Below are 115,343 nucleotides of genomic sequence, written 5' to 3'. Positions count from 1 at the left end.
AATAATTATAATTTTCTAAAAATAAACATCAGTTTATTACATTTACATCCATTAATATTTTATGATTATAACAACAGGATGAAACCTAACTGTCAAACAGAAAGGAGAACATTTTTCGAGAGGGGTGGTTTGGTTATAAAATGTATTCAACTTTTCAGAAAAATATTGACAATTATTCCTTTTATTTTTATACTACATATAACCTAATGGTTATATGATGAGGGTGAGGGTATGATAGGTGCCAGATATTTATCGAGCTTTAGGTGATTCAACACGAAGGCGTATATTAAGTATGCTAAAACAAGGAAATAAAACTCAAAAGGAGATAGTCGAAGCATTTGATATCTCTCAGCCTGCGATTAAGAAGCATTTGACTATTTTATTGGAGGAAAGAATGATCTCAGAAAGGTTGAATGGGAAATATCGTATCTATTCATTAAATCTCAGCATACTCCAAACGGCTTACCAAGAAATGCTTCATTACATTGGGGAACTACTTGATGAACAGCTCATAAGTTTAAAAAATTATGTGGAAAAAGGAGAGTTTCGAGATAAAGATGACTGAGGAATCCGTAGTGAGAGAAATTGTCGTTTATGCCCCTTTAGAGCAAGTTTGGGATGCGTTGACAAAGTCTGAGCATTTAAACCGTTGGTATACCAAAAATGCTGAGATTGAATTTCGAATAGGTGGAAGAGGCTATATGGAACATGGCTGGGGGGCAACATCTGAAGGGGTATTTACAGAAATAGATCCAATGAAACGCTTTGTACTTCAGAGCCTTGATGGGGATTTTACGACCATTACTTCTTTAAAAGAAGTTGAAAATGGGATTCAGGTAAGTATTGAATATCAGGCTTCTTTTATTAGTCATATGAACCCAGCTACAAAGGAAAATATGTTGTTTGGAACAGCTCAATTTTTAGAAAATCTAAAGAGCGTCTATGAAACTGGAATTGATAATCGCTCAAAATATTGGAAAACATGGATTGGTATTGCACATACAACCAACGAGAAAAATAAAGGTACAAAGGTTTTACAGGTGAAGGAAGGTTCGGTAGCAGAGGCTGCTGGAATTAAGCCTGATGATATTATTATAGAAATGGATGGAAATGAAATTGAAGGATATGAATCATTTGAACGAACATTAAATCAAAGCACTGTCGATTGCGTAGTTGCTTTGACCATTTTAAGACAAAGTGAAAAGCTTCAGATAAACTGTCTTGTAGATAGATATCCAGTGCCTTATTAAAAATCAATGAAGGTTTATGAAAATAAAGGAGAGGTATGCAAAAGCCTTTTGAAATAGAGGTGGATGTTATGAAGAAAGGAAACCAACCAGTTGTTATTGCTATTTCGGGAGTTTCTGGTGGAGGGAAAACAACTATAGCCAAACATTTAAATGATAGATTATCTAGTTCTGAATTACTATTTTTTGATGACTATGATTTTGATGGTCCCAATGACATTATTCATTGGGTTGATAATGGGGCTAATTATGATGAGTGGAATTTAGATCCATTCATTAAAGATATAAAGAGATTACTCTCTGAGCCTTTAGATTTCATTGTACTTGATTATCCATTTGCCTATAAGCACTCTAAAACTAGTCAATTGATTGATTTAGCTGTGTATATTGATACTCCATTGGATATAGCAATGGCACGTAGATTAATAAGAGATTTTAAAAATAGCTCCCATGAAAGAATCTTGATTGAAATGGAAAATTATATTTCACAAGGAAGACGGGGCTATCTTGAAATGCTAAAGACAATTAAGCCTAATTCAGACATCATTGTAGATGGAACATTTTCGATATCCAGAATTGTAAATGAAATATATGATGTAATCATAAAGAGATAAAATTTATATGGAAACAAAGTTATAGTACGAATGGGGGCTTAATTCAAATGGATTTTGCTCTTTTTTTTATAGTGAAATTGGAAAATTAAATATGATCGAATGGATTAATGATTTGCTGATAATTAAAAATTAATCTGTGAGGAAAACTAAAAAAAATTCTGTGATATGGAGGGGTAAATATGAATAAATACATCATTCCTTTACTTATCGCACTTTCATTTGTTTTTCCATGGGATGATTCTTGTTATGCACAAATAAATCATTCATACCCATCCGAAGACTCCAAAGAGTTAATGATTAAAGATATTCTAATGCTTTTGTTAGGTAAAGAAATAGAAAAAGTGGTTAGCGATTACTACTCTGATTATTTAACTGAATCACCAATGGTCTATCCATACCAAGTTGATATTGTGAACGTTGAAAGAGTTGATGGATTTCGATCCTTTCATTTTCTAATTACATTAGAAACTACACCAGTCGTTGGACCGCATATATCAGTTGGAAAGGACAGGATAACATTTGAAATAGCTCCAACAATTCCTGGCGACGTTAAATTAAATAAATTCGAACATCTTGAAACACATGATCTTCCTCCACATTGGCAACACATAATAAAACAGAAATAAATATTTATGGAAAGCTGTTTTCCTATAGTTTGTTGCTTTTGTCAAAGCCCAACTGCATGTTTTACAACCAATAAAGGATTCAAAGCGATTTTATAGAGTTTTCAGCTCTGTTTTTTTTTTGAAATGAAAGGGACTAGCTGAATGAATCGGTATTTTCTTCCTTCTCGGTATTCAAACACTCCATTTGGTTACAATATAGACGCAATAACCTCCTTCAGGGTAATCAATCGCTCAGTATGGTTACCGTGTACACTCGTTTTTCTTGATCAGGGTAATCAATCGCTCAGTATGGTTACCGTGTACACTCGTTTTTCTTGATCAGGGTAATCAATCGCTCAGTATGGTTACCGTGTACACTCGTTTTTCTTGATCAGGGTAATCAATCACTCAGTATGGTTACCGTGTACACTCGTTTTTCTTGATCAGGGTAATCAATCGCTCAGTATGTTACCGTGTACACTCGTTTTTCTTGATCAGGGTAATCAATCACTCAGTATGGTTACCGTGTACACTCGTTTTTCTTGATCAGGGTAATCAATCGCTCAGTATGGTTACCGTGTACACTCGTTTTTCTTCTTCAGGGTAATCAATCGCTCTGTAAGGTTACCGCATATTGATTCAAACTTTACTTCTTAATGATTGTCGACTCTATATAACTGTTTTGATTCCGTCGATATCTGGTTAATGAAAATATTAAAAGAATTTTCCTGCTTTTCAGCTTTGAAATATGTTACAATGTAAATAATTAAATACAACGTACTTGGAGGAGCCTGTCACTAAGGGACTATTATGTCTTTTAGTAACAGGCTCTTTTTGTATTTTTGGTTAGATTTTAACCAATCTTATAAAAAGAAAGGTGGTCAAAAGGGTGGTAATATTACAATTAGCCATTATTTTAATTGCATCAAAAATAGCTGGAAGTTTGAGTGTAAGATTAGGGCAGCCATCTGTTCTTGGAAAACTTTTAATTGGTATTGTTCTGGGTCCATCGGTATTAGGATTAGTAAATGAGACAGAAACATTAGCTGAATTTAGTCAAATAGGTGTTATCTTATTAATGTTTATTGCTGGATTAGAGACCGATTTAGAAGAATTCAAACGAACAGGAAAGGCATCAACATTTGTAGGTTTTGGAGGGATAATTGTTCCACTTGTTTTAGGTTATTTTGGGGGAATCATTTTAAGTCTAACTACGATGGAATCATGGTTTTTAGGTTTATTGCTTTCGGCGACAAGTGTGAGTATATCCGTTCAAGCACTTAAAGAAATGAACAAATTAAAAACACCTGAAGGAACGACGATATTAGGAGCTGCCGTCATTGATGATGTTGTAGTCATCATTGCATTGGCCTTCTTAATGAGTTTTGCTGGGGGAGATGTTCATTTAACGACTGTTATTTTAAAGAAAGTTGTATTCTTTGCAGCAGCTATTCTTATTGGTTGGAAGGTAGTTCCTTGGTTTTTGAAGAGGTTCTCATCATTAAAAGTAACAGAAACGGTCATTTCGTCTGCATTAATTATCTGTTTTATTTATGCCTATTTTGCGGAATATACAGGTGTTGCAGCAATCATTGGAGCTTATATTGCTGGTGTAGCCATAAGTGTAACTAACTTCAAACACGAGGTTTTTGAGAAGGTTGAAACGATTAGTTATTCCATTTTCGTTCCGGTGTTTTTTACCTCTATTGGTGTTACAGCACAATTTACGGGTATTACGAAAAACCTAGGTATTATAATCATTCTGAGTATATTAGCAATTTTAACGAAGTTAATTGGCGCTTCTATTGGTGCTAAACTAGCTGGTTTTGGGTGGAATAGCTCATTGGGGATAGGTTCAGCAATGGTTTCTCGTGGGGAAGTGGCATTAATAATTGCATCTATTGGTTTAGAATCAAAGTTATTAAGTCAAGACATGTTTGCTGTCATTGTTGTGGTTGTACTTGTGACCACCATTGTTACCCCTCCAATGATGAAAATGTTTTTTAAATCACATCCTAAAAAAGAATCGAATATCGCTTAACAAATGATCACATCATTCGTTTCTAACTAAGTGAAGGTCCTATACACAGAAACTGAGTTAACGATCGAAGCGTTTATCCAAGAAGGATAAACGCTTTTTTTGTTGAAGTTACTAAATGAATAAATCAGGATAATAGGAGAAGATGAGGGAGAAAAATGTGGAAGCAAGATTTTATTGAAACAAATAGAGGGAAATTTGAAGTGTTCGTTTCAGGTAGTGGCAATCCTTTGTGCGTCACCCATCTATATTGTTCATATGATGAGCGTGGAAATACTTTTGCCAATCCATTTACATCTGATTATAAAGTATTCTTAATTAATCTTCGTGGCTGTGGTAATTCTGTCAAAGCCGATAGTGAAAATCAATATAGTATGGATGAATCCGTGAAAGATTTAGAAGCTATCCGAATTGCTTTAGGATATGATAAATGGGGATTTGCTGGGCATTCCACAGGAGGGATGCTCGCACTTAAATATGCCATACTTGTACCATCATCATTAACAAAGATAATTGCCGGAGGAACTTCCGCTAGTAAAGAATATAGTTCAGATCCGAAGTGTATTTATTCCAGAAGGAATCCTAACTTTACTCGCATAATGGAGATAATGAGCCAACTGAATGATCCGCGTACCCCCACAGAAACTCGGAAACAATTAGGATATGAATGGGATTTAATGTCCTTTTATTCAGAGGAAACACTTAAAGAGGCGTTAAAAATCCCTAACAGTGGTAAGACTGTGGGCGTTCGTCTAAACCATTTTATTGCGAAAGAAATTCCTACATATGACTTAAGAGAAGATCTAGTAAACATAACAACACCAAGTTATATTTATGCTAGTGAGCATGATGTAGAATGTCCTTATAAATATGGGGTAGAGATTGCAAATTTAATTCCCAATGCCAAACTAACAACATTTCAGCATAGTAATCATCATCCTTTTGTAGAAGAAGCTGATAAATTTAAGAAGTTCGTTAAGTCTACTTGCGTTCAGTAGACTGAAATGAAATAGACAGTGGATAAGGGGGAAAAAAGCCACTTGAAGTGGCTTTTAATCGCGCATTGCTCCTGCTTCTCGGGATGTCATTGCACCTTGTCCTTGGCTTACATCTTTTTGAATTTCTTGTTTTACCTTTTGTGTATCAGTACCTGCAAATTCTGGTTTCATAATAGAACCCATATTTTGTTTACCTTGTTGATTCTGTTGCATACTGAGATCACCTCGGATTATTATTTAACTTTAGTATTTACAAAGAAATTGGTTCTATGAGATGTTATTTAAAGTAAAGTGGCATACGAATCATTCTTTGGGTAATCTCTCCTTTATTAGATTGGTAAATCATTTCAAGTCTTTGATGTGGATTCCATTGCTTTTTATAAAAAAGGAGGACTGTAAAAATCAATACAAATGTTTAGGGGGCTCCATTTTATAGGAAACGATCAGAAGGAAAAATAGCTTATCCTTCTATTAAATGTCGTAGTTATTTACCAACATTTTTAGGCATGAAATGTCGGGTAGTATGATTATTCATGTTTTACAGTATAGTTGAAAGGGAGTATGGCTATGGATTGGCTACATAGAATGAATCATGCATTGGATTATATTGAAAGTAATTTGGATGAAGAGATTGATTATAAAAAGATTGCAAAGGCAGCTAATTGCTCTGAATTTCATTTTTCAAGAATGTTTTCTTCCATCTCAGGGATATCGCTTTCTGAATATATTAGAAGAAGGCGATTAACACTCGCTGCATTTGAAATTCAAACAAGTGATATTCGGATCATCGATGTGGCAATAAAATATGGTTATGTTTCTTCTGATACTTTCTCACGTGCTTTTCAAAAAATGCATGGAGTAACCCCATCTAATGCGCGTAATAAAGGTGTCCAGTTGAAAGCCTTTCCGAAAATTTCCTTTCAAATTTCTATTAAAGGAGATACCGAGATGGATTACAGAATTGAAAAGCTAGATTTCGAATTAAGAATTGTAGGAAAAGGTAAACCAGTAAAGACTAGCAGAGCATTTAATACAATTCCTACGCTTTGGAACACTGCAAAAAAAGATGGATTCATGCAGGAATTAAAAGATATGTCATGGGAAAATCCAAAATGCACGCTTGAAAGCCTTTTGGGGGTTTGTGGAAAAGAGGCAGCCATAACAGATGAAGAGTTTACTTACTTTATGGGTGTGAGATACGATGGGGAACCCCCAGCCGAAATGGAAACACTCATTATTCCAGCAAGTACATGGGCTGTTTTTCCGAACATAGTGGATGCATGGAAACGTTTATATTCTGAATGGGTTCCAACTTCTGAGTACGAACTTGCAAATTTACCGTGTATAGAATGTTATTACGGTCCAAAGCATAAACCACGACATGAACTTTGGGTCCCTGTTTTACCAAAGTAAAATATATACATTTGTAAGATACCGTTTATTTGAAACGGAAAAAGCCCAATTCTCAAATTTAGCTTCTGAGGAAATTGAGGCTTTTTATATTTGGATGTTGTTAAGGATGTAAATCCGCATTTTCCAGAAGGTTCATCTATTTTACTAACGAAGCACTTTTTTATAAGGATGCGTACAGATTTTATAATCAGAAAGTTGTTAAAAGTTCAATTTAATATTGTTATTAAAAAACTTATATGGTATATTGTCACCAAAACTTATTAAAGTTCTTTAATAAGTATTTAGTTAGGTGGTGAAATTAGTGAGTGACCTTTTTGCAACACCAAAATCGATGAAGAAGCTTATCCTTCGTGGTATTCGTTCGACTCTTTTAGACCTTGGAAGTGCGACTAAACTTGAGCTAAGCCACGCTTTAGATATTAGTTTTCCAACGATAAGCAAGTTTTTAACGCAAATGGAGAAGGATGGGGAAATTATTTCAGTGGGTTTTGATGCATCTAGTGGTGGGAGAAAGGCGAAAAGATATAGATACAATCCGGAGCATATGCTAGGTCTTGCCATTTTCTTAGAGAAGACAGAGACGAATTATGCAATTTTCAATTGTGTCGGTGAAATAAAGAAACTTGGAAAAGCTCCAAGTGTATTAGTTGATGATGGTTTGAATTTATTAACTAAGTGTATTGAAAATATAATGACTACCTATTCCAAAATCAGTTCGGTTGCAATTGGAGTTCCAGGTTCAGTTGATAGTGGTCGGGTTTTTCATATACCTGGTTACATGCAATTTCAAAATTTTGACTTGAAAGGATACTATGAGGATTATTTTTCTTTACCTGTTGTAGTAGAGAATGATATGAATGCCGCTGTTCTCGGATTTCACCATCATAAGGGGATCAAAGAAAATCAATCACTAGTATATTTGTATTCTGGTCAAAATGGTCCGGGAGCGGGAATTATGATTAATGGGGATGTAGTAAGAGGAAGCACTTTTTTCTCTGGAGAGGTTTCATACATCCCACAGTATAATGATCGAAATTTTGGTCAGGTGTTAGAAAAGAAAAGTGGATCAAGAATGATTGCCGAGGATGATGAAATAGATGCAATCAGTAGATTAATAGCCTCATTTGTAGCGATTATAAACCCTCATACGATCATCTTTTGTAATGATGAAGTTGAAAAGAAAGTATTGGAAAAAATCACGAAAGTCAGTTCGCAATATATTCCACCAGAACATCTACCAGAGTTAACAGTGAGTGAGTGGAAGCAGGACTATTTATTTGGATTACAAAGCCTTGGAATTGATCTTATGATGAACAGAAGCAAATAAACAAAGTGAAACGCAAAAATATGTAATGGTGAGGTGTAGGATGGCAACATTCCTTTTGGTCATTATTTATTTGGCATTTATCAGCTTAGGTTTACCAGATTCATTGCTGGGGGTAGCGTGGCCCGTGATGCAATCGGATTTGGATGCGCCACTTGATACAGCGGGATTCCTTTTTATGACAATTGCTGGAGGGACGATTATTTCCAGTTTAGTGAGTGGAAAGATCCTTAAACGGTTTGGAACAGGAAAAGTTACCTTAATCAGTTGCTTGTTGACTGCTTGTGCTTTGCTAGGATTTTATTTTTCCCCATCAATTATTTGGTTATTTATATGTGCCGTCCCTCTTGGATTAGGTGCTGGAGCGGTTGATTCAGGGTTAAACAATTTTGTTGCTATACATTATAAAGCACACCATATGAGCTGGTTACATTGTTTTTGGGGAGTCGGAGCGACAGTGGGGCCACTTATTATCGCTCAATTTATTTCCGGACAAAATTCATGGAGAAATGGATATTTTGCCATTTCCGGCATTCAGTTTACGTTAGTTGTCATCCTGTTCCTTTCTTTGCCCTTATGGAACAGAGTGATCAAAAATAGGAATATCACTCTAAATAAGGATTCAGATGGAGATAAAAATCTTGAGGATGATACAAAAAATCTCAAACCTTTACAAATCAAAGGAGTTAAACTGGCACTGATCTCTTTCTTATTTTATTGTGCGGTTGAATCAACAGTTGGTCTTTGGGGGAGTAGTTTTCTAGTAAATGTAAAACACTTACCTGCAGCGGTTGCTGCCCAATGGGTTTCTCTATATTATGGAGGAATTACTGTTGGTCGATTTATTACAGGATTTATTACCTTTAAAATGAATAATGCGACTCTCATTCGATTAGGGCAAATCATTGCTTTAATTGGTGCCATACTTTTATCCCTGCCCCTTCCATCTATTTTCGCACTGATAGGTATGATATTGGTCGGCTTAGGTTTAGCTCCGATCTTTCCATGTATGTTGCATGAAACACCCACTCGATTTGGGAAAAAGCAATCCCAGATAATTATGGGCTATCAAATGGCAGTTGCTTATACTGGTAGTACTTTTATGCCGCCGCTTCTTGGTTTCCTTGCATCTCATTCAACAATCGGGATCTTCCCGTTTTGTATTTTGTTTTTTGTTATAGCCATGCTTTTAAGCTCAGAAAAATTAAATATCGATTTGAAAAAGAAAGGCACTTTTCTCAAACATGATGCTAGTCAGGTAAAGCTATAACTAATCATTGTAGTTGAAGTTGTTATCCACTTCCATTTCACTGAGAAAATAGTATGTAAATGATCTAGGAGAAATGAGCATCTACAATATAAAGGGGGGAGCTTTAAATGATTAAATTAGTGTTATCTGACATGGACGGGACATTCCTTAATAATGATGGCGACTTTAACCGGGAGCTGTATAAAGATGTAAAAAAGATAATGAATGAAAAGGGAGTTGTTTTTGCCCCTGTTACTGGGAAGCAATGCGAGCGCATAGAAGAATTATTTGGTGAAGATGCAGACGATTTATGGATTTTAGGTGATAGTGCAACACGAATCAAACATAATAAAAAATTTGTTTATGAATCTCTTATTAATAACACATTAGGATTGGAAATAATAAGTTGTCTTGAAAAAATAAGTCTGTACCATACAATCATTGCTTGCACTAGAAGTGGTGCAATGATTAAAAATAACATCCCTCCAACAGAAGCAGCCATTGTTAGAAAATCCTATGCCCAAGTAAAACAGGTATCAGAATTTAATGAGATAACAGAGGATTTTGTTAAGATTACCATTCATGATCCTGCTCTTGGTTGTTTTGAAACGAGGGAAAAATTATCTCAGTTTTTTGACCGAGCATATATGGTCGCTTCGGAGCCTGCATGGATTGATATAGCTAATGTCAATGTTCATAAGGGTACTACAGTGGCACATTTACAACGCTTATTAAATGTTACTTTTGAAGAAACAATGGTATTCGGAGATGGTCATAATGATATTGAGCTTATGGCATGTGGCTTGTATAGCTTTGCAGTTCGAAATGCAGTTCAAGAAGTAAAGGAAGTAGCAAATTTTATTACTCGATCGAATGAAGAGGATGCGGTAATGCAAACTATCATTCAAATTTTGGCTTTACAAGGAAATTAACGAGTTACGAAACTACTTTCGCATAAAAATTAACTAGGGAAGAGGATACCTATGAAAACAGAGAAAGAAAAAATGCTAGCTGGGGAAATGTACAATCCCGCTGACCCAGTTTTATTACAGGAACGTGATGAAGCAAGACGAAAGGTTAGAATATATAATCAAACCCTTGAAACAGAAGGAGAAAAACGAACGCAATTACTAAAGGAATTACTCGGTTCAACTGGTGAAAATATATATATGGAGCCAAATATAAGATTTGATTATGGCTATAATACGCATGTTGGAGAAAACTTTTTTGCAAACTTTGACTGTACCATCCTAGATGTTTGTAAAGTACAGATTGGGGATAATTGTATGTTTGGACCTGGGGTGCACATTTATACGGCCACACATCCACTGAATCCAATTGAACGAAATTCGGGTAAAGAGTACGCAAAACCTATTACGATTGGTAATAATGTATGGATTGGTGGCAGTGCCGTAATAATTCCAGGAGTGACGATAGGTGATAATGTTGTCATTGCATCAGGTGCAGTAGTTACTAAAGATGTACCAGATAATGTAGTAGTCGGTGGTAATCCAGCAAAAGTAATTAAGCAGATTTAACGGGAGCGTTTGTGCATATGAAAATTTCTTTAATTGTCGCAATGGATAAAAATAGAGTCATTGGTTATAAGAATGATATTCCATGGAGAATACCTCGGGATTGGGAATATGTTAAAAATACTACAAAAGGACATCCAATCATATTAGGTCGGAAAAATTTCGAATCGATTGGCAGGGCTTTACCGCATAGAAGAAATATTATTTTGACCAGGGATAAAAATGTCATATTTGCTAATTGTGAGATGGCTTATTCAATGAATGAGGTTTTTGAGATGTGTAAAAACGAAGAAGAGATTTTTATCTTCGGGGGAGAACAGATCTATAAATTATTCTTACCTTATGTTAGGAAAATGTACATAACAAAAATTGATCATGAATTTGAAGGAGATACCTTTTTTCCAGAAGTTAATTATGATGAATGGAAAGAAGTATCTGTTGAAAAAGGCGTAAAGGATGATAAAAATCCATATCATTATTTTTTTCATATTTATGAACGAAATATCGCTACTGAGAGCTAAAATTTTTAGGGGATTTGATTTTACTTTGTGAATAAGGATAGGATGTAGGAGGTTTGAACAAATAAACATTCTACCTGTGCCTCAAAAAAGTCTTAACTAATTTAAAGAAAACAGCTTTTCCCCATCTATTATTTTCCACTTTATGTTCTACAAGGATGAAATTTTAATGGCTACGGGGGGCACTTATATATGAATTTACTTTGGAAGGGTTTATTATTTGGTATAGCAATATTTATTTTCTTTGTGATATGGGATTATATAAAAAAAAGTGCAATTGATTGGTCTGATATCATTATTAGGTCTATTATTTATGCGGTAGTTTACATCCTCATTACAGCTTTAATGGATAAAAATGAGAAAGCAAACTAAGAAGCCCTCGAAACAATTAATAAACTTCACTATTAAGATCATAAGATTAGTAGAAGGAAAGAAACCCACTGCTTGTATCAGAGCCTGCTTGATATGAAGTAGTGGGAAATGGAAGAAGCTAGAAAATTTGCAATAGAGATAGCTTTATTTTGTTATATGAATTATATTATTAGAAATCTTTACGTTTAAACTGAACGCATCTGCCATGTAGCGGACTGGTACATAAAGTGTATTATTTTTTACAAATGGGCCATCATAGATATCCTTAATCAGTTCACAAAGATCTGTTTCACTAACGCATTTGATTTTTGCATCATATATTTGAATATCGTCAGGACTATATGCTTTTCCAATTCTTTTTATAATCGAATAGCCTCTATTTTTATTTCCCCAAATAGTGACTCGTTTGCTTGCTCCATCAATTTCATAATATTGATAAAGGTCTAATTCATCTACTAGGGAGTATGAGATTGTGTATCCCAATTTGTTCGTCATTGCTCTTAGTGGGACGTAGCTCCTTCCTTTGATGACTTGAACATTAGCATTAACTTTTTTCCCATCTATAGATAATGTATATTTTGATGCAGGTGTTAGTGTCGACGCCTTCGCGATTTGTTTCTCTACACCCCCAAACATTAATGAAATGGCCATTAACATGGTCATAATGACAAAAGATAACTTTCTACTAATCATTTTCTATCCCCCTTTTTGCGAAAAATAACTCCCATATTTTAATTCATTCATCCAATTGCTGTTTATAATATTCTAATAATTCTGTGATATATAATCAACTTCATATTCTAAATCAGTCATAAATCCTCATTTTTACCTAATAGCTTATTTAAAAAGAGATGTGTATAACAACCTTCATCAAAAGTTGACTATACTACTATCGTTTAATTTAGCAGAATGTTGTTGAAAATAATCATGGAGTATAGTATATTATTGGAAATTAGAGGTGGGTATCATGCGTTCATTTCAGTTAATTAAGCTGTTCTCACAATTACATCATCATATCAAGTAGCCTTGCTAGCCGATTTAAAAAATCGTAAATAGGAAGGCTATTTATCATTCAACCGTATTTGATTAAGTTAAACACTTAAATCAGGTGCGGTTTTTTCGTTTTTTTTAAGGAATGTTGCTATGTAGATAAGTTTTAACTTATCTTCTTCATTCCATGGAGGAAAGAGCTATACACTTATTAAAATTTGGAGGTTAAGACGATGAAGAAAATGGATTATCAAAATGTAAAAGGAACTCAAGATTATTTACCTAATGCTGAAGTGGTGCGAAGAAATATTCGACAAATTTTAGAAGAGGTATTTATACAATATGGATGTCAACCACTAGAAACACCAATATTAAATTATACTGAATTGCTTGCTTCGAAATATGGCGGTGGTGCTGAAATATTAGAGGAAATGTACACGTTAACTGATCGAGGAGAAAGAGAGTTAGCATTGAGATACGATCTAACTATTCCGTTTGCAAAAGTTGTTGCTATGAACCCATCATTAAAGATGCCTTTTAAAAGATATGAAATTGGTAAAGTGTTTAGAGATGGACCTATAAAAACAGGGAGGTTTCGAGAATTTACACAATGTGATGTTGATATTGTAGGAGTAGATTCGCAAGTAGCAGAAGCTGAATTAATGATGATGGCCTTGGATGTATTCAATAAACTCGAATTAAAGGTAACCATTCAGTATAATAATCGAAAATTGCTAACTGGAATGCTTGAAGTATTTGGTATAGAGGTTGAAAAAATGAACAAGGTTGTGTTAATTCTAGATAAGCTCGAAAAAGTAGGCTTAGCTGCTGTTATTTCTGAACTTAGTGAACAGGGATTATCAAGTTCAACGATTCATTTAATAAATCAATTTTTAACTGATGAAAATAATACAAGTTTTAGCTATTTTGAATCCTATTCGAATCAAAATGAAAAAGTAAGGCAAGGCTTAGATGAATTAAAAGAGCTCGAATCCTATCTAGAATTTCTTAAAGTAGAGAAATTATGTGTATTTAATCCTTTTTTAGCAAGGGGATTAGAGATTTACACTAGTACTATTTATGAAATATTCTTAACGGACCAGTCGATTAAATCCAGTATTGGAAGTGGTGGCAGATATGATAATGCAATTGGTGGGTTGATAGGAACAAATGAGAGCTTTTCAACGGTGGGAATCTCATTCGGCCTTGATGTTATTTATACGGCTATACGTACATCTACGGAAGAAATGAAGGAAAATCCATATGTGGATTATTATATTATTCCATTAGGAACTCAAAAAGAATCCTTATTAGTAGCCAATTATTTAAGAAAACAAGGCTATAAAGTCGAATATGAGATGAGTAACAAAAAACTAGGTAAAGCCCTTGAAAAAGCAAATAAAGAGAAGATTCGCTATGTGATCATTATTGGAGAGAATGAAGTGGAAAATAATCAATTTAAAATCAAGGATATGTTTACAGGTGATGAAAAAATAGTATCTTATCAGTATAGGGATTGAAAAAGTGTTTCCGTAGCTATGATGACTGAATAAGGCTCTTTTCTAAGAGAATTGAAGGTTTTCAATTTAGAAAAGAGCTAAATCAAGATAACGAACTGTAATGTAAGGAGTGTGTATAAATGGCACGTGTTTTATTTATTAATGGTGGATCAGAAGGACATGTGAATCCAACGATTGGAGTTGTGCAAGAACTTATTTCACGTGGGGAAGATGTCGTGTATTTTACAATAGAAGCTTATCGGGAGCGCATTGAGAAGACAGGAGCTACTGTAAGAACATTTGACGGTGACAAGTTTATTAAAGCCTTTATTTCGGGTGGACGAAGGTTTTTACTCGAAAGAATCAATGGTCTATTGCGTACAGCGGACATCATTATACCTAGTGTGCTTGAGCAAATAGAAGGTGAGCAGTTTGATTATATGATCCACGATTCGATGTTTGGGTGTGGACGTTTGCTCGCACAAATCCTTAAACTCCCTGCCATTAATTCCTGTACTTCTTTTGCCGAAACAAAAGCAGGATTCGATCAAATGCTGGAGCAACTTTCAGAAAATATCCCTACAGATATACTTAAAACGCTAAATGATGAATTTCAACATCTTACCACTAATATTAAAGACAAATATAATGTTCAAATCCATTCGCCCTATGAAGTATTTTGTAATCCTGCACCACTTACAATGGTTTATACAACGAGGGAGTTCCAACCTCTTGCAGAAACATTTGACGAAACTTATCAATTTGTTGGCCCATCCATCTCTATCCGACCAACGAAAGAAAGCTTCGACATGAGGGCTATAAAGGGAAAAAGCCTCATTTACATTTCACTTGGTACGATCATGAATCATGCAATTGACTTTTATAAGCTTTGTATCCAAGCATTGGGGAACACGGATCATCATGTTGTCATGTCAATTGGCGAGAAAACTCAAATAGCTGAGTTAGGCGAGATTCCTAAAAACTTCATCGTCAAACAATATGTTCCGCAAACTGAGGTGCTAAAAAACACTAAATTATTTATCACCCATGGTGGAATGAATAGTGCACATGAAGGTCTCTATTATGGGGTACCGCTCATTGTCATCCCACAAAGTGCGGATCAACCGATCATTGCCGAGCAAGTTGTCAAAATCGGAGCAGGAATTAAATTAAATATGCAAAGCTTGACCGAAGATCAACTACGTGATGCTGTAGATCAAGTATTAAATAATCCTTCCTTCCAAAGCATGGCTGCAAATACTAGTGAATCCTTTCAAGCATCGGGTGGATATCGCCAAGCTGTTGAAGAGATTTTCAAATTTAAAAGTAAATATGGGATTTAAAAAAGTTATTGAGCGGGAGAGTAAATAAACGCGTAATAAAGGAAATTCTTGCTTCCATATAGAAAGAGTAACAAACACGTTGTGAAGGGATGAAAAAATATGGAGGCAAGTAACCAAATCATTCAGATTAAGCCTTGGGCAGAAGAAGATCTTACTTTACTATTTCAAATTAATTCTCCAGAAATGATGCAGCACCTCGGAGGTCCAGAGAGTGAAGAGCAGATTTTGAAACGTCATAACCGATATTTAGAATTAGGTGATAGGGGGCGTATGTTTTCCGTTATTGTATTGCCAGAGTACGAACATGTTGGTTCTGTAGGTTATTGGGAAACTACTTGGAACGGAGAAAGTATCTATGAAACTGGATGGAGCATCCTACCAGCCTATCAAGGAAAAGGAATTGCTACAAATGCAGTGAAATTAGCCATTGATGAGGCAGCTTCTATGAACAAGCATAAATACATACATGCTTTCCCTTCCATTGATAATCCTGCATCAAATGCAATTTGTCGGAAGCTTCATTTTCAATTACTATCTGAATGTGAATTCGAATACCCTCCAGGAAATTTTATGAGCTGCAATAATTGGCGTTTGAGTCTATGATCGTTAAGATAAAAATGAGGCCCTTTAATAGATTAACTATAAAGGGTCTCCTTCTTTTTTGAGATTGCCTTTTTGGCGAAGAAGCCTTTTTATTTAAAGCCAATAATAGGATCATACCTATGATACAAGCTGTACCTACCCATTGGAAAACTCCAAAAGGCTCTTTTAACCAAAAGACAGTCGTTAGTACAGCAGCTAAAGGCTCGATGCTGCCTAAAAGACTAGACTCTTTAGGTGATAGACTTTGTAAGCTTTTTATATAAAACCAAAATGCGATCATTGTACCGAATATGATGACAAAAACTAAGTATGAATATGCTTCAAGGGTTAAATGAGAAAAGTCCATTTGCCAAGGTGGGTGAATAAAGCTTAATGCAAAGCCTCCGATAATCATCGCCCAGCCAACAATGACAAGGGAATCATACTTTTTCAGTAAAGGAATAGCGAATAAAGTGTAAAATGCCAACGCTAGTCCTGATAAAATCCCCCAAATGATTGCAGGTGTCGGAACGGATAATTGTGATAGTGAAGCGTTTGTTAATAAGAAAAAGCAACCAATTAATGCGAGCGACACGGTATATAAATCTTGCCGTGTTAGGGTAGCCTGTTTGCGTATAATTAAGTAAATGATAATGAAGACAGGCGCTAAATATTGCAATAGCGTAGCCACCGCAGCATTCCCATGTTTAATGGAGGCCATATAGGTGTATTGAACCGCAAGCATACCAATTAAACCGAAAATGATTAGCTGAATAGCTGTCCTTTTATTTTTCCAAACCGTTAGTACTTGAGAACGGTCCTTCCCAATTAATTGAATCACTAATAGTAATCCACCAGCTATCAGTAGTCGTGTTGAAACAAGCCAGTTCACATCAATCCCATATTGTTGAAACAGCTTTTTTGCTACCGTACCACCAATTCCCCAAAATATGGCTCCTGTTATAACAAGAAATAAGCCTTTACCTCTGTTCATAGTCATGTTCCACCTTTAAATATAAAAATCGTGTTGTACTATTGTAATAATTAGTGGTATTTTCCTGAAAAAATATCTAAATTGAATATAAAAGTATCAATATATTGAGGTGATTATTTGAAACATTTCACTGTTGATCAAAGTTATAAAGAGTTAACCGAGCATCGTACATTATTGTTACCGGTTGCCTGCTATGAAACGGCAATTAACCAAAATATAAATGGACATATCCCACTCCATTGGCATGATGAAATTCAATTTGTCCTGATCATCAAAGGAGAAGCTGTATTTCAAGTAAATGAAGAAAAAATAATCGTCCAAGAAGGTGAGGGGCTATTTATCAATAGTAGCTGTCTGCACATGGCTGAGGAGATTAATCATTCTGGATGTGTCTATATCTGCTTAAATGTTTCACCTCATTTCGTCTTAGCTCAAGATCTCTATGCAACCTATGTAGCTCCGTATATACAAGCAACAAATTTAACGTATGTACACCTAGACAAAAAGGAAGAATGGGGGAAAAACATTTTAGATGCGATTATAAAGATCAATCATTTGATGCAAGAAAAGTCCCCATATTATGAAATTGACATCACAGTACAATTAACTTTGATGTGGCAAAACTTAATCATAAACGGTTTCCAATTAAAGTACGAACAGTCAGAAATGATAAGGAACAAGCGAATGAAGCAAATGCTAAATTGGATTCATCAACACTACGCAGAGAAAGTAATGCTAAAAGATATAGCACGAGCTGGGCAATTGAGCCGATCTGAATGTTGTCGATATTTTAAGCGGTATTTAAAGAAAACCCCATCAAATTATCTTACGGAATATCGAATTCAGAAGAGTAAAGCTCTATTACAGCAACCAGATTCCAATGTCACAGATGTTGCTTTTCAAGTAGGATTTAACAGCACAAGCTATTTTATCGAGAAATTTAAAAAGTCGATGAAAATGACTCCCCTAACATTTAAAAAAAATAAAAATGACTAATATTTAAGAAACAGTCGTACATAAAAGTGACAGATGACTCAATAGCAGAAGGAAAAAATAAGGTATCCATATAATGAATAATTAAGCACATTATTGGGGTGTTCTTTATGAAATTGGAGGACAAAAGCCAAAAGAAAAAGTATTTATTAATCTATTGAACGCCATTTTTGATTTGTAGGGTAATGTGCTTGAAAGAAATACGAAGGTGGTTTTAGGAGATGACTGATAAAGAAAAAATCTATTATGAACGAGGGACAGAGGAATTAAAAAGGAAGAGTAATCGTGCACATCAACTTGTTCGGAAACTGAATAATATGGACGTTGATGAGGATTTACAGAAGATAGAAATCATAAATGAATTATTCGGTAGTGTTGGTGAAAGCCCTAGTATTGAACATAATTTTCATTGTGACCTAGGTTACAACATTCATGTCGGTCATCAATTTTATGCCGGGTACAACTGTACTATTTTAGATATGGCTGAAGTGAGAATCGGTGATCATTGTATGATAGGACCGAATGTTGGAATATATACGGCGGGTCATTCCGTTGAACCAAAAGATAGAAATAAAAGTGGGTATGCCATACCAATTAGAATCGGAATCGATGTATGGATAGGTGGAAGTTGTGTGATTTTAGCAGGGGTTACCATTGGGGACAATTCCATTGTTGCTGCAGGCTCTGTTGTGACAAAGGATGTTCCAGCTAATACAATAGTTGCTGGTAATCCAGCGAAAATACTAAGAAACATTTAAATGTACGCATCTAATTAATGAAGTGCTTTACTTACGATAGAGTAGAGCATTTTTTATTTTTTAGGCTCTTTTCTCAAACATATTTAAGTAAAGTTATAACGAATCAATATCATCTGAGGATTTACGGAGAGGCTTTTTAAAAGCAACAAACTATATGAAAACAGTATTTTCTAAACAGATGGCGCTTGCCAGAATTGGAGCCATTTTCGGAAGAAAAAATTGTATGGTAAATATTTTTACTATTTTTCCAAATTATGTTGAAAATGAAAATAACTTTGTGTATATTGTATATAATGTATGTATCGATATATATATAATTTATGAAGAGGTTTTGTCATGCAAATCATCATTTCGAATCGTTCAAAGCAACCCATATATGAACAAATTTATACTCAATTTAAAGATCATATTCTTGCGAATAGATTGAAAGCGGGACATCATTTGCCTTCCATGCGCCAATTAGCTAAGGAGTTGAATGTAAGTCTCATTACGACAAAGCGTGCTTATGAAGAATTAGAGAAGAATGGTTTTATTTATTCAGTGGTTGGGAAAGGCTCGTTTGTATCGGATCAGAATAATGAAATGATTAAAGAAGGAAAAATGAAGGCGATTGAAGAGCAATTGGTGACGGCGATAAAAAATAGTAAGGAAATTGGTGTCACGCTAACAGAACTAAAAGAATTGCTTACCATCTTATATAGGGAGGAAGAATGATGGAAAATGTGATTGAAATTAAAAATGTTCATAAATCATTCGAAGGTTTTCAGCTGAAGGATCTAACATTGACCGTAAAAAAAGGATTTGTCACAGGTTTTATCGGAGGAAATGGTGTAGGGAAATCCACAACGATTAAGCTGATCATGAATTTATTGCAGCCTGATAGTGGAACGATTTCTGTATTTGGTTTGAATTATAAGGAGCATGAAAAAGAAATCAAGCAGCGCATTGGTTTTGTATATGACGAAAATGTTTTTTATGATCATTTAACATTGGCTGAAATGAAAGAGATTGTGAAACGCTCCTATGTAAATTGGGATGATCAGCTATTCAATGATTATGTGAAAACATTTAACTTGCCGCTAACTAAAAAAATTAAGTCATTTTCCAAAGGAATGATGATGAAAGCCTCGCTATCTATTGCTTTATCCCATCATGCGGAATTAATTATTATGGATGAACCTACGTCTGGATTAGACCCAATTTTTCGTCGGGAGCTGTTGGATATCCTGCATCAGCTTATGCAAGATGGAAATAAAACAATCTTTTTTTCGACCCATATTACAACGGATTTAGACACAATTGCGGATTATATCACTTTTATTCATCAAGGAGAGCATATTTTTACAAAGGAATTGTATCAAATTGAAGAGGAGTACGCGATTGTTAAAGGAGGACTGGATCTATTAGATCGAGAGACAGAAAAGGAATTTATATCAATCCGAAAATCAAATTATGGGTTTGAGGCATTAACAGCAAATAAAGTAAGGACAGAAGAGGTATTTGGTGAAATGGTGTTAATTGAAAAACCAACTCTTGAAGATATTATGTACTACACAAAGAAAGGGGCTGAACAGTATGTTCAATTTAATACGTAAAGATCTAACCTTACAGAAAAAAACATTAGCGCTGTTATTACTTGGTTTATGTATTTATTTATTTTTAGATGCCTCCCCCCTCTGGGTAGGGATTGTCTTTAGTATTGCTATTTCGATGAATGCCATATCGATGGATGAAAAGTCTTCCATCCATATGCTCATCAATTCTCTACCGTATACGCGGAAAGAAATTGTCAGTTCAAAGTATATTGTTATGGTTCTCTTTACGTTGATGGTAGCTGCAACCATTTTTATAGGAAATTTCATCATTCGTGGTGAACTTTTTGAATGGAAAGACATCCTGCTAATGGTTGGAATTGTGATGGTGGCTATCTCATTAATGTTGCCATTCTGTTATAAGTTCAAAAGTAATTACTTGTTAATCGCTACTATGATAGGATTTGGCGTGTATTTGTTAGTTGTAAATTTTGTCGTTCAAAACTTAAACGATAGAATTAGAGAGTTGGTTCACATGCTACTAAGCTTAGAAAATACTCAGCTTTATTTCTTGATTGGCTTATTGGTTATAACTTTATATATAGGTTCATGGCTACTATCGATTCGTATTTATAGAAATAAAGTATTTTAAAAGGCTTTTTTCTCAAACATTATTGCTATTAACGATCACAGAAAAAGGAGAACCAAACAAAATCGTAGTTGGATGATTTCCATTGGGGCATACGTGGGTTTGCAGATCATTTTCTCATCATTGACAACTCTTCATGGTCATCTGGCTTCAATAAAGGAGCACTTTTTGATAGACTAACAAATTCTAAGGTTTTACGGAATGGTTCACTCCATATGACATCGTCCAATTTAATAGATTTACAGTGGTCTTTTCGATCGCTTTGTTTCCAGCTCATTAATAGGTGCCATGAAATACTTTTCTGTTAGGAAGAAAACAGTCAGTTGATTGAATTAAAACCTATTTCACAAAATGTTCACTTACGAGGCAATTTTTACATCCTTATAATACAAGAGGTATACAAAAGAAGGGATGATGGAATTGCCAACAACAAAGAAAGAAAGCTTACAATTTGGTTTACTCATGTGTTTTGGAATGGTTTTAGTTATGACTATGTATAATTTTTTCCTTAATGGTACCTTTGGTCAAATAACTTTTATTGAAGGAATTTTAGATTTCCTGGTGGGGTTTATTATTGCCTTTATCCTTGACTGGTTTCTCGTTGGACCTCTTGCTAAAAAAATTGCCTTGCAATTAACCGCCAATACAACAAAAAAAATCTATACAGTATTAACAATTTCGATATGTATGGTTATTGGAATGGCGTTTTTTATGTCCATTTACGGAATGATTATGTCTAATTTAAAAAATGGATTTGATTCCAACACAGTAATCACTGATTATTTATCTGTTTATGGTAAAAATATAATCGTTGCCTTGCCGTTACAACTTATTATTATGGGCCCAATCGTGCGTTATATTTTTACGAAGTATATTAAATCTGATAAAAATAAATATGGAAACATACACAGCATTTCATGACTATTTAAGGTTATGATAGCAATAGACTACTGCGTTATCCTAAATGGATAACGCTTTTAATTTACACCTTGGGACAGGTACTACATAATAGTTATATAATTTTTACTTTATTAAAATGAAAATCTCTACTTAAAATAAAAACAGTTGAAAGGATTATCAATGATGGAACAATTTATTTGTAACAGCTGTGGAAAAAAGTATGATATTAAACTGACTTTATGGAAGTGTGAGTGTGGTGGCGTATTTAATATTGTAAAAGAGACACCAAGAATAAATAAATTAGCTTGGAACAACTATCCGAACTCGTTATGGCGGTATGTTGAAACGATGCCATTCGGAAAAGATTCGAATACGTGGAAAGCGATTACAATGGGTGAAGGCCAATCTCCATTGATCGTTTTAGACCCCCTAGAGCCAAATACATATGTAAAAGTCGAATATATGATGCCTACACTATCTTTTAAAGATCGAGGGGCTGCTGTCTTAATGAGTAAGGCGAAGGAGTTAGGGGTTTCAAAAGTGATTGCCGATAGCAGTGGAAATGCTGGGACGGCGATTGCAGCCTATGCAGCCCGTTGTCATATTGCCTGCGATATTTATTTAAGCGATGAAACCTCACCGAAAAAGATTGCGCAAATAAAAGCACATGGAGCAAATATTAAGGCCATTCATGGTACACGAGAGGACGTAGCGGCTGCAGCACAAAAAGCAGTAAATGAAGAAAAGGTTTTTTATGCAAGTCATGTGTATAATCCTTACTTCTATGAAGGAACTAAAACCTATGCCTATGAAATTTATGAGCAATTATCAGGAGCACCTGATTCATTAATCATTCCTGTTGGAAATGGTACTCTTTTACTTGGTGCATTTTATGGTTTTAAAGAGCTATTGGAAAACGGATTGATAGATAAAATGCCGAAAATGATTGCAGTCCAAGCGGCAAACTGTGCACCTCTTGTTCAGGCTTATGAAAATGGGAGGGACGTCGCTGCACCGGTTACGAATCAAGGGACTTTAGCAGAAGGAATTGCGATTGCAGCACCTGCACGTTCAAAACAAATTTTAGAAGCGGTACGTGAAACATGCGGAATATTTATTGATATAGAAGAAGCTGAAATTTTGAATGCACGACAAATGCTTGCTGCCAAAGGCTTTTATGTAGAAGTCACATCAGCAGTAAACTATGCAGCTTACTTAAAATATAAGAAGCAACCAGAAGAAAAAATCGTCATCCCACTTTGTGGTGCGGGAATTAAATCTAATTAAATAGGAAAATGGGAAATTTTTTAGTCCAATGGATGGACAATGATTATTTGCCATTTTTATTTAATGAAGCTGCCTATACAAACGGCAGCTTTGTTCCGCTAACTGGTACCCATCCGAATGAATTGGCGTAATTAGCAAGTGGATTGTCGCTCTATGCTAGTTACAGAGCGATATCGGATTGGTATGATAATCATTGTCCCTTCGGATAAAGACAAGACTTAATGATAAAGTATAAACAAGTGAATCTAGATAGCTAAAGGAGGGCGATATGTATGACTTCACAAACACGCATTAAAATTCCAGCTGGATTTTGGACTGGGTTACGTCAATTAGGGATGAATCCACACGATGTGGTTCGCAAAGCGAGTCTGCCGCTTACGATTATTAATAAACCAGTTGTCTCTACTACTCAATATTTCGCCATCTGGCGGGCATATTCTGACCTTATTGGCGACACTGCCAAAGGAATCATTATGCTTCCAACCGTCTTTGAAACGGCTCAATATCCACCGGCTGTCTTAGCAACTTATCATGCTCGTGACTACCGTGACGCTTTAAACCGAATGGTTCGGTATAAACAAATGTGCCCTCCTGAAAGCTTATGTATGAAAGAGGAAGGTGAGAATTGCACGATCGAACTGAAATGGTTATCTACGGAGGAAGCTGGACCACCAATACTTGTTGGTGTCACGCTAGCATTTCTACTAGAGCTAGGACGCCGGGGTACAGGTCAGCCTATAGTAGCAAAGCATGTTGAATTTTCACACGAAATGGGTAACGTACAAATACTTGAGGAATACTTTGGCTGCCGGATCCGGGTCGGTGCAAATTGTAATCGATTGACGCTGCATCGAAAAGATCTAGATCGCCCCTTTGTCTCGTACAATGCGGAGCTGTTGGAGATTCTGACTCCCGTACTGGATCAATCATTAGATGAGCAGAAAAACAAATACTCAACCGCTGAGAAGGCAAAGTGGATGATTAAACGTAGTTTAACAGGAGGGCACACCGACATTCAGACGATCGCGAGCGAGCTGGGGATGAGCAATCGTACTTTGCAGCGCCGACTTGCTGATGAAGGCACGAACTTTAAGCAATTGTTGACACAAGCTCGACATGAGCTGGCACGGGAGTATTTGGCAGACCCATTGCTTGATATTAAAGAAGTCGCATTCCTGGTTGGATATGAAGACCAAAACTCATTTTACCGTGCCTTCCGCCATTGGGAAGGGGATACCCCTTTACATTGGCGTGCAGAGCACTTAGGGACAAATCGAATAAATTAAACTTTGACAAAATTATCCCCTTTCATAAAAAGGGAAATCTAAATAAGTAAAGTAAAGGAGAATATTATATGGATATGCAGCTAAAAGGTAAAACAGCCTTAGTGACAGGATCAACGAAGGGCATAGGGAAGGCAATTGCCATTGAACTTGCCAAAGAAGGGGTGAATGTACTAATTAATGGACGAAATTTTGATGAGGTAGAACGAACAGTAAATGAGATGAAGGCAGAGTTTCCTGATACTTTTCCTCAAAATGCAGCTGCTGATATCGTTGATAAAAAACAAAGAGAAGCTTTATTTGATAAATATCCGCAAATTGATATTTTAGTGAACAATATGGGGATTTATGAAATCATGCAATATGACGACATAGATGATGAAGTATGGGAAAAGTACTTTCGGACAAATGTACTTGCAGCGAATGGATTATCTAAATTTTATTTACCGAAAATGTTGGAAAATAATGATGGCCGGATTATCTTTATTGCGAGTGAAGAAGCCATTATGCCTTCAGGTCAAATGCCCCAGTATTGTATGACAAAATCAATGCTTTTATCATTATCAAAAAGCTTATCTAAATTAACGGTTGGAACAGAAGTGACAGTTAATACAATCATGCCAGGACCAACCCTCTCGGAAAACGTGCAGCAAATTATTGAGGGAATATACGCTAATGAAGATATGACTTTTTCCGAGAAAGAGAAAGCTTTTATGACAACAAACCTACCTCAATCAGAAATACAGCGATTTATTAGACCCATTGAAATAGGGAGACTAGCTACATTTGTATGTAGTCCTTATGCATCGGCATTTAAAGGTTCCCCAATCCGTATGGATGGTGGTATGGTACCAACTATTTTTTAACATAGCTCGATTTTGAACATTTAATATCCGATTGACGATTGGGTATTAGTAGGATGCAAAAAGAATCGACTATGTCCATTTAGGTTCATCATAATAACAGGCTAATAATAAGGACATTTTATAAAACAAAATACATTGACATATCGAAATATCGCGATATAATGAGTTGTATGGAACCAATTGAAATCTTTAAAGCCTTATCAAATGAATCAAGGTTGCAAATTTTGCAATGGCTAAAGGAGCCTGATCGTCATTTTATACCCCATGAAGGGATTGATATGAACACAATAGGGGTATGTGTTAGCCAAATAACAGATAAATTAAAAATGACGCAATCAACTGCCTCCCAATATCTCTCTATACTTTTAAGAGTTGGTCTGATTAAGGCAGAACGAATAGGCAAGTTTACTTATTACAAAAGAGATGAAGACGCGATTAGCAAAATTGCTGACTTATTAAAAAAGGAAATTTAAAAGTACACGGAATGCTTTAGAAGCAAAAATAAACATCTGAGGATGTTTATTTTTACAGAAAACATATCGATATATCGCGATGTGTATTTTTTTAAAATAACATATCGTTATTTTGCGATATGTTGATATGATAAATGATTAGGGAGTGATAGATGATGTCTAACACGTGGAAAATTTATATTTTAGCCATTATTAGTTTTTTGGTAGGAACGTCAGAGTATATAATTTCCGGGATATTGGATAATATTGCTCATACACTTGGGATCACCTTATCTGCTGCTGGCCAGTTAATTACGATTTTTTCACTTGTTTATGCTATTTTTACACCGATTCTCATGGCATTAACAGCAAGCATAGACAGACGTAAATTAATGATTTATTCTTTAGGTCTATTTGTTTTAGGAAATATTCTTGCTTTTGTCTTGCCTGGATATGGATGGTTTATTGTTGCGAGAATCATTATGGCATTGGGAGCAGGAATGGTTGTTGTAACGGCATTAAATATTGCAGCCAAAATCGCATCAGAAGGGAAGCAAGCGAGTGCAATTGCTACAGTAGTCATGGGATTTACCGCATCACTAATTATTGGTGTTCCGCTAGGAAGAATGACCGCCGAAGCATTTGGTTGGAAATCTGTATTTGGTGGAATCGCTCTTTTGGGGTTAATAGCAATGGTGGTGATGTTCTTTACCCTTCCACATACTGAAGGAGATAAGCCTGTACCTTTAGCTCAACAGCTCTCTTTATTGCGAAAACGAAAAGTTCTGCTTGGATTAGCCATCACGTTCTTCTGGCTCGGGGGATACTCTATTGCGTATACTTATATATCACCCTATCTTCTGACCATTTCGGGGATAAGCGACAAGTTGTTAAGTGGCGTTTTGCTTATATTTGGAATCGCTAGTTTGGTAGGATCAAAGTTCGGAGGCTATAGCACGGATCGATGGGGAGTAGCCTTTACTCTCGTTGGTGGCATGGGATTACATATTATCATGCTACTTCTACTATCAATCGTAACCCACTCTTATGTCGGAGTACTAGTCATTCTAATATTCTGGTCTTTTGCCGCATGGTCTACAGGTCCGACACAACAATATCACTTAGCCACAATCGAACCAGAGTTATCGGGTGTATTGCTTGGTATTAATCAGTCAATGATGCAATTAGCTATGGCTGTAGGTGCAGGAGTAGGTGGAATCTTTGTTGAAAAGGTCTCACTAGCTTCCATAACCTGGATTGGGGCATTAGGTGTTGCGTTCGCGATTATTGTTTCTTTGATAGCTTTCAAATCAAATGCTAAACAGAAAATAGCGAATGTAAAAGCATTGAATGAGTAATGCAATTCTTTAGTCTTTAGCGGAATAGATATACTGTTCATTTTGGGCATAGGATTTCATAAAAAGGGTTCTAAATGGAAAAAAATTAACAGATGAAGAATACAATTTTGAGCAAAAGGGTGCGTTTCTTTAAAGAAATGCACCTTTTTTAAGGAGGAAAAGCGTCATTGATTACCGTATATAATTAATAAACTTTGGTGATAATTTCTTTTTTAGTTAAAGTCCTAAAAATTAGTTTTTAATAGAGGTACATAAACATGGGAGGTTATAAGGATGTTCTCATCTAAAAGAATCAAATTACGGAAAGTGGAAAAAGGGGATATTGAAAAATATCACTCTTGGAGAAATGATACGGATGTCATGTTTTCTACAAACCCTTCATTAGACGTATATTCACTTGATAATACTAGAGAGTTTGTGGAAAATGTTCTTATTCATTCTGTTTCATCGAAAAGCTATATGATTATTGAAAAAGAAAATGAGGTATCCATCGGGATTACATCATTAATAAATATAGATTATAAAAATAGAAATGCTGAATGTATTATTGATATTGGTGAAAAGGAGTACTGGGGGCAAGGATACGGTACGGAGGCATTAAGTATCCTATTAAATTATGCATTCCAGGAACTTAATTTACATCGAGTATCATTAAGAGTTTTTTCCTTTAATGAAAAGGCGATTAAATTATACAAAAACTTAGGATTTAAAGAGGAAGGGAATAGTCGTCAGTCCTTATATAGAAATGGACAATGGCATGATATTTTACATATGGGGATCTTAAAAGAAGAGTTTATCAATTAAATAGGTGTTCACTTTGGAAGACTTTACTTCAATATGGAGTGGAGTCTTTTTTATGGCTCTTTTTTAAAAAGTCTGCTATTTAAGTAGAGTTTTAACAAATAATCTTTCATTTCACTAATACTGTTTATTGTACTTTCCTATTAGTAGGAAAGAAAAATAAATGTAAGGGCTTTAATAAGTTGATAACATTTAAAACAAATAAGAGGAGGGAAACATTATGACAAAAAAAGTTCTTTTAGTATGTGGAGCAGGAGCATCTTCTGGTTTTATGGCGGCAGCTGCTAGAAAGGCTACTAAGAAATTAGGTTTAGATATTGAATTTAAAGCAAAAAGTGAATCTGAAATTGGTGAACATTTAAATGATACCGATTTACTATTAGTTGCACCGCATTTGAAATACATGATTGATGATGTAAAAAGCGCATGTGAAAAAGCAGGTGTTAAATACGGTATTATTCCCCAAAAAGTATATGGATCTTTGGATGGTCAAGGGTTAGTTAAGGTTGCAGAAGAAATTTTACAAGGTGGTAATGAATAATGGAACAACAAGTAAATAAAGAAGAATTAGCATTAATTTCAATGAACGTAATCTTACATGCGGGTAATGCTCGTGATTATGTTTTTCAAGCCGTAGATAAAGCTTCTAATGGAGATTTCAATCAAGCGGATGAACTTATGAAAAAAGCAGATGAGGAGATCGTTATCGCCCATAAAGCTCAAACCAATACTCTGCAAAAAGAAGCAGAAGGTATTGAGATTCCGTTTTCGCCATTATTTGGACATGCTCAAGATACATTAATGACTGTTAAATCAGAAATGAACATCATGAGGGAAATTATAAAGCTTTACAAAAAAATCTAGGGGGTGAGAAAGATGGATAAATTTATGTCCTGGATGACGGATAGTTTTGCTCCGAAGGTTAATAAGATAGCAAAAAACGCTTGGGTTGCATCGATTCAAGACGCTATCTTGACAGCCATGCCAATGATTTTTATCGGTTCATTTGCAACTATTTTGTCAATCGTTAAGGATTTTTGGAAGGGCTTTCCTGACTTTTCGATGATTAGCACTTTTTCATTCGGTTTATTCTCAATATTTTTAGCTTATTTAATACCAGAATCCATAATGAACCATAAAGGCCATAAGGGTGTTTCAAAACAAGCTGGTCTTGCTGGTTTGGCATTTTTCTTAATGTTGGTATATCCCAAAATTACGGCAGACGGTCATATTAAGTTTGATTTAAATACATTTGGTACCGGTGGGATGATTGCTGCTTTAATTGCTGGATTGTTTGTAGGTTTTGTGATGAACCTCTTCTCAAAATGGAAATTTATTGGTGAAGATTCACCGATTCCAGACTTTGTTGCGGTGTGGTTTAACACATTAATTCCAATCATCGTCATTTTATTAATTGGTTGGATTTTTACATTTGAAATGAATATCAACGTATATGATGTCGTAAATTCAATCTTTTCGCCATTAATTCATCTAGGTCAAAGTTTCTGGGGATTTGTATTGATTTTCTTCCTTGGGTTTTCATTCTTATACACGTTTGGAATTTCAAGCTGGGTTTTATATCCAGTTCAAACCGCTATCGCATTACCAGCTATTGCGGAAAACCAAGCAAACTTTGCAGCTGGAAAGGCTGTCACAAATATTTTCACGGTTGAGACAGGTTCCTTATTTCTTATCGGTGGTGGGGGAGCCACATTAGCTCTCTGTATCATGTTAGCATTTATGGCTAAATCGCAACGTTTAAGAATGATAGGAAAAGCATCACTTGTTCCTTCCATTTTCAATATTAATGAGCCAATTGTATTCGGGGCGCCAATCGCCTTCAACCCGATTTTGATGATTCCAATGTGGATTAATGGACTGCTAGGACCGATTCTAACTTGGTTTGTGATGAAAGTTGGTTTAGTACCTATTCCACATGAGCCATTTCAACTTTGGTATTTACCAGGTCCAATTCAAAACTGGATTATTACGGCATCATTCATTGGGCTGATTTACTTTATTGTATTATTTGTCCTTTCATGGATCGTCTATTATCCATTTTTCAAAATTTATGACAAACAAGCGGTTAAGCAAGATGCAGAATTAGCAGAGGAAGGAGAATAATAATTATGAGACAAAATAAATATGCAAGTTTTCCAAAGGACTTCTTATGGGGCGGTGCAATTGCTGCCAGTCAAGCTGATGGTGCATATAACGAAGACGGTAAAAAGCCCAATTCATCAGATGTTCAACCATATCTCAAAGGATTGTCAAATGAAGAAATTCAAGAGCTGGAAAAGCAAGGAATGACATTGGATGAAGTAAAAAAGAATTTGACTGATACAACGCATTACTTTCCTAAACGCCATGGAATTAATTTCTATCATACCTATGAAAATGATTTGGAATTACTAGCAGAGATGGGCTTTAAAACGTTTAGAACGTCGATTGATTGGTCAAGAGTATTCCCTAACGGAGATGAAACCGAACCGAATGAAGCTGCTTTACAGCACTACGGAAAAATGATCGATAAGATGAAGTCTCTTGGAATTGAACCAATCATCACCATGTTACATTATGAAACACCGATTAATATTACTTTACAGTATGGTGGTTGGAAGAACAAAGCAGTCATTGATATGTTTGAACGTTACGGTAAGGTATTATTAGATCGATTTGGCGATAGAGTAAAGTATTGGATTGTTGTGAATCAAATAAACATGATTCAGATTGAACCATTTTTGTCTTTAGGTATATGCAGAGATCAATATGATCATATTGAAGAGGCAGAATATCAGGCTGTTCACAATCAAATGGTAGCTTCAGCTAAAATTCAAAAGTATGCCAAAACATTACATTATGATTTAGAAATCGGGACTATGGTTGCTGATATGACAGTATATCCATATTCATGTAAGCCAGATGACATTGTGTTGGCGATGCAGCATAATCGTATGCAATACTTTTTCACTGATGTACAATTTCGAGGCGAATATCCGAAATATGCCTTAAACTATTTCAATGAAAATAATATTCATCTTGATATTACCGAAGAAGAGACGAAACTGTTAAGGGATCATCCGATGGATTATCTTGCCATTTCTTATTATTTCTCACAAATGGTTGATTCAACAAAGAATGTGAATAAAGCTGATTCAACTTCAGTGAACCCAAATTTAGATGCTAATCCATGGGGATGGAATGTAGATCCACAAGGACTATATAATACACTATCTCAATATTGGGATCGTTATCAAAAACCTATCATTATTGCTGAAAACGGATTTGGTATGTATGATACGGTAGAAGACGGAAAGATTCATGATGATTATCGTATATCCTATTTAAGTGATCATATTGAACAAGTTGGTCGTGCCATTCATGATGGTGCGAATGTCATTGCCTATTGTGCATGGGGTCCAATTGATATAGTGAGTTGTTCTTCACAACAAATGTCAAAGCGTTATGGTTTTATCTATGTTGATCTAGATGATGAAGGTAAAGGATCAGCTAAGAGAATGAAGAAAGATAGTTTTTACTGGTACAAACAAGTGATATCAACGAATGGATCAGAAATTTAATAAGGCTGTTTTCGTATAGTTTGTTGCTTTTGTAAAAGCCCAACTACCGGCTTTTACTACCAGTAAAGGATTCTGGATTGCAGCTCTTTTCTTAGTAAAATGAAACGTGTAGCCATCTTCATTCGATATTTAATAGTTATAGCTTTACTTAAATAGCAACAATGTTTGAGAAAAGAGCTTTTAATAAACATAAAGAGGAAGCGGGAGTTCTTCCTCTTTTTACTATACAAGGAATGATTTGATGAACAAAACTGATATGTTACTCGATTATCTTAAAAGACATTCTGGAAATGAATTTATATCTGCTAAAACATTAGCTGAATCATTAGGGGTAACCGACAGAACCATTCGCCACTATGTTAAGTCGATTAATGAAAAACAGCCTAATCTGATTGAATCAAGCAGAGTCGGATATAGATTAAGTAATATGGCTACTATTCAATATCCAGAGACAAATGATCATATGGACAATCGCCGTTTTTATATTTTAAGACGACTGATTAAGAGTTCTGACCGTGGCTTAGACTTATTTGATTTAGCGGATACTTTGTACGTTTCAGATGCTACCATACGTTCTGATATAATGAATCTCAATCGTTTAGTAACGACACATAATTTACAGATCATCCAACAAAATAATCGTTATGTTCTTACTGGTGAAGAAAAGAGTCGCAGAAAATTGATGATCGATTTAATTGATTTTTCTAAACCAACTAAAACATCAATTGAAGAAGAGGTTCAACGATTCCTTGGACCTATATCACTACAAGAGTTAATGGAGTTAAGTAAGAACAGCTTTGATGAGCATAGTATTCATCCAAACACCTACTTCTTTAAGAATTTCATTATCCATTTAGCCATTGCTATTGAGCGTGCAACGGATAATGAACAATTAGAACAAAGTTCATTTCCCATTCAAAATCGAAATGCAACGAGTTATAAAATCATTAATGAAATTGCAGAAAATCTTAATAAAAAATATGCTATCCAGTTTTCGCAGGCCGATAAGGATGAGTTGGCCATCCTGTTTATTGGTCATATAAAAGATGATGAGCTTTCAATGGATAACTATGCAAGCATGAAAGTGTCGAAAGCATTAAACCATGCTATTCAGGAAATAAGTGAAGTTTATATGCTTGATTTTACTGATAATCATTTTAAAACTCGCTTATTAGTGCATGTGCAAAACTTGTATAATCGTCTAAGTCAAAATAAATACACAAGAAACATGAGTGTATTGAACATTCGGATCAAATATCCAATAATATTTGATATAGCCGTATATCTAGCTTCAGTATTAGCGAATGATTTGAACGTTGAAATTAATGATGATGAAATTGCTTTTATTGCCCTACACATTGGGACCTTCTTAAATAGTCAAAATGATGGAAATAACAAAATCAATACGGTTATTATTACACCAGCCTATCTGGGCCAACAAGCAGAAATTGAAAAGTGTATTGAAAAGCATTTTGAAGATGAATTATTTATTAGTGGGATTTATGAAGATGTTAGTGAGTTGAATTCGCTAATGTCCAATGATTTAGTCATAACCACTCAAAGCACTGAACATATAAGAAATCGAATGGCAATGGTTAACACGGAATTCGTAAATATTCATGAATTTATAACAAAACACGATATTGCCTTGATCAGCCGTGCGATTGAAAAAATTAAACATAATAATTATACGAACTTTCTCAAAGACAAGATTCCCGAATTAATTAGTGAGAAGTTTTTTATTACGATAAGTGATGATTTTTCTAGAGAACAAATCATGGAGACTATTGCAGAGAGCTTTCAAGAGGAAGATTATGTAGGGGCGGATTACTTGAAGAAATTAAATGAGCGGGAAAAAGTTTCTTCTACTGCCTATCCAAGTGGTGTAGCCATTCCTCATACAATGAAGTTTGAAGCAAAAAGGACAGGCTTAATGATATTAAAACCTGTCAATCAAGTAGAGTGGGATCGTATTAAGGTTAAACTAATTATTGGGCTTGCTGTTAACAAGGATGATTCACATATGTTTAATAAAATATTTCCGCGAATCATTGAATTGGCTGCAGAGCCGTATAATATTCAATATCTATCTGGAACAAATACTAGAAATGAATTTATTGATCGTTTAATTGAATTAATGGTGAGAGATAATTATTTTCCAGAATAGATCAAACAGAAATGGTTTCATACTTAGATAGGCGATTCTTCCTATGGAAGAATCGCTTTTTTAGTGTGGCAATAAAGGATCTTTGCTCGCTTGTAAGTATGTCGAATTTATCGTCAAGAATACGGAATTATCAGAAACTATTTTAGGTTATTGTCGTATATATGAATAAGTAAATCTTTTAAGGGGGGATTAAAGTAAAAAGGTTTTTATATAATTTTGTTTGTACCATTGTTGTTGGAATTATTATTTATTCAGGCATGAACTATCAAGCTTATTTAAAGAAAGAGGCAATGGTTACTTTTAATTTAACGCCAGTCATATGGTTTGCAACAATATTTCCAATTATTATTGGTATGTTGTTACGATTACCTAAATTGATTATCCAGATGATAGAAAGAAAGTGTTGGACGTTTGATTGGGTTACAGTTATTTCGATTGGAATACCAGCTCTGTATATAGCATTGTTACAATACTTTCCATATAGCTCTTTAGGAATGTATATACCATTTGCAAGAAATTTTATCATTATCGATAATTATGTATTAACAATGACAGGAGGAATTGTCTTTGGTTATGTTTTATTAGCCAGCATAAAAAAATGATTGTTTTTACAGAATTACTAAAACCGAATTTTGGTAATTCTGTAACTGTTTAAAGAGAGGGATAAAGTTGTGGAAATACATTCTACATAAAGCAGGATTTATCATTCCGGACAGTTTATTGAGCTAGGTTACAGTGAGGATTTTGTAAAAATGAAAACCTCCGCTTATCAAAATGGAGGTTTTTCACGCAAAATTTTATTAAGAATACACAATTTCAAAAAGGTAAGCATCATTAACCTACATCAATTCTATCCTGAACATCCTTAAGAATACTTTCAAGTGATGTGACAATTCCTTTATCATCCTTATACATAATATGCTTTGGTTTAAAATGGACAGGTGAATCTAAACCGGCTGCCGCAGAGATGCGAAATAGCCCTTTTCTTAGTGTGACCAGAAAATTCACGACACGGAATTTCTTTTCATCGATCACAAGTGCTTTTTGTAGGTCAGGATCGGTTGTTGCAACGCCTACCGGGCAGGCATTTGATTGGCATTTCAATGTTTGGATGCATCCAACGGTAATCATAAAGCCACGTGCAATATTAACAAGATCAGCACCCATTGCTAATGCGATGGCAATTCGGTCAGGTGTAAATAATTTTCCTGAGGCGATAATCTTCACACGATCACGTACCCCATATTTTTGCAATGTAGAAACGAGGATGGGCAATGCTGATTTAATCGGCAAACCAACACTATCAATTAGCTCTTGATAGGAAGCCCCAGTCCCACCTTCTCCACCATCGACTGTAATGAAATCAGGACCTTTACCCGTTTCTTTCATATATTTAGCTAATTCCTCGACACTGTCATTTCCACCAATAACAATTTTCATACCGACAGGCATTCCTGTTACCTCGCGAATTTTTTCGATGAACTCACACATAGTTGGTACATCACTAAACTGATGAAAACGATTAGGGCTATCGACAGATTTATAAGGCTCTACCTTTCGAATTTCCGCGATTTCTGGATTCACTTTTTCTGCATCGATATGGCCGCCACGTGTTTTTGCTCCTTGAGCGAGTTTTAGCTCAAATGCTTTAATTTCAGGGATTTCACTTTTGCGTTTTAATTCGTCCCAATCGACTTCCCCATTTTTATCGCGGATCCCGAATAAGCCAGGACCAATCTGCATGATAATATCCACTCCACCTTCAAGATGATAAGGAGATAAGCCGCCTTCACCTGTGTTCATCCACGTCCCTTTTGCTAATCCAAGTCCTTTGGATAATGCAGTGATGGCATGCTTTCCGAGTGCACCATAGCTCATTGCGGACATGCCAATTAGTCCTTTTAATACAAAAGGGTATTTCGTATTTGGTCCAATGACCACCGCATCATCATCATGCAATAAATAAGCAGATGTTTCTTCATCCTCCCATTTTTCCTCCCGTTGTGAAAAAAGGGGGTCCTTCATTAATATGTATCTTTTAGTGAGAACCTTTGTGTTTTCATCCATTTTGATCTCTTCTGTCAATTTAGGAAACATGTCATTTTTTACATAGAAGCCTTCTTCGTCGAAGTCACGCTTTGAACCGAAGCCAACGACATCCCGTTTATATTTTGCGCTTTTTACGATATGTTCATAGTCATCTCTCGAAAATGGTTTTCCTTCAGTATCACTATTGAACCAATACTGACGCATTTCTGGACCAATTTTTTCAAAGAAATAACGAATTCTTCCGAGTGCTGGATAGTTTCTTAAGATGGAATGACTTTTTTGGTTACGGTCAAACAATAAGAGATAGATAAGAAAAATGATTAAACCAATGAGTAGCAATGCAATAACAATAAAACCAATGATGATTAAAATATCTGCAAGTTTCATTACGTCCGCCTCCTCTAACAATATTCATTACACGAAATGAAAAATATATGCATTGGCTGAACGTCACATAAATTTAAATGGGATTGGAAAGCTACTAAAAAACAATCAAGGAGGTACATATTCTTGAAGGCTTCCGATCTATTTGTTCAATGCTTAGAAAATGAGGGAGTGGAATATATTTTTGGAATACCTGGAGAGGAAAATACGGATTTAATTGATTCTCTTATAGGTTCGAATATTGAGTTTATCGTTGTGCATCATGAACAGGCAGCTGCATTTATGGCTGATATATATGGTCGTTTAACAGGAAAAGTGGGCGTTTGTTTAGCAACATTAGGACCTGGTGCGACCAATTTATTAACTGGAATTGGGGATGCTTATCTCGATCACGCTCCAGTTGTGGCAATTACAGGACAGGCTGGTCTTGAGCGTATCCATAAGGAATCACATCAATACGTTGATATTATCGGGGTTTTCAAAGAAGTAACAAAATGGAATCAACAAATAAGAGTACCACATACCATTCCTGAAATTATCCGAAAGGCCTTTAAAACAGCAGTTCTTGAAAAGCCGGGTGCTGTTCATATTGAATTACCTGAGGATATTGCCATGATGGACACGGAAGGTGAGCCATTACCAGTTACACCTCTTCCGATATCTCGACCAGCAGAAAGTGCGATTAAACAGGCCGCAGAAGCAATTAATCGATCAAAACGTCCAATTATTCTAGCTGGAAATGGGGTTATTCGTGATGGTGCAGTAGAGAGCCTTCGCGCATTTGCTGAAGCAAAAAATATTCCTGTAGTGAATACGTTTATGGCTAAGGGGGTCTTGCCATCTGATCACCCGCTTACCTTGTATACAGTTGGAATGCAGGCAAAGGACTATGTTTTATGTGGCTTTGATTTAGCCGATCTGATTATTACGGTTGGCTATGATTTTGTTGAATATTTACCTAAATATTGGAATGATGAAGCAATGAATCCAATCATTCATTTGGATAGTTTACCTGCTGAAGTCGATGCGTTTTATCCAGTACAAGTGGAGCTCGTTGGAAATGTGAAGGAAGGATTAGATGAATTAAGTACTTATGTGGAAAAAAAGGAATTATGGGAAAAGGTAAAACAATTAAAATCTCAATTAGATGTAAAACTGCATGCGAAAGACACGATTTCCGGAAGCCCGGTTAAACCGCAAAGAATACTGGCAGACTTAAAAAAAGCGGAAAAAGGAGAAGCGATCGTAATTTCAGATGTTGGTGCACATAAACTGTGGATTGCTCGAATGTTTCAACCTGAAAAACCAAATCACACAATTATCTCCAATGGTTGGGCGTCTATGGGGATTGCTGTTCCTGGTGCCATTGCAGCAAAACTAGCCAATCCAGACAAGCCTGTAATAGCTGTAACAGGCGATGGAGGGTTTCTTATGAATGGTGTGGAAATAGCAACAGCCAAACGACTTGGTCTTGCCATTGTGATTATTATTTTTCACGATTCAAAATTTGGCTTGATTGAATGGAAGCAACTGAATAAATTTAATCGATCCAATGAGATTGAATTTACTGATCCAGACTTTTTAGAATTCGCAAAGAGCTTTGATGTGCAAGGTATAAAGGTAAAGCATTCTGATGAATTGTTACCTTCTTTAGAAAAAGCGATTGCTAGTGAAGAAATTGTCATCATTGATGTGGATGTGGACTACTCAGAAAATGTGGAGCTATCAAAAACACTTGGAAATTATATTTGTAAATTATAAATTCGTTCATCGTAAATCGAGGAGGTAGAGAATATGAAGAAAAAATGGTCCTTGTGGATAGGTGGTCATTGGAGGGATGCGAAAGCGTATGAACCATTATATAATCCTCATACAGATGAGGAGCTTGCAGAGATTGGGCAGGCTGAACCAGCAGATGCGGTAGAAGCAATTGTAGAGGCACATGCAGCTTTTCAAAAGTTTCGAACAGTCCCGGCACATGCAAGAGCAAAAATTTTATATAAAGCGGCAGAAATAATGGAAGCACGCAGCGCGGAATGTGCGAAAATCATTGCTTTAGAAGCAGCCAAATCAATAAGAAATGCGCGTGAGGAAATGAATCGAACAGTTCAAACCTATCGTTTTGCCGCGGAAGCAGCCAAAAGTAATTATGGAGAGCAAATCCCCATGGATGCTGCTGAGGGTGGGGAAAATCGCTTTGGCTTTACGATTCATACTCCCATGGGTGTAGTAACGGCAATCACTCCATTTAATTTTCCGTTTAATCTTGTTGCCCATAAAGTAGGTCCTGCCATTGCAGCTGGAAATGCGATAGTTCTTAAACCCGCGGAACAAACGCCATTAAGCTCTTTATTACTTGCTGAAATTTTTAAAGAAGCAGGGCTGCCAGATGGCGTATTAAATATTATTCCCGGAAAAGGCGAAGTATTAAGTGAAGCATTGACCACACATCCATATGTTAAAAATGTGACATTCACAGGTAGTGTTGAAGTAGGACATATTATTCACCGACAGGCGGGCTTTAGAAAATTGACATTGGAACTCGGGTCAAATTCTCCTTTTATTATTGATGAAGGGGTAGATATTGATAAAATTATCGATCGCAGTGTGTTGGGTTCATTTTCTTATAATGGTCAAGTTTGCATATCGATACAACGAATCTATGTTCATCGAACATTATATAAGCCTTTCTTGGAGAAATTTATCGCACGGACAAAACAGCTTGTGATTGGATCACCACTCGATGAGAATGTAAATATCACAGCCGTAATCTCTAAGAAATCCTTGAACCGGTTACAAACCTGGATTAATGAAGCTGTGCAGTCTGGCGCAAAGGTAGAATGTGGTGGAACAGTAGAGGGGAATGTACTAACTCCTACCGTTTTAACGAATGTCTCACGTGATTCGAAAGTATTCCGAAATGAAATTTTCGGTCCAGTCGTTTGTATTTTTCCATTTGACACCTTAGAGGAAGCGATTAATGATGCAAATGATTCGATATATGGGCTCAATTCTGGGATTATGACTAATAATATGGAGCATGCTTTTTATGCGGCTGAACATCTTGAAACAGGTGGAGTCATCATCAATGATATTCCTACTTTCCGTATTGATAATATGCCATATGGTGGTTGGAAAGATAGTGGAGTTGGGCGCGAAGGGATAAAGTATGCGATGAAAGAAATGATGGAGGAAAAGTTTATTAGCTTTAAAACGAAGTAGTCTCATGTATAGATAATCTATTTATGGCAAGTATGTAGATGATTCGAAAGGAAAGGAGGGAACTGGCAAGATGGAAGTTGATATGAGTGTAGAAGAAGTATTACGCGAAATTCAGCAATTGCATATGAACGGGAATCCATTAAGTAAGAAAAGTATTAAAAAGTCCCACCCGCAATTAATGCGAAGTGCACTATATTATTTTCCAGATTGGGATAGTGCCATAGATAAATCTATTTCCTAAGAATCACTACATACTTGTAGGTTGTCTTATTCGTGTAATAAGACAACCTTTTTTTGTGCGAATCTAGCATAAGTTCGAGCGAATATTCCGGAATCGTGCGAATCGAGGGGAGAAATTGGGATTCGCGCCAAACAAAGTCCGTTCTGTGCGAATTCGGCATAAGTTCGTGCGAATCATATCGGAATTCGTGCGAATCGAGCAAAGAAAAAAGTGATTCGCGCCAAACGTAGTCCGTTTCGTGCAAATCACCAACATATCGTGCGAATGTCAGCCTAATTGGTGCGAATCACCAAAATGTGTTCCTAACTCCACTTATATTAATTTCCTGTTTCCAGGAAAAGATGGAACCTTAGTTACACCACTGGAGTCTGGCCGTAGTATTTCATATTGATAATCATTAAATGTTTGCGAAATGACCTTTGCAATGGTTTCTCCTTTATTTTTTGGAACGAAGGAGATGATTGTAGGACCTGCTCCACTTAGGATTGTTCCGTAAACTCCGAGTTCATGACCTAATGCAGTAATTTTTGCTAGATCCGGAACGAGTGCGGCCCGGTAAGGTTGATGGAAAATATCTCTTTCCATCATTCGTCCGGCCAATTCCCAGTTGTTTTGAAAAATAGCAGCGATTAGAACATTACTAATGCTACTACCTTCGATTGCTTTGCTGAAGGCAAGAGTTTCAGGGAGAACTGATCTTGCCTCTTTTGTTTTTAATTCAAATGAAGGAATCATTGCGATGATATCTATTTCTGGAGTAGGACCAATGATCGTTTCAGTTGATTCATTCGAGTGAGTCGATACAGTCAATCCACCCCATAAAGAGGCTGTAGCATTATCCGGATGACCTTCGAAACTACTTGCAAAATGACCTTTCTCTGTTCTACTTAATTCAAGCTCAAGAATAATGTCAGCTATTTCTATCCCAGCAACAATTGCAGCTGCGCTGCTTCCAAGTCCTCTTGCAAGTGGGATTTCACTTTGCATAGAGATGGTTAGTGGTGGAAGTTCTTTTTGGTGAAAATCACTGACATATTTCGCTGCATTATAAATAATATTTTCCTCGATGTCTGGTAATGGAACCTCATTATTTATAAAATGGATATCCCATTGGTCGGAAAGTTGGACACTCACATATAAATATCGATTAATCGCTAGCCCGATGGAATCAAAGCCTGGACCCAGATTAGAGGTACTGCCTGGAACTTTTAAATAAAATGGTTCGTTCTTCATCGTGCCACCTGCTTTAGATGGTTAAGTAATTCATCCTTATTTGCTTTGAGTATCTCAGGTTGGATTCTTAACTGGTCCATCGCAGTAGCCGGATCCTTTAGTCCATTTCCTGTTAGGACAGCGACGATTTTACTGCCTTTCTTAATTTCCCCTGATTTGATTTGTTTTTTTATTCCAGCAATTGAGGCACAAGATGCCGGTTCGGCAAAAATCCCTTCTAATCCTGCTAGTTCTCGATAGCTCTCTAGTATTTCTTCATCTGTAACACTATCAATTTTTCCGTTGGATTCATTGGCTGCTTCCACTGCTAGATTCCAGCTTGCCGGATTACCAATTCGAATCGCAGTCGCAATCGTTTCTGGATTTTCGATCACTTTATTTTGTACGATGGCTGCTGAGCCCTCAGCTTCAAATCCGCGCATTTCTGGAAGAGAATACCCCTTCTTTTGATGAAATTCTTTAAAGCCTTTCCAGTAGGCAGAGATGTTTCCGGCATTCCCTACAGGAATGGATAAAATGTCTGGTGCTTCACCTAATTGTTCGCAAATCTCGAATGCTGCTGTCTTTTGACCTTCAAGGCGAAACGGATTGACGGAGTTGACTAATGAATATTCGGATTGCTTGGAAGTATGTATCACCATTTCTAGTGCATGATCAAAATTTCCCTCAATTTCATAAATTTTTGCGCCATACATAATGGATTGCGCTAATTTTCCAAGAGCAATTTTTCCTTTTGGAATAACAATTAAACAATCAAGTCCAGCTCTTGTACTGTATGCAGCAGCCGCAGCAGCCGTATTTCCTGTAGAGGCACAAATGACTCCACGGCTGCCACTTTCCTTTGCTTTTGCAACGGCTACTACCATTCCCCGATCTTTAAAACTGCCTGTAGGATTCGCGCCTTCATACTTTACATAGATTTCTACCTGCCATTTCTCTGATAATACTTTTAATGGAATCAACGGTGTATTCCCTTCCATGAGACTTAGGCTTGGGGTATTTTCAGTGATAGGTAAATAGTCTTTATATTGATTAATGAGCCCTTGCCAATACATTTAATTCATCCCCTCTACACGATAATTGCTCTTCACATCGATGACTACATCTAAATCTGCTAATAGTTGATAGATTTGTTCAAATCGTTGTTGATTGGTTGTGTGTGTGATAATGACGACCTCTGCTAATTTTTTAGATACAATTGGTTCCTGAATAACCTTCTGCAAGCTCATTTCTTGCTCGTTGAATAGACCTGTTATTTTTGACAATGCCCCTGGTTCGTCCTTTACATGAAGACGAAGGAAATATTGACTTTCAATAGAGTCAGCCGGCTTTAATTTCTTTTCATTTTGAGGTAGGAAAATATGCTGACCATTGATTCCGTGTTTCATATTTTTGGCGACAGAGATTAGATCTGAAACAACTGCGATAGCCGTTGGTAGCTCCCCAGCACCGGGACCGTAAAACATGGTTTCTCCTACTGAATGACCATAAACATAGATCGCATTATACTCATTATCTACTGAAGCAAGTGGGTGATTAGTAGGTAATAATGTCGGAGCGACGCGGACATCAATTTCTCCATTGTCTAGCTCTGCAATCCCAACTAATTTAATGGTATATCCCAATTTTTTACTATAAAGAATATCTTCTTCAGCCACATGGGTAATTCCTTCAACGACAACATCATCTAGAGTGATAGGGATTGAGTAGGCTAAATGACTTAAAATGACCATTTTTCTTGCTGCATCCAATCCCTCTACATCTGAGGAAGGATCACTTTCGGCAAAACCAAGTGATTGTGCCTCCTGCAGGACTTCTTCATAGCTTACCGACTGATGACTCATTTTACTTAAAATATAATTAGTTGTTCCATTTACAATCCCGATTAATTTTTTTATTCGATCTGCTGCGAGACCATCTGTTAGCCCTCTTAAGATCGGAATACCACCACCAACACTTGCTTCATAATACAGATCACAGCCCTGATTTGCAGCAGCTTGTAGTAATTCACTACCATGTAGGGCCATTAAGTCCTTATTAGCGGTGATGACATGTTTTTTATTTTTTAAAGCAGTATGGATATGTTTTCTCGATTCTTCAATTCCACCCATGACTTCTATCACTATATCAATCTCAGGATTATCTACTATATCACTCGGTTCAGTTGTTAATAATTGATTATATTGATCTATTTTTCGAATTTTATCTGGATCTTTTACTAGGATTTTATTTATTAGAATTTGTGTGCCTGTTTGCTGCCTAAATTTTTCTTGCTCATTTGTTAGTAGGTGCACGACACCAGTACCGACTGTTCCAAATCCTAATAATCCAACTGATAGTTTATCCAAATCTTCCACTCCATTCTTGTTAGCTTTCTTTTGGAAATTTCAATTAATCCATTTTAGAAAAACATTTGTATTTGTATAACGGACATTATAATCCTTTTTCAGGTCTTTGCTCAAGACTATTTTAAAAATTTATCTATTTTTCTTATAAATATCATTTCGTTTTTTAAACTCTAGAATATTCACAAAAAATTTATAAAAGGAGGAAAGTGATAGTGATAGGTATGTAAGCGTTTACTAATTGACAATTAAATCTAAATAGTCAAAAAACTTTCTGAAAAGGGGTTGACCGGTATATTTTAAAGGCGTATGATTGTCAACAATTAAATCATTTTTCAAAAGATTCATAATTGAAAGGGTTGAGTTGGCTTGGCAGACCAGTGGATTTTTTTAAATGACCGTTTTGTAAAAAAAGAGGAGGCAGTTGTCTCTGTTTATGATCATGGTTTCCTATATGGTGATGGTGTGTTCGAAGGGATTCGAATGTATAGTGGGAATGTTTTTCGCTTAGACGATCATATAAAACGGTTATACGAATCAGCACACTCAATCACTCTAAAAATTCCTTATGATCAGGAAGAATTAAAACAACTGATTATTGAAACATTGCGAAAAAATGAGTTTCAAGATGCTTATATTCGTGTAGTTATTTCAAGGGGTGTTGGTGACCTAGGTTTAAGCCCTTTTACTTGTAAGCATCCAGGAGTCATTATTATAGCGGAACCACTTGCATTATTTCCAAAAGAGTTATATGAAAGTGGCATTGAAGTTGTCTCCGTCGCTAGTCGACGAAACCGTTCAGATGTTTTAGATCCTAAGGTGAAGTCTTTGAATTACTTAAATAATATATTAGTGAAAATTGAGGCTAGCTTAGCGGGTGCAAGTGAAGCATTGATGATGAATGACCAAGGTTATGTTGCCGAGGGCTCAGGCGATAATATCTTCATTGTAAAAGACAATGTCATTAAAACACCGCCAGGATATGTTGGGACTCTCGAAGGGATTACGAGAAACGTCATCATTGAGCTTGCTAAACAACTAGGATTTGAAATTCGTGAGGATGTATTTACAAGGCATGATGTTTATATAGCTGATGAAGTGTTTTTAACGGGAACAGCTGCTGAAGTCATTGCTGTCGTAAAAGTAGATGGCAGAAACATTGCTGACGGCCAGCCTGGTCCGGTAACGAAAAAATTACTTGAGGCTTTTAGAAATGTAGTTACCGTCGATGGAACCAAGGTGTATGAAACGGATCAGATTCAAGTTAGTTAATGGAAAGGGGTTGAGGTGAAGCATCATGCGAAGTGACATGATAAAAAAGGGAATAGATCGTGCTCCCCACCGAAGCTTGCTATATGCAGCTGGGGTAAAAACGAAGGACTTACATAAGCCATTTATCGGTGTGTGTAATTCCTATGTAGATATTATTCCTGGACATAAGCATTTAAATAAGTTTGCAGAGGTTGTAAAGGAAGCGATTTGGGAAGCTGGTGGTGTTCCTTTTGAATTCAATACCATCGGAGTCGATGATGGTATTGCGATGGGACATATCGGAATGAGATATTCACTTCCAAGTCGAGAGCTAATTGCTGATAGTGCAGAAACTGTAATCAATGCCCATTGGTTCGATGGTGTTTTCTACATCCCTAACTGTGACAAAATAACACCAGGAATGTTAATGGCTGCTGCGAGAACGAATATTCCTTCCGTATTTGTATCCGGAGGTCCAATGGAAGCAGGAAGAACAGCTGATGGAAAAAATCTTTCTCTTACTTCTGTTTTTGAAGGGGTAGGAGCATATAAATCAGGAAAAATCGATGAAGAAGAATTACTTGCGCTTGAAACGAGTGCTTGTCCAACTTGTGGTTCATGCTCGGGAATGTTTACAGCAAACTCAATGAACTCACTAATGGAAATTCTGGGGCTAACCCCTCCGGGAAATGCAACCATTGTTGCAACCTCGGATGAGAGACACAGGATCATTCGTGAAGCTGTCGGTCATTTAATGAATTGTATTGAAAAGGATATAAAGCCGCGTGACATTATTACGAAAGAGGCAATTGATGATGCCTTTGCACTAGATATGGCAATGGGAGGATCAACCAATACGGTATTACATACATTGGCGATTGCCCATGAAGCAGGGATTGAATACGATTTAGATCAAATTAATGAGGTAGCGAAACGTGTACCTTATTTGGCAAAAATCAGTCCTGCCTCAGATTACTCGATGCAAGATGTACATCGTGCAGGTGGCATTAGTGCCATTATCAATGAGCTTTGCAAAATCGATGGAGCCATTCATCGCTCAAGAATAACCATTACAGGTAAGAGTACCTACGAAAATGTCAAGGATGCAGTCATACACGATCAAGATGTGATTCGTCCGATTGAAAATGCTTATAGTCCAGTTGGAGGTCTTTCCATTTTAAAAGGAAATCTCGCTCCAGATGGAGGAGTAATCAAGGTAGGTGCCGTCGATCCGTCTATAAAAACATTCCTCGGTGAGGCGATTGTATTCGAATCACAGGAGGAAGCACAGGAAGGAATCGATAATGGATTAGTTCGTGAAGGGCATGTCGTGGTTATTAGATATGAAGGACCAAAGGGTGGTCCAGGGATGCCTGAGATGCTAGCACCAACCTCATCGATAGCTGGAAGAGGATTATCGACCAGTGTGGCATTAATTACAGATGGAAGATTTTCTGGTGCGACACGGGGGATATCAGTCGGCCATATTTCACCAGAGGCGGCTGAAGGTGGTCCGATTGCTTTCATCAAAAATGGGGATCAAATATTAATCGATTTAATCAATCGAAAGATAGAAGTTATGTTATCAGATGCAGAGATTGAACGAAGAAGATTAAATTGGGATCCTCCAGAACCAAAGATTACTACTGGTTATTTAGCAAGATATGCAGCATTAGTAACATCTGCAAACACTGGAGGAGTATTGAAAATAAAATCACCACAAAAAACGTTGACGAGGACAAATGGTTAAGACCAGATACTTACAGAGAGTCGGGATCGCTGAAAACCGATAGTATCCCTTACCATTACTCACCTCTAAGTGCTAATCTGAACGGTTACAAGTAGGAATAGCCGAGTGTTTACTTTAACACTCGTTATCAAAAGCAACGCTAGTAAAGAGGGGAAAAGGATTTTAGTCAAACTACTAACCTTTCACTTTATAAAACTAGTCGCTGTAAAAGGTGTTATTCGTAAGGATAACATAAAGTTGGGTGGTACCATGGAAAGAAGTCTTTTCATCCCTTCATAATTGGTAGATTTTTTGATGCCATATTTTTGAGGATGAATGGGCTTTTTTTGTTAGATTCTTTTCTTGCAAGGTTGCTATTTTGTTAAACAAATGAATGTAAATTAGGAGGGAAAAAGGTGCAGGCTAAAGCGTTTTCGGATGATCAATTGGTGATGGAGGAAATTAACGGAGCAGACTTACTCATTCAATTAATCATCAATGAAGGAGTAGACGTGTTATTTGGTTACCCAGGTGGAGCAGTTCTAACAATCTATGATGCCTTATATGGAAAAAGCATTAAACATATTCTATCGCGACATGAGCAAGGATCGATTCATGCAGCGGAAGGATATGCACGTGTGACAGGAAAACCTGGCGTCGTCATTGCAACTTCAGGACCGGGTGCAACAAATTTAGTGACCGGTATTACTGACGCCATGATGGATTCTTTGCCTCTGGTCATCTTTACAGGACAGGTGGCAAGTACAGTGATTGGTTCTGATGCCTTTCAAGAGGCAGATGTGATCGGAATAACAACACCGATTACAAAACACAACTACCAAGTTCGTGATATAAAGGATCTTCCAAGAATCGTGAAGGAAGCTTTCCATATCGCATCGACAGGGAGGCCTGGACCAGTAGTCATTGATATTCCAAAGGATATTTGTTCACAAAAAATCAAGCTATCAACCGAGGTTGAACTGCAATTACCAGGTTATCAACCGAATTACAGTCCCAACGTCTTACAAATAAAGAAACTAGTAGAGGCACTGGCTAAGGCGAAAAAACCGGTTATTTTAGCCGGAGCCGGTATATTGCATTCTGGTGCAAATGAATTACTTTTCGAATTTGCAACTAACAACCAAATACCAGTCACTAATACTTTATTAGGCTTAGGAAGTTTTCCTGCTGATCATCCTTTATTTTTAGGAATGGCAGGGATGCATGGAACATATGCAGCCAATATGGCACTGTATGAAACGGATTTACTTATTAATATCGGGGCACGGTTTGATGATCGATTAACTGGAAAATTAGAGCACTTCGCACCACATTCGATGATTGCCCACATTGATATTGATGCAGCTGAAATTGGTAAAAATGTCGAAACGCATATTCCAATTGTTGCAGATGCGAAGGAAGCATTAGTAAAGCTATTGGAAGAAGACATACCACAATTAGAAATCGAGCAATGGAACGAGAAGCTATCCCAAAATAAAGAGCAATTCCCTTTATGGTATAGCGAGAGTGGAGAGGAAATGTCTCCGCAACGATTAATCGAGCTCGTCCATCAATATACAGAGGGAAATGCAATTATTACCACCGATGTTGGTCAGCATCAAATGTGGGCGGCACAATATTATCATTTTTCTAAGCCAAATCGTTGGGTTACTTCGGGTGGCCTAGGAACAATGGGCTTTGGGTTTCCGGCAGCCATTGGTGCACAATTAGCAAATCTAGACCAAACCGTTGTCGCAATTGTTGGTGATGGAGGTTTCCAAATGACTCTCCAGGAATTGGCCGTAGTGAAGGAACATCATTTGCCGATAAAAGTGGTGATTGTCAATAATTATTCACTTGGTATGGTACGACAATGGCAGGAAACCTTTTATGAAGAGCGTTATTCCTATTCAAAGATTCCCGTACAACCAGATTTTATTAAACTGGCAGAAAGCTATGGAATTAAAGGAGTACGTGTAACGAATGAAGAGGAGGCTGCAAGAGTATTCGCTGAATGCTTAACAGATGATTCACCGGTTGTCATTGACTGCCGTGTAAAACAAGAAGAAAATGTGTATCCAATGATCGCTCCTGGAAAAGGATTACATGAAATGATCGGGGTGAAACCATGAAACGGGTAGTAACTGCAACAGTGTTAAATCAAAGCGGTGTGCTAAATCGTGTGACAGGAGTGCTATCAAAACGGCAATTCAATATTGATAGCATCACCGTTGGTCGAACAGAGAATGAAGGAATTTCAAGAATGACCATTGTTGTAAATGTAGAAGATGAGAAGCAGGTTGAGCAGCTAACGAAGCAATTAAATAAATTAATCGATGTATTGAAGGTTGCAGATATTACTGATCAAGCCATTGTCGCTAGAGAACTTGCGTTAATCAAGGTACTAAGCACCCCTCAAACAAGAAGTGAAATTGGCGGTATCGTCGAACCCTTTAGAGCATCGATTATTGATGTTAGCAAGGAAAGCATTACCATCCAGGTGACTGGTGATACAGAAAAAATCGAAGCATTAATTGATCTATTAAGACCTTATGGAATTAAGGAAATGGTTCGCACTGGTTTAACGGCCTTCTTAAGAGGCTCTCAAAAGCCAGTAACTGAACTAACTTCCTATTCCCTATTAAAATAATTAACGATTAAAGGAGAAGATGAAAAATGGCAAAAGTATATTATGATTCAGATATTCAAGATGAGGTTTTAAGAAATAAAAAAATCGCGATCATTGGTTATGGCTCACAAGGTCATGCACATGCACAAAACTTACGTGAAAGTGGATTTGATGTGGTAGTAGGATTACGTAAAGGAAAATCATGGGAGCAAGCTGAACAGGATGGTTTTGCAGTGAAATCTGTTAAAGAAGCAAGTGAAGAAGCCGATGTCATTATGGTTCTTTTACCAGATGAAAGACAAACTCAAGTATATAAAGAAGAAATTGAACCCGTACTATATCCGGGCAAAGCAATTGCTTTTGCACATGGCTTTAATGTTCATTTTAATCAAATCGTTCCTCCAGAAAATGTAGATGTGTTCTTAGTAGCACCAAAAGGACCTGGACATTTAGTACGTAGAACATATGTTGAGGGTGCAGGCGTTCCAGCTCTTATCGGAATTTATCAAGACGTAACTGGTGAAGCAAAAGACGTGGCACTTGCTTATTCCAAAGGAATCGGTGGTTCTCGAGCAGGGGTTCTCGAAACGACGTTTAAGGAAGAAACTGAAACTGATTTATTTGGTGAGCAGGCAGTCCTTTGCGGTGGATTAACTTCACTTATTAAAGCAGGATTTGAAACATTGACAGAAGCAGGATACCAGCCTGAAGTTGCATATTTTGAATGTCTTCATGAAATGAAATTGATTGTTGATTTGATTTATGAAGGAGGACTAAAAGGAATGCGCTATTCGATTTCAGATACAGCACAATGGGGTGACTTTGTTTCTGGACCAAGAGTAGTGAATGAAGATACGAAAAAACGGATGGGAGAATTGTTAAAGGAAATTCAATCTGGTCAATTTGCTAAAGGTTGGGTTTTAGAAAACCAAGCGAATCGTCCTGTATTTAATGCGATTAATGCAAGTGAAAATCAGCATCCAATTGAAGTAGTTGGCGAGGAATTACGTAAGCTCATGCCATTTGTTAAGAAGGAGAAGAAAGAAGAGGAAGTGGCAGCATATGCAAAAAATTAACATTTTTGATACGACCCTTCGAGATGGCGAACAGTCTGCAGGAGTGAACTTAAATGCGATAGAAAAGCTTGAAATTGCCAAACAGCTCGAACGACTTGGAGTAGATATTATGGAGGCGGGATTTCCCGCTTCCTCCCAAGGAGATTTTTTAGCAGTACAATCAATCGCAAGATCAATCCGTAATAGTTCAATCACTGGATTAGCAAGGGCGAATAAACGGGATATTGATATTGCTTGGGATGCATTAAAGGATTCTGAGGAGCCGAGAATTCACATTTTTCTTGCAACTTCCCCGATTCATATGACCTATAAATTAAGAAAAACCCCTGATGAAGTATTGGAGTCAGCAGTTGAGGCTGTAAAATACGCCAAACAAAGATTTTCCCATGTACAATGGTCTGCTGAAGATGCAAGTCGATCAGATAAATGGTTTCTAGTAAAAATTATTAGTGAAGTCATTCAAGCAGGTGCAACGGTTATTAATCTACCAGATACAGTCGGCTATAGTACACCGAAGGAGTATGGCGAGCTTTTCTCGTTTATTCGGGAAAATGTTCCTTCTATTGATAAAGTGATTCTGTCAGCACATTGTCATGATGATTTAGGGATGGCAACCGCAAATTCACTGGCTGCTATTGAAAATGGTGTACGGCAAATAGAAGGCACGATTAATGGTATTGGTGAAAGAGCTGGAAATGCTGCATTAGAGGAAATAGCGGTAGCTCTTCATATTCGCCAAGATTATTACCAGGCAAAAACAGGATTAAAGCTAGATGAAATTAAACATACGAGTCAGCTAATTAGTAAATTAACGGGAATGGTCGTTCCCGGAAATAAAGCAGTTGTTGGTGCAAATGCATTTGCTCATGAATCAGGAATTCATCAAGACGGTGTGTTAAAGGAAGCATCTACCTATGAAATTATTACTCCTGAACTCATTGGAGTCGCATCGAATAACTTAGTTCTCGGAAAGCATTCTGGAAGACATGCATTTAAACAAAAAGCCTTGGAATTAGGATTTGAGCTGACACCGGAAAAGCTGAAAGATGCGTTTGATTCATTTAAAGCATTAACGGATCGAAAGAAAGAAGTGACCGAGGATGACCTATTTGCGATTCTTACGGATAAACAGACTGAACAAATTGATGTGAAAACCTATGAGCTGCAAAGTGTTCAGGTGCAATATGGTACAAATAATATCCCGACGGCTACTGTAGTTGTTAAGTCTCCAAATGGTAGTGTCCTAGAAGAGGCAGGAACCGGTGCAGGTAGTGTGGAGGCGATCTATAATACATTATCACGAATGATTGATGGTCCGGTTGAATTAAAAGATTATAAGCTTCATTCGCTTGGTTCTGGAAGAGATGCATTAGCCGATGCCTTTGTTAAGGTCCAGTATAGTGGAGTTGAATCCGGTGGAAGAGGCTCAGCACAGGATGTCTTAGAGGCATCAGCAAAGGCATATTTAAATGCGATTAATCGAGTCATTGTTCACGAAGAATATAAAAAGGAAAAACTACAAGTTTAGATGATAACTCCAAACTATTAAACTTTTACAAAAATCAAAGGAGGCAAGGTTTATGAATAAAAGAATCGCAGTTTTACCTGGTGATGGAATTGGCCCTGAGGTGATGAATGGTGCTGTTCGAGTTCTTCAAGCCATATCTGATTGTTTCGATCATGAGTTTAGTTTCGAGGAAGGTTTAATAGGTGGTGCAGCAATCGATGATTGCGGCCAGCCCCTTCCAGAATCTACTTTAGCCTTATGTAGGGAGAGTGATGCGATTCTTTTAGGAGCGGTTGGTGGGCCCAAATGGGACTCCACTTCACATGCTGTCAGACCAGAACAAGGATTGCTTGGACTAAGAAAGGAATTAGGTCTTTTTGCAAACCTACGTCCCGTTACAGCATATGAACCGCTCATCCATGCCTCCACATTGAAAAAGGAAGTTATTGAAAACGTAGATTTATTAATTGTTAGAGAGTTAACAGGTGGACTTTATTTTGGAAAACCAAGTGAAAGACGTGGAGAAAACAAAGAATTAGTTGTTGATACATTAGTCTATAACGTTTTTGAGATTGAAAGAGTGGTAGAAAAAGCATTTCAATTAGCACAAAAGCGGAGAGGAATACTAACATCCGTCGATAAAGCGAATGTACTGGAATCGAGTCGAATGTGGCGTGAAGTAGTTAATCGCATCGCTAAAAAATACCCAGATGTAACGGTCAACCATATGTTAGTCGACTCGGCGTCTATGCAGCTTATTTATCGTCCGGAACAGTTTGATGTAATCGTTACAGAAAATTTATTCGGAGATATTTTAAGTGATGAAGCCTCTATGATTACTGGATCACTAGGGATGCTTCCGTCGGCAAGTTTACGAAGTGATTTAGTCGGATTATATGAACCTGTTCATGGGTCTGCCCCTGATATCGCTGGGAAAAATTTAGCCAATCCGTTAGGCATGATCTTATCGACAGCCTTAATGCTTAAATTTTCATTTGGCCTAGATAAGGAAGCACATATTATTGAGGAAGCGGTCATGAAGGTATTGAATGAAGGATATCACACAGGTGATTTAAATCTACAACATGGAAAACAGGTTGGAACAACAGAAATGGTTCAAAAAGTCATTGATGCTATAAATGAAAATCAGGCAATCTCAGGTATTTTGACTACCTATATTTGTGGTTAGGGGGGATTTGATGCAACCGAAAACAATTATCGAAAAAATATGGGAACAGCATTTGATACATCAGGAGGAAGGAAAACCAGATTTACTTTATATTGATTTGCATTTAGTACATGAAGTAACATCTCCACAAGCATTTGAGGGACTACGACTCAATCAGCGAACTGTCAGACGACCGGATCTAACCTTTGCGACAGTCGATCATAATGTATCTACTACGAAGCTTCGTGTCTCCAATGATCCTATTGCAAAAAAACAAATGAGCACATTGGAGAAAAATTGTGAGGAATTTAAGATCCCGTTAGCTGGCATTGATCACCCTGATCAAGGGATTGTTCATGTGATTGGTCCTGAACTAGGTTTGACCACTCCTGGAAAAACAATTGTATGTGGCGATAGTCATACTTCTACACATGGTGCATTTGGTGCCATCGCTTTTGGAATCGGCACAAGTGAAGTGGAACATGTTCTTGCTACTCAAACTCTATGGCAAAGGCGACCTAAAACATTACAAATTAAAGTAAATGGCAAGCTAGGTCTTGGTGTGACAGCGAAAGATTTAATTTTAGCGATCATAGGTAAATTCGGCATTGATGTTGGCACCGGATATATTGCTGAATATACGGGTGAAGCCATACGAAACATGTCAATGGAGGAGCGGATGACTATCTGTAATATGTCCATTGAAGCTGGAGCAAGAGCAGGTTTAATCAGCCCAGATGAAACAACCATTTCTTATTTAAATGGTAGAAAGTATGCACCAAAGGGAACTAAATTTGAAAAAGCGGCTGAATATTGGTTAAGTCTAGCCACAGATGAAGGTGCTGAATATGACCGCACGATTGAAATTGATGCAAATGAAATTGCGCCACAAGTGACATGGGGGACCAATCCATCCATGTGCTTATCTGTAAATGATTTGCTACCATCAACTGACACCATCACAGATAAAAGTGAGAAGGAATCGGTTGAAAAGGCCCTTCAATATATGGGACTTACTGGTGGTACACCTATAGAGGAGATTGAAATTCAGCATGTCTTTATTGGCTCATGCACGAACTCTCGTCTGAGTGATTTACGTCATGCGGCTGAAGTGATTAAGGGGCATCATGTGCATGAGAATGTAAGAGCATTAGTTGTACCAGGCTCACAAACGGTTAAAGCACTTGCTGAGGCGGAAGGCTTGGATAAAATCTTTATCGAAGCAGGCTTTGAGTGGCGGGAATCGGGCTGTAGTATGTGTTTAGCAATGAATGATGATGTTGTGCCCCCAGGGGAAAGATGTGCATCCACTTCCAATCGGAATTTTGAAGGACGACAAGGAAATGGATCAAGAACACATCTTGTAAGCCCAGCTATGGCCGCAGCAGCTGCGATTCATGGACGATTTGTTGATGTGAGAAAAATGGAAAAGGTCTACCAATAGGAGGTGAATATTTGTGCAGCCATTTCAAACATTTCAAGGATTAGTCGTACCACTAGATCGAACGAATGTCGATACAGATCAAATTATCCCAAAACAATTTCTCAAACGCATTGAAAGACAAGGCTTTGGAGAATGTCTCTTTTACCATTGGCGTTTTAATGAAAATGGCGAGGAAATAAAGGAGTTTCCTCTGAATCAAGCAAAATATAAAGGTGCGCAAATACTTGTAGCTGGACCGAATTTTGGCTGTGGATCATCCCGTGAGCATGCTCCATGGGCCCTTCAGGATTACGGGTTTAAGGTCATTATTGCTCCAAGCTTTGCTGATATTTTTTATAATAATTGTTTGAAAAATGGTCTTTTACCTATTCAATTAAATCTAGAAACGGTCAAGTCATTATTAGACAAAGCGAATGGGGCAACAATAGAATTAACGGTTGATTTAGAAAATGAACGCCTAACCTATGATGATCAAGTCATTCATTTTGAAATGGATCCATATCAGAAGGAAACACTTTTAAAAGGCTTGGATGATATTGCAATCACGATGATGCTTGAAGACAAAATTGCAAGCTATGAGGAAAAACGTAAAGGAATTAGCTAATAATTGAATCACTGCAACCGCAGTGATTTTTTGTGGATGGATATAATATACTATGGTTCTGTGATACACTAAAATAAGAAAGTGCAAGCTCCTAGATCTTCCTAACAACCAAGGGGAAACGACCATTGGTAGCTGGTTTTTAATTTGAAGAGCTAGAGCTTGGAGATGGATTTTATACGTTTACCTTAAATAAAGGGGGATGAGTATGATTCGAACGATATTATTTGATGTTGATGGTGTTTTACTAAGTGAAGAACGATATTTCGATGCGTCCGCATTAACTGTTTGGGAGCTTTTACATAGTAAAAATTATTTAGGATTAGAATCAGATCAATTTAAAATTGTATTAAACGATGAAGAAATAACAAGCATTAGGAATACCGTTTTCCAAAATGACCAGGTGCTTAAGTTTTTTAAGTCAAAAGGATTAAATGCAAATTGGGATATGATTTATTTAACCTTTAGCTTTCAACTAATCCATCTTTTAGAACAAGTGGTGGGTGAAGAAAAAGAGAATATCTCCAAGTGGTTAACTTCAGAAATTGATCGTAGTGTATTACTTGAAATACAAGAAAGCTTAGCTCAGTATAAAGCTACGATTGATTATGACGAATTTATTAGCGAGTTTCAAAATGCAAAGGCAAATAGCAAGGAAGATTTATTTGACTATTTAAATGTATTGGTTGAACAGAAATTTGGAATCAAGACCAATTTATTTAGTGAAAAGAATCGTCTTTGGTCGGTTTGTGAGCATGTATCACAAGAATGGTATGTTGGGGACGAAAATGTACTTTCCTCAACAGGGAGACCATCTGTTCAGCTAGGAAAGAAGGGTTTTCTTTCTGATGAAAAGACATTAGCAAAGCCTGAGCAAATTGGGCAGCTTTTTCAGGATTTGACTGATGCTGGCTTGCAAATTGGGATTGGAACAGGAAGACCAGATCTTGAAACTATTAAGCCTTTCGAGTATTTGAACTGGCTAAACTATTTTGATCGGAATCATATCGTCACAGCCGATGAAGTTCTTGAAGCAGAGAAACAGCATCCAAGCTATGCCCCTTTATCTAAGCCGAATCCATATACATTTATCCAAGCAGAGAAGGGGAAACAAATTCCGATTGCATCGTGCTTAAAGATCGATCTTCCATTAGAAAATGGGGATCAAATATTAGTGGTCGGTGATTCCTTAGCCGATCTGTTAGCGGCAAGAGACATGGGCTGCCGTTTCGCAGCGGTACTAACAGGATTATCTGGGAAGGAAGCAAGAAAGGAATTTGAAGAACATCAAGCCGAATTTATTCTCGACTCCGTGTTGGATGTAAAGGGAATTGTTTTGGAAAATGTTCGTAAGGGATAATTATTTTCTGATTAAATGGAGCTGTTCATAAAATTGAACAGCTCTTTATTTATGCTTATAGCCACTCTAATAGTTCAATCCGATTCCCAAAAGGGTCATTCACATAGATTCGATTGGCCCCAGGTAGTTGAGTATCTACGGTGAATTCAATCGATTGCTTAGTTAAATGCTGTTTTAGCTCCTCAAGATTTTCTATCTCAAATGCAGGATGTGCTTTTTTAGCAGGGGAAAAAGGGTCTTCGATGCCGATATGGATTTGATAATGATCAAATCCAAACCATACACCCCCACGTTTTTTTAATTCCTCGGGCTTTTCAATTTCTTGAAGTCCTAGTATTCTCCCAAAAAATACTCTTGCTTTTTGCTCACTGCCTTTCGGTGCAGCTAGTTGAATATGATCAATCGTTTTAAATGCGAAAGTCATAATATCCCCCCCTTCGTTACCCTCATTGTATTTGAAGTAGAGTAATAAGAAAATACTGAAATTATTATACTTTTAGTTAAGTTTTTCTTATGAAGTGAACAGCATCAAATGCATGATTTATTGGAACAGCTCGTATGGGAGATGTTTTAGTAGAATTTACAGGGGTACTGATATAATAGCGAAGCAAGTATTGCATTTTGGTAATAGGGTATCTCATGAACACGGTAACCAATGGGCGTGGTTGATTACCCTGAAGGGGGAACCAATGTGTGCAGGTTAACTAAAGTTAGTAGTAGATTACCCTAATGGAGGAAATTCCGTGTGCAGGGTAACCAAAGTAGGTGTTTGATTCCCCTAAAGGAGGAACCAATGTGTGCAGGGTAACTAAAGAACGTGTTAGATTACTCTGAAGGAGGAAATTCCGTGTGCAGGGTAACTAAAGTGGGTGATAGATTACCCTGGCGGAGGAAATTCCGTGTCCAAGGTAACCAAAGAACGTGTTTGCTTCCCCAGGCGGAGGAAATTCCGTGTGCAGGGTAACTAAAGAACGTGTTTGCTTCCCCAGGCGGAGGAAATTCCGTGTGCAGGGTAACTAAAGAACGTGTTTGCTTACTCTGATGGAGGAAACAATGTGTCCAGGGTAACCAAAGTGCATGGTAGATTACCCTGAAGGAAGATAAGCACAAACAATGAATCAACCTTCTCCCAAAGGTTGCTGTGAAAGCTAGCATTTTGGACTATCCTTTGATAATATTTAATTTAAAAACTTATGATGGAGGTGGCTTATGAAAAAACAATGGAACCTATTATTTGCGCTCGTTGTCGTCTTAATTATTGCTATTTTTTCTGTGATCAATGTTGAACCGGTAACGGTAAATTATTTATTTGGTAAAGCCGAGTGGCCATTAATTCTTGTCATTATTGGGTCTGTTCTACTAGGAGCAATATTGGTGGGGTTAATTGGTATGATGAAAATTTATCAGCTTCAAAGAGCCTTAAAAAAAGCAGGACATAATGATATAAATGATGATTTAGAGAGGTAGAATCGGATTGCTGTTAAGCAAACCTATTAAAAGTTGAATGAATCGTATGTTACATAAGGAAGAACAACTGACTATTGTATGCCTAAAAAAGGGTTGTCTATTTAGGAGTTAGACATTAAACGCTCCTTTGCTTTTGAGACAACCCTGTTAATATCGGTAACAGGGTTGTCTCAAAGAGAACTTGACTCTACAGCAATTACAATTCCTTCACTAAATTAAACCAAGTCTCACCTGCATGTGTCGAAACAGATTTACCTTCATTAACAAAGCCATTGGCTTCATAAAAAGGAATTAAATCATCTAAGCAGGTCAAAGTTATTGCGCTTCTTTGACTTTTTTTACAAGCTTCTTCTAGCCTCTCTAACAAATGTGTAGCAATTCCCTGCCCTCTATAATCAGGATGAACGACAAGGCTAAGAATACTTTGGTAGCCCTCACTTGTAGGATTGGGATGCGCGTTCTCAAATAGATCATCCGTCAAATAACGATGATTTATCACTGGCCCCACCACATATCCAATTATTTTATCCTGTTCATCTCTCGCAACAATAAACGTATCAGGGATATTCTTAATTCGTTCCCTCATGGATTTTTCCGTAGCTGCTTCATCAGGTCTGAATCCTAAATTCTCGATATGCATAAGCTCTTTTAAATCATTTATATCAGGTCTTGTGTAATGAATATTCAATATGAAAACTCCTTCGTAACTATTTTATTCATTATAAAAATACTTATAGCATTTCTTCAATAGATCTGTTACGAAGACTACTATAGTCATAGTTATCTATTGTCACATCTCTTTTGATGACCATTTTTGTGGTTGCTTTATTTTTCGTGCGGCAGAATTAAAGTATGTAGAAGAGACAAAGACTGCAATGAGGCAAGAAGTAGCGAGAAACGAATATGTTGCTTTTATTGATATTCTTTCATTAAGAATCCCACTTATGATAGGAAAAATCGTCATACCAATTGCGTAAATGGCTTGAAATAATCCCATAGCCGTAGAGCGTTTGCGTGGATCTATTGTTTGCATTGCTTCTGAAGTTAACAAAGAGAATAATATACCAGTTGCTATTCCAGGTATAATTTGTAAAATACATATAAATCCAATGGATGAAGTGTGAGAAACTAGAAAGCAGTATATTCCTAGACAATAGAAGATGATAGAAATCCAATGTTTTTTAGAGATTTTTTCAATCAAATGAGTCGAAGCAGATTTCGCGAATAATACTGCCGATGACATATAGATAATGCTTGATAACCCAACAATTGTATTGTTAGCACCAAGATCTTTAATAATTTGGTTAGTAAAAGACATAGTTGACGACATTTGAACACCTTGTTGAATCAAAGCTAAGATTGAAAAGACCAGTAAATTTTTATCTTTTCCAACCTTTAATAAGTTCATTATCGTTAATTCCTGTGGCTTGGTTGGTTTCATTTGATGGATGAAGAATGACAGAGCACACCCAATAATACCAGCGGTGAAACTAAAGAAACAAATCCATCTCATACCAACAATATCATACAAGAAAGTACTCGTAACAAAAGCTAATAACATTCCGAGATTATTAGCTAAAATAATTTTACTTGTTGCAATGGCTTGATGTGTTTTTGAATAATAGCTCATATATAGAACCATAAATGAAATCCAAGTAGCACTAGCAGTTCCGGATAATAGATTACCAATAAAAAATCCGATACCAGTAGGTAGAAAAATTCGTAGAAGAGAGGAAATAACAGCACAAAAAGTACCAAAAATAATAAAAAATTTGTGATTACCGTTAATATCAGCCGCAATTCCAACAGGTAATCGAAGTAATAATTGAGAAATTCCGTAAGCACCAACAATTGCCCCGATAAAATTGCTAGAGACATGAATTAGATTTAAATATGGAGTTTGATAGGGAATATAGACATATTGTGCGAACCAGTAGAATACTACAATGATGAGAATAAGAGAAGTTTGTTTGCCACTCATTTTATCCATATATATAAAGATTCCTTTCGCTTCATTTGAAGTACAAAACACCTTGAAAACCGTTATGCCTTCAGTTTTTTTATTTTTTGACAGTAACAAAAAAAGATCAAGCATACATAAATAATTCGGTAAGGGGGGTACTAATCCCCACAACATGAATTACTTAGGTACACTTGATCTTGCCTGTTTATCACAGTAACACGTCAAAGTGTGTTAAAACTATTTATCTTTGGCTATAATCTAACATGCTTTCATAAAAACGACAAGTCTTTTTGTGTGATTACTTTGAGAAATGTTCACATCAAGAGTCATCAATTTAAGGCTTTAAGTTAACCCGATAGCCCCATATGAGAGCTCTGCTAGTGTGGTGGAAAGACAAGAACCTTGTGAATTTTTATATTGAAAAAGTACAAAGAAGTTTCAATAGATGTTGAGGATTGGTAAAGAGCGAAGATGAAATTTTTTAGGAACTTGTTTGTTTTTTGATCTTCTCTCAAACGTTGTTTATCTTTACATAAATTTTTATCAGTTTTTAGAAGAATTAGGTTATCATAAACGTTATGATTTAACAAAGAAGATTGAGAAAAAACTTTATTGTTTAAATTTTTCATAATAAAAAAGCTTGTCAAGTGAATGAAAGCGTGTTACTTTATTGTTAAAGTTATATAGTTTGATACACTTTGACGTGTTACTGGTAAAGCAGGCAAGATCAAATGTACCTAAATGATTCATGTGGGTGGAGTATACCTTTCTCACAGGGTTATTTAAGTATGTTTGATCTTTTTTTTGTCACTGTGTCTCATTTTCCAATGGCCACTGGAAGTTAACCTACTTAAGGAGTGTGAAAAATGAATTATCAACAAATTGCACATGACATTTTAAATAATGTTGGTGGAAAAGATAATGTATCAGGGTTAACTCATTGTTATACTCGATTACGTTTTGTATTGAAAGATAATAAAAAGGCGAATAAAGATAGATTACTTCAACTTGAAGGGATCATTTCAGTCGTAGAAAACAGTGGTCAATATCAAGTTGTAATTGGCAATAAAGTCACAAAAGTCTATGATGAACTAATGCTAATTTTAGGAGAAGTAAGTGAAGGGAAAAGCAATAAAGAAGAAAAACTTTCTGTAGGTAATAAAATTTTAAATACCGTAACAGCCATTTTTACGCCAATAATTCCCGCAATCGCCGCTTCAGGAATGCTAAAAGGAATTTTGGCAATAGCGGTTATGATTGCTACTTATTTCTGGGGCATAGATATCAAGGAATATAATACGTATATTATTTTGAATGCGGCTTCAAACGCACTGTTTTATTTTTTCCCAATCATATTGGGAGTTGCCGCAGCTAGAGTATTTAAAGCCAACATATACATTGCAATGATTCTTGCTGCAACACTTTGTTATCCAGACATCGTTACACTAATGACAGGGGAGGATATAGTAACCCTTTTTGGAATTTCTGTGACAAAAGCTAATTATGTATCATCTGTCATTCCCATTATCATTGCCGTATTTATTCTATCTTACGTTCAACGTTTCTTTGAAAAATATATTCCTGAAGTATTAAAAATCATTATGGTACCAACGCTTTCATTACTTGTGATGGTTCCAGCTACCCTAATAGTATTTGGTCCTATAGGAATTTATATTGGAAACTTTGTTAACTGGATCTATTATTACATCATGGATTTTAGTCCAACCCTTTTAGGCGCATTTATCGGGGGGATGTGGTGTGTGCTTGTTATATTCGGTGCACATAAAACGATCCTTCCAATTGGAATCAATGATGTTGCACAGACAGGCAGACAAAATCTCTTAGCCTTTGCAGGTGCAGCAAACTTCTCTCAAGCAGGTGCAGCATTAGGTGTTTTCTTAAAAACTAAGAATAAAGGATTAAAAACGGTATCTGCATCAGCAACGATAACAGCTCTTTTTGGTATTACTGAGCCTGCTATTTATGGAGCAAACCTTCGTCTGAAAAAACCAATGGTATATGCTGTTATTAGTGGTGCGCTTGGGGGAGCTTTGATGGGATGGGGTGGTTCATATGGAACTGCCTTTGCAAATCAAGGGGTTTTAACAATACCAGTTTATATGGAAGCTGGAACTAAGGCTTTCTTATGCTATTTGATTGGTTGTGCGATTGCATTCTTTGGAGCCTGCTTAATGACCGTTCTATTAGGATTCAAGGATATACCTAATGAAGAAGAAGATTCTAAAACATCTTCTAATGCAGTTAATGAAGCATCAACTGATTCTCTTATCTTTGATGCAGACATTAAGATCGTTTCACCGATTAAGGGTGAGGTCTTACCTCTTTCTCAAGTAAAAGATGAAGTGTTTTCTTCTGGAGCTTTAGGGAGTGGAATTGCTATTAATCCAGAGGTAGGAGAGGTTGTTGCGCCAATGGATTGTACAGTTTCCGTATTGTATCCTTCACTACACGCAATTGGGCTACAACTTGATAATGGAGTTGAAATGTTAATCCATATCGGTATAGATACCGTTGAATTAAATGGTGAAGGATTTAAAGCTTATGTTAAAGTAGGCGATCATATCACTCAAGGAACAAAAATTGTCTCCTTCGATATACCTGCAATTAAAGCAAAGGGATATGATTTAAGCACATCTATCATCGTTACTAATACACCACATTACCAAACAGTTTCGTCTGTTCAAAAGGAACAGGTATCTTGTGAAGACGATTTATTATTAATAAAAAATTAGGAGTGTTAAGGATGAAAAACAATTTCAAAGAAGACTTTTTATGGGGAGCATCTTCTTCTGCTTTTCAAATTGAAGGTGCCTGGGACGAAGATGGAAAAGGTATGACCGTTGCAGACTTTAACTCTTTTAAAAAATCAGATGTACAAGCAGATACTAAGGTTGCTAGCGACTTTTATCATCATTTTAAAGAAGATATTTCCTTGATGAAGGAACTAGGAATGAAGACATATCGATTCTCCATCTCTTGGGCAAGGATTATCCCAGACGGTGATGGCAAAGTGAATCAAAAAGGAATTGATTTTTACAATAAAGTAATTGATTTACTTTTAGAAAATGGTATTTTACCTTTTATTACTTTGTATCATTTCGATTTGCCATTTGCTTTAGTAGAAAAGTATAATGGTTGGGAAAGTCGAGACTGTGTCGATGCGTTTGAAAGATATGCAAAGGTATGTTTTGAGGCATTTGGAGATCGAGTGAAAAATTGGCAAACAATTAATGAACAGAACTTAATGATTCGTGTAAATGAGCGAATGAATATATACAATGTCCCAAGTGAGAACATTGAAAAAGTCAGAGCACAAATGGATTATCATATGTTTGTTGCTCATGCACGCGCAACAAATACTTGTCGCGAAATGATTCCAGGGGGCAAAATTGGCCCTGCTGTATCGTCCACAATGACCTATCCAAGTTCAAACCGTCCTGAAGATGTTTGGGCTGCACAGATGAATGATAATTTTAAAACAAATTATGCATTAGAAATGTACTGTTTTGGGGAGTACCCTGGTTATTACAAGGAATACCTTACAAAATGTGATCTATATCCAATAACAAAACCAGAGGATGAAGAAGTACTGAAAGCAGCAAAACCAGATTTCATTGCGGTTAATTATTATCGAACACTGGTGGCGAGCTATCTTCCTACAAATGACAGTCATTCGTTCGGTACAAAGCTAAAAGATATCGATTTTGATTTATATGGCTATTTTCAAATTGAAAAGAATCCTAATTTGAAAGCAACTGAATACGGAGCGCAAATTGATCCAATGGGCTTAAGATTGGTCCTTAATAATTACTATGAGAAATATCGATACCCATTAATCATCACAGAAAATGGTTTAGGTACGGCAGATAATTTAACAGATGATGGTCATATTCATGATGATTATCGAATTAATTATCTTAAAGATCATATTGCAGCTTGTAATGATGCCATTGCAGATGGTGTAGAGTTGTTTGGTTATTGTCCATGGTCAGTAATGGATCTATTAAGCTCACATCAAGGCTTTAAGAAGAGATACGGATTCATCTATGTAGATCGCGTTGACCATGATGTGAAGGAGTTGCGCCGTATTAAAAAAGATAGCTTTTATTGGTATAAAGATGTTATAAAAAATAACGGATTAAACTAAACTATAGCAAGGATAATAAAATATGCAGATACTAAAAGTATTGAATAATTCGTTAGTATTAGCGATTGATGGTTCCGGAAACGAATGCATTTTGATGGGAAAAGGAATTGGATACAAAAAGTCAATAGGCAATGAAATTCAGCCAATCGAGGTTGAAAAAACTTTCATATTAAAAGATAAGGCAACGTTAAAAAGTTTTGTACAGCTGGCTAGTGAATTAGATGATATTTACTTTAATATAGTAAAAGAAATCATTAAGTATGCAAGTGAGAATTATGGTATTGAAGTAATGGACTATTTATATCTTTCATTATCAGATCACATTGCTTTTGTGATAGATAGAGTAAAAGATGGGAATATAGGAGAAAACTTCAACTATATTGAGGTTGTGAAATTTCACAAGTATGAATATGAAGTAGGACAATATGCAGTCCAACTTATTAATAAACAGCTTGGAATTCAACTGCCAGATAGTGAAGCTTCTGCTATAGGTCTACACTTCGTCAATGCTCGCCTTAATTCAAAATCTTATAACAAAGAAATTGAATTAACCAAGCTAGTTAACAACATTGAAGCTATTGTGTTAAGAAAAACTAATATTATATTAGATAAGAAGAGCTTTTCTTATTTAAGATTCGTTACCCATCTAAATTATTTCGCTGAGAGAATCATTGAGAATCAGCTTTTTGAGGATAAAGAATCAGATATTCTTTACGATCAATTAAGTCAAAACATGATACGTGAAAATGACATTATTGATAGTATTTGTCAATTTGTAAAGCAAAAATATACTGTTGATCTTACTAAACAAGAAAAAATATATTTAATGATCCACATTCACCGTATTATGGGAGAAAACAGATAGAAAAAAGGAATATCCCCCTTCACCTAATATTGATAAGGGGGATATTCCTTTTTGTATTGCGAGTAAAAAACACGAGTAACAAAGTCCTCGTATCGATCTTACAAAATTTATAAATGCAATGCCTTCTCTACACTTAACTCTTCCTCATAGGATAGCTCCAAAATTTGTACATCCTCTAGTCCAGAGATTGAGTGGAGAGCATGTGTGACTTCTTGTTCGATCTTTTTATCAAGAGTGAGGATCATGATTGCTTCTCCTCCTATCGCTGCACGCCCTACCTGCATCGTTCCGATATTAATAGAATAACTGCCTAATATCGATCCAACTTGACCAATCATTCCTGGAATATCCTGATGTTTTATATAGAGGAGATGTTGCTCAGGGCGCACATCTACACGATAGTTATTAATATTGACAATTCGAGCACCATATCCATTTAGGACCGTCGCACCGATATTGACCTTTTTATCTCCTTTATATAGAACTAGCTCCATATAGTTGGCGAACCCTTTATTTGTAGCATTTCTTTGGACATTATAGGAAAGCCCATGTTCCTTTAATAAGTGAATGGCATTGATTAAATTAACTGAATCACTTAAATGATAGGAGAGTATCCCTTTTACCATATATCTCGTTAAGAGACTTGTATCTTCTTCGACTAGATCTCCGTAATAGGCGATATCAATTTTTTCTGGTGCCTTCTTCAGTAATTGTATGGCGATTTCAGCGAGTTGTTCACCAAGCTGAAGATACGGTTTCATTTTTAGTTGGGTTTCTCCAGACATTTGTGGAGCATTAACTGCGTGACGAATCGTTTGTGATTCGAAAATATTGATAATCTCATCACTTACTTCTTTTGCGACTTTTTCCTGAGCTTCTTCTGTAGATGCTCCGAGATGTGGGGTGACAATGATGTTTGGATGTTGGAGTAAATCTAAGTTAGTAGGAGGCTCTTGCGTAAATACATCTAAGGCAGCACCAGCAACATGACCGCTTTGTATGGCACGGATTAAGGCAGCTTCATCAATAATTCCACCACGGGCACAATTTATGATTCGTACTCCTCGTTTTGTTTTTTGCAAAAACTTATCGTTAACTAGGTTTCGTGTTTCTTTAATGAGTGGGGTGTGGACGGTGATAAAGTCAGACTGAATGGCAATTTCATTAATGCTTGCCTTAACGATACCAAGCTTTTTGGCGCGCTCCTCAGTTAGATAAGGATCATACCCTAAAATTTTCATTTGGAAGCTTTTTGCCCGTTTCGCCACTTCCGTACCAATCTTCCCCATCCCAATAATACCAAGTGTTTTTTCATATAGCTCAACCCCTTTAAAAGCATTTCGATTCCACTCACCGTTTGACATGGATTGATAGGCGTGTGGGATTCTACGAGCTAATGAAAGTAGCATGGCTAAGGTATGTTCACAGGCAGCAATGGTGTTCGCACCAGGTGCATTAATGACAATAATTCCTTTTCTAGTGGCTGCCTCAACATCAATATTGTCGACACCAACACCTGCACGTGCAATGATTTGTAAGCGGTGGGCTGAATGAATCAACTCCTTCGAAACGATTGTTTGACTACGGACAATCAGGGCATCATAATTTCCGATGATTTCCCTAAGCTCAGCACTGGATAGCTGATCCTTTTTATCTACTAAAATAGATGGATGCTCATATAAGCTCTGTAATCCCTGAACATTGATAGAGTCTGTTACTAGTATTTTATACATATTCTCTCCAAACCTCCTCGGCCTTTTTCGTTGCTTGCCCCAACACATTTCTACCTTCTACTGTATGAATGGTCATTTCTAGGCCCGTCAGAACTCTTAAAATATCAAAAGGGGTGCAATAGCCCATATGACCAATTCGGAAGATTTCTCCCTTTAATTTCTTTTGTCCTCCAGCAATGGTGATGGAGTACTTATCTTGAAGTGTCTTTTTTATTTGATTCGCTTTTCCATTTAAAGGTTTAACTGAAGTGACTGTAGGGGAAGCATGCTCATCTGAAACCAGTAATGGGAGCTCGAGTGCTTTGATCCCTTCGCGAACCATTGTTTTTAGAAGCTGATGTCTCTGAATCACTTGCTCTAAGCCTTCTTCTTCAATCATGTAGCAAACCTCAAGTGTTCCGGCTATTAGTGAAACGGCAGGTGTAAATGGTGTTGATTTTTCCTTATCATAGGATGCAAAATAGCGATTTAAATCTAAATAAAAACGTTTAGATGAACAGGATTGAATCCTTTCTCTTGCGATAGGATTGACAGCAATAAAGGCGAGGCCAGGTGGTAGCATTAATGCTTTTTGTGAGCCAGAAACAAGAATATCAATATTCCATGTTGCCATATCAACCGGTACAGCACCAATGCAGCTGACACCATCAACAATAAATAAAGCATCTGTTATTCGCTTGGTCACAGCGCCTAACTCCTTAATGGGGTTTAGAACACCGGTGGATGTTTCACAATAAGTAGCAAATACCGCCTTACAATCCTTATGAGCATGTAAAAAATTCTCCAATTGGTCTGGAGTGCATATTTCACCCCATGGAATCGTTAAACGATGTACGATCGCACCAAAGGTTTCACAAATCGTGGCAAAGCGTTCTCCAAAGGCACCAGTTACAATCACAACGACTGGATCATTCTCTTCGATAATATTAGCTGCAGCGGCTTCTAATGCGGATGTCCCGCTTCCTGTTAGTACGAGGACGGGATCCTTTGAACCGAAGATCGGCATAAGTCTTGTAGATACCTCTTCTAGTAATTGTGCAAACGCTTGACCTCTATGACCAATCATGGGCTGATTCATCGCGAGCTTTACACGCTCAGGGATTGGAGTGGGACCTGGAGTAAATAAATATTGCTGGTTTAATAACATGTTTTCTCATTCCTTTCATGATCATTTCCTAGCAAAGTAAGGCTGTTTTAGTATAAGAGTGTGGTTTTTGTAAAGTGTTCTTATGAAGTTTGCAGCTCTTTTTTCAGTGGAATATAGAGATTGTCGGTCATGAACCTTTATTAGCTAAATAGCAACAAGGTTTAAGAAAAGAGCTAAAAATAAAAGCCCCTCATAATCAGCCGATTTTCAGCCAATTATGAGGGACGATCATTCGTGGTGCCACCCTCTTTTATTACTATGTACATAGTAACCTTCATGGAAATAACGGCATCATACCGTGATAGCCTACTTAACCTGTTCAGCTATCCAGTTCAGAAGTGCTCGGCATTATGAAGCAAAAGTATCGGTTTGCAGCAACCACCGACTCTCTATAAACTCTTCCTTCACACCATCTTCATCAAAACTTTTAGAAAAATGATATTGTTTAAAATACTTTACCAAATACCTTTATTCATGTAAAGGATTAAAATTAGATTTTTTTATCCTTTATCACACCCGTCTGTAACCATTTCATGTATCGATCGTCTATTAGATAAGGGATTTAACGATGTTAATCTATTATTATTCGTTCAACATTACCTTAATAGCTAGAAAAAAGGGGGAGAGAGATGAAAAAAATTATATTTCATCATTCCATTTCTTGTTCTATTAACTGCTTGTAGCCCATCTCATATTGTCATCGATTGGGTTGATTTTATGCAGATCAATGGAAAACACTATACTGGATCTCAACAATTAGTTATTTCAAAGCAAACATTAGTAAAGGATAAGATCGGCGAAGTAAGATTTGAAGTAAATGAGCATAAAATCCTAAATATAAAATAAAAGAGGGGGATGCCACTTATTTATCAAAAGGAACAGACGTCTATTCGATTGAAGGATATCCTGATCATTCAATCGTTGCGGTTAAAGATAAAACAAAGATCCATGGGTATAAGCTATACAGTACCGATAATGCCGAAACCCTAGATGTGAAAACCATGGATAAAGTTCAAAGAATAGAGGTATATCTGTCTGATGGGGCAAAACCGATGAAACAATTAAAAACTTTAACTGGAGAAGAGGTTAAGCAGTTCTTGAAAATTCTTGAAGATGGGACAGTAAATTCAGCCTATTCACCTGATACATCCACTAAAGACCCTCAAATGTTTGATTTTGTATGTTATACAGCTGCACCGATTGCCTATTGTGATACTGTATTTTTCGATGGAAAGGTCTATTATCGGTATTCGTCCGAATTAACGATTATAGATGATGGGATCGTGAACTATTTGAAATAGTCATGTGTTTTTAGGAGAAGGGAAGTGTTCAAACGAGGATACTAGCAAACTCAAATAGGAAAGCCTTAGGCAAGACTTTCCCGGAGTGTTTTTTTACCGTTTTCTTGATTGAAAAATAGTAAAACCTAAACCAGGCAAACTAAGTTCCTCTACATCGCTAGTCAATTGTTTCTCGTTATTCCATAGGTTCGTCACTTCATCACTTTTTGCCAAAAAAGGAATCTTGATTTGAATAGGTTGCTCACTATTATTGATGGCAATGAAAATCGACTCATTCTTGCTTCTTTTTTCATAAATAATATGGTTGGTTTCTGTGTTACTTTCAATAATATGAAATTCACCTTTATTCCCTAGTGCTGGGACTTTTTTTCGTAAGCTGATCAGCTTTTGGACAAACTCAAAGAGTTCTAAATCCTGTTCTTGTTTATCCCAGATCATGCATTTACGGCAACCAGGATCTTGTTCGCCCGTCATTCCGATTTCGTCGCCATAATAGATACATGGACTTCCAATGAACGTTAATTGAAATAAAAAAAGCAGCTTAAGTCGATCCTTGTTTTCATTAGCGATCGTTAATATTCGCGGTGTATCATGACTTCCGAGTAAATTGAATGAAACCTCGTTTACATTGTTAGGATAAGAATGTAAAACATGAGATATTCTTTGCGCGAATTGCTCGGCAGTGATGGTCCCTTTTGCAAAAAAATCGAGGGCACTTTGCGTGAAGGGATAGTTCATGACGGCATCAAACTGATCGCCTTGAAGCCATGGCATCGAGTCATGCCAAATTTCGCCTAGTATATAGGCATCGGGTTTAACTGACTTTACCGTTTTTCGAAATTCACGCCAGAAGCTGTGATCTACTTCATTGGCTACATCTAGACGCCAGCCATCGATATCAAATTCCTCAATCCAATAACGGGCAACGTTAAGAAGATAGTCTTTCACCTCAGCATTTTCTGTATTCAGCTTCGGCATTTGCTCTGTAAATGCGAATGTATCATAATTTGGCCTCGGCTTCGTGATAATAGGGAAGTCTCTTATATGAAACCAATCCTTATATTTAGAATGCTCCTGATTTTTCAATACATCTTGGAAGGGTGGAAAATAATATCCGCTATGATTAAAGACAGCATCCAACATCACTTTGATTCCGTGCTGATGACATACGTCAACGAGTCTTTTAAAAGTAGCTTTATCACCAAACTGCGGGTCGATCTCCATATAATCAATGGTGTCATATTTGTGGTTAGAGTAGGCTTTGAATATAGGGGTGAAATAAAGACCTGTGATACCTAATTCAACGATGTGATCAATATGTTGAATGATTCCCTCAAAATCACCACCAAAAAAATTATCCCACTTAGGTTCTGTACTTCCCCATGGAAGGGTATTTTCCGGATTGATCCTTGGATCTCCATTTGCAAACCGTTCTGGGAATATTTGATACCACACTGTATCTTTCACCCAATCGGGAGCATGAAAAACATCTGCCTTATTTAAAAAAGGGAAGCAAAAGAAGTAAGAAGTGTCGTCAGTAGGGATCTGATCAAAAAACCCTTTCTCTCCATAAACCATCGTTTCATTTCCACTCATCAGTTCAAAACCATAGCGCATCCTTCTAAATTCAGGAGCGACTTCAACAAACCAATAGTCAAACAATTGATCGCTCCCACTTATCGTCATGTGTTTTGTAGAAAAGATCCAACCGTCTTCATTCCATGTATATGGGTCCCCAAAGATAAGATTCACTTTTTCAATATCGTTCTTTTTCGTTCGTATACGAATATGAAGTGTTTTGTCATTGTAAGCATAGGCATAATTGTTTTTTGGTCGGTGATAGATGGATTCAATGTTCATAATGCTACCTCCCTTTAACGGTATATGAAACTATAATAATAAAAAAATATCATATGAGATAATTTAATGCAAACGGTTGCTTTTAGAATTTTCAAAATGTATAATAATTTTATGCAACCGTTTTCATTGGAAAAGGAGGGAAAAGAAACGTAAAAATGGTATTATCATATTATTTTTTTAGTTATTTCAAAAATAGTAGAACAGTGCATGATTTTACATCGAAAACAACAAAGCTTTTCGAAATTTAAGCGAAGAAACATTTAATCGAGGGGGATGAAAATGAAGCTTAAAAAGACAATGGGAATAATGGCTTCTAGTATTCTATTGGTGGGACTCCTAGCTGGATGCACCCAGCCAAAGGGAAAGGAAAAAGCAAACAAAGAGGTTGAAGAGAATGCAGAAGTGAAGGAAATTAAACCGGAGGAGGGAGCCAGTCTTATTCTTTGGGATAATGGCGGTGCGGAAGCAGAATGGGCCAATTACGTCGCTGAGGAATTTGAAAAGAAATATAATGTTCCGGTTGAAGTTCAAGAGGTCAGCCATACGGATGCAGCTGGTAAATTGGAAACAGATGGTCCAGCAGGACTTGGAGCAGATGTCTTCAACGCAGCACATGATCATTTAGGTACTCTCGTTTCTGGTGGATTAGTATATGATAATTATTTTGCAGATGACTACAAGAAAGACTATATGGATGCTGCTGTAAAAGGGACATCGTTCATAGATAAAGATGGAGAATTGAAGATGTACGGTTTTCCCATTGCGATTGAAACCTATGCACTCTACTACAATAAAGATATTGTGAAGAAAGTTCCGGAAACATGGGATGAATTATTTGAGCAAGGAAAACAATTTCAAGAGGGATCCACGAAAAAGGATCGTAAATATGGATTAATGATGGAACCAGGGAATTTCTATTACACCTATGCATTCATGGCAGGATATGGCGGATATATTTTCGGAAATGACAATACCAATCCAGAAGAAATAGGGATCAATACCGAAGGGGCAATCAAATCTGGTGAATTGATGAAAAAAATTCATAGCGAGCTACTCCCTCTAAAGAAGGAAGATATTACTGGTGATGTGATTTCTTCATTCTTTAATGAAAATAAACTAGCATTTAGGATTTCGGGACCATGGGATGTGAAGAATCATAAGGATGCTGGAATTAATTTCGGTATCGCCCCACTTCCAAAGCTGGATAATGGAGAAACACCTAAATCTTTCTCTGGAATTAAAGCATACTACGTAAACTCCTACAGTAAATATCCAGAAGCAGCCACACTTTTAGCCCAATTTGCATCAAGTGAAGAGATGCTATTAAAGCGTTATGAGATGACAGGGCAATTACCACCTAAGAATTCACTCCTTGAAAATGACACAATCAAACAAGATGAAGTTTCAATGGCATTTTTAGAACAAGCTCAAAATGCTGTTCCTATGCCAAATATCCCTGAAATGCAAGCGGTTTGGGGACCAATGGAAACAGCTTATACGGCTATATGGAATGATGGAATGGATCCGAAAAAAGCATTAGATGCTGCATACGAACAAATAGAGGATGCCATTTCTACTCAGAAAAAGTAGTCATATGAATAGCCGATATCCTTTGAACATGGGGTATTGGCTTTGTTTCTTACTTGGATTACCCAAAAGGAGATGGTATAGGATGAAATCACATGCCAAGATTAGTACAATCCTCTCTCTTTTATTTATGGGATTGGGACAAATCTATAATCGGCAATACATGAAGGGCTTATTATTCATATGTTTAGAGATTTATATCGTTGTATTTTGGTCATTACCCTTTCGAAATGCTATGTGGGGGCTAACGACCCTTGGGGAAACTACGCAAAAAAGGATCGGCTTTAAAATTCAACCAGGTGATCATTCCATATTTTTAATGATTGAAGGCATCATTTTTCTCATATGTGGATTGTTATTGATTTGGGTCTATTATTTAAATATTCGTGATGCAAGGAGAGTAGGAATAGCAAGGGATTTAGGCCAAAGGCCGAATCATTTTAAAGAAACCTTACATGTGATCGCAGAAAAGGGATTTCCTTATTTATTGCTTACCCCTTCAATTATATTTACATCGTTTTTGACCATATTACCGTTATTATTCGGTATTGCTATAGCCTTTACCAATTATTCGGGACCGAACCATTTACCGCCTGCTGCCCTCGTTGATTGGGTTGGTTTTCAAACATTTATTGATCTTTTTAATTTGAAAACATGGAATCGCACCTTTTTAGGAGTATTTGAATGGACGATCATCTGGGCCATTCTCGCAACAGTGACGACTTTTTTTACGGGGTTACTTTTTGCTGTTTTATTAAATTCAAAAGGAATACGATTCAGATCTTTTTGGAGAAGTATTTATATTCTTCCTTGGGCCATTCCTGCATTTGTCTCTATCTTGATTATGAGAAATCTATTTAATGGGGAGTTTGGGCCAATTAATCAATACTTAGAAGCCATAGGCTTGGCGGGAATTCCTTGGCTTAGTGATCCGTTTTGGGCAAAATTTACGCTTGTTGTCGTCAATATTTGGTTTGGATTTCCTTTCTGGATGGTATTAATGAGTGGGGTTATGACGGGTATTGATAAAGAACTATATGAAGCGGCGGAAGTAGATGGGGCTAGTCCGAGACAGCGTTTTTGGCGAATTACGATGCCAATCGTCATGTTTTCAACCGCTCCGCTACTCATTATGCAATTTGCGGGAAATTTTAATAATTTTAATATGATTTATTTGCTGACACAGGGGGGACCTGTAAATGTTGATTATAGCTATGCTGGTTCAACGGATATTTTAATTTCATGGATTTACAAGCTTACGTTGGATCAAAGTCAATTTAATATGGCATCTGTCGTATCCATCCTCATATTTATTGTGATCGCATCGATATCCGTCTGGAACTTTAGACGAACGAGAGCATTTAAAGAGGAGGATATGATGTCGTGAACAGAAAAACAAAAGACAAATGGATTAGTGTTGGTAAACATATCATTTTAGTGCTAGTGGCTATATTTACTGTTTACCCAGTGGTATGGGTTTTTATCGGCTCGTTAAATCCCGGGGATTCCCTTTTTAATACCTCTCTATTTCCTAAGTCACTCACTTTCAAACATTATGTTGAGTTATTTCAGGATACACAATATTTCAATTGGTATAAAAATACATTAAAAATTGCCATTTGGAATATGATCATTTCGACATTTTTGGTTGTTACTGCTGCGTATGCCTTTAGCCGTTTTCGCTTTCCGGGACGGAAGGAAGGCTTAATGACGATGTTAGTTTTGCAAATGTTCCCAGGATTTATGGGGATGATTGCTATCTATATTCTCCTGTTGCAATTAGGGTTACTAGACAATCATTGGGGACTTATTTTGGTCTATGCTGGTGGTTCAATTCCATTTAATGCATGGCTTGTGAAAGGGTATTTTGATTCGATGCCAAAAAGCTTGGAAGAAGCCGCGAAAATGGATGGCGCGGGTCATGTGACGATTTTCTTTCGCGTGATGATGCCGTTATCTGTACCCATTCTTGTTTTTGTGGCCGTTTCAAATTTTATCGGACCATGGATGGATTTTATCTTTGCTCGGCTTGTCCTGCGGTCTAATGAAAACAAAACTCTAGCCATTGGCCTTTTTGAAATGGTAACTGGTCGGGGGAATACGGAATTTACTACGTTTGCTGCTGGGGCAGTATTGGTGGCCATACCGATTACTATTCTATTTATGATTTTCCAAAAGTATATGGTAGAAGGTCTGAAAGCAGGAGCGAATAAATAATCTTTCTAGTTGGGAGGTTCTCATGAAAAAAATACGAATAGGATTACTATTCTTGTTTTTACTCGTAGCGGGTTGTGATTCGCAGGTCACCTCGAATAAAGAGAGCAAGAAAATGTCCTGGTCAATCGATCAAAATGTCGTTAAGGATTCGAAACATCGTGTGTTCTATGAGATTTTTGTTCGCTCCTTCGCTGATAGTAATGGGGATGGAATAGGGGATTTAAATGGTGTCACAAAGCAGTTGGACTATTTAAAGGAATTAGGGATTGGCGGCATTTGGCTCATGCCTATTCAACCATCCCCCAGTTACCATGGCTATGATGTGACTGATTATTATGATGTAAATCAAGACTATGGCACATTAGCGGATATGAAAAGACTAGTGGAAGAGGCCCATAAAAGGGATATAAAAATAGTGATGGATTTAGTCATGAATCATACATCAAATAAGCATCCGTGGTTTCAAAAGGCCTTAACCGGTGATCCTGATTATCGAGACTTCTATGTGTGGAGTGATGTACAGACAAATACGAATGAGCTGGGAGATTGGAATCAAAAAATTTGGCACGGAGAATCGGAGTCGAAGTATGAAGGGATATTTTGGGACGGAATGCCTGATTTAAATTATCGTAACCCTGCGGTAATGGAGGAAATGAAGAAAATAGGTAGCTTCTGGTTACAAGAGCTTGATGTAGATGGATTTCGTTTAGATGCAGCGAAATATTTATTTAGTTCGCATCAAGTGAAGGATCACCATGATAAAAATGCGGCATTATGGGAGGAATTTAAACAATCTACGCAAAATGCTAAGTCTGATTCATTTTTAGTAGGCGAGATATGGGATACTCCATCCATTGTAGGAACCTATCTTCATGGGTTAGATTCAGGATTTAATTTTGATTTGTCATCGAAAATTTTATCATCAGTGAAACAGGAAAAAGATGCAGGGATTGCTTCTAGCCTTGAAAGAACGAGGGCATATTTTCAAAATGTATCAAATGAATTTGTAGATAGCATTTTTATTACGAATCATGATATGAATCGGGTCATGAGTGAGGTGGCTGGAAATCAAGATCAAGCAAAAATGGCTGCTTCATTATTATTCACATTGCCTGGAAATCCGTACGTTTACTATGGAGAAGAGATAGGGCTAGAAGGAAAAAAACCGGATGAAAACATTCGTGAACCGATGATATGGTCTCAAAATAAGGATGAGTCATTGAATACAACATGGATCAAGCGAAAATATAGTAAAAATGCAGAACAACTGGCTGTTTCTGTACAAAAAAGTGATAAGACTTCTCTATATAACCACTATAAAACGATGATTTCTGTTCGAAAAGGAAGATCCGCTTTATTAGCTGGAGAAATCAAGGGATCCGATGTTCGCAAACAAGGGTTAGTCTCCTTTGAACGTATGAATGAAGAGGAATCCTTATTGGTTCTTCATAATATAACAAGCAAGAAAATGACGATTACGATTCCGAAAGAGTGGAAGGATGTTTATTTTTCTAGTCAATCATATGCAAAGAAGGACCAGGAGCTGATATTAGCCCCTTATTCGACAATCATCTTTGAAAAAGAAGTATAAAGGGTTTTTATGAAAGTTGAAGCTTGTTTTAAACATTTTTTATTTAGAATTAGATAAATGTGAACATAAAAGGGAGGAAGCGAAAGTGAGAAAAGTAAAGGTTGGGATTATTGGTTGTGGGAGCATTGCTACACATCGCCATTTACCAGAATATATGTTGAATGATCATGTCGAAATCGTTGCTGTTTGCGATAGTGTGGAGGAGCGAGCAAAGAAAAAAGGAAGGAAGTATAATGCAAACGTTTATACGGATTATAAGAAATTACTCTCGGATTCGAATATTGAGGCAGTAAGCGTTTGTACCCCCAACTACTTACATGCGCCAATTACCATTGCAGCACTGAATGCAGGGAAGCATGTTCTTTGTGAAAAACCAATGGCTACTTCGAAGGAAGAGGCATTAGCCATGATCGAGGCAGCTGAAAGAAACAATCGAAAACTAATGATTGCCCATAATCAAAGATTGGTTGAATCACATGTCCAAGCGAAAAAAATCATCGATTCAGGGGAAATCGGAAAAATATATAGCTTTAGAACGGCCTTTGGACATGGTGGTCCAGAAGGCTGGAGTGTTGATGGGGCGGATAGTTGGTTCTTTCAGAAAGAGAAAGCCTTTATTGGAGCTATGGGAGATTTAGGCGTTCATAAAACAGATTTACTGCGTTATCTACTTAACGAAGAAATCGTAGAGGTAGCTGCCTTTGTGGAGACAAGTTCAAAGCAGGATTCCACTGTGGATGACAATGCGGTTTGTATTTTGAAGACGGAAACGGGAATCATCGGAACCCTTGCTGCAAGCTGGTCTTATGTCGCTAAGGAAGACAATTCGACGATTATTTATGGTGAAAAGGCTGTTCTTCGATTAGAGGATGATCCAGATTATTCATTAATTGTTCAATATAAAAATGGAAAAACAGATAAGCATAAGTTAGGTGAAATTCAATCTAATGAAAATGGTGGACAACATAATTCCCATGTCATTGACCAATTTATTAATTGTATTGTCGAGGATAAGGAAGTACCAATTGATGGATATGAAGGGATGAAATCATTAAATGTGATATTGGCATCTCTCGAATCATATGAAACGAAGAAAATCGTATCAATAGAGTAGGTTAGAGGATTAAAAAAATACCCAAATTAATTATAGAAAGTGTGGAGATTATAGATGAAACTTGGTGTGTTTACTGTATTATTTGCAGAAAAGAGCTTTACCGATGTGCTGGATTATGTGAAGGCAGCCGGCTTAAAAGCAGTTGAAATTGGCACAGGGGGCTATCCAGGAGATGCCCATTGTAAAGTGGATGAATTGCTTGAAAATGAAGGGAAGAGAGAGGTCTATTTACATGAGCTGAAAACAAGAGGATTAGAAATTAGTGCATTTAGTTGTCACGGAAATCCTATTTCGCCGAATAAAGAATTCGCCCAAAAGAGTCATGAGGACCTCAAAAAAACCATTCAATTAGCATCGCTTATGGATGTACCGGTAGTCAATGCGTTTTCTGGAACAGCAGGGGATCATGAAGGAGCAAAATATCCGAACTGGCCTGTCGCTCCATGGCCGAATGAATTTTCAGAAGTTCTAAAATGGCAATGGGAGGAAAAGCTCATTCCTTATTGGAAAGAGATGGGACAGTTTGCAAAGGATCATCAAGTAAAGATTGGTCTTGAACTACACGGTGGGTTTTTAGTTCACACTCCTTATACGTTACTAAAATTACGTGAGGCGACCTGTGATGCCATCGGAGCTAATCTAGATCCAAGTCATCTTTGGTGGCAAGGAATTGATCCCGTAGGTGCGATTAAAATACTGGCAAAAGAAAATGCGATCCATCATTTCCATGCGAAGGATACATATATTGATCAGGATCATGTGAATATGTATGGTCTGACCGATATGCAGCCTTATGATGAAGTAAGAACAAGAGCATGGTCTTTCCGCTCCGTTGGTTGTGGGCACAGCTTGCATGAATGGTCCAATATCATAAGTGCCCTGCGCACATATGGCTATGACCATGTCGTGAGTATTGAGCATGAAGACCCCATTATGTCTATTGAAGAAGGATTTACACGTGCAGTAACGAATCTCAAAGCCGTGCTAATTGAAGAAACACCAGCCAATATGTGGTGGGTATAGTGAAGGAGGGGGTCAGACCCCCTCATACAAATCCTTTTTTTATGCGCTTTTCTAAAGCTTTTTAGAGCGAATTGGTGCCATAGGAAAGCGTGTTTTATTCATCCTCTTCGTCCTCCTGATAATGTTCATTGAGATAGGAGTTTTCTCTTGAGGCGAAATTTACATTTTGTAGGCTCATCTCTGGTTCTAGCCCGTACAGTTCTTTTCTTTCATGCGCTTTTTTCGAAGTAATTTCTTCTACTGACATTTTGAATCACCACCCTTATGAATGAATTTGCCTGTATTCTTCTCTTATGAAGGGATTATTATTAAAAAAAATATTGTAAATGGTTATGGAAGATAACATATGACTAAACATTTATATTAGTGAAAGACAGTTTTCCAAAAAGAACATGAAAATGTCCTTCATATGCGAAATTTTTACCAAAAATTTCGATCATTCGAGTGAAGCATTCAGGAAACATAAAAGCTCTCGCCACCTACCTTACAGCCTGATAAGCGATGAACAATGCTGTTTATCAATATTTCCTGGGTGGTAAAAAAATTTATAAAAATTCCTTGACATATAAAAACAACCGTAATAATATAATAAACAATAAATTTAAATAAACGGCGTTGACGAAGAGTAGTAATTTATATGGACTCTATTAGAGAGCTGGTGGTTGGTGAGAACCAGTGAGAACATGTGAATGAATGGACTTCTGAGCTTCCAAACCGAAAATCTAATGGAACAGTAGGCTTTGGCGAATGTCTTATCGTTACAAGAGACGGATATTAAGCTTGAAATTCAAGCTCGATATTGTCAAAGTGAGCTGTTTGTCAGCTAATAAAGGTGGTACCACGGGTTCCTCGTCCTTTTGGATGAGGGACCCTTTTGTATTTTTATACCAATTATATAAATAAAAAAATCGTTGAATAAGAGGAGTACGTTTCATTTAAATCGTTACAGAGAGCTGGTGCAGGTGTGAATCCAGTATGAGGGGTGAAACGGAATGGACTTATGAGAGGTTTCTTGAAAATGAAGTAGGGAAACACGGCTTCCACCGTTAACAGGATAGGGTATCGGATCGTGAGTATCCCGTACCTGATCACGAGGAAGGGATTAGAATTTCCCTTCGAAAAGAGGTGGCACCACGATGAGAATCGTCCTCTATAAACACAGATATCTTGTGTTTATAGAGGGCGATTTTTTTTATTTCAAAAAGTGAACGAGTTTGTCTAGTTCCAGCGTCTATAGGCTTTATGAATTTTTCTTATAGGAGGAATAGTGATGAAGATTACAGGTTATAAGATCGATCATATAAACGCGGATATGCTTACTCCCATTGCTGTGTTCAATCGCATTCAGGGGAGAAAGAAATTTTTATTGGAAAGCTCATTAAAGCACGAAGAGAATGGTCGGTACTCATTTATTGGGATGAATCCATATATGGAGTTTATTGCAAGAGGGAGTCACGTTGCAATCATCAATCAGCAAAAGGAAGTAATGAAGGAGGAGACAGGAAAACCGCTTGAGTTATTAAAAAAGTATATTCCAGCAGAAGAATTATCCATACTGAATATCCCATTTATCGGGGGAGCAGTTGGCTATATCGGCTATGATGCCATTCGAGAGTATGAAAACATTGGAGAAGTGATCAATGATGAGGTAGAAATGCCGGATATCCATTTTATGTTTTATCAAGATATTCTTGTGTTTGATCATCTGGCACAAATGATTTCGATCATCGCTTTAAATCTGAATGAAAGTAGAACAGATCAAGAGCTGGTAAAAAGCATCACTGACTTAAAAGCTTTCATTACAGAGTCACATTCAGAAATAGCTTTGGAGCTAGAGGCATCGAATGTATCGTTCACCCCATTAATGAAAAAAGAGGAATTTATGAAATTAGTTGAGGTGGCGAAGGAACATATTCTTCAAGGAGATATTTTTCAACTGGTTCTTTCGCAAAGAATGATCGGAAATATTGACCATGATTCTTTTCAATTTTATCGCAAGCTACGCAATGCGAATCCATCGCCATATATGTTTTATCTCGATTTTGAAGATTATGTGGTTCTTGGTGCCTCGCCGGAAAGCTTAATCAAAACAAAGGGAAAGCAATTAATTACCAATCCGATTGCGGGAACTCGGCCAAGAGGGAATACGAAGGCTCATGATCAAACATTAGAAAATGAACTGTTAAGCGATGAAAAGGAGCTAGCAGAACATCAGATGCTCGTGGATTTAAGTCGAAATGATATCGGGAAAATTTGTGAACCAGGAAGTATTTCAATTCCCAAATATATGATGGTCGAGAGATATCAGCATGTGATGCATATTGTTTCCGAAGTTCAAGGAACGATGAGGGCAGAGTTTTCTGGGATTGATGCATTGATTGCCTGTTTGCCAGCAGGAACGGTATCTGGGGCACCGAAAATTCGCGCGATGCAAATCATCAATGATTTAGAAAAGAGAAAGCGAGGGGTGTATGCAGGGGCGATCGGCTATATCAACGTGAATGGGGATCTTGACTTTGCACTAGCTATCCGCACATTAGTGATTAAAAATGGAAAGGCCATTTTACAGGCAGGTGCGGGAATCGTTTATGATTCTGATCCGGAAAAGGAATATGAAGAGACGCTGAATAAGGCGAAATCACTTTTGGAGGTGAATAATCATGATTATCTTGCTAGACAATTATGATTCATTTACGTATAACCTTTATCAATATTTATTGGAGCTTGGGGAAACAGTAGAGGTTTTTCGAAATGATCGAATTACTGTCGAAGAAATTAGGGATTTGCAGCCGAAAGCGATCATTCTTTCTCCTGGACCTGGAGTACCAGATCAAGCAGGTATTTGTATGGACGTCATCAAGAAATTGCATCAACAAATCCCTATATTAGGTGTTTGTTTAGGACATCAGGCAATCGGTGCTGCCTTCGGTGCGAGGATTGTTCAGGCAAGGGAAATTAAGCATGGAAAAACATCGAGAATTCTTCATACAGGTGAAGGAATCTTTCAATATATGACCCAGCCACTTGAGGTGATGAGGTATCACTCATTGGTGATTGAAAAAGCAAGTTTACCAGGACAGCTAGATATTTCAGCTACATCAATGGATGATCAAGAAATTATGGCCATTAAGCATACTATCTACCCTTTATATGGCATCCAATTCCATCCAGAATCGATTGGAACAAAAGCAGGGAAAGAAATGATCAAAAACTTTTTAGTTGAAATCAGAAAGGAGCATTCATATGAAAGCATATCTTGAAAAGATGATGGATCATCAGAGCTTATCCTTTGAGGAGATGACAAATGCCGCAAACTACTTACTTGATGAAACTATTTCCGATAGTGAAATGGGAGCCTTTTTAGCGACGTTGAAAGTAAAGGGCGAAACCGCTGAAGAAATCGCTGGACTCGTTCAAGTGATCAGAGATAAATCGTTGAAAATTCAGCTTGATATCGATCATGTGATGGACAATTGTGGTACAGGTGGGGATGGCTCACAAAGCTTTAATATTAGCACTACCTCTGCCTTTGTTATTGCAGGTGCAGGGATAAAAATTGCCAAACACGGGAATCGCAGTGTTTCTAGTCGTACAGGGAGTGCCGACGTTTTAGAAAGCTTAGGAATTTCGTTAAATTTCCGAGCAGAACAAATTAAAGAGATTCTTGAAGAAAACGGGATTGCCTTTTTATTTGCCCCCAATCTTCATCCGAGCTTAAAGCGGATTATGAAAATACGCAAGGATTTAAAAATCCCAACAGTATTCAATTTAATTGGGCCATTAACAAATCCAGTCGATTTAGATACCCAGTTATTAGGCATCTACCGTCGTGACATGTTAGAGATGATGGCAAGCGTTCTTCATCGTTTAGGAAGAAAAAGAGCCCTTATCCTTAATGGTGCAGGCTATATGGATGAGGCTTCATTATCAGGAGAAAATCACTTAGTTCTTTTAGATCATGGAGACATCATTCCTTTTACATTGAAGCCAGAGGATGTCGGATTGCCACATTATGAAAATAGTGAAATTCGCGGTGGCAGTTCTGTTGAAAATGCATCTATCCTCATGAGTGTATTAAATGGAGAAAAAGGAGCCTATAGGGATACGGTTATATTCAATGCGGGACTTGCGATTTTTGCCAATGGATTAGCTCAAACTGTGCAAGAAGGAATAGCTCTTGCAAGGGAAAGTATTGATTCAGGAGCAGCCTTGAAAAAGTTAAACTATCTTATTGATTATAGCCAAAGAGCAAAGGAGGAAGTGATGTAGATGACGATTCTAGATGAAATTATTTTTGAAAAGGAAAAGGAAGTAAGCTTTTTAAAAAAGTACTATCAAAAAAACGAAAGGATCAGCCAGAAATCCGTAGCATCCATCTATGATTCCTTTCGAAGTGGAAAGCAAATGAATATCATTGCAGAAATCAAAAGGGCATCTCCCTCAAAAGGAAATATTAACATCGATGTCGATCCCATTGCACAGGCAAAACAATATCAGGAACTAGGGGCGAATGCCATTTCTGTATTGACTGATGGAAGTTTTTTTAAAGGATCGATGAATGATTTACAGGCAATTAGAGAGGTCGTCGATTTACCTATATTGTGCAAGGATTTTATGATTGATTTGATCCAAATCGACCGTGCCAAGGAATTTGGTGCCAATATTATTTTGCTGATTGTCGCTGCTTTATCCAAGCAAAGGTTAGAGGAGTTATATCGCTATGCGAAGTCCTTACATTTAGATGTTTTAGTCGAAGTCCATAATGAAGAGGAATTAGAAACAGCCCTGCAAATTGGTGCCAATATTATTGGTATTAACAATAGGAACTTAAAAACATTTGCGGTTGATTTGGCTGTAACTGAACGATTGGCAAAACGAATCGACCAAGATGAGGTACTAATCATTGGTGAGAGTGGAATAAAAAATAAGCAGGATGTAGAAAGGATGAAAAAGGCAGGAGCGAAAGGAATTCTTGTTGGTGAGACTTTAATGAGTAGCCCGGATTTATCCACTACTTTTCAGCAATTACAAATTCCGCTTTGATTTAGGCTTTTCTCTATACGAAAACTAGCTTAGATAAAAGGAGGCAACTGACTTTGCAGGTGAAGATTTGTGGAATTAAAAGCTTGGATGCGGCAATGAGTGCTGTAGAAGCAGGTGCTGATTTGATCGGCTTTGTCTTTGCGGATAGTAAGCGAAGAATTTCTCCGAGCCAAGCCAAACAAATAGCCGATCATATCCCGTCAGATGTAAAAAAAGTAGGCGTTTTTGTCAATGAGGATGCCGAGAAGATGACTGAAATCGCTGAATATGTTGGACTCGATTTCATCCAATTACATGGAGATGAAACACCAGAAGATGCGATGACCCTGAATCGTCCGATTATCAAGGCATTCTCTATTGATCGAATAGTTGAAATAGAAAGTTTCCCATGTGATTACTATTTAATAGATAGTCCGAGTGGACGTTACCGCGGAGGAACTGGACTCCCTTTTAATTGGGAGAAGCTTCATCACACTACGCTTAATAAGGATCAATTGATTCTGGCAGGTGGATTGAATGAAGAAAATGTTGCGGAGGCGATAGCAATTGTAAAGCCCGCATTGCTTGATGTCTCTAGTGGTGTGGAAACCAATGGGGAAAAGGATCCAGAGAAAATGAGGTTATTTGTAAAGGAAGCAAAACGAGCGTTTCAACAATTAAAGGAGAGTGAAGGAAATGACAACATATACACAACCAAATGAAAAAGGACATTTCGGAATGTTTGGTGGCAGATTTGTTCCGGAAACATTGATGCCAGCTGTATTGGAGCTGGAGACGGCTTATGAAGAGGCAATAAAGGATCCGCAATTTTTGCAACAAGTTGATTATTATTTTAAGCAGTACATCGGTCGGGAAACACCATTGTACTATGCTGAAAATTTATCAAAACAATTAGGTGGTCCGAACATTTACTTAAAACGAGAAGATTTGAATCATACAGGTGCACATAAAATTAATAATGCGATTGGTCAGGCTCTTTTAACACAACGGATGGGGAAAAAGAAGGTAGTGGCAGAAACAGGTGCCGGACAGCATGGAGTTGCAACAGCAACTGCCTGTGCCTTGCTTGGACTTGAATGTGTAGTATTCATGGGTGCTGAAGATATTCAAAGACAAAAATTAAATGTGTTCCGGATGGAGCTATTAGGTGCAGAAGTAAAAAGTGTGGAGCAAGGGAGCGGAACATTAAAGGATGCGGTCAATGAGGCATTAAGATACTGGGTCACACATGTAGAGGATACCCATTATATATTAGGTTCTGTTGTGGGACCCCATCCATTTCCGAAAATTGTTCGTGACTTTCAAAGTGTCATAGGAAGTGAAACACGTAGACAAATACAAGAACAAACAGGAAAACTTCCTGATGTAGTAGTGGCTTGTATTGGAGGGGGAAGTAATTCAATCGGAATGTTCTACCCGTTTGTTAATGATTCCGATGTCAAGCTTTACGGGGTAGAAGCTGGGGGATCAGGCATCGCTACGGGAAAACACGCGGCAACATTAACAGATGGGAAGATCGGGGTCCTCCATGGAACGATGACGTATTTATTACAGGATGATCATGGACAAATACAAGAAGCCCACTCTATTTCAGCCGGTCTGGATTACCCGGGTGTAGGTCCTGAACATAGCTATTTGAAGGAATCATGCAGGGTGCACTATACAGCAATTACCGATGTAGAGGCATTAGAAGCGTTTGAGCTTTTAACAAAAACAGAAGGGATCATTCCAGCATTAGAAAGCTCGCATGCTGTCGCCTATGCAACTAAATTAGCAAAAGAAATGCCTGCTGATGAAACACTTGTCATCTGTCTTTCGGGCCGAGGAGATAAAGATGTAGAAACCATTAAAAAAATTAAAGGAGGGCTGTAAGAATGGGCATTGAAAAATTAAATCAAGCGTTTCAAACCGTTCTTGAAAAAGGGGATAAGGCATTTGTTCCATATATTATGGCAGGTGATGGAGGGCTTGAAAAACTAAATGAACAAATTGATTTTTTTGAAGAAAGTGGGGCAACTGCCTTAGAATTAGGCATTCCATTCTCCGATCCGGTTGCCGATGGGCCGACTATTCAGGAGGCAGGTATTCGCGCATTAAAGGCAGGAACAACCTTGCGAGCTGTTCTTGAGCGACTGAAATTAAGTAAAAACACAAGGTCTATTCCGATTGTGATCATGACTTATATGAATCCTATTTATGTATTTGGGATAAAAGAGTTTGCCAGAGAATGTGAGCAAGCCGGTGTCGATGGCGTGATTATTCCGGATTTACCAATGGAAGAGGAGGAAATTCTAGCAGATTCCTTGAAGGATCATCAAATCGCCTTAATCCGTCTAGCAGCATTAACGAGCTCAAAGGAAAGGGTGAAGGAAATTGCGAGTGGAACCCAAGGGTTTTTATACGCTGTAACAGTAACTGGTATAACCGGGGCAAGGGCCTCCTATAGTGAAAATATTGGTTCCTATTTAAAAGAGTTAAAGGAAATATCAAGTGCTCCTGTTTTAGCTGGATTTGGTGTCTCTACCCCTGAGCATGTCGTAGAGCTAGGACAATATTGTGACGGTGTCGTTGTCGGAAGTAAAATCATTGAGCTTCTGCAGAAGAACGATCGAGACAGTATAAAAAAACTGATAGACGCTGCTAAAAAAACATCTTTAATCATGAAAAATTAGGTGATCGTTATTAAGTAAGAGGAGGGGGAACGATGATTCGTTCCCCCTTTTTAGTAGGCTCTTTTCTCAGTGGAGTGAAAAACTCGTCGATCTGGTTACAAAATGGTCTAAATAGATACATTGGTTTTGAAAAGGGCCTTTTAGTACTATAGTTTATCTATAATTCCCTTTGGTAGATTGATAGGTGGCCAAAAATCCCCAATTGCATGATCAACAGGGTGGAAAAGTTCCACGGCATTCGGTATCATTACTGCTACTATGATTAGAACGATAAAAATCCATTTAACTAGCGTCATTCTTTTTTTCAAAAGAAAACCCTCCTTAAAGTTCTAAAATTTTTTCATAGACGGAATTTGCCTTAGCGAAAGAGAGCGCAGCCTCCTTAAATCTCTTCTTCTTCTGGTAATATTCTCCGAGTTTTTTTGAATAAACGATAATGGATTGATTCTGCTTTCTTTCTTCGAAATATGGAATCGCTATATTCAATATAAAATCCTCGAAGCCTTCAGGGTAGCCCCTTACAAGATACTGGAAAAAGGTTAATTCAATATAGTGCTCCTTTTGTTGATCAATGGACTCGATGAGGGAAAAACCATGTTCCAGCCAAATATTTACCTCGTGAATAAAGCCAATCTTATAGTATTCATTGATGATATTAATAATAATTTGGAGTTGGTCATTTGTTTTCTGTTTATCTAATTCTTCATAACTATTCAGATAATGTGTAATCGCCTCCTTTGATTTACCTTGACGTGATTTTAACAATCCTAAGTTATGTTCAATTTTATCGATTAAATCTGTATAGCTAATAGATTTTGCTAACTGTTTTGCAATCGTGTAATGATGTTCAGAATCGCAATATTCTTGCATTTTACTATAAACCACTCCAAGTAGCATATGGCAATCTGTACAGCGCTTCATTTGATAGGTTTGTTGAAAAAGTGATAATGCTTCTTCAATGTAGAAAACCGATAATGTGTTTTTGTTGATTCGACCAAGAGTCAGTCCATACATATAATATAGGTCGGCTTTTTCGTCAAGTAAATTTGCATCAATCGCAAATAAGTAATTTTTTGCATTATTAAATAGACTAGCTGCCTCAGCGAATTGATTTGTGTAGTAGAGATAGTTTCCGTGGAATTTTTGAAATGAGAATTTTAAGTCATCAGCCATTTCAAAGTGAAAAGGTTTAACCATTTCGATTAATTCTTTTGCCTTCTCAAGCTGTTTTTGTATTAGGTAATATCTGATTAAGTATACATGATAGGTTAGAATAAGTTGGAAGTCCACACTATCAGAAAGTTTGCTTGAAATTTCCTCAAAAATGGCAGAGGATTCCTCTTGATCATTTTGTAATAAAGAAGGCTTCCATTTATTTATGAGCTGAGTTAATTCTTCGTTCGGATAGGTCATAAATGGAATTTCAAGCCGGTCACATAATTGACTTAGCATTTCAATAGGAGGTGTATGACCATTATTTTCAATAGATGCTAGATATGATAGTGCGGTAATGCCATCAGATAATTCCTCAGGACTAAGTCCTCTTAAAAGACGATAAAATCGAATTCTTGTCCCAATATGCATAATAAAGACTCCTAGCTAATACATTATTTTAATTTTGAAAATTCAGTATCGTTTTGTCTATTATGTAAGATTTTTGTAAATATTTCAAGAAACTAACTTATGGAAAATAATTTTCATTTAAAAAATATCCACAATGATATACACATATTAAATGCGATGAAATAAAGGTTATAGAGGGAATTCCACAAAAATGGCGGCTTATCCACATAAGCTATTAACAAACTTATCCACAATATTCAGGAGTGGTAATCTATTGATTTGAAGGGGTTTTAAAAAACTATACACAAAATTAGTAGAGTTGTGGAAAACTTGGGGGTCTGACCCCACAATGCTAGTTCTTTTATGAAAAAGGTTGATTTCATCGGGATTTTCTTGGTGGGGTCTGACCCCCATAGGAAAAGCAGGGGTGGCCCCTGCTTTTTACATTTTTTTGTTTTTTGCTCGTTTTTCGGCTGCTTGGGATCGAGCTTGTGCTTCTCGATCGTTTTGGTCAGCTAGTTCTTCGGAAAACTCTACGTCTTTACCGTCATATTTTAAATTTTTAGGAACTTGGGGAAGTTTTGCTTTATTTTTGTCACGTGTTTTTTGCTTATGTGCTCTACCCATTTTTAGTGCCCCCTTCAAATATAAAATTGTACGGAATGTTTTCCGTTTCTATAGATTGTGTAAAATTCTTTGGTTTTATCAAGAATTTTTTTGTCTGTCTTGGATATATCCACCTGCACGATCGGCAATTTTAAATTCATGGGCATAGTTAATGGCTTGCATACTCGATAAATTACTTTTTGTTTTAACACGTTTATCTTTCGACATCTCATTTCACCCTTTCACTGATCTTTTTAAAAATGTTGAACATGGCATTTCTGACTAGCTCCAGTGCCTTTGCCCTTAATAGGACTTCCGAGAAAATCAATAAAGCTGATTTCCTACTCAACAAGGCGCTGTGCTTTTCTATACAGTATTACCTTAATCATGGCAAACATACGGAATAGAATGGTAAAATGAGATGGAATTCAAATAAAGAGGGATGCTTTCTATGCCAATTATTACGAAAATATCCGTACAAAAGAATAATGTTGAACGGTATAATATCTTTCTTGATGGGAATTACTCCTTTAGTGTGGATGAAGAAGTATTAGCACGATTTCAGTTAATGAAGGGGAAGGAACTATCTGAATTAGATATTACCGAAATCAATTATGAGGATGAGATCCGTAAGGGTGTTAATAGTGCCATACATTATCTTTCCTTTCGCATGCGTTCTGAAAGGGAAGTTAGGGATTATTTAAAGCAAAAAGAATATCCTGAACCTGCGATTCAAGAGGTTATCCATAAATTATATCAATTGAAATATATAAATGATGTAGAGTTTGCTATTGCCTTTGTTCGAACACAAGTCAATACAACGAAAAAAGGGCCAAGTGTTTTAATACGGGAGTTAAAGGAGAAGGGTATTTCTGAAACAAATATTGAAATAGCGATGAAGGAATATCCAATGGATGCACAGCTTTCCCATGCGACAGCACTGATTGAAAAAACGATCAAGCAGAACCAGAAGCTTTCCGAGAGAAACTTAAAGCAAAAAATTGAACAGAATTTACTGAGAAAAGGTTTTTCAGGAGAAATGATCCAAATGGCCATGAATGAGGTAACAATCGAAAAGGATGAGGATCAGGAATGGCATGCGATGATTGAGCAAGGAATGAAGGCGCATCGGAAATTCCAAAAGTATAGTGGCTATGAGTATGAGCAAAAAATGAAACAGACCTTATATCGAAAAGGATTTTCAATCGAATTAATCGACCGATTTATCAATGAATATGAAAAGTGAATAGGTGGGAAACAACTCATGGAGCAAGAAAAAAGATACAGTCAAATGACAGAGTATGAATTAAGACAGGAAATATTTTTATTAACCGAAAAGGCCAGGAAGGCAGAGCAGCTTGGTATTGTAAATGAATATGCCGTTTTAGAAAGAAAGATCGTAATGGCCAAAGCCTATTTATTGAATCCTAAAGACTTTATTCCGGGAGAACTCTATGAAATAGAAGGAGATCCAGGAAGCTACTTCAAAATCGATTATATTAACGGTGTTTTTGCATGGGGCTATCGCTTAGCTGGCCAAAAGGAAGAAGAGGCACTTCCGATATCCGTTTTAAAGAAACTAAAATAATTAAAAGGTCAGCTCTTTACGATAAAGGAGCTGACCTTTTGTGTTTTACATGGTATTAGACGTCGCTATCTCTTCTACTTGATGCCTTCATTCTTTCCTGTGGGTGCGTGTTGATGGATCCATCTGCACGTGTGGAAGCAAATTCAGCTTTTGCTCTTGGTTCACCTTCAAATTTATTATCATTTCCATAAGGAAAGCCTTTTGCTTTATTTCTCATTATGGTGATCCCCCTTCGAAGGTTTTATAAAAAGGGATGTAAAAACTTATAGACAGCCCTATCCATTATTATTTTCCTTCATTAAACCATTATAACTAGAAGGTTCATCCACTTCCTGTCAAGTTCTTGTGGCTATATCTAATTTCTTTCTCAGCTTTTCTTTACTATAGATCCAGCCAGTATAGGAACCCGTAATGTCCAGATCATCCTTCATTTGCACGATGGCAACAAATGGGTAATGTCCTTTACTTCGGTAGCGCAAATCAATAAATTGTACTTCGTAGCCGGTATTTAGCTCCTTAATGACCCAACGATAAATCGGGGAAAAGGATAAAAAGGCTGAGATGTTTTTGTCTTTTTTTGCTTGGTCGATGATGTTATTTTCAGGGATAGGTATACGATCAAATTCATCTAGTATCGTAACCTCATGTTTATATGCACTTCCGACAAAAAATTGATCTTTTGTGCTAACAACGATTCTCCATTTAAAAAATCTCATAGTGGGGGCGATGATGATTTTTTCAGCATCCGGGATGAGCTTTAATACGGCTTTTTTAACTAACCATTGCTCAGCAAATCTCGTTAAATAATAGATAATAATGATGCTGTAGACAACGATGAAGGTGATCCCAGGATTTGCTCCGAACGCCCAAATAATCAATCCAATAACATGAATAATAAAAATGAAAGGATCAAAGGTATTGATGATGCCTAATGCAACCCATTTGGAGGAAAACGGTCGCAGGGCTTGTGTTCCGTATGCATTGAAAATATCAACAAATACATGGAGAAAAACAGCTAAAAACGCCCAGAGCCACAGATGAAATAAATTGGCTCCTTGAAAGATAAAACTTCCACAAATCGTTATGAGCAAGGACCACAAAATGATAGCAGGTATCGAATGGGTTGCCCCACGATGATTGCGAATGTAAACAGCGTTATTGCGAAATTTTAAAAATGTATCGATGTCAGGAATTTGTGATCCTATAATTGTGGCAAAAAGGATACTATGTGAATTAATAGTGTTCTCGGTTACAACTGGGTCCAGAGTGGCTAATCCACCCAGTGCAAACCCCATAACAAGATGTGTACCTGTATCCAAAACTAACTTCCCCCTTAAAAGGTTGGCAAATCATTATCCAAAATTTGTACTGCAGAAAGTAAATGTATCAGCGTATGAATTATTGTTAAAACATGATATGGTAAAAAGGTGTGATTTGCAATGGACATTCCGTGAAGTAAGCAATTTGTAATCGAATCTTAATATTCCGTTTTTATTGTTTCGGATATTACACGGAAGTCATTATTTTCTATTACTTTTCCCCATAAGAAGGGGAATTAACATAATTTTATTAGAGGTTGTTAATGAAGCTCTTACATGTTCATGTGATAACCTTTACGATAGATTGCTGGAGGACTATATGGTAAGTACGATTGAAAAGATAAATAAGCAAGAATTCCAAAATGATTTATTAAATTGGTTTAAGGAAGAGCAGCGTGACCTCCCTTGGAGGAAGGATCAAGATCCTTATAAGGTCTGGGTTTCGGAAATTATGCTACAGCAAACAAGAGTGGATACTGTTATTCCCTATTTTAATCGTTTTATTGAGAAATTTCCAACTATAGAAGCGCTCGCAGATGCTGATGAAGAAAGTGTGTTAAAGGCTTGGGAAGGTTTAGGATACTATTCCCGGGTTAGAAATTTGCAAGCAGCTGTGAGAGAAGTCAAGGAAAACTATAATAGCAAAGTGCCGAATACACCTGAGGAAATCAAGTCATTAAAAGGGGTTGGCCCTTATACTGCAGGTGCTATTTTAAGTATTGCGTATGGTGTTCCCGAGCCTGCTGTTGACGGGAATGTCATGCGAGTATTCTCAAGAATTCTGACGATATGGGATGATATCGCAAAGGCTTCTTCAAGAAAGGTGTTTGAACAAGCCGTTCGCGAGCTCATTTCACATGACAATCCATCTTTTTTCAATCAAGCCTTGATGGAATTAGGTGCATTGATTTGTACTCCCACCTCCCCGGCGTGTCTCCTTTGTCCAGTAAGAGAACATTGCCAAGCTTTTGAAGAGGGAGTTCAAAATGAATTGCCAGTGAAGACGAAGAAAAAAAGCATGAAGCATATAGAGCTAATTGCAGCGGTGCTAAAGGATCAGGAAGGGAAGTATCTCATCCATAAACGGCCAAGTGACGGGCTATTAGCAAATTTATGGGAGTTTCCAAATGTAGAAAAAAGTCAGCTAGTCAAACCGAAAGATATCCTTCATGATTTCTTGAAAAAGGATTTCCGAGTGGATATCCAGTTGGAAAAAGAATCATTGACTACTATTCCACATGTTTTTTCCCACTTAACGTGGAATATTGACGTATACTCAGGGGAAATCCTTGGACAAGTAGAACAAAAAGAGGACTTAAAGCTTGTGACAAAAGAAGAATTAACTCAATATGCCTTTCCTGTTTCCCATCAAAAAATGTGGAAGGCGTATCAGGAGATGGTTAGGGCATAAAACAAATGGTATCAAACCATCTGTTTTATTTCCTTCGAAGCTAAGTAGCGATCGATTTCGATGGCTGCTTTTTTTCCTTCTTGAATGGCCCAAACGATTAAGCTTTGCCCTCTTCGCGCATCACCAGCTGCAAATACCCCATCTTGAGAGGTTTGAAAGCTATTTGTGACTGTGGCGATTCGTTTTTGCGATCGTTGAATGGTTGGGAAAATATCCTCTTTTACGCCTTCAAACCCAATCGCAATAAGGACTAAATCCGCATCCCAATAATTTTCCGTTTGATCTAATGCAGTATTTGGCTGAAAGGAGACTGTGCGTAGTCCAATCACCTCATCTTGTTCATTTCCGACAAAGGATTGCGTTTGGATGAAATATTGACGCGGATCTTCACCAAATATCGTTAAGGCTTCTTCATATGCATAATCAAGGGAAAAAATCGCAGGGTTCTCTGGCCAAGGATTACCTGGTTGTCTTTCTAATGGTAACTGACCATGCTTACCAAATTGCACCACACTTTTACAGCCTTGTCTGATCGCTGTTGCTACACAATCAGCCCCTGTATCACCACCACCGATGACAATGACTTTTTTTCCTTCGGCATTAATATCACATGAAACATCCGGATCTAAATAATGCTTAGTGCTCGTCATCAAGTAATCCATCGCATGGTAAATTCCTTTTAAGTGTCTGCCCTCAATCGGCAATTCACGAGGTTGTTCAGCGCCGATACAGAGGAGAACCGTGTCAAAATTTTGCTGTAATTCCTCGATAGACAGATCGATTCCAACATGTATATTGGCTCGAAATTCAATTCCTTCCTGCTTTAAAAGCTCAATTCTTCTTTCAACATATTTTTTATCAATTTTCATATTTGGAATACCATACATGAGAAGACCGCCAAATCGATCTTCCCGTTCAAAAACAGTGACTGAATGACCTAATTGGTTGAGATCATCGGCAGCCGTTAGTCCTGCTGGACCAGAACCGATGACCGCGATTTTATATCCTGTTTTTCTTAAAGGCTTCCGAGGCTTCACCCAACCTTCTAAAAACGCCCGATCAATAATCGCTTTTTCAATGCTTTTGATGGTTACAGGTTCACTAGGGACTCCCGCTGTACAAGATCCTTCACAGGGAGCTGGGCAGGCACGAGCGGTAAATTCAGGAAAGTTATTGGTTTTGGCTAAGCGTTGATAGGCCTCATACCATTTTCCTTGATGAACGAGCATATTCCATTCAGGAATAAGATTATATAATGGACATCCACTCGTACCTGTTGAAAGAATGGTACCCATCTGACAAAAAGGAGTCCCACAGTCCATACAACGTGATGCTTGTTGTTTTAGCTTTTTCTCAGTGAAGGGCTGCTGGTATTCGCCCCAGTCATTGACGCGTTCAACTGGAGGACGTTCCTTCGCATTCCTTCTCTTGATATCGATAAATTCTGTTGATTGACTCATTTTCCTTCACTCCTTTATCACGTTCTGTTGTCATTCTTACAGAGAGACGCCCATTGTCGGATGATCTGCTGTGATGGTTTTTCCTTCTTTTTTTAGATTAAAGGCGGTGAGACTTGCTTCATTTTCAGGCATTCCTTTTTGTTTTAAATGATGGATTAAATCGATCATTTTTTTGTATTCATTTGGAATCACCTTAATAAACTGATGACGGAGCTTATCCCATTGCTTTAGGATAATTTTAGCCTTTTGACTTCCGGTTAATTGATAATGCTTTTGGATCATACGATACAACTCAATGAACTCTTTATTTGATTGAATGGACTCTATATTAATCATTTCGAAATTCATATGTTTCATAACGGATGACTGAGATTCTGAGAAAATATAGGCGCTTCCACCTGACATCCCTGCGCCAAAGTTTTTTCCAATGCTTCCAAGGATGACAACCTTTCCGCCTGTCATATATTCACAGCCGTGATCACCGACACCCTCAACGACCGCATGGACCCCACTATTGCGAACGCAAAATCTTTGTCCTGCTGTTCCATTAATATAAGCTTCTCCTGAGGTGGCGCCAAAAAATGCCGTGTTACCGATAATCGCTTGGTCGCCCGCTGCCTTCCACGTGCTAGTTGGTTTAATGACGATCGAACCGCCAGAAAGTCCTTTGCCGACATAATCATTGGCATCCCCTTCAAGGGTTAGGGACACTCCTTTCGGAATAAAAGCACCAAAGCTTTGCCCTGCTGAACCGTTAAAGGATAGCTGGAGAGTATGGGGAGGTAATCCAGAATTTCCCCAAAGCTTCGTTACATAATGTCCTAGTAGTGTTCCAACTGCCCGATCCGTATTTTTAATGTCAAACTGGAAATGAACTGGCTGCTGTTTTTCAATATATGGCTGTAGAAGTGGCAGAAGGGTGTGCTGATCCATTCTTTTCTCAAGTTCATGATTTTGTGCAGTTATACATGTATGAGAATCCTGCTTATTTTGATGTAAAAGCTTATCTAAGTTGATATGTTTTGCTTTCCAATGCTCTTGAACCTCTGGTTTAGGCTGGAGGAGCTGCGTTTGTCCGACGATTTCCGTTAAGCTTCGATAGCCACATTCAGCTAAAATTTCACGAATTTCTTCCGCAATAAATGTCAGGTAATTGACAATGTGGTCGGGATTTCCCATGAATTTTTCCCGAAGCTTTGGATTTTGTGTTGCAATTCCAACTGGACATGTATCTAAATGACAGGCCCGCATCATTAAACAACCGAGAACAACTAATGGGGCTGTCGCAAAGCCATATTCCTCCGCACCTAAGCATGCTGCGATAACGATGTCCTTTCCTGTCATTAGCTTTCCATCTGTTTCGAGTGTTACTCGGTCACGTAAGCCATTTAAAAGAAGGGTTTGGTGTGTTTCAGCAAGACCGATTTCCCAAGGAATACCTGCATGTTTAATACTTGTTTTCGGAGAGGCACCTGTTCCTCCGTCATGGCCACTAATCAAGATCGTATCTGCAAGCCCTTTTGCTACCCCGGCAGCAATTGTTCCAACACCCGCTTTAGCCACTAATTTAACACTGATTCTTGCATGAGGATTGGCACTTTTTAAATCATAAATAAGCTGTGCAAGATCCTCAATCGAATAAATATCATGATGGGGCGGAGGAGAAATCAAGCCGACTCCTGGAGTAGAGCCTCTTACTTCAGCAATCCATGGATACACCTTTGAACCTGGTAATTGACCACCTTCACCCGGCTTTGCGCCTTGGGCCATCTTAATTTGGATTTCCTCTGCTTGGTTTAAATAGTAGCTAGTGACCCCGAATCTTCCTGAGGCTACCTGCTTGATCGCACTTCTTTTAAAATCACCATTTTGTTCGATGAAGGAGCGTTCCAGTTCTTCGCCCCCTTCACCACTATTGCTTTTCCCACCAATTCGATTCATGGCAATTGCTAGCGCTTCATGTGCTTCCTTACTTAATGAGCCATAGGACATCGCACCTGTTTTAAAGCGCTTGAAGATCGCTTCAATAGGCTCGACTTCTTCAATTGGAATCCTGCCTCGATCACTTTTTATTTCAAGTAAGCTGCGAATCGTAGTAAATGGACTTTTCTCATGCATAGCAACAAATTTCTTATATGTGTTTTTATCATTCATCCGTGCCGCACGCTGCAATGTGTGAATGCTAAGAGGATTAAATTGGTGATGCTCACCCTCGCTTCGCCACTGTAATTCGCTACCAGAGTCAAGTGTGTGGTCATGAGAAGTCATTTCAAAGACGGCATTTGCATGGCGCTTCATGGTTTCCTGTGAAATTTCTGTTAAGCCAATCCCACTAATGGATGAAACCGTTCCACTGAAATATTTAGAAATAACCTCTTCAGAAATGCCGAGCGCTTCAAACGTTTGCGCTCCACGATAACTCTGAATTGATGAGATTCCTACTTTAGACATGATTTTAATGACACCATTTTTCAATGCTTGGATATAATTTTGCCATGCTTGCTTTAAAGTAAGCTGAATATGCTTGTCACTCACTAATTGTTTAATGGTTTCATAAGCGAGATAGGGATGGATGGCATCCGCTCCATATCCGATCAGGGCAGCCATATGATGTGGATCTCTCGGTTCTCCGGAATCAATGATGATGCTCGCCTTTGTTCTTACTCCCTTACTGATTAAATAATGATGGAGACAGGAGGTAGCAAGCAAGGATGGGAGCGGCACTTGGTCTTGATTAGACGGACGATCCGTGAGAATAATCAGCTTGCACCCTTCATTAATCGCTGACAATGCTTCTGTACATATACGATTCAATGATTCTTCAAATCCACTGCTTTTTGTAAAATTCATTAGAATTTCCTTAGATTGCAATGGTGAATTCTTTAATGCTATAAACGATGCTGGATCGATAAAGGGGTGCTCTAGTTTCAGATGTTTTTCGTCTGAAAGACTTTGATCCAATAAATCGATCTGGGGTCCAAGCCAAGTGACGGTTGAAATCACACATTCTTCTCTTAGTGCGTCAATCGGAGGATTGGTTACTTGGGAGAAGCTTTGCTTGAAATAGTGAAACAATAGCATCGGTCTCTCTGATAATACAGCCAGTGGTGTATCGATCCCCATTGAACCTGTAGGCTCTTTCGCATCATTGGACATAGGTAGAAGCATTTTCATTACTTCCTCGTACGTATAGCCAAACATTTTTTGCAGAAAAATCACTTCACTCGGTTCAAATTTTGCCGATGCTGGTAGTTTATTTCCCTTACTTTTTAACGAAATGACCTGTTGATTGATATATCTTTGATAAGGTTTTTCTTTACTTATGAAGGTTTTTAATTCATCGCTATCTAGTAGCTTTCCTTTTTCGGTATCGATAAAGAGTAATTCTCCAGGCTTTAAATGCCGCTTTTCCTTAATATTGTCAGCTTCTATATCGATGACACCAACCTCTGATGCAAAGATAATCCGATCATCACCAGTAATATAGTATCGCCCTGGACGTAATCCATTTCGATCTAAAATGGCACCTATTTGTTTTCCGTTCGAAAAGCCTAGTGCCATTGGTCCATCCCAGGGCTCCATTAATAAGCTATGATATTCGTAAAATGCTTTAAGCTCTGCTGGCATTTCATCATCTTGCTCCCAAGGTTCAGGAACCATCATCATGATTGCATGGGGAAGGGACCATCCATTTAATAATAAAAACTCTAAAGCATTGTCGAACATCGCAGAGTCACTGCCGTTTTCTTGAATGATTGGTGTGACTTCAGGATGTCCAGTCATTTTAGCGTTAAACCAGTTTTTGTTTCCTTTAATCGTGTTGATTTCACCATTATGTGCGATCATCCGATTCGGGTGAGCCCGCTCCCAGCTTGGGAAGGTATTTGTGCTGAATCGCGAGTGAACTAAGGCTAATGCTGATGTAAAAGCGGGATTCGTTAAATCCTGATAGAAAGTGGTTAATTGCTCGGCTGAAAGTAATCCCTTATAAACAATGGTTTGATTTGAAAGACTGGAAAAATATAATTGATCCGCAAATTTTTTTTCCATTGTTCTTCTTAATAGATACAGCTGATATAAAAACTCTTTTTCATTCATGGCATTTGCTTTTTTTATAAATAATTGTTTGATCACAGGTTGAGTTGATTTTGCGACTTCACCTAGAATTTCTGGAGACACAGGAACTTCACGTTCTCCAATAAAGGAAAGGTTAAACGTTGAGGCCTCATGTTTGAATGCTTCAATGATTTGCTCTTGGATCATTTTATTTGTAGGTAAGAATAGCATTCCGACTGCGTATTCACCTTTTTGAGGGAGAGTAAATGGGCAGACTTCCTTGAAAAATTGATCAGGAATTTGCAAAAGAATTCCTGCACCATCGCTTGTTAGGTTATCACTGCTTTTACCAGCGCGGTGATCAAGCCTTTGAAGCATAAGAAGTGCTGAAGAGACGATATCGTGAGAGGGGCGCCCTTGAATATCTGCATAAAAACCTATACCACAAGAATCGTGTTCAAAATCCTGGCGATATAGTCCACCGTGATGTTTTTCATTTTGTCTCATCATAGTCTACATCCTTCCGTTACTATATCTAAATAGTTTGATAATAAAAAATTTTACTTTAATTCATTCAATCTTTACAATATATTATTAAGAACATATTTATCTCAAAATTAGATTGGTGGGAAATAGATGGAATTACGCCAAATCATTTATTTCATAGAAGTGGCTAAGCGGGAGCATGTAACGAGAGCGGCAGAAAATCTCCATGTTGCTCAGTCTGCCATTAGTCGTCAGATCGCTTTACTTGAAAGTGAATTGGGTACCCCCCTGTTTGAAAGAGAAGGTCGCAATGTGAAATTAACACATATGGGGAAGGTGTTTTTGGAGCATGCCGAGAGAATTGTGATTGAAATGGATAAAGCGAAAGAAAGGGTGGAAGAGTTTTTGAATCCTGAAAAGGGAGTGATTCATCTAGGGTTTTCCTCCAGCTTGTCCGTGCATACCTTTACAAGGGTTTTTACTCAGTTTAGAGAGGAGCATCCGAATTTACATTTTCAATTACTTCAAGGAACGAAGAAATATTTAATGCAGAAAATTGAAAAGGGAGACATTGATATTGCGTTTATTGCTCCAGTGGTGACTGATCACCCAATTGTAAAGGGAGATACTTTTTTTACGGAGAAGCTGTTGTTGCTGCTGCCAGAAAATCATTATTTATGCTCGGAACCGATTGTTCGGATTGGCCAATTGGCAGGAGAACGATTTGTTACCTTTCGATCGGATTCATCGATTCGGCGGACGATCGATAAGGCATGCAATCAGGCGGGATTTGAACCGATTATTGCCTTTGAAGGCGAAGATATGGATACGATAAAGGGACTTGTTTCTGCAGGATTAGGAATTGGGATATTGCCAGAGCTTGCTTTCTCTTACAATTTGCCAAAGGATGTTCGCACTGTCGAAATCGAAGATCCTTCTTTTATTCGATCGGTAGGCGTTATCACCCCCAAAAAAAGAGAGCTTGCCCCTTCGGAAAAGCTCCTCTATGGATTTTTAAAATCCTTTTATGATCGACTGTATCGTTTTCAATTATAATTGGCTTTTCCGTCTTTCGATTTCCTCAATGATTTCTTTATAGATGGTTTGACCTTCAGCATTTAAATAAGGAAGAATTTGCTGAAAGGAATGATGAAAATGTTCAACTTCGGAATTATTCCAGTCGGTGATCGACATCATGGATAACTCGGTCATATCGCGAATAACGGTCATTTAACCTTCCTCCTAAAAGTTATATTATCTATAGGATGATACAATCATTGTTTGTTATTCATTTTATCTATACAATATTAAAGAAAGTGGACGTGTCTTCATAAGACACTAAGTGAACTAAAGAAAGGTGATTCAAATATGACGAATAAAGTCGCATTAGTTACAGGGAGTAGTCGTGGAGTTGGGAAAGCGATCGCGATTGCCCTTGCAAAAGAAGGATATGATATTGTCATCAATTATGCACGCAGTAAATCTGCTGCACTTGAAACTGTAGAGGAAGTTGAAAAGTTAGGCAGAAAGGCATTGCTAGTGAAAGCCAATGTTGGGGATGTTGCGAAAATTAAAAAGATGTTTGAAGAAATTCGTGAAACCTTTGGCCGTCTTGATGTATTCATTAACAATGCCGCTTCAGGTGTACTGCGCCCAGCGATGGAGCTTGAAGAGTCACATTGGGATTGGACAATGAATATTAATAGCAAGGCATTATTATTCTGTGCACAGGAAGCTGCAAAATTAATGGAAGAAAATGGCGGAGGGAAAATCGTTAGCTTAAGCTCTCTCGGATCAATTCGTTATTTAGAGAATTACACGACCGTTGGGGTATCGAAAGCAGCGGTTGAAGCCTTAACAAGATATTTATCCGTGGAGCTTGCAGCGAAAAACATCGTTGTGAATGCTGTTTCAGGTGGAGCGATTGATACTGAAGCATTAAAGCATTTTCCAAATCGTGCAGAATTACTTGAAGATGCGCGTTTAAATACTCCTGCAGGACGAATGGTTGAAATCGATGATATGGTAAAAGTAGTGAAATTTTTAGTTTCCGATGATTCGTTTATGATTAGAGGACAAACGATCATTGTTGATGGCGGTCGTTCATTACTCGTATAATTTATTCGACTTTTTTTAAAAATTTTTCTCGAAAAAATGAGCATAACTCCCTCCACGTTTGGTTACATTAATGAGCGTGGAGGTGATAACAATGGCAAACCAAACAAACAAAACTTCTGGTACAAACGCTAGCCAAGTTAGACAACAAAACGCTCAATCTGCAAAAGGCGCTGCTGGACAAGGCCAATTCGGTACTGAGTTCGGAAGTGAAACAGATGTACAACAAGTGAAAAAACAAAACCAACAAGCTGAATCTCGTAAATCACAAAATGCTGGAAATTTTGGCCAACAATAAATAAAGCAATGAAAAGGGCATCCTAACTCGGGGATGTCCTTTTTACTGTTGAATGTGCCATTCGACAAAACGATAGGGAATATGACAGAACTAGTCAAAGGAATTTTTACATAAAAAAAGAAATAAATAGTTTAGAGAGAAGGGAAGGAAGGTATCTGTGAATGAAGGAATTTAATGAACTAATACAAGACCAAATGAAAACGATGGAACAATTGCTATACCTTCAAAATGAAATTGAACGCTGTCAGGAAATTGAACAGGAACTAAGCAAGCTTCAGGAAGAAACCAAAGTAGATCAAATAAAAAAGGAAATTAATGAGATGAAAAAAGAGCTGAATGAAATTCATAAAATATTTGAATCGCAAACAGATGAGGTAATTCGAAAATATCAAGGCTTGAAAGAAACCCCAGAAGAGGCTCTTACCTGAAGGTAGGGGTTTTTTTTAAGCTCTTTTCTCGAGCAGTGTTGATATTGAAACTTAGTTTAGCTGATAAACAGGGTGAATACCGCTATATCCTTTGATTCACTGAGAGAAAAGAGCTACAAGCTGTATGAGAAATGCTTTTCTTATGAAGAGTAAAAGCCGGCTGTAGGGCTTTTACAAGGAACAGTTTGAGAAAACAGACTTTATTTAAGCTCTTTTCTCGAATAGTGTTGCAATTGAAGGTTAAGTTTAGCTAATACCTAAGGTGAAGACCGATATACGCTTTAATACACTGAGAGAAAAGAGCTGCATGCTGTATGAGAAATGCTTTTCTTATGGGAGTAAAAGCCGGTAGTTGGGCTTTTACAGGCAACAGTGTGAGAAAATAGACTTTATTTAAGCTCTTTTCTCGAGCATGGTGATACTGAAAGTTAAGTTTAGCGATGATTAAGGTGAAGACCGCTATCCCCTTTAATTTACTGAGAGAAAAGAGCTGGAAACTGTATAAGAACCGCTGAACTCGTTATTAGGAGTAAAAGCCGGTAGTTGGGCTTTTACATGTAACAGCTTGAGAAAACGGACTTTATTTAAGCTCTTTTCTATTGTTGCAATTTTAGTGAATCTTTAACTAATAAATATCGTCTAAAGACTGCTATACCCTTTATTTCACTAAAAAAAGAGCTGCAAATTCCGTAAGAACCGCTGAATCCTATAAAAAAGCATATTTATTATCGATGATAAATGCTATACATATAAGAGTCTTTTGTTTTAAATTTTCTTAAAAAACGTTATAATAATAGAATATTAATAAGGGATTTTTAGGAATTAGACAGAAAACTGATACTTTGATTTATTTGAACGGATACAAATTTTATAAAGAAAGTAGGGAGAAAAGGTATGGGCATTCCCATTGAAGGTGATACGATACAAATACATAGCTATAAACATAACGGATACATACATCGAATATGGGAAGAGACGACAGTATTAAAAGGATCGAAGTCCCTTGTGATTGGTGGGAATGATCGGACTATTGTAACGGAATCAGATGGTCGCACATGGATTACCCGTGAACCAGCTATTTGCTATTTTCACTCGGATCATTGGTTTAATATTATTGGAATGATTCGAGAGGATGGAATATACTATTACTGTAACCTAGGTTCACCATTTGTGTATGATAAAGAGGCGTTAAAATACATCGATTATGATCTAGATATTAAAGTCTTTCCCGATATGACTTATACGCTTTTAGATGAAGATGAGTATGAATACCATCGGAAACAAATGGGATATCCCGATGTCATTGACCACATTTTAAAGCGAAATGTGGACAACTTAGTAAGATGGATACGCCAAAGAAAAGGCCCATTTGCACCCGATTTTATTGATATTTGGTACGAACGCTATCTAACCTACCGAAGATGAAATCATCTAGCTACTAGTTGTAAACCATTTATTTTTAGTTAAATAAAATCGATTAGTTACCTGTTGGTAGTTACAAGCCACAGGTTTTTTTCGTGAACCGGCAGCAGATAATAAGGTGAGCGGGGGGCGAGTGGGGGTCAGACCCCAAAACGTCGTTTTAAATAAAGAAAAGGTTTATAGCTCAAGCATTTAACAAGTGGGGTCAGACCCCCAAGTGTTAATTCCGGGAAAGACAAGGGTTAGTAGCTCTAGATTATAACAAACGGGGTCAGACCCCCAAACGCAATTTCCAGGAAAGACAAGCTTTACTACCTCGAGGTTTTAATAAATGGGGTCAGACCCCCACAGCGAGATTTTTCAGAAAGGGAGGGGATTTTATGAGTAGTACAAAGAGATATATGAAGTTTGTTAAGCCATATACGGGTCAGATTATTGGGACGTTGATTATTGGTTTGATAAAGTTTGCGATTCCGCTGCTTATTCCCGTTATTATTCAGTATGTGATTGATGATATTGTGACGAATCAGCATTTGTCAGTTGATGAGAAAACGTCGAAGCTTTTGATCACGATGTCGATTATGTTAGGTGTGTTTGTTGTTTTACGGCCGCCGATTGAATTTTACAGACAGTATTTTGCTCAATGGACATCAAGTAAGATTTTATATGATATTCGGGATCGGTTATTTACGCATTTACAGAAATTGAGCTTTAAATTTTACTCTAATACGCGTGCGGGGGAAGTTATTTCCAGAGTGATCAATGATGTCGAGCAGACAAAGGACTTTGTCATTACCGGCTTAATGAATGTGTGGCTGGATGCGGCGACGATCATCATTGCGGTTTCGATTATGTTTACGATGGATGTTCCGCTCACCCTCGTTTCGCTTATTGTGTTTCCGATGTATGCGATATCGGTAAAATATTTCTTCGGCAATTTACGTAAATTTACAAGGGTGCGTTCCCAAGCGCTTGCTGAAGTGCAAGGGTATTTACATGAGCGGGTGCAGGGAATGCCTGTTATTAAAAGCTTTGCGATTGAAGACACCGAACAGGAACGCTTTCGCGTACATAATTCGAATTTTCTCGATAAGGCCTTGCAGCATACGAGATGGACAGCAAAGGCATTTTCTGTTGTTAACACATTGACAGATATTGCTCCATTAATTGTCATTGGTTTTGCAGGATACCAAGCGATCCATGGGAATTTATCAATTGGGACAATGGCAGCGTTCATTGCGTATATCGATCGTTTATATAGCCCATTACGTCGACTAGTAAACTCTGGTACGACATTAACCCAATCCATTGCCTCAATGGACCGCGTCTTTGAATTAATGGATGAAAAATATGATATCGATGATGCGCCAGATGCGATTGAGTGTAAAAATGTCAAAGGGGATATTTCATTTGAGCATGTAAACTTTGCTTATAATGAAAAGGAATTATCTGTCCTTAAGGATATCCAATTACATGTTCGTGCGGGTGAAACGATCGCGTTAGTCGGGATGAGTGGTGGAGGTAAATCTTCATTAGTCAGTTTGATTCCCCGTTTCTATGACGTAACGAGTGGGAAAATCCTTTTAGATGGCACTGACATTCGCGATTTTAAAGTAAGAAGCCTTCGCGATAAAATTGGGATGGTCTTACAGGATAATATTTTATTCAGTGAATCAGTTCGATTAAATATTTTACTAGGTAAACCAGATGCGACCGAGGAAGAGATCGTACAGGCAGCGAAAGCGGCAAATGCCCATGAGTTTATCATGAATCTTCCAGAAGGATATGACACAAAGGTTGGGGAAAGAGGGGTGAAGCTTTCCGGTGGTCAGAAGCAGCGGATTGCGATTGCTCGTGTATTTTTGAAAAACCCTCCTATATTAATTTTGGATGAAGCAACATCTGCACTGGATTTAGAAAGTGAGCATTTAATTCAGGAAGCATTGGAAAAGCTGGCTAAGGATCGGACGACATTTATTGTTGCCCATCGACTTTCCACCATTACTCATGCCGATCGCATTGTCCTCATTGAGCATGGGGAAATTGTTGAGATTGGCCCACATGAAGAATTAATGGAAAAACAAGGGCATTATTTTAACCTATTCCAGGTACAACAATTAGATTCTTAATGTATACCTTTAAATAATGGTGCAAAAAAAGGGAGGCTCGGCTGTTAGTAAACAGCTGATCCTCCCTTTCCTTTTACTCCTCAAACTCTTCTTGAATCGACACTTCATTATCCTCTTTATGATAATTTTTAAAGCTATCAATTAAAATGCTGAGATGCCTTAATTGTTCTTGGTAGTCCATCATGGCAGAGAGAAGTCTCATAAAATGATAGGATTGATTATCGCATTCATGTTTTTCATCTTCAATCTCTTTTATATAGAGCTTCATTAAATCTTCATGGTACGTATTTAAATTTTCTTCATCGTACAGATCATTTTGTTTTACTTTTCCAAGAAACTGGAATAATAATTTTTGGTGTTCATTTATTAAGAAATCCAGACGATCATGAAGCTGAATTTGGATTTCTTCAGGTAACTTGACGATATCATATTCATATCGATGCAGTAATTTTAGAATATCAAAGCAATCCTGTGATGCGGTCACCATCTGGCGATAAATCACCGTTTTTCTTTTCTTCTCAGGCGTGCTCTTTTTAAAATAACGTCTTTCCTCATTAAACAATGTATAAAACTGATTAACCTTTACTAAACGATCTCTAATCTTTTCAATTTCTATTTTCATTACATGATGTTCTGAATCATGGCTTAATATTAAGCGAATCAGTGTAAAAATATCTTCTGTTAAGTTAGACATGCGATGGAATAGCTTTGTTTCATATTTTGGCGGTAAGAAAATTAAATTCACAATAAACGCCGAAAGAATTCCAATGAGAATTGTTGCAAAGCGCAACCATGCAAACTCAAGAAAATGCTCACCAGGTGATTCAAGGATAACAATCATGGTCACAAGTCCTAAGCTAATACTATTTTCAAGCTTTAGCCTCAACATGATCATAATCGTTATTAATGCTGCAAGCCCCACGATTATATAATTGTTTTCAAAAATTAAACCGAAGGCAACTGCAACAACAGCTCCGATGACATTCCCTTGTACCTGCTCCACAATCGATAAATAGGATCGATAGATGGTCGGTTTAATAGCGAAAATCGCAGCAATTCCTGCAAATACAGGGGAAGTCATTCCTACCAGCTTTGCAATATACAATGCCAAAACGATGGCAATTCCCGTTTTAAAAATGCGGGCACCTAGCTTCATATCAGTGATGATTCCTTTCGTAAATATCTTTTCATTAAGATAACATATTAATACCAAATTAGTAATATACAATGTCCTAGAAAGAATATCAAGAGAAAATTGTACGGAAGGAGGAAATCTTTTTTTAGAGAGGTGTTTAAAGTGAAAGGGGTCTGACCCCATTGTCAGACCCCTGAGAGAGATTAGTTGTTCAATTTTGCAAAAGCAATGTCAACTGCTTTGATTGTTTCTAGAATATCTTGCTCTGTATGAGCGGTCGTAATAAACCATGCTTCATATTTTGATGGAGCCAGATTAATTCCTTGCTCAAGCATGAGCTTGAAGAATTTGGCGAACATCTCACCATCGGTTGCTTCGGCTTGTTTATAGTTCTCCACCTTTTCAGTGGTGAAATAAATTGTTAAGGCACCTTTTAAACGGTTAATCGTAATCGGTGTTTGATGTTTTTGTGCCGCATCTAAAATGCCTTTTTCTAGAATCGCACCTAAGCGATCTAACTCATCATAGACTCCGTCTTGTTTTAATACTTCTAAACAAGCAATTCCCGCTAACATGGATGCAGGGTTACCAGCCATCGTTCCTGCTTGATACGCTGGTCCAAGCGGAGCCACCTTTTCCATAATTTCTTTTTTACCGCCATACGCACCAATTGGTAGTCCGCCACCAATAATTTTACCCATAGCTGTTAAGTCTGGTGTAACACCTAATAAATTTTGTGCCCCACCATACATGAAGCGGAAGGCGGTGATGACTTCATCATAAATGACAAGTGCTCCTGCTTCATGAGTTAATTCATTGACTTGCTCTAAAAATCCAGGCTTCGGCTCAACAATCCCGAAGTTGCCGACAATCGGTTCAACTAATACAGCTGCAACTTCATTGCCCCATTTATTTAAGGCTTCCTTAAACGGCTCAATATCATTGAATGGAACTGTAATAACTTCCTTCGCAATATTTTTAGTCACACCTGCTGAATCTGGCATTCCTAATTGAGAAGGACCAGAGCCTGCCGCAACAAGAACTAAGTCAGAATGGCCATGATAACAGCCTTCGAATTTGATGATTTTATCACGTCCAGTGAAGGCACGAGCCACACGGATCGTTGTCATGACTGCTTCTGTACCAGAGTTAACAAAGCGAACCTTATCGAGTGCAGGCATCGCCTCTTTTAGCATTTTGGCAAATTTCACTTCAAATGGGGTAGGCGTCCCGTATAATACACCATTTTCAGCGGCTGTTTTAATTGCTTCTGTTATATGTGGGTGTGCATGACCGGTAATAATCGGTCCATATGCAGCGAGATAGTCAATATATTTATTGTCATCGACATCCCAGAAATAAGCACCCTGTGCACGCTTCATCGCTACGGGTGAACCACCACCGACTGCTTTATACGAGCGGGATGGACTATTTACGCCACCAACGATGTGCTCAAGTGCTTCTGTATGTAAACGTTCTGATTGTGAAAAGTTCATTTTTTTCCTTGCCTCCTAATTTCGATCCATCATATCTATTGTAGTACCTTCTTTTTGACGTGTCCAATCAGCATAAAGATTTCATATAAGGAAATGTGTCCGAGTAGAATAGAATGACAAGCTAAAATGTGAATGAAAAGCTGAGGAGACTTTGTATGATCTATGTACTGATGATAGCAGTGATTGTCTGCATAAGTATGAGCTTACGAACATTATTTTTCCCTTCGAAATTAAAGTATAAGCTTGTATCCTTTGAGAACTTTCTCTTTTTAGGATACACCTATAGTGTTATTATGATTGGATTTGGCTTGCTATTTATGCTGCTTGAACTAAAAGGGTTTCACGTCATTGTCGAACAAGGCGCCTTATTTTCTGGAAGCTATATTGAAAAATTAGGCTCGGCGATGTATTTAAGTGCGATTACATTATTTTCCGTTGGGTATGGAGATATTGTCCCGGTTGGAATCGGAAGACTATTAGTCATCTTAGAGGCATTGATTGGCTATACGATTCCTGCTGCTTTTGTCGTCAAATCCTTCATTGATTTTGAGCATAATAGTGAATGGAAGAAGTAAATGATTTGGATATCTCATCATTTTTAGGTAAGGTTGTAAGAAAGAAAGGGAATGAACTCCCGAAAAAATAGGAGGATTTATATGACTACACAAATAGGAAATAAAGCACCTGATTTTACATTGAAAGCAAATAATGGCGAAACCGTTCGTTTATCTGATTTTATCGGGAAAAAGCATGTCGTTCTTTATTTTTATCCAAAGGATATGACACCTGGGTGTACAACAGAGGCATGTGATTTCCGTGATCATCATGAAAGCTTTGTTGATGTTGATGCAGTTATTTTAGGTGTCAGTCCTGACCCTGTTACCCAGCATCAGAAATTTATCGATAAGCATGGACTTCCGTTTCTATTATTAGAGGATAGTGATCACAAGGTAGCTGAAGACTATGATGTATGGAAGCTAAAGAAAAACTTCGGAAAAGAATATATGGGGATTGAACGATCCACATTTATTATTAATAAAGAAGGAATCCTTGTGAAGGAATGGAGAAAGGTGAAAGTGGCAGGACATGTTGAGGATGCACTTTCGTATATTAAGACTGAACTTGCATAATTGGGTCAGCCTATTTTGCTTGGTAAAGGCTACTGTCCATTCAAAGCAGTCGAATTTACATACCTTATATTAGGGCATACCTCCTCAGAAAAAATAGATCTTGGACCGAGTGATTCGGTCCTTTTTTCTTGCTCTGTAAGAGGGAGAAATAATTATGATATGATAAAAATAAAAGCTCTTTTGCCTAATGAGAAAGAGTAAAATCAAGGGGTGGATGGAATGAAGTGCGTATTTACCTTCGAACCGCTAGAACAATTGAAAACCGATATAGTTGCCTCTTTTCCAGCTGTTCAGTTCTGCTTTTATGAGAATGTGACACTTGCGGAGCAGGAAATGAAAAGCGCAGAAGTGATTGTTACCTATGGTGAGGACTTAGTGGATGAGCATATTTACCAAGCAGAGAAGTTAAAATGGATTATGGTCACCTCAGCGGGATTAGAGAGAATGCCATTAAAAGCGATTAAAGAAAAAAATATATTAGTGACAAATGCACGTGGAATTCACAAAATACCAATGGCGGAGTTTACGCTAGGGATCATTCTCAGCCATGCAAAGGGATTTAAACGATTATGGGACAACCAAAAGGAAGCTGTTTGGGATAAGCAAACCCCATTATCAGAGATCCATGAACAATCGTTGCTAATTGTTGGTGCTGGTGCCATTGGTCAAGAAATTGCTCGCTTGGCAAAGCCGTTTGGGATGAAGATTATTGGTGTGAATAGTCGTGGGAATGCGATCGATCATTTTGATGAGATGTACACATTAGAAACGATCCACTCTATTCTTGGCAGCGTCGATTACATCGTTTCGATTTTACCAAGCACGGAAGAAACGATTCATTTTTATCAGCCAGCTCATTTCGAAAGCATGAAGAAATCTGCTGTATTTATCAATATTGGTCGGGGAGTTGTCGTACAGGAAGAGGTATTAATGACGGCTTTGAACCATCAAGAAATTAGCCATGCCTATTTAGATGTATTTGAGGTGGAACCATTACCTAAGAGTCATCCATTTTGGAAAATGAGCAATGTGACAGTTACCCCACATATCTCAAGTACAACTATGAATTATTTACCACGCGCATTAGAAATATTTCGAAAAAATTTACATACATATATGAATAACGACCATGATTTTATAAATGTTATCGATCCGGAAAGGGGATACTAAAATGAGGATTTACACGAAATCTGGTGATAAAGGTACGACATCCCTTGTCTATGGACAGCGAATTCCGAAAAATGATATCCGGGTGGAAGCATACGGAACCTGTGATGAAGCCAATTCGATGATCGGCCTCGCAATCAGTCATTTGAAACATGCCACTTTCCCGGGCAAGGATGAAGTAATCGAAGTATTTCACAAGGTTCAAACGGCGATTTTTCATGTCGGGGCAGAGCTTGCTACACCAGAAGGTAAAGAAGTGAAATGGAAGCTAAAGGATGAAGATATTCAAGAATTAGAGCATACTATAGATAAATGGGATGCAAGCCTCGATCCATTAAAGAACTTTATCCTTCCGGGTGGACATCCAGCCGGTGCCGCCATGCATTGTGCACGTACGATCGTCAGAAGAGCAGAAAGATGTGCGGTTGAAATAGAACAGACGAATCCTCTAGTATTGGCTTATTTAAATCGCCTTTCCGACTTATTATTTGTTGCGGCAAGATATATAAATAATGGTTTAGGAGAGGAAGAAATGACTCTACATCAAGGGTTATAACAATTGAATGGATTGACAAAAATGCTTGTTCCTTAGTAAACTAATTATAAACATTTTAAAATAAGAATGTCTCCTTTTTGATAGTTGATGGCTTTTTGGAAAGGTATTTATTCTCATTCATTTTTTCTTTCATAAAACCAACTATTAAAAGGACTGTCAGTTAACTGTACAATTCTAAACCGTTTTGAATGGTTTCATATGACTTAATTACTATTAGAAAAGAGGTGCATGACGGTGTCTGAACATCAAATCAAAGAAGCAATTGAAACTTTGAAAGAAACTGGAGTTCGTATCACGCCTCAACGTCATGCGATATTGGAGTATTTAATACAATCCATGTCACATCCTACAGCCGATGACATTTATAAAGCACTCGAAGGAAAATTTCCAAATATGAGTGTGGCTACCGTATACAATAATTTACGTGTATTCCGTGAAGTTGGTCTTGTAAAGGAACTAACATATGGGGATGCATCCAGTCGCTTTGATTTTGTCACAACTAGTCACTATCATATTATTTGTGAAGATTGCGGAAAAATCGTTGACTTCCATTATCCTGGATTAGACGAGGTAGAGCAGCTTGCATCACATGTCACTGGTTTTAAGGTGAGTCATCATCGCATGGAAATCTACGGCACGTGCCCAGAATGCTCGAAAAAAGAAGTACATTAAAAAAGAATTGTTCGATGGATCATCGAACAATTCTTTTTTAGTTTGATTGGTTCTTTTGTGGTTTTTTACGATTGTAATTTTCATCAAAATCTTTGCCTTCTAGATTAGGATCCAAGGTGAGCGGTTCGCGGCAGTGCATACACATATCCACTCGACCGAGAATTTTAGTCGGTTTATTGCAGTTTGGACAAACCACTTGCACCGCTTTCGTTGACAACATACCAATCCAGAAGTATACGACAGTGCTGGCAATAATACTTAATAAACCTAAAACCATGAAAATCGTCATGACGATAGGATGCGTTCGGAAAAAGATTCCAAAGTACATAATAATAAATCCGACGAATATGAGACTTAACGCAAATGTGCGTATCTTATTGATTTTATTTGAATATTTTTTAGCCATGGTCGAACCTCCTAGATGTAATATACCATAAATGATGGAAAAGTGGACATAAGGCTCAGATGTGTTTGTGACGATCTGAAAAACAACTTTTCAATTAGCAGGAAATTTATTATCATTGTCGAAGTAATATTCTTACTAGAAACTTTGGAGGAATTTAATTATGGAGGATATCCTTCGCCCCATTTATCAAGAACGGGCAAGCCAAACGAATACCTTATCCGTACTTATTATAGAAAAAAGGCAAAATGAATGTACGGTCACAGATACATTCGATGCGATTTTATTAATGATTGTAAAAGAGGCAGAAACTCCTGTATTTATAAAACACTATATTTATGAACAAAAAAAGGCTGCTCTTCATATTGTAAGAGAGGATCAATTGAAAGAGTGGTTATTATTAGGATCCAATCGAAAAATTGTTGAATGGATCACACATGGAAAAGTATTATTTGATCGAAATGAATATATGGCCAACCTAAAGGGTGAACTAAGAGACTTTCCTTTCTCAGAAAGAAAATTAAAAGCGGGCTTAGAATTTGCGAAGCTTATTCGCAGATATATTGATGGCAAAGCCTTCTTTGACAATGATCAATATCTTGATGCCTATAATCATGTCGTTCATGCCCTGCATCATTTGGCGAGACTTGCGGTGATCGAAAACGGATTTCATCCTGAAATAACTGTATGGAACCAAGTGAAGCAAATTGAACCAGAAATCTTTAAGCTCTATGAAGAATTAATCACGAGTGATGAATCAATTGAAAAAAGACTAGAGCTCCTTTTCTTAGCCAGTGAATTTTTAATTCACTCCAGAACAAAGGTCTATGCCTCACACTTACTTGCGGTTATGCAAGAAAAGGAACGCTGGACCATTAATGAATTGCTCTGCAATCCTGATTTAGAAAATTACGGGGTGGATCTAGGTATTTTACTAGAGTTTCTAACGGAGAAGCATTTTATTAATGAAATAAAGGTAGAAACGAAGGGACCACGTATTTATCATCGCTATTACGAGGTAGGAAAAAAATTATCGTAAAATATTAAAAAAGTTGTTGACGAGAAGTAAAATACTTGTTATATTAATAAGCGTCGCTGCTAAACAACAAAACTTAGCAGTGACGAAAAAAACAAAAAAAGTTATTGACAAAAAATAAATAACTTGATATGATGATAAAGTCGCTGTTGAGAAAACGGCGAGAGAGATTGATCTTTGAAAACTGAACAAAACGAAACGTCAATGAATTACTTTTATTTTATAAGAGCTATATCAAACATCTTTTTGGAGAGTTTGATCCTGGCTCAGGACGAACGCTGGCGGCGTGCCTAATACATGCAAGTCGAGCGAATCTGATGGGAGCTTGCTCCCTGATGATTAGCGGCGGACGGGTGAGTAACACGTGGGTAACCTGCCTGTAAGACTGGGATAACTCCGGGAAACCGGGGCTAATACCGGATAACTTTTTTCTTCGCATGAGGGAGAATTGAAAGATGGCTTCGGCTATCACTTACAGATGGACCCGCGGCGCATTAGCTAGTTGGTGAGGTAACGGCTCACCAAGGCGACGATGCGTAGCCGACTTGAGAGGGTGATCGGCCACACTGGGACTGAGACACGGCCCAGACTCCTACGGGAGGCAGCAGTAGGGAATCTTCCGCAATGGACGAAAGTCTGACGGAGCAACGCCGCGTGAGTGATGAAGGTTTTCGGATCGTAAAACTCTGTTGTTAGGGAAGAACAAGTATCGTTCGAATAGGGCGGTACCTTGACGGTACCTAACCAGAAAGCCACGGCTAACTACGTGCCAGCAGCCGCGGTAATACGTAGGTGGCAAGCGTTGTCCGGAATTATTGGGCGTAAAGCGCGCGCAGGCGGTTTCTTAAGTCTGATGTGAAATCTTGCGGCTCAACCGCAAGCGGCCATTGGAAACTGGGAGACTTGAGTGCAGAAGAGGAGAGTGGAATTCCACGTGTAGCGGTGAAATGCGTAGAGATGTGGAGGAACACCAGTGGCGAAGGCGACTCTCTGGTCTGTAACTGACGCTGAGGCGCGAAAGCGTGGGGAGCGAACAGGATTAGATACCCTGGTAGTCCACGCCGTAAACGATGAGTGCTAAGTGTTAGAGGGTTTCCGCCCTTTAGTGCTGCAGCTAACGCATTAAGCACTCCGCCTGGGGAGTACGGCCGCAAGGCTGAAACTCAAAGGAATTGACGGGGGCCCGCACAAGCGGTGGAGCATGTGGTTTAATTCGAAGCAACGCGAAGAACCTTACCAGGTCTTGACATCCTCTTGACCTCCCTAGAGATAGGGATTTCCCTTCGGGGACAGGAGTGACAGGTGGTGCATGGTTGTCGTCAGCTCGTGTCGTGAGATGTTGGGTTAAGTCCCGCAACGAGCGCAACCCTTGACCTTAGTTGCCAGCATTCAGTTGGGCACTCTAAGGTGACTGCCGGTGACAAACCGGAGGAAGGTGGGGATGACGTCAAATCATCATGCCCCTTATGACCTGGGCTACACACGTGCTACAATGGATGGTACAAAGGGCTGCAAGACCGCGAGGTTTAGCCAATCCCATAAAACCATTCTCAGTTCGGATTGTAGGCTGCAACTCGCCTACATGAAGCCGGAATCGCTAGTAATCGCGGATCAGCATGCCGCGGTGAATACGTTCCCGGGCCTTGTACACACCGCCCGTCACACCACGAGAGTTTGTAACACCCGAAGTCGGTGAGGTAACCTTTTGGAGCCAGCCGCCGAAGGTGGGACAGATGATTGGGGTGAAGTCGTAACAAGGTAGCCGTATCGGAAGGTGCGGCTGGATCACCTCCTTTCTAAGGAATATGGAAAACCACTTACGTGGTTCAGACGTCTTCTGTTTTGTTCAGTTTTGAAAGGTTAATCCTTTCAGTTTCATAGAGGTGAATTAGAAGCGAGAAGGTCGAGGAAGCAAGCGAACGAGCACCGGAACGTATTAAACATACGTGAGGATGTGAGTGAGTGTGCTGACGAAGAGATTCGAAGCTTATCATTCGCCGGATTGTTCCTTGAAAACTAGATATGTAAGAAGTAACCAAGTAATAACCGAGAATCGCCACTTTATGGATGAATCCATTAAGTAGTTTTAAATAACCTTTTAGGTTAAGTTAGTAAGGGCGCACGGTGAATGCCTTGGCACTAGGAGCCGATGAAGGACGGGACTAACACCGATATGCTTCGGGGAGCTGTAAGCGAGCTTTGATCCGGAGATTTCCGAATGGGGGAACCCACTGCCCGTAATGGGGTAGTATCCTTACTTGAATACATAGAGTAAGGAAGGCAGACCCGGGGAACTGAAACATCTAAGTACCCGGAGGAAGAGAAAGCAATTGCGATTTCCTGAGTAGCGGCGAGCGAAACGGAAGAAGCCCAAACCAAGAGGCTTGCCTCTTGGGGTTGTAGGACACTCTATACGGAGTTACAAAGGAACGGAGTAAATGAAGAGGTCTGGAAAGGCCCGTCAAAGAAGGTAACAACCCTGTAGTTGAAACTTCGTTCCCTCCAGAGTGGATCCTGAGTACGGCGGGACACGTGAAATCCCGTCGGAAGCAGGGAGGACCATCTCCCAAGGCTAAATACTCCCTAGTGACCGATAGTGAACCAGTACCGTGAGGGAAAGGTGAAAAGCACCCCGGAAGGGGAGTGAAAGAGAACCTGAAACCGTGTGCCTACAAGTAGTTAGAGCCCTGTGCGTATTTTCCTTTGGAAAAACGCCGGGTGATAGCGTGCCTTTTGTAGAATGAACCGGCGAGTTACGATTTCATGCAAGGTTAAGCTGAAGAGGCGGAGCCGCAGCGAAAGCGAGTCTGAATAGGGCGATTAAGTATGAGGTCGTAGACCCGAAACCAGGTGATCTACCCATGTCCAGGGTGAAGGTAAGGTAACACTTACTGGAGGCCCGAACCCACGCACGTTGAAAAGTGCGGGG

Annotated in this window: 108 protein-coding genes, 2 rRNA genes, 1 pseudogene and 3 other annotated features (1 of these 114 running past the window's edge); of the genes and pseudogenes, 85 read left to right on the top strand and 26 right to left on the bottom strand. The window is 37.6% G+C overall.

Features of this window, described 5'->3' with window-relative positions; genetic code table 11:
• Positions 1–238 precede the first annotated feature (238 nt).
• The 6 genes from NST63_RS20945 to NST63_RS20920 all read left to right on the top strand — a co-directional run bounded on the left by NST63_RS20945 (position 239) and on the right by NST63_RS20920 (position 5,502).
• Positions 239–565, top strand: a complete 327-nt coding sequence (locus NST63_RS20945) for a metalloregulator ArsR/SmtB family transcription factor (RefSeq protein ID WP_341043634.1) — start codon at positions 239–241, stop codon at positions 563–565.
• Entirely contained in the window at positions 558–1,250 is a 693-nt protein-coding gene (locus tag NST63_RS20940; protein WP_341043633.1) for an SRPBCC domain-containing protein, read from the top strand. The genes NST63_RS20945 and NST63_RS20940 overlap by 8 nt, the downstream gene beginning before the upstream one ends.
• 68 nt (positions 1,251–1,318) lie before the next feature.
• Complete coding sequence (locus NST63_RS20935) at positions 1,319–1,861, top strand: hypothetical protein (protein WP_341043632.1); 543 nt, start codon at positions 1,319–1,321, stop codon at positions 1,859–1,861.
• Between the two features lie 179 nt (positions 1,862–2,040).
• Complete coding sequence (locus NST63_RS20930; protein WP_212944280.1) at positions 2,041–2,487, top strand: DUF3888 domain-containing protein; 447 nt, start codon at positions 2,041–2,043, stop codon at positions 2,485–2,487.
• 868 nt (positions 2,488–3,355) lie between these two features.
• Positions 3,356–4,507, top strand: coding sequence for a cation:proton antiporter (locus tag NST63_RS20925; RefSeq protein WP_212944282.1), 1,152 nt, complete (start codon positions 3,356–3,358; stop codon positions 4,505–4,507).
• A gap of 155 nt (positions 4,508–4,662) precedes the next feature.
• Positions 4,663–5,502, top strand: coding sequence for an alpha/beta fold hydrolase (locus NST63_RS20920; RefSeq protein ID WP_341043631.1), 840 nt, complete (start codon positions 4,663–4,665; stop codon positions 5,500–5,502).
• A gap of 54 nt (positions 5,503–5,556) precedes the next feature.
• Here the strand turns inward: NST63_RS20920 and NST63_RS20915 are convergent, their stop codons facing one another.
• Positions 5,557–5,715: a hypothetical protein gene (locus NST63_RS20915; RefSeq protein WP_341043630.1), complete on the bottom strand. Its 159-nt coding sequence runs from the start codon at positions 5,713–5,715 to the stop codon at positions 5,557–5,559.
• Positions 5,716–6,069: 354 nt separating this feature from the next.
• On the opposite strand from NST63_RS20915, the gene NST63_RS20910 reads away from it, so the two are divergent.
• From NST63_RS20910 to NST63_RS20880, 7 genes are all read left to right on the top strand, one after another.
• Positions 6,070–6,915 carry a GyrI-like domain-containing protein gene (locus NST63_RS20910; protein WP_058006667.1) on the top strand — a complete coding sequence of 282 codons (846 nt, stop codon included), beginning with the start codon at positions 6,070–6,072 and terminating at the stop codon, positions 6,913–6,915.
• Positions 6,916–7,246: 331 nt separating this feature from the next.
• On the top strand, positions 7,247–8,242 hold the full coding sequence (locus tag NST63_RS20905) for an ROK family transcriptional regulator (RefSeq protein ID WP_341044229.1): 996 nt from the start codon (positions 7,247–7,249) through the stop codon (positions 8,240–8,242).
• Positions 8,243–8,282: 40 nt separating this feature from the next.
• A complete protein-coding gene (locus NST63_RS20900) occupies positions 8,283–9,509 on the top strand; it encodes an MFS transporter (RefSeq protein WP_341043629.1) in 1,227 nt (408 codons plus the stop codon).
• Positions 9,510–9,616: 107 nt separating this feature from the next.
• A complete protein-coding gene (locus NST63_RS20895) occupies positions 9,617–10,420 on the top strand; it encodes an HAD family hydrolase (RefSeq protein ID WP_341043628.1) in 804 nt (267 codons plus the stop codon).
• Positions 10,421–10,471: 51 nt separating this feature from the next.
• Entirely contained in the window at positions 10,472–11,026 is a 555-nt protein-coding gene (locus tag NST63_RS20890) for a sugar O-acetyltransferase (RefSeq protein ID WP_341043627.1), read from the top strand.
• 17 nt (positions 11,027–11,043) lie between these two features.
• On the top strand, positions 11,044–11,544 hold the full coding sequence (dfr, locus tag NST63_RS20885; protein ID WP_341043626.1) for a DfrD/DfrG/DfrK family trimethoprim-resistant dihydrofolate reductase: 501 nt from the start codon (positions 11,044–11,046) through the stop codon (positions 11,542–11,544).
• A 189-nt stretch (positions 11,545–11,733) separates the two neighbouring features.
• Positions 11,734–11,913 carry a hypothetical protein gene (locus NST63_RS20880; protein ID WP_341043625.1) on the top strand — a complete coding sequence of 60 codons (180 nt, stop codon included), beginning with the start codon at positions 11,734–11,736 and terminating at the stop codon, positions 11,911–11,913.
• Between the two features lie 144 nt (positions 11,914–12,057).
• On the opposite strand, the gene NST63_RS20875 is transcribed toward NST63_RS20880, so the two are convergent.
• A complete protein-coding gene (locus NST63_RS20875) occupies positions 12,058–12,606 on the bottom strand; it encodes a hypothetical protein (RefSeq protein WP_341043624.1) in 549 nt (182 codons plus the stop codon).
• A 530-nt stretch (positions 12,607–13,136) separates the two neighbouring features.
• Here NST63_RS20875 and NST63_RS20870 point away from each other — a divergent pair.
• From NST63_RS20870 to NST63_RS20860, 3 genes are all read left to right on the top strand, one after another.
• On the top strand, positions 13,137–14,423 hold the full coding sequence (locus tag NST63_RS20870) for a histidine--tRNA ligase (RefSeq protein ID WP_341043623.1): 1,287 nt from the start codon (positions 13,137–13,139) through the stop codon (positions 14,421–14,423).
• Between the two features lie 119 nt (positions 14,424–14,542).
• Positions 14,543–15,745: a macrolide family glycosyltransferase gene (locus NST63_RS20865; RefSeq protein WP_341043622.1), complete on the top strand. Its 1,203-nt coding sequence runs from the start codon at positions 14,543–14,545 to the stop codon at positions 15,743–15,745.
• Positions 15,746–15,844: 99 nt separating this feature from the next.
• The gene (locus NST63_RS20860; RefSeq protein ID WP_341043621.1) at positions 15,845–16,348 is read left to right on the top strand and encodes a GNAT family N-acetyltransferase; all 504 of its coding nucleotides are present in this window, start codon (positions 15,845–15,847) and stop codon (positions 16,346–16,348) included.
• Here NST63_RS20860 and NST63_RS20855 read toward each other — a convergent pair.
• Positions 16,314–17,321: a DMT family transporter gene (locus tag NST63_RS20855; protein WP_341043620.1), complete on the bottom strand. Its 1,008-nt coding sequence runs from the start codon at positions 17,319–17,321 to the stop codon at positions 16,314–16,316. The genes NST63_RS20860 and NST63_RS20855 overlap by 35 nt on opposite strands.
• 117 nt (positions 17,322–17,438) lie before the next feature.
• Here NST63_RS20855 and NST63_RS20850 point away from each other — a divergent pair, with 117 nt between their 5' ends.
• From NST63_RS20850 to NST63_RS20755, 20 genes and pseudogenes are all read left to right on the top strand, one after another.
• The gene (locus NST63_RS20850; protein ID WP_341043619.1) at positions 17,439–18,317 is read left to right on the top strand and encodes an AraC family transcriptional regulator; all 879 of its coding nucleotides are present in this window, start codon (positions 17,439–17,441) and stop codon (positions 18,315–18,317) included.
• 218 nt (positions 18,318–18,535) lie between these two features.
• Positions 18,536–19,072 (top strand): sugar O-acetyltransferase, encoded by a 537-nt coding sequence (locus NST63_RS20845; protein WP_212944312.1) that lies wholly within the window; start codon positions 18,536–18,538, stop codon positions 19,070–19,072.
• A gap of 336 nt (positions 19,073–19,408) precedes the next feature.
• On the top strand, positions 19,409–19,786 hold the full coding sequence (locus tag NST63_RS20840; protein ID WP_058006655.1) for a GntR family transcriptional regulator: 378 nt from the start codon (positions 19,409–19,411) through the stop codon (positions 19,784–19,786).
• Positions 19,786–20,667, top strand: coding sequence for an ABC transporter ATP-binding protein (locus NST63_RS20835; RefSeq protein WP_341043617.1), 882 nt, complete (start codon positions 19,786–19,788; stop codon positions 20,665–20,667). The genes NST63_RS20840 and NST63_RS20835 overlap by 1 nt, the downstream gene beginning before the upstream one ends.
• Positions 20,648–21,256, top strand: a complete 609-nt coding sequence (locus tag NST63_RS20830) for an ABC-2 transporter permease (RefSeq protein WP_078109435.1) — start codon at positions 20,648–20,650, stop codon at positions 21,254–21,256. The genes NST63_RS20835 and NST63_RS20830 overlap by 20 nt, the downstream gene beginning before the upstream one ends.
• Before the next feature lie 202 nt (positions 21,257–21,458).
• A pseudogene (locus NST63_RS20825) lies at positions 21,459–21,533 on the top strand (hypothetical protein); the annotation flags it as partial.
• 140 nt (positions 21,534–21,673) lie between these two features.
• Positions 21,674–22,174 (top strand): DUF2798 domain-containing protein, encoded by a 501-nt coding sequence (locus NST63_RS20820; protein WP_058006672.1) that lies wholly within the window; start codon positions 21,674–21,676, stop codon positions 22,172–22,174.
• A gap of 162 nt (positions 22,175–22,336) precedes the next feature.
• A complete protein-coding gene (locus NST63_RS20815; RefSeq protein ID WP_341043616.1) occupies positions 22,337–23,440 on the top strand; it encodes a threonine synthase in 1,104 nt (367 codons plus the stop codon).
• 8 nt (positions 23,441–23,448) lie between these two features.
• Positions 23,449–23,571, top strand: a complete 123-nt coding sequence (locus tag NST63_RS20810) for a hypothetical protein (RefSeq protein WP_257233915.1) — start codon at positions 23,449–23,451, stop codon at positions 23,569–23,571.
• Between the two features lie 141 nt (positions 23,572–23,712).
• Positions 23,713–24,726: an AraC family transcriptional regulator gene (locus tag NST63_RS20805; RefSeq protein ID WP_078109433.1), complete on the top strand. Its 1,014-nt coding sequence runs from the start codon at positions 23,713–23,715 to the stop codon at positions 24,724–24,726.
• A gap of 68 nt (positions 24,727–24,794) precedes the next feature.
• Positions 24,795–25,589, top strand: a complete 795-nt coding sequence (locus NST63_RS20800; protein ID WP_251346031.1) for an SDR family NAD(P)-dependent oxidoreductase — start codon at positions 24,795–24,797, stop codon at positions 25,587–25,589.
• A gap of 170 nt (positions 25,590–25,759) precedes the next feature.
• Complete coding sequence (locus NST63_RS20795; protein WP_341043615.1) at positions 25,760–26,062, top strand: ArsR/SmtB family transcription factor; 303 nt, start codon at positions 25,760–25,762, stop codon at positions 26,060–26,062.
• Positions 26,063–26,217: 155 nt separating this feature from the next.
• A complete protein-coding gene (locus NST63_RS20790; protein WP_212944323.1) occupies positions 26,218–27,399 on the top strand; it encodes an MFS transporter in 1,182 nt (393 codons plus the stop codon).
• Positions 27,400–27,672: 273 nt separating this feature from the next.
• A complete protein-coding gene (locus NST63_RS20785; RefSeq protein WP_341043614.1) occupies positions 27,673–28,203 on the top strand; it encodes a GNAT family N-acetyltransferase in 531 nt (176 codons plus the stop codon).
• 217 nt (positions 28,204–28,420) lie between these two features.
• Positions 28,421–28,741: a PTS sugar transporter subunit IIB gene (locus NST63_RS20780; protein WP_058005716.1), complete on the top strand. Its 321-nt coding sequence runs from the start codon at positions 28,421–28,423 to the stop codon at positions 28,739–28,741.
• Entirely contained in the window at positions 28,741–29,064 is a 324-nt protein-coding gene (locus tag NST63_RS20775; RefSeq protein WP_341043613.1) for a PTS lactose/cellobiose transporter subunit IIA, read from the top strand. The genes NST63_RS20780 and NST63_RS20775 overlap by 1 nt, the downstream gene beginning before the upstream one ends.
• Positions 29,065–29,076: 12 nt before the next feature.
• Positions 29,077–30,324: a PTS sugar transporter subunit IIC gene (locus NST63_RS20770; RefSeq protein WP_341043612.1), complete on the top strand. Its 1,248-nt coding sequence runs from the start codon at positions 29,077–29,079 to the stop codon at positions 30,322–30,324.
• Between the two features lie 5 nt (positions 30,325–30,329).
• Positions 30,330–31,781, top strand: a complete 1,452-nt coding sequence (locus NST63_RS20765; protein WP_212944333.1) for a glycoside hydrolase family 1 protein — start codon at positions 30,330–30,332, stop codon at positions 31,779–31,781.
• A gap of 241 nt (positions 31,782–32,022) precedes the next feature.
• On the top strand, positions 32,023–33,948 hold the full coding sequence (locus tag NST63_RS20760; RefSeq protein WP_341043611.1) for a BglG family transcription antiterminator: 1,926 nt from the start codon (positions 32,023–32,025) through the stop codon (positions 33,946–33,948).
• 257 nt (positions 33,949–34,205) lie between these two features.
• Complete coding sequence (locus NST63_RS20755; protein ID WP_212944338.1) at positions 34,206–34,550, top strand: hypothetical protein; 345 nt, start codon at positions 34,206–34,208, stop codon at positions 34,548–34,550.
• A 232-nt stretch (positions 34,551–34,782) separates the two neighbouring features.
• Here the strand turns inward: NST63_RS20755 and NST63_RS20750 are convergent, their stop codons facing one another.
• A complete protein-coding gene (locus NST63_RS20750; protein WP_212944340.1) occupies positions 34,783–36,384 on the bottom strand; it encodes an FMN-binding glutamate synthase family protein in 1,602 nt (533 codons plus the stop codon).
• Positions 36,385–36,507: 123 nt separating this feature from the next.
• Between NST63_RS20750 and NST63_RS20745 the strand changes: the two genes are divergently transcribed.
• From NST63_RS20745 to NST63_RS20735, 3 genes are all read left to right on the top strand, one after another.
• The gene (locus NST63_RS20745) at positions 36,508–38,142 is read left to right on the top strand and encodes an acetolactate synthase large subunit (RefSeq protein WP_212944343.1); all 1,635 of its coding nucleotides are present in this window, start codon (positions 36,508–36,510) and stop codon (positions 38,140–38,142) included.
• 33 nt (positions 38,143–38,175) lie between these two features.
• Positions 38,176–39,603, top strand: coding sequence for an aldehyde dehydrogenase family protein (locus tag NST63_RS20740; protein WP_212944345.1), 1,428 nt, complete (start codon positions 38,176–38,178; stop codon positions 39,601–39,603).
• Positions 39,604–39,673: 70 nt separating this feature from the next.
• A complete protein-coding gene (locus tag NST63_RS20735; protein ID WP_341043610.1) occupies positions 39,674–39,844 on the top strand; it encodes a hypothetical protein in 171 nt (56 codons plus the stop codon).
• Between the two features lie 312 nt (positions 39,845–40,156).
• On the opposite strand, the gene thrB is transcribed toward NST63_RS20735, so the two are convergent.
• Genes thrB through NST63_RS20720 form a run of 3 tightly spaced genes read right to left on the bottom strand, consistent with a single transcriptional unit; the run spans position 40,157 to position 43,425 of the window.
• Positions 40,157–41,077 (bottom strand): homoserine kinase, encoded by a 921-nt coding sequence (gene thrB, locus NST63_RS20730; protein ID WP_341043609.1) that lies wholly within the window; start codon positions 41,075–41,077, stop codon positions 40,157–40,159.
• On the bottom strand, positions 41,074–42,132 hold the full coding sequence (gene thrC / locus NST63_RS20725) for a threonine synthase (protein WP_341043608.1): 1,059 nt from the start codon (positions 42,130–42,132) through the stop codon (positions 41,074–41,076). Before thrC ends, thrB begins: the two co-directional genes overlap by 4 nt.
• On the bottom strand, positions 42,133–43,425 hold the full coding sequence (locus tag NST63_RS20720; protein ID WP_212944349.1) for a homoserine dehydrogenase: 1,293 nt from the start codon (positions 43,423–43,425) through the stop codon (positions 42,133–42,135).
• 366 nt (positions 43,426–43,791) lie between these two features.
• On the opposite strand from NST63_RS20720, the gene ilvE reads away from it, so the two are divergent.
• The 10 genes from ilvE (at position 43,792) to NST63_RS20670 (ending at position 56,187) form a co-directional block, all read left to right on the top strand.
• A complete protein-coding gene (gene ilvE, locus NST63_RS20715) occupies positions 43,792–44,694 on the top strand; it encodes a branched-chain-amino-acid transaminase (RefSeq protein ID WP_058005703.1) in 903 nt (300 codons plus the stop codon).
• A 25-nt stretch (positions 44,695–44,719) separates the two neighbouring features.
• Positions 44,720–46,423 carry a dihydroxy-acid dehydratase gene (gene ilvD, locus NST63_RS20710; RefSeq protein WP_212944351.1) on the top strand — a complete coding sequence of 568 codons (1,704 nt, stop codon included), beginning with the start codon at positions 44,720–44,722 and terminating at the stop codon, positions 46,421–46,423.
• Between the two features lie 431 nt (positions 46,424–46,854).
• Positions 46,855–48,534: an acetolactate synthase large subunit gene (gene ilvB / locus NST63_RS20705; RefSeq protein WP_212944480.1), complete on the top strand. Its 1,680-nt coding sequence runs from the start codon at positions 46,855–46,857 to the stop codon at positions 48,532–48,534.
• On the top strand, positions 48,531–49,052 hold the full coding sequence (gene ilvN / locus NST63_RS20700) for an acetolactate synthase small subunit (RefSeq protein WP_058005701.1): 522 nt from the start codon (positions 48,531–48,533) through the stop codon (positions 49,050–49,052). Before ilvB ends, ilvN begins: the two co-directional genes overlap by 4 nt.
• A gap of 26 nt (positions 49,053–49,078) precedes the next feature.
• Positions 49,079–50,107: a ketol-acid reductoisomerase gene (gene ilvC, locus NST63_RS20695; protein WP_058005700.1), complete on the top strand. Its 1,029-nt coding sequence runs from the start codon at positions 49,079–49,081 to the stop codon at positions 50,105–50,107.
• Positions 50,094–51,635, top strand: coding sequence for a 2-isopropylmalate synthase (locus NST63_RS20690; RefSeq protein ID WP_058005699.1), 1,542 nt, complete (start codon positions 50,094–50,096; stop codon positions 51,633–51,635). The genes ilvC and NST63_RS20690 overlap by 14 nt, the downstream gene beginning before the upstream one ends.
• A gap of 52 nt (positions 51,636–51,687) precedes the next feature.
• On the top strand, positions 51,688–52,803 hold the full coding sequence (gene leuB / locus NST63_RS20685; RefSeq protein ID WP_212944353.1) for a 3-isopropylmalate dehydrogenase: 1,116 nt from the start codon (positions 51,688–51,690) through the stop codon (positions 52,801–52,803).
• A gap of 10 nt (positions 52,804–52,813) precedes the next feature.
• Entirely contained in the window at positions 52,814–54,226 is a 1,413-nt protein-coding gene (gene leuC, locus NST63_RS20680) for a 3-isopropylmalate dehydratase large subunit (protein ID WP_341043606.1), read from the top strand.
• A 13-nt stretch (positions 54,227–54,239) separates the two neighbouring features.
• Positions 54,240–54,830 carry a 3-isopropylmalate dehydratase small subunit gene (leuD, locus tag NST63_RS20675; protein ID WP_212944357.1) on the top strand — a complete coding sequence of 197 codons (591 nt, stop codon included), beginning with the start codon at positions 54,240–54,242 and terminating at the stop codon, positions 54,828–54,830.
• 205 nt (positions 54,831–55,035) lie between these two features.
• Entirely contained in the window at positions 55,036–56,187 is a 1,152-nt protein-coding gene (locus NST63_RS20670; RefSeq protein WP_341043604.1) for an HAD family hydrolase, read from the top strand.
• A gap of 55 nt (positions 56,188–56,242) precedes the next feature.
• Here NST63_RS20670 and NST63_RS20665 read toward each other — a convergent pair whose 3' ends face one another.
• On the bottom strand, positions 56,243–56,611 hold the full coding sequence (locus tag NST63_RS20665; protein WP_341043603.1) for a VOC family protein: 369 nt from the start codon (positions 56,609–56,611) through the stop codon (positions 56,243–56,245).
• Positions 56,612–57,396: 785 nt separating this feature from the next.
• Here NST63_RS20665 and NST63_RS20660 point away from each other — a divergent pair.
• The gene (locus tag NST63_RS20660) at positions 57,397–57,654 is read left to right on the top strand and encodes a LapA family protein (RefSeq protein WP_071977637.1); all 258 of its coding nucleotides are present in this window, start codon (positions 57,397–57,399) and stop codon (positions 57,652–57,654) included.
• Between the two features lie 196 nt (positions 57,655–57,850).
• Here NST63_RS20660 and NST63_RS20655 read toward each other — a convergent pair whose 3' ends face one another.
• Positions 57,851–58,342, bottom strand: coding sequence for a GNAT family N-acetyltransferase (locus tag NST63_RS20655; RefSeq protein WP_341043601.1), 492 nt, complete (start codon positions 58,340–58,342; stop codon positions 57,851–57,853).
• A gap of 102 nt (positions 58,343–58,444) precedes the next feature.
• Positions 58,445–59,644 (bottom strand): MFS transporter, encoded by a 1,200-nt coding sequence (locus tag NST63_RS20650; RefSeq protein ID WP_341043600.1) that lies wholly within the window; start codon positions 59,642–59,644, stop codon positions 58,445–58,447.
• Between the two features lie 839 nt (positions 59,645–60,483).
• Here NST63_RS20650 and NST63_RS20645 point away from each other — a divergent pair.
• The 3 genes from NST63_RS20645 to NST63_RS20635 are packed head-to-tail and all read left to right on the top strand — an operon-like array spanning position 60,484 to position 64,650.
• Positions 60,484–62,370 (top strand): beta-glucoside-specific PTS transporter subunit IIABC, encoded by a 1,887-nt coding sequence (locus NST63_RS20645; protein ID WP_341043599.1) that lies wholly within the window; start codon positions 60,484–60,486, stop codon positions 62,368–62,370.
• Between the two features lie 11 nt (positions 62,371–62,381).
• On the top strand, positions 62,382–63,785 hold the full coding sequence (locus tag NST63_RS20640; protein WP_341043598.1) for a glycoside hydrolase family 1 protein: 1,404 nt from the start codon (positions 62,382–62,384) through the stop codon (positions 63,783–63,785).
• Between the two features lie 22 nt (positions 63,786–63,807).
• Positions 63,808–64,650: a PRD domain-containing protein gene (locus NST63_RS20635; RefSeq protein ID WP_212944365.1), complete on the top strand. Its 843-nt coding sequence runs from the start codon at positions 63,808–63,810 to the stop codon at positions 64,648–64,650.
• 107 nt (positions 64,651–64,757) lie between these two features.
• Here the strand turns inward: NST63_RS20635 and serA are convergent, their stop codons facing one another.
• Positions 64,758–66,383 carry a phosphoglycerate dehydrogenase gene (serA, locus tag NST63_RS20630; protein WP_341043597.1) on the bottom strand — a complete coding sequence of 542 codons (1,626 nt, stop codon included), beginning with the start codon at positions 66,381–66,383 and terminating at the stop codon, positions 64,758–64,760.
• Entirely contained in the window at positions 66,376–67,530 is a 1,155-nt protein-coding gene (locus NST63_RS20625; RefSeq protein WP_341043596.1) for a pyridoxal-phosphate-dependent aminotransferase family protein, read from the bottom strand. The genes serA and NST63_RS20625 overlap by 8 nt, the downstream gene beginning before the upstream one ends.
• A 217-nt stretch (positions 67,531–67,747) precedes the next feature.
• Positions 67,748–67,961: a binding site (T-box leader), on the bottom strand.
• Between the two features lie 286 nt (positions 67,962–68,247).
• Between NST63_RS20625 and NST63_RS20620 the strand changes: the two genes are divergently transcribed.
• A complete protein-coding gene (locus tag NST63_RS20620) occupies positions 68,248–68,376 on the top strand; it encodes a hypothetical protein (RefSeq protein ID WP_341043595.1) in 129 nt (42 codons plus the stop codon).
• 155 nt (positions 68,377–68,531) lie between these two features.
• Positions 68,532–68,831, top strand: coding sequence for a hypothetical protein (locus tag NST63_RS20615; RefSeq protein WP_341043594.1), 300 nt, complete (start codon positions 68,532–68,534; stop codon positions 68,829–68,831).
• 93 nt (positions 68,832–68,924) lie between these two features.
• Here NST63_RS20615 and NST63_RS20610 read toward each other — a convergent pair whose 3' ends face one another.
• A complete protein-coding gene (locus NST63_RS20610; protein ID WP_341043593.1) occupies positions 68,925–70,691 on the bottom strand; it encodes a glycoside hydrolase family 13 protein in 1,767 nt (588 codons plus the stop codon).
• Positions 70,692–70,970: 279 nt separating this feature from the next.
• On the opposite strand from NST63_RS20610, the gene NST63_RS20605 reads away from it, so the two are divergent.
• The 6 genes from NST63_RS20605 (at position 70,971) to NST63_RS20580 (ending at position 78,223) form a co-directional block, all read left to right on the top strand.
• Entirely contained in the window at positions 70,971–72,281 is a 1,311-nt protein-coding gene (locus NST63_RS20605) for a sugar ABC transporter substrate-binding protein (protein WP_341043592.1), read from the top strand.
• An 82-nt stretch (positions 72,282–72,363) separates the two neighbouring features.
• A complete protein-coding gene (locus NST63_RS20600; protein WP_341043591.1) occupies positions 72,364–73,665 on the top strand; it encodes a carbohydrate ABC transporter permease in 1,302 nt (433 codons plus the stop codon).
• Positions 73,662–74,495, top strand: coding sequence for a sugar ABC transporter permease (locus NST63_RS20595; protein WP_071977645.1), 834 nt, complete (start codon positions 73,662–73,664; stop codon positions 74,493–74,495). The genes NST63_RS20600 and NST63_RS20595 overlap by 4 nt, the downstream gene beginning before the upstream one ends.
• 22 nt (positions 74,496–74,517) lie before the next feature.
• Positions 74,518–76,086, top strand: a complete 1,569-nt coding sequence (locus NST63_RS20590) for an alpha-amylase family glycosyl hydrolase (protein ID WP_341043590.1) — start codon at positions 74,518–74,520, stop codon at positions 76,084–76,086.
• Positions 76,087–76,171: 85 nt separating this feature from the next.
• Positions 76,172–77,200 (top strand): Gfo/Idh/MocA family protein, encoded by a 1,029-nt coding sequence (locus NST63_RS20585; protein ID WP_341043589.1) that lies wholly within the window; start codon positions 76,172–76,174, stop codon positions 77,198–77,200.
• 54 nt (positions 77,201–77,254) lie between these two features.
• Positions 77,255–78,223 (top strand): sugar phosphate isomerase/epimerase family protein, encoded by a 969-nt coding sequence (locus NST63_RS20580; RefSeq protein WP_341043588.1) that lies wholly within the window; start codon positions 77,255–77,257, stop codon positions 78,221–78,223.
• Between the two features lie 94 nt (positions 78,224–78,317).
• Here the strand turns inward: NST63_RS20580 and NST63_RS20575 are convergent, their stop codons facing one another.
• Positions 78,318–78,470: a hypothetical protein gene (locus NST63_RS20575; protein ID WP_169846893.1), complete on the bottom strand. Its 153-nt coding sequence runs from the start codon at positions 78,468–78,470 to the stop codon at positions 78,318–78,320.
• Positions 78,471–78,829: 359 nt separating this feature from the next.
• Positions 78,830–79,083: a binding site (T-box leader), on the top strand.
• A 42-nt stretch (positions 79,084–79,125) separates the two neighbouring features.
• Positions 79,126–79,377, top strand: a binding site (T-box leader).
• Positions 79,378–79,493: 116 nt separating this feature from the next.
• On the opposite strand from NST63_RS20575, the gene trpE reads away from it, so the two are divergent.
• From trpE to trpA, 7 genes are read left to right on the top strand one after another with little or no spacing between them, the layout of a single operon-like run.
• Positions 79,494–80,909 (top strand): anthranilate synthase component I, encoded by a 1,416-nt coding sequence (trpE, locus tag NST63_RS20570; protein WP_341043587.1) that lies wholly within the window; start codon positions 79,494–79,496, stop codon positions 80,907–80,909.
• Entirely contained in the window at positions 80,884–81,483 is a 600-nt protein-coding gene (locus NST63_RS20565; RefSeq protein ID WP_341043586.1) for an anthranilate synthase component II, read from the top strand. Before trpE ends, NST63_RS20565 begins: the two co-directional genes overlap by 26 nt.
• Positions 81,467–82,492 (top strand): anthranilate phosphoribosyltransferase, encoded by a 1,026-nt coding sequence (gene trpD, locus NST63_RS20560; RefSeq protein ID WP_341043585.1) that lies wholly within the window; start codon positions 81,467–81,469, stop codon positions 82,490–82,492. Before NST63_RS20565 ends, trpD begins: the two co-directional genes overlap by 17 nt.
• On the top strand, positions 82,493–83,266 hold the full coding sequence (trpC, locus tag NST63_RS20555) for an indole-3-glycerol phosphate synthase TrpC (RefSeq protein ID WP_341043584.1): 774 nt from the start codon (positions 82,493–82,495) through the stop codon (positions 83,264–83,266).
• A gap of 59 nt (positions 83,267–83,325) precedes the next feature.
• The gene (locus tag NST63_RS20550) at positions 83,326–83,967 is read left to right on the top strand and encodes a phosphoribosylanthranilate isomerase (protein ID WP_306420374.1); all 642 of its coding nucleotides are present in this window, start codon (positions 83,326–83,328) and stop codon (positions 83,965–83,967) included.
• On the top strand, positions 83,942–85,138 hold the full coding sequence (gene trpB, locus NST63_RS20545) for a tryptophan synthase subunit beta (RefSeq protein ID WP_341043583.1): 1,197 nt from the start codon (positions 83,942–83,944) through the stop codon (positions 85,136–85,138). Before NST63_RS20550 ends, trpB begins: the two co-directional genes overlap by 26 nt.
• A 2-nt stretch (positions 85,139–85,140) precedes the next feature.
• Positions 85,141–85,938: a tryptophan synthase subunit alpha gene (gene trpA / locus NST63_RS20540; protein WP_341043582.1), complete on the top strand. Its 798-nt coding sequence runs from the start codon at positions 85,141–85,143 to the stop codon at positions 85,936–85,938.
• Positions 85,939–86,084: 146 nt separating this feature from the next.
• On the opposite strand, the gene NST63_RS20535 is transcribed toward trpA, so the two are convergent.
• From NST63_RS20535 to NST63_RS20520, 4 genes are all read right to left on the bottom strand, one after another.
• Positions 86,085–86,246, bottom strand: coding sequence for a hypothetical protein (locus NST63_RS20535; protein WP_212944391.1), 162 nt, complete (start codon positions 86,244–86,246; stop codon positions 86,085–86,087).
• A 13-nt stretch (positions 86,247–86,259) separates the two neighbouring features.
• A complete protein-coding gene (locus tag NST63_RS20530; RefSeq protein ID WP_341043581.1) occupies positions 86,260–87,522 on the bottom strand; it encodes a helix-turn-helix domain-containing protein in 1,263 nt (420 codons plus the stop codon).
• Positions 87,523–87,942: 420 nt separating this feature from the next.
• Positions 87,943–88,128 (bottom strand): YfhD family protein, encoded by a 186-nt coding sequence (locus tag NST63_RS20525; protein WP_071977657.1) that lies wholly within the window; start codon positions 88,126–88,128, stop codon positions 87,943–87,945.
• 78 nt (positions 88,129–88,206) lie between these two features.
• The gene (locus NST63_RS20520) at positions 88,207–88,335 is read right to left on the bottom strand and encodes a YfhE family protein (RefSeq protein WP_071977658.1); all 129 of its coding nucleotides are present in this window, start codon (positions 88,333–88,335) and stop codon (positions 88,207–88,209) included.
• A gap of 223 nt (positions 88,336–88,558) precedes the next feature.
• Between NST63_RS20520 and recX the strand changes: the two genes are divergently transcribed.
• Together recX and NST63_RS20510 are read left to right on the top strand one after the other, a co-directional pair.
• Positions 88,559–89,353 carry a recombination regulator RecX gene (recX, locus tag NST63_RS20515; protein WP_341043580.1) on the top strand — a complete coding sequence of 265 codons (795 nt, stop codon included), beginning with the start codon at positions 88,559–88,561 and terminating at the stop codon, positions 89,351–89,353.
• 18 nt (positions 89,354–89,371) lie between these two features.
• Positions 89,372–89,695 (top strand): YfhH family protein, encoded by a 324-nt coding sequence (locus NST63_RS20510; RefSeq protein ID WP_341043579.1) that lies wholly within the window; start codon positions 89,372–89,374, stop codon positions 89,693–89,695.
• A gap of 55 nt (positions 89,696–89,750) precedes the next feature.
• Here the strand turns inward: NST63_RS20510 and NST63_RS20505 are convergent, their stop codons facing one another.
• Both NST63_RS20505 and NST63_RS20500 read right to left on the bottom strand, forming a co-directional pair.
• Positions 89,751–89,915: a small, acid-soluble spore protein K gene (locus NST63_RS20505; RefSeq protein ID WP_173720017.1), complete on the bottom strand. Its 165-nt coding sequence runs from the start codon at positions 89,913–89,915 to the stop codon at positions 89,751–89,753.
• 115 nt (positions 89,916–90,030) lie between these two features.
• On the bottom strand, positions 90,031–91,014 hold the full coding sequence (locus NST63_RS20500; protein WP_058005669.1) for a metal-dependent hydrolase: 984 nt from the start codon (positions 91,012–91,014) through the stop codon (positions 90,031–90,033).
• A 319-nt stretch (positions 91,015–91,333) separates the two neighbouring features.
• On the opposite strand from NST63_RS20500, the gene mutY reads away from it, so the two are divergent.
• On the top strand, positions 91,334–92,425 hold the full coding sequence (mutY, locus tag NST63_RS20495; RefSeq protein WP_173720016.1) for an A/G-specific adenine glycosylase: 1,092 nt from the start codon (positions 91,334–91,336) through the stop codon (positions 92,423–92,425).
• A gap of 11 nt (positions 92,426–92,436) precedes the next feature.
• Here the strand turns inward: mutY and NST63_RS20490 are convergent, their stop codons facing one another.
• Both NST63_RS20490 and gltB read right to left on the bottom strand, forming a co-directional pair.
• On the bottom strand, positions 92,437–93,885 hold the full coding sequence (locus NST63_RS20490; protein ID WP_341043578.1) for a glutamate synthase subunit beta: 1,449 nt from the start codon (positions 93,883–93,885) through the stop codon (positions 92,437–92,439).
• A 36-nt stretch (positions 93,886–93,921) separates the two neighbouring features.
• The gene (gene gltB, locus NST63_RS20485; RefSeq protein ID WP_445663899.1) at positions 93,922–98,451 is read right to left on the bottom strand and encodes a glutamate synthase large subunit; all 4,530 of its coding nucleotides are present in this window, start codon (positions 98,449–98,451) and stop codon (positions 93,922–93,924) included.
• A gap of 126 nt (positions 98,452–98,577) precedes the next feature.
• Between gltB and NST63_RS20480 the strand changes: the two genes are divergently transcribed.
• Complete coding sequence (locus NST63_RS20480) at positions 98,578–99,483, top strand: LysR family transcriptional regulator (RefSeq protein WP_071975365.1); 906 nt, start codon at positions 98,578–98,580, stop codon at positions 99,481–99,483.
• Here the strand turns inward: NST63_RS20480 and NST63_RS20475 are convergent.
• Positions 99,478–99,657, bottom strand: a complete 180-nt coding sequence (locus NST63_RS20475; protein WP_212944399.1) for a hypothetical protein — start codon at positions 99,655–99,657, stop codon at positions 99,478–99,480. The two genes, NST63_RS20480 and NST63_RS20475, sit on opposite strands and share 6 nt — an antisense overlap.
• Positions 99,658–99,795: 138 nt before the next feature.
• Between NST63_RS20475 and fabL the strand changes: the two genes are divergently transcribed.
• The 5 genes from fabL (at position 99,796) to NST63_RS20450 (ending at position 104,819) form a co-directional block, all read left to right on the top strand.
• A complete protein-coding gene (fabL, locus tag NST63_RS20470) occupies positions 99,796–100,545 on the top strand; it encodes an enoyl-[acyl-carrier-protein] reductase FabL (RefSeq protein ID WP_058005664.1) in 750 nt (249 codons plus the stop codon).
• A 91-nt stretch (positions 100,546–100,636) separates the two neighbouring features.
• Positions 100,637–100,840: a gamma-type small acid-soluble spore protein gene (locus NST63_RS20465; protein ID WP_212944401.1), complete on the top strand. Its 204-nt coding sequence runs from the start codon at positions 100,637–100,639 to the stop codon at positions 100,838–100,840.
• 161 nt (positions 100,841–101,001) lie between these two features.
• Positions 101,002–101,268: a YgaB family protein gene (locus NST63_RS20460; RefSeq protein ID WP_251340440.1), complete on the top strand. Its 267-nt coding sequence runs from the start codon at positions 101,002–101,004 to the stop codon at positions 101,266–101,268.
• A gap of 894 nt (positions 101,269–102,162) precedes the next feature.
• A complete protein-coding gene (ntdP, locus tag NST63_RS20455; protein WP_058005661.1) occupies positions 102,163–102,693 on the top strand; it encodes a nucleoside tri-diphosphate phosphatase in 531 nt (176 codons plus the stop codon).
• 377 nt (positions 102,694–103,070) lie between these two features.
• Positions 103,071–104,819, top strand: coding sequence for an ABC transporter ATP-binding protein (locus NST63_RS20450; protein ID WP_341043574.1), 1,749 nt, complete (start codon positions 103,071–103,073; stop codon positions 104,817–104,819).
• Positions 104,820–104,892: 73 nt separating this feature from the next.
• Here NST63_RS20450 and NST63_RS20445 read toward each other — a convergent pair whose 3' ends face one another.
• Together NST63_RS20445 and NST63_RS20440 are read right to left on the bottom strand one after the other, a co-directional pair.
• A complete protein-coding gene (locus NST63_RS20445) occupies positions 104,893–105,975 on the bottom strand; it encodes an FUSC family protein (protein ID WP_216386101.1) in 1,083 nt (360 codons plus the stop codon).
• Positions 105,976–106,157: 182 nt separating this feature from the next.
• Positions 106,158–107,450 carry a glutamate-1-semialdehyde 2,1-aminomutase gene (locus NST63_RS20440; protein WP_278892207.1) on the bottom strand — a complete coding sequence of 431 codons (1,293 nt, stop codon included), beginning with the start codon at positions 107,448–107,450 and terminating at the stop codon, positions 106,158–106,160.
• A 155-nt stretch (positions 107,451–107,605) separates the two neighbouring features.
• On the opposite strand from NST63_RS20440, the gene NST63_RS20435 reads away from it, so the two are divergent.
• From NST63_RS20435 to perR, 5 genes are all read left to right on the top strand, one after another.
• Positions 107,606–108,025 carry a potassium channel family protein gene (locus NST63_RS20435; protein ID WP_058005658.1) on the top strand — a complete coding sequence of 140 codons (420 nt, stop codon included), beginning with the start codon at positions 107,606–107,608 and terminating at the stop codon, positions 108,023–108,025.
• Between the two features lie 81 nt (positions 108,026–108,106).
• The gene (gene bcp / locus NST63_RS20430; protein WP_058005657.1) at positions 108,107–108,580 is read left to right on the top strand and encodes a thioredoxin-dependent thiol peroxidase; all 474 of its coding nucleotides are present in this window, start codon (positions 108,107–108,109) and stop codon (positions 108,578–108,580) included.
• 219 nt (positions 108,581–108,799) lie between these two features.
• Positions 108,800–109,750: a D-2-hydroxyacid dehydrogenase gene (locus tag NST63_RS20425; protein WP_341043572.1), complete on the top strand. Its 951-nt coding sequence runs from the start codon at positions 108,800–108,802 to the stop codon at positions 109,748–109,750.
• A 1-nt stretch (position 109,751) separates the two neighbouring features.
• Positions 109,752–110,303 (top strand): cob(I)yrinic acid a,c-diamide adenosyltransferase, encoded by a 552-nt coding sequence (locus tag NST63_RS20420; RefSeq protein WP_071975349.1) that lies wholly within the window; start codon positions 109,752–109,754, stop codon positions 110,301–110,303.
• 228 nt (positions 110,304–110,531) lie between these two features.
• Entirely contained in the window at positions 110,532–110,975 is a 444-nt protein-coding gene (gene perR / locus NST63_RS20415; RefSeq protein ID WP_058005653.1) for a peroxide-responsive transcriptional repressor PerR, read from the top strand.
• A gap of 37 nt (positions 110,976–111,012) precedes the next feature.
• Here perR and NST63_RS20410 read toward each other — a convergent pair whose 3' ends face one another.
• On the bottom strand, positions 111,013–111,381 hold the full coding sequence (locus NST63_RS20410) for a YgzB family protein (RefSeq protein ID WP_071975347.1): 369 nt from the start codon (positions 111,379–111,381) through the stop codon (positions 111,013–111,015).
• A 160-nt stretch (positions 111,382–111,541) separates the two neighbouring features.
• Between NST63_RS20410 and NST63_RS20405 the strand changes: the two genes are divergently transcribed.
• From NST63_RS20405 to NST63_RS20395, 3 genes are all read left to right on the top strand, one after another.
• Positions 111,542–112,417, top strand: coding sequence for a nucleotidyltransferase-like protein (locus NST63_RS20405; RefSeq protein ID WP_212944409.1), 876 nt, complete (start codon positions 111,542–111,544; stop codon positions 112,415–112,417).
• A gap of 240 nt (positions 112,418–112,657) precedes the next feature.
• Positions 112,658–114,210: ribosomal RNA gene (locus NST63_RS20400) — 16S ribosomal RNA — on the top strand.
• Between the two features lie 305 nt (positions 114,211–114,515).
• Positions 114,516–115,343 (top strand): 23S ribosomal RNA (locus NST63_RS20395) (it continues 2,130 nt past the right edge of the window).
• Together the 16S and 23S rRNA genes form the textbook arrangement of a ribosomal RNA operon.

Origin of the sequence: Heyndrickxia sp. FSL W8-0496, assembly GCF_038007825.1 — a bacterium.
Classification (GTDB): Bacteria; Bacillota; Bacilli; order Bacillales; family Bacillaceae_C; genus Heyndrickxia; species Heyndrickxia oleronia.
This window is presented reverse-complemented; position numbering and strand designations above follow the sequence as displayed.

Bases quoted from the DNA above. Each gene is read 5' to 3' on its own strand.
- NST63_RS20940 (WP_341043633.1), top strand. From the start codon at position 558: ATGACTGAGGAATCCGTAGTGAGAGAAATTGTCGTTTATGCCCCTTTA.
- NST63_RS20935 (WP_341043632.1), top strand. From the start codon at position 1,319: ATGAAGAAAGGAAACCAACCAGTTGTTATTGCTATTTCGGGAGTTTCT.
- NST63_RS20930 (WP_212944280.1), top strand. From the start codon at position 2,041: ATGAATAAATACATCATTCCTTTACTTATCGCACTTTCATTTGTTTTT.
- NST63_RS20920 (WP_341043631.1), top strand. From the start codon at position 4,663: ATGTGGAAGCAAGATTTTATTGAAACAAATAGAGGGAAATTTGAAGTG.
- NST63_RS20915 (WP_341043630.1), bottom strand. From the start codon at position 5,715: ATGCAACAGAATCAACAAGGTAAACAAAATATGGGTTCTATTATGAAA.
- NST63_RS20910 (WP_058006667.1), top strand. From the start codon at position 6,070: ATGGATTGGCTACATAGAATGAATCATGCATTGGATTATATTGAAAGT.
- NST63_RS20905 (WP_341044229.1), top strand. From the start codon at position 7,247: ATGAAGAAGCTTATCCTTCGTGGTATTCGTTCGACTCTTTTAGACCTT.
- NST63_RS20900 (WP_341043629.1), top strand. From the start codon at position 8,283: ATGGCAACATTCCTTTTGGTCATTATTTATTTGGCATTTATCAGCTTA.
- NST63_RS20895 (WP_341043628.1), top strand. From the start codon at position 9,617: ATGATTAAATTAGTGTTATCTGACATGGACGGGACATTCCTTAATAAT.
- NST63_RS20890 (WP_341043627.1), top strand. From the start codon at position 10,472: ATGAAAACAGAGAAAGAAAAAATGCTAGCTGGGGAAATGTACAATCCC.
- dfr (WP_341043626.1), top strand. From the start codon at position 11,044: ATGAAAATTTCTTTAATTGTCGCAATGGATAAAAATAGAGTCATTGGT.
- NST63_RS20880 (WP_341043625.1), top strand. From the start codon at position 11,734: ATGAATTTACTTTGGAAGGGTTTATTATTTGGTATAGCAATATTTATT.
- NST63_RS20875 (WP_341043624.1), bottom strand. From the start codon at position 12,606: ATGATTAGTAGAAAGTTATCTTTTGTCATTATGACCATGTTAATGGCC.
- NST63_RS20870 (WP_341043623.1), top strand. From the start codon at position 13,137: ATGAAGAAAATGGATTATCAAAATGTAAAAGGAACTCAAGATTATTTA.
- NST63_RS20865 (WP_341043622.1), top strand. From the start codon at position 14,543: ATGGCACGTGTTTTATTTATTAATGGTGGATCAGAAGGACATGTGAAT.
- NST63_RS20860 (WP_341043621.1), top strand. From the start codon at position 15,845: ATGGAGGCAAGTAACCAAATCATTCAGATTAAGCCTTGGGCAGAAGAA.
- NST63_RS20855 (WP_341043620.1), bottom strand. From the start codon at position 17,321: ATGAACAGAGGTAAAGGCTTATTTCTTGTTATAACAGGAGCCATATTT.
- NST63_RS20845 (WP_212944312.1), top strand. From the start codon at position 18,536: ATGACTGATAAAGAAAAAATCTATTATGAACGAGGGACAGAGGAATTA.
- NST63_RS20840 (WP_058006655.1), top strand. From the start codon at position 19,409: ATGCAAATCATCATTTCGAATCGTTCAAAGCAACCCATATATGAACAA.
- NST63_RS20835 (WP_341043617.1), top strand. From the start codon at position 19,786: ATGGAAAATGTGATTGAAATTAAAAATGTTCATAAATCATTCGAAGGT.
- NST63_RS20830 (WP_078109435.1), top strand. From the start codon at position 20,648: ATGTTCAATTTAATACGTAAAGATCTAACCTTACAGAAAAAAACATTA.
- NST63_RS20815 (WP_341043616.1), top strand. From the start codon at position 22,337: ATGGAACAATTTATTTGTAACAGCTGTGGAAAAAAGTATGATATTAAA.
- NST63_RS20810 (WP_257233915.1), top strand. From the start codon at position 23,449: ATGGGAAATTTTTTAGTCCAATGGATGGACAATGATTATTTGCCATTT.
- NST63_RS20805 (WP_078109433.1), top strand. From the start codon at position 23,713: ATGACTTCACAAACACGCATTAAAATTCCAGCTGGATTTTGGACTGGG.
- NST63_RS20800 (WP_251346031.1), top strand. From the start codon at position 24,795: ATGGATATGCAGCTAAAAGGTAAAACAGCCTTAGTGACAGGATCAACG.
- NST63_RS20795 (WP_341043615.1), top strand. From the start codon at position 25,760: ATGGAACCAATTGAAATCTTTAAAGCCTTATCAAATGAATCAAGGTTG.
- NST63_RS20790 (WP_212944323.1), top strand. From the start codon at position 26,218: ATGTCTAACACGTGGAAAATTTATATTTTAGCCATTATTAGTTTTTTG.
- NST63_RS20785 (WP_341043614.1), top strand. From the start codon at position 27,673: ATGTTCTCATCTAAAAGAATCAAATTACGGAAAGTGGAAAAAGGGGAT.
- NST63_RS20780 (WP_058005716.1), top strand. From the start codon at position 28,421: ATGACAAAAAAAGTTCTTTTAGTATGTGGAGCAGGAGCATCTTCTGGT.
- NST63_RS20775 (WP_341043613.1), top strand. From the start codon at position 28,741: ATGGAACAACAAGTAAATAAAGAAGAATTAGCATTAATTTCAATGAAC.
- NST63_RS20770 (WP_341043612.1), top strand. From the start codon at position 29,077: ATGGATAAATTTATGTCCTGGATGACGGATAGTTTTGCTCCGAAGGTT.
- NST63_RS20765 (WP_212944333.1), top strand. From the start codon at position 30,330: ATGAGACAAAATAAATATGCAAGTTTTCCAAAGGACTTCTTATGGGGC.
- NST63_RS20760 (WP_341043611.1), top strand. From the start codon at position 32,023: ATGAACAAAACTGATATGTTACTCGATTATCTTAAAAGACATTCTGGA.
- NST63_RS20755 (WP_212944338.1), top strand. From the start codon at position 34,206: ATGAACTATCAAGCTTATTTAAAGAAAGAGGCAATGGTTACTTTTAAT.
- NST63_RS20750 (WP_212944340.1), bottom strand. From the start codon at position 36,384: ATGAAACTTGCAGATATTTTAATCATCATTGGTTTTATTGTTATTGCA.
- NST63_RS20740 (WP_212944345.1), top strand. From the start codon at position 38,176: ATGAAGAAAAAATGGTCCTTGTGGATAGGTGGTCATTGGAGGGATGCG.
- NST63_RS20735 (WP_341043610.1), top strand. From the start codon at position 39,674: ATGGAAGTTGATATGAGTGTAGAAGAAGTATTACGCGAAATTCAGCAA.
- thrB (WP_341043609.1), bottom strand. From the start codon at position 41,077: ATGAAGAACGAACCATTTTATTTAAAAGTTCCAGGCAGTACCTCTAAT.
- thrC (WP_341043608.1), bottom strand. From the start codon at position 42,132: ATGTATTGGCAAGGGCTCATTAATCAATATAAAGACTATTTACCTATC.
- ilvD (WP_212944351.1), top strand. From the start codon at position 44,720: ATGCGAAGTGACATGATAAAAAAGGGAATAGATCGTGCTCCCCACCGA.
- ilvB (WP_212944480.1), top strand. From the start codon at position 46,855: ATGGAGGAAATTAACGGAGCAGACTTACTCATTCAATTAATCATCAAT.
- ilvN (WP_058005701.1), top strand. From the start codon at position 48,531: ATGAAACGGGTAGTAACTGCAACAGTGTTAAATCAAAGCGGTGTGCTA.
- ilvC (WP_058005700.1), top strand. From the start codon at position 49,079: ATGGCAAAAGTATATTATGATTCAGATATTCAAGATGAGGTTTTAAGA.
- NST63_RS20690 (WP_058005699.1), top strand. From the start codon at position 50,094: ATGCAAAAAATTAACATTTTTGATACGACCCTTCGAGATGGCGAACAG.
- leuB (WP_212944353.1), top strand. From the start codon at position 51,688: ATGAATAAAAGAATCGCAGTTTTACCTGGTGATGGAATTGGCCCTGAG.
- leuC (WP_341043606.1), top strand. From the start codon at position 52,814: ATGCAACCGAAAACAATTATCGAAAAAATATGGGAACAGCATTTGATA.
- NST63_RS20670 (WP_341043604.1), top strand. From the start codon at position 55,036: ATGATTCGAACGATATTATTTGATGTTGATGGTGTTTTACTAAGTGAA.
- NST63_RS20665 (WP_341043603.1), bottom strand. From the start codon at position 56,611: ATGACTTTCGCATTTAAAACGATTGATCATATTCAACTAGCTGCACCG.
- NST63_RS20660 (WP_071977637.1), top strand. From the start codon at position 57,397: ATGAAAAAACAATGGAACCTATTATTTGCGCTCGTTGTCGTCTTAATT.
- NST63_RS20650 (WP_341043600.1), bottom strand. From the start codon at position 59,644: ATGGATAAAATGAGTGGCAAACAAACTTCTCTTATTCTCATCATTGTA.
- NST63_RS20645 (WP_341043599.1), top strand. From the start codon at position 60,484: ATGAATTATCAACAAATTGCACATGACATTTTAAATAATGTTGGTGGA.
- NST63_RS20640 (WP_341043598.1), top strand. From the start codon at position 62,382: ATGAAAAACAATTTCAAAGAAGACTTTTTATGGGGAGCATCTTCTTCT.
- NST63_RS20635 (WP_212944365.1), top strand. From the start codon at position 63,808: ATGCAGATACTAAAAGTATTGAATAATTCGTTAGTATTAGCGATTGAT.
- serA (WP_341043597.1), bottom strand. From the start codon at position 66,383: ATGTATAAAATACTAGTAACAGACTCTATCAATGTTCAGGGATTACAG.
- NST63_RS20625 (WP_341043596.1), bottom strand. From the start codon at position 67,530: ATGTTATTAAACCAGCAATATTTATTTACTCCAGGTCCCACTCCAATC.
- NST63_RS20620 (WP_341043595.1), top strand. From the start codon at position 68,248: ATGCAGATCAATGGAAAACACTATACTGGATCTCAACAATTAGTTATT.
- NST63_RS20615 (WP_341043594.1), top strand. From the start codon at position 68,532: ATGGATAAAGTTCAAAGAATAGAGGTATATCTGTCTGATGGGGCAAAA.
- NST63_RS20610 (WP_341043593.1), bottom strand. From the start codon at position 70,691: ATGAACATTGAATCCATCTATCACCGACCAAAAAACAATTATGCCTAT.
- NST63_RS20605 (WP_341043592.1), top strand. From the start codon at position 70,971: ATGAAGCTTAAAAAGACAATGGGAATAATGGCTTCTAGTATTCTATTG.
- NST63_RS20600 (WP_341043591.1), top strand. From the start codon at position 72,364: ATGAAATCACATGCCAAGATTAGTACAATCCTCTCTCTTTTATTTATG.
- NST63_RS20590 (WP_341043590.1), top strand. From the start codon at position 74,518: ATGAAAAAAATACGAATAGGATTACTATTCTTGTTTTTACTCGTAGCG.
- NST63_RS20580 (WP_341043588.1), top strand. From the start codon at position 77,255: ATGAAACTTGGTGTGTTTACTGTATTATTTGCAGAAAAGAGCTTTACC.
- NST63_RS20575 (WP_169846893.1), bottom strand. From the start codon at position 78,470: ATGTCAGTAGAAGAAATTACTTCGAAAAAAGCGCATGAAAGAAAAGAA.
- trpE (WP_341043587.1), top strand. From the start codon at position 79,494: ATGAAGATTACAGGTTATAAGATCGATCATATAAACGCGGATATGCTT.
- NST63_RS20565 (WP_341043586.1), top strand. From the start codon at position 80,884: ATGATTATCTTGCTAGACAATTATGATTCATTTACGTATAACCTTTAT.
- trpD (WP_341043585.1), top strand. From the start codon at position 81,467: ATGAAAGCATATCTTGAAAAGATGATGGATCATCAGAGCTTATCCTTT.
- trpC (WP_341043584.1), top strand. From the start codon at position 82,493: ATGACGATTCTAGATGAAATTATTTTTGAAAAGGAAAAGGAAGTAAGC.
- trpB (WP_341043583.1), top strand. From the start codon at position 83,942: ATGACAACATATACACAACCAAATGAAAAAGGACATTTCGGAATGTTT.
- trpA (WP_341043582.1), top strand. From the start codon at position 85,141: ATGGGCATTGAAAAATTAAATCAAGCGTTTCAAACCGTTCTTGAAAAA.
- NST63_RS20530 (WP_341043581.1), bottom strand. From the start codon at position 87,522: ATGCATATTGGGACAAGAATTCGATTTTATCGTCTTTTAAGAGGACTT.
- NST63_RS20525 (WP_071977657.1), bottom strand. From the start codon at position 88,128: ATGGGTAGAGCACATAAGCAAAAAACACGTGACAAAAATAAAGCAAAA.
- NST63_RS20520 (WP_071977658.1), bottom strand. From the start codon at position 88,335: ATGTCGAAAGATAAACGTGTTAAAACAAAAAGTAATTTATCGAGTATG.
- recX (WP_341043580.1), top strand. From the start codon at position 88,559: ATGCCAATTATTACGAAAATATCCGTACAAAAGAATAATGTTGAACGG.
- NST63_RS20510 (WP_341043579.1), top strand. From the start codon at position 89,372: ATGGAGCAAGAAAAAAGATACAGTCAAATGACAGAGTATGAATTAAGA.
- mutY (WP_173720016.1), top strand. From the start codon at position 91,334: ATGGTAAGTACGATTGAAAAGATAAATAAGCAAGAATTCCAAAATGAT.
- NST63_RS20490 (WP_341043578.1), bottom strand. From the start codon at position 93,885: ATGAGTCAATCAACAGAATTTATCGATATCAAGAGAAGGAATGCGAAG.
- gltB (WP_445663899.1), bottom strand. From the start codon at position 98,451: ATGATGAGACAAAATGAAAAACATCACGGTGGACTATATCGCCAGGAT.
- NST63_RS20480 (WP_071975365.1), top strand. From the start codon at position 98,578: ATGGAATTACGCCAAATCATTTATTTCATAGAAGTGGCTAAGCGGGAG.
- NST63_RS20475 (WP_212944399.1), bottom strand. From the start codon at position 99,657: ATGACCGTTATTCGCGATATGACCGAGTTATCCATGATGTCGATCACC.
- fabL (WP_058005664.1), top strand. From the start codon at position 99,796: ATGACGAATAAAGTCGCATTAGTTACAGGGAGTAGTCGTGGAGTTGGG.
- NST63_RS20465 (WP_212944401.1), top strand. From the start codon at position 100,637: ATGGCAAACCAAACAAACAAAACTTCTGGTACAAACGCTAGCCAAGTT.
- NST63_RS20460 (WP_251340440.1), top strand. From the start codon at position 101,002: ATGAAGGAATTTAATGAACTAATACAAGACCAAATGAAAACGATGGAA.
- ntdP (WP_058005661.1), top strand. From the start codon at position 102,163: ATGGGCATTCCCATTGAAGGTGATACGATACAAATACATAGCTATAAA.
- NST63_RS20450 (WP_341043574.1), top strand. From the start codon at position 103,071: ATGAGTAGTACAAAGAGATATATGAAGTTTGTTAAGCCATATACGGGT.
- NST63_RS20445 (WP_216386101.1), bottom strand. From the start codon at position 105,975: ATGAAGCTAGGTGCCCGCATTTTTAAAACGGGAATTGCCATCGTTTTG.
- NST63_RS20440 (WP_278892207.1), bottom strand. From the start codon at position 107,450: ATGAACTTTTCACAATCAGAACGTTTACATACAGAAGCACTTGAGCAC.
- NST63_RS20435 (WP_058005658.1), top strand. From the start codon at position 107,606: ATGATCTATGTACTGATGATAGCAGTGATTGTCTGCATAAGTATGAGC.
- bcp (WP_058005657.1), top strand. From the start codon at position 108,107: ATGACTACACAAATAGGAAATAAAGCACCTGATTTTACATTGAAAGCA.
- NST63_RS20425 (WP_341043572.1), top strand. From the start codon at position 108,800: ATGAAGTGCGTATTTACCTTCGAACCGCTAGAACAATTGAAAACCGAT.
- NST63_RS20420 (WP_071975349.1), top strand. From the start codon at position 109,752: ATGAGGATTTACACGAAATCTGGTGATAAAGGTACGACATCCCTTGTC.
- perR (WP_058005653.1), top strand. From the start codon at position 110,532: ATGACGGTGTCTGAACATCAAATCAAAGAAGCAATTGAAACTTTGAAA.
- NST63_RS20410 (WP_071975347.1), bottom strand. From the start codon at position 111,381: ATGGCTAAAAAATATTCAAATAAAATCAATAAGATACGCACATTTGCG.
- NST63_RS20405 (WP_212944409.1), top strand. From the start codon at position 111,542: ATGGAGGATATCCTTCGCCCCATTTATCAAGAACGGGCAAGCCAAACG.